The organism is Olleya sp. 1-3 (assembly GCF_002836085.1).
GTDB classification, from domain to species: domain Bacteria; phylum Bacteroidota; class Bacteroidia; order Flavobacteriales; family Flavobacteriaceae; genus Olleya; species Olleya namhaensis.
Genome location: NZ_PJBW01000010.1, coordinates 1 through 101231, shown reverse-complemented (window position 1 = coordinate 101231; position 101231 = coordinate 1). Strand labels below are relative to the sequence as shown.

General features: G+C 33.3%; 89 protein-coding genes. 35 read left to right on the top strand and 54 right to left on the bottom strand.

The annotated features are described in order from the left end of the window. From CXF54_RS11485 to CXF54_RS11475, 3 genes are all read left to right on the top strand, one after another. Positions 1 to 1778: gliding motility-associated C-terminal domain-containing protein (locus CXF54_RS11485; protein WP_101203653.1), on the top strand; the 1778-nt coding region annotated here is incomplete at its 5' end. Positions 1779 to 1831: 53 nt separating this feature from the next. Continuing rightward, positions 1832 to 2776: a type IX secretion system membrane protein PorP/SprF gene (locus CXF54_RS11480; RefSeq protein ID WP_090841791.1), complete on the top strand. Its 945-nt coding sequence runs from the start codon at positions 1832 to 1834 to the stop codon at positions 2774 to 2776. A gap of 18 nt (positions 2777 to 2794) precedes the next feature. Beyond that, entirely contained in the window at positions 2795 to 4741 is a 1947-nt protein-coding gene (locus tag CXF54_RS11475; RefSeq protein WP_101203652.1) for an OmpA family protein, read from the top strand. Between the two features lie 68 nt (positions 4742 to 4809). Here CXF54_RS11475 and CXF54_RS11470 read toward each other — a convergent pair whose 3' ends face one another. Then, complete coding sequence (locus tag CXF54_RS11470; protein ID WP_101203655.1) at positions 4810 to 5508, bottom strand: hypothetical protein; 699 nt, start codon at positions 5506 to 5508, stop codon at positions 4810 to 4812. 79 nt (positions 5509 to 5587) lie between these two features. After that, complete coding sequence (locus tag CXF54_RS11465) at positions 5588 to 7888, bottom strand: M28 family peptidase (RefSeq protein ID WP_101203651.1); 2301 nt, start codon at positions 7886 to 7888, stop codon at positions 5588 to 5590. Between the two features lie 112 nt (positions 7889 to 8000). Between CXF54_RS11465 and CXF54_RS11460 the strand changes: the two genes are divergently transcribed. After that, positions 8001 to 8468: a CBS domain-containing protein gene (locus CXF54_RS11460; RefSeq protein ID WP_101203650.1), complete on the top strand. Its 468-nt coding sequence runs from the start codon at positions 8001 to 8003 to the stop codon at positions 8466 to 8468. Between the two features lie 2 nt (positions 8469 to 8470). On the opposite strand, the gene CXF54_RS11455 is transcribed toward CXF54_RS11460, so the two are convergent. From CXF54_RS11455 to CXF54_RS11440, 4 genes are read right to left on the bottom strand one after another with little or no spacing between them, the layout of a single operon-like run. After that, positions 8471 to 9163, bottom strand: coding sequence for a hypothetical protein (locus CXF54_RS11455; protein ID WP_101203649.1), 693 nt, complete (start codon positions 9161 to 9163; stop codon positions 8471 to 8473). Between the two features lie 54 nt (positions 9164 to 9217). Further along, positions 9218 to 10342 (bottom strand): DUF2891 domain-containing protein, encoded by a 1125-nt coding sequence (locus CXF54_RS11450; RefSeq protein WP_101203648.1) that lies wholly within the window; start codon positions 10340 to 10342, stop codon positions 9218 to 9220. Positions 10343 to 10346: 4 nt separating this feature from the next. Further along, complete coding sequence (locus CXF54_RS11445) at positions 10347 to 10694, bottom strand: hypothetical protein (RefSeq protein WP_101203647.1); 348 nt, start codon at positions 10692 to 10694, stop codon at positions 10347 to 10349. A 6-nt stretch (positions 10695 to 10700) separates the two neighbouring features. Continuing rightward, positions 10701 to 11237: a GNAT family N-acetyltransferase gene (locus CXF54_RS11440; RefSeq protein ID WP_101203646.1), complete on the bottom strand. Its 537-nt coding sequence runs from the start codon at positions 11235 to 11237 to the stop codon at positions 10701 to 10703. Between the two features lie 267 nt (positions 11238 to 11504). Between CXF54_RS11440 and CXF54_RS11435 the strand changes: the two genes are divergently transcribed. Beyond that, positions 11505 to 11837: a single-stranded DNA-binding protein gene (locus tag CXF54_RS11435; RefSeq protein WP_090841774.1), complete on the top strand. Its 333-nt coding sequence runs from the start codon at positions 11505 to 11507 to the stop codon at positions 11835 to 11837. 69 nt (positions 11838 to 11906) lie between these two features. Here the strand turns inward: CXF54_RS11435 and CXF54_RS11430 are convergent, their stop codons facing one another. The 12 genes from CXF54_RS11430 to CXF54_RS11380 all read right to left on the bottom strand — a co-directional run bounded on the left by CXF54_RS11430 (position 11907) and on the right by CXF54_RS11380 (position 19278). Next, on the bottom strand, positions 11907 to 13058 hold the full coding sequence (locus tag CXF54_RS11430) for a DUF748 domain-containing protein (RefSeq protein ID WP_101203645.1): 1152 nt from the start codon (positions 13056 to 13058) through the stop codon (positions 11907 to 11909). A gap of 71 nt (positions 13059 to 13129) precedes the next feature. Continuing rightward, the gene (locus CXF54_RS15815) at positions 13130 to 13270 is read right to left on the bottom strand and encodes a hypothetical protein (RefSeq protein WP_198551061.1); all 141 of its coding nucleotides are present in this window, start codon (positions 13268 to 13270) and stop codon (positions 13130 to 13132) included. 10 nt (positions 13271 to 13280) lie between these two features. Next, entirely contained in the window at positions 13281 to 13493 is a 213-nt protein-coding gene (locus CXF54_RS11420) for a hypothetical protein (protein ID WP_101203643.1), read from the bottom strand. A gap of 23 nt (positions 13494 to 13516) precedes the next feature. Beyond that, positions 13517 to 13975 carry a ferritin-like domain-containing protein gene (locus CXF54_RS11415; RefSeq protein ID WP_090841768.1) on the bottom strand — a complete coding sequence of 153 codons (459 nt, stop codon included), beginning with the start codon at positions 13973 to 13975 and terminating at the stop codon, positions 13517 to 13519. Between the two features lie 37 nt (positions 13976 to 14012). Then, a complete protein-coding gene (locus tag CXF54_RS11410) occupies positions 14013 to 14483 on the bottom strand; it encodes an outer membrane beta-barrel protein (RefSeq protein WP_101203642.1) in 471 nt (156 codons plus the stop codon). Between the two features lie 55 nt (positions 14484 to 14538). Next, positions 14539 to 14691, bottom strand: coding sequence for a lmo0937 family membrane protein (locus CXF54_RS15715; protein WP_116823882.1), 153 nt, complete (start codon positions 14689 to 14691; stop codon positions 14539 to 14541). 26 nt (positions 14692 to 14717) lie between these two features. Then, positions 14718 to 15185: a hypothetical protein gene (locus tag CXF54_RS11405; RefSeq protein WP_101203641.1), complete on the bottom strand. Its 468-nt coding sequence runs from the start codon at positions 15183 to 15185 to the stop codon at positions 14718 to 14720. Between the two features lie 21 nt (positions 15186 to 15206). Continuing rightward, the gene (locus CXF54_RS11400) at positions 15207 to 15785 is read right to left on the bottom strand and encodes a hypothetical protein (RefSeq protein WP_090841762.1); all 579 of its coding nucleotides are present in this window, start codon (positions 15783 to 15785) and stop codon (positions 15207 to 15209) included. Between the two features lie 266 nt (positions 15786 to 16051). Continuing rightward, the gene (locus CXF54_RS11395; RefSeq protein ID WP_101203640.1) at positions 16052 to 17836 is read right to left on the bottom strand and encodes a CHASE3 domain-containing protein; all 1785 of its coding nucleotides are present in this window, start codon (positions 17834 to 17836) and stop codon (positions 16052 to 16054) included. Between the two features lie 3 nt (positions 17837 to 17839). Next, positions 17840 to 18286: a response regulator gene (locus CXF54_RS11390; RefSeq protein ID WP_101203639.1), complete on the bottom strand. Its 447-nt coding sequence runs from the start codon at positions 18284 to 18286 to the stop codon at positions 17840 to 17842. Position 18287: 1 nt separating this feature from the next. After that, on the bottom strand, positions 18288 to 18857 hold the full coding sequence (locus CXF54_RS11385; RefSeq protein ID WP_101203638.1) for a helix-turn-helix domain-containing protein: 570 nt from the start codon (positions 18855 to 18857) through the stop codon (positions 18288 to 18290). Positions 18858 to 18915: 58 nt separating this feature from the next. Continuing rightward, entirely contained in the window at positions 18916 to 19278 is a 363-nt protein-coding gene (locus tag CXF54_RS11380) for a hypothetical protein (protein ID WP_157823439.1), read from the bottom strand. Positions 19279 to 19445: 167 nt separating this feature from the next. Between CXF54_RS11380 and CXF54_RS11375 the strand changes: the two genes are divergently transcribed. After that, positions 19446 to 20612, top strand: a complete 1167-nt coding sequence (locus CXF54_RS11375) for a DUF3095 domain-containing protein (protein WP_101203636.1) — start codon at positions 19446 to 19448, stop codon at positions 20610 to 20612. On the opposite strand, the gene CXF54_RS11370 is transcribed toward CXF54_RS11375, so the two are convergent. After that, the gene (locus CXF54_RS11370) at positions 20609 to 21580 is read right to left on the bottom strand and encodes an endonuclease (RefSeq protein ID WP_101203635.1); all 972 of its coding nucleotides are present in this window, start codon (positions 21578 to 21580) and stop codon (positions 20609 to 20611) included. The two genes, CXF54_RS11375 and CXF54_RS11370, sit on opposite strands and share 4 nt — an antisense overlap. A 77-nt stretch (positions 21581 to 21657) precedes the next feature. Here CXF54_RS11370 and hflX point away from each other — a divergent pair, with 77 nt between their 5' ends. Continuing rightward, complete coding sequence (gene hflX, locus CXF54_RS11365) at positions 21658 to 22887, top strand: GTPase HflX (protein WP_101203634.1); 1230 nt, start codon at positions 21658 to 21660, stop codon at positions 22885 to 22887. A gap of 214 nt (positions 22888 to 23101) precedes the next feature. Here hflX and CXF54_RS11360 read toward each other — a convergent pair whose 3' ends face one another. The 18 genes from CXF54_RS11360 to CXF54_RS11275 form a co-directional block, all read right to left on the bottom strand. After that, a complete protein-coding gene (locus CXF54_RS11360; RefSeq protein WP_101203633.1) occupies positions 23102 to 24031 on the bottom strand; it encodes a DUF3078 domain-containing protein in 930 nt (309 codons plus the stop codon). Positions 24032 to 24136: 105 nt separating this feature from the next. Beyond that, a complete protein-coding gene (locus CXF54_RS11355; protein ID WP_101203632.1) occupies positions 24137 to 24652 on the bottom strand; it encodes a DUF2480 family protein in 516 nt (171 codons plus the stop codon). Positions 24653 to 24671: 19 nt separating this feature from the next. Beyond that, positions 24672 to 26507, bottom strand: coding sequence for an ABC transporter ATP-binding protein (locus tag CXF54_RS11350; RefSeq protein ID WP_090841740.1), 1836 nt, complete (start codon positions 26505 to 26507; stop codon positions 24672 to 24674). A 12-nt stretch (positions 26508 to 26519) separates the two neighbouring features. Next, a complete protein-coding gene (locus tag CXF54_RS11345; RefSeq protein WP_090841737.1) occupies positions 26520 to 26846 on the bottom strand; it encodes a DUF59 domain-containing protein in 327 nt (108 codons plus the stop codon). Between the two features lie 62 nt (positions 26847 to 26908). Further along, entirely contained in the window at positions 26909 to 27334 is a 426-nt protein-coding gene (locus CXF54_RS11340; RefSeq protein ID WP_090841735.1) for a SufE family protein, read from the bottom strand. Between the two features lie 103 nt (positions 27335 to 27437). Then, positions 27438 to 28235, bottom strand: a complete 798-nt coding sequence (locus tag CXF54_RS11335) for an META domain-containing protein (RefSeq protein WP_101203631.1) — start codon at positions 28233 to 28235, stop codon at positions 27438 to 27440. Positions 28236 to 28319: 84 nt separating this feature from the next. Continuing rightward, complete coding sequence (locus CXF54_RS11330) at positions 28320 to 29375, bottom strand: zinc metalloprotease (RefSeq protein WP_101203630.1); 1056 nt, start codon at positions 29373 to 29375, stop codon at positions 28320 to 28322. 168 nt (positions 29376 to 29543) lie between these two features. Continuing rightward, complete coding sequence (locus CXF54_RS11325; protein WP_090841731.1) at positions 29544 to 30758, bottom strand: aminotransferase class V-fold PLP-dependent enzyme; 1215 nt, start codon at positions 30756 to 30758, stop codon at positions 29544 to 29546. A gap of 13 nt (positions 30759 to 30771) precedes the next feature. Continuing rightward, the gene (locus tag CXF54_RS11320; RefSeq protein ID WP_143067830.1) at positions 30772 to 31032 is read right to left on the bottom strand and encodes a hypothetical protein; all 261 of its coding nucleotides are present in this window, start codon (positions 31030 to 31032) and stop codon (positions 30772 to 30774) included. A gap of 59 nt (positions 31033 to 31091) precedes the next feature. After that, positions 31092 to 32405: a Fe-S cluster assembly protein SufD gene (gene sufD / locus CXF54_RS11315; protein ID WP_101203629.1), complete on the bottom strand. Its 1314-nt coding sequence runs from the start codon at positions 32403 to 32405 to the stop codon at positions 31092 to 31094. 143 nt (positions 32406 to 32548) lie between these two features. Then, positions 32549 to 33310 carry a Fe-S cluster assembly ATPase SufC gene (gene sufC / locus CXF54_RS11310; protein ID WP_090841725.1) on the bottom strand — a complete coding sequence of 254 codons (762 nt, stop codon included), beginning with the start codon at positions 33308 to 33310 and terminating at the stop codon, positions 32549 to 32551. A 5-nt stretch (positions 33311 to 33315) separates the two neighbouring features. After that, the gene (locus CXF54_RS11305) at positions 33316 to 33663 is read right to left on the bottom strand and encodes a hypothetical protein (RefSeq protein ID WP_101203628.1); all 348 of its coding nucleotides are present in this window, start codon (positions 33661 to 33663) and stop codon (positions 33316 to 33318) included. 15 nt (positions 33664 to 33678) lie between these two features. After that, complete coding sequence (gene sufB, locus CXF54_RS11300) at positions 33679 to 35127, bottom strand: Fe-S cluster assembly protein SufB (RefSeq protein ID WP_090841721.1); 1449 nt, start codon at positions 35125 to 35127, stop codon at positions 33679 to 33681. A gap of 19 nt (positions 35128 to 35146) precedes the next feature. Then, positions 35147 to 35476, bottom strand: a complete 330-nt coding sequence (locus CXF54_RS11295; RefSeq protein WP_090841719.1) for a HesB/IscA family protein — start codon at positions 35474 to 35476, stop codon at positions 35147 to 35149. A 108-nt stretch (positions 35477 to 35584) separates the two neighbouring features. Beyond that, positions 35585 to 36655, bottom strand: a complete 1071-nt coding sequence (locus CXF54_RS11290; RefSeq protein WP_101203627.1) for a cytochrome-c peroxidase — start codon at positions 36653 to 36655, stop codon at positions 35585 to 35587. Between the two features lie 2 nt (positions 36656 to 36657). Beyond that, complete coding sequence (locus CXF54_RS11285; protein ID WP_157823438.1) at positions 36658 to 37422, bottom strand: MbnP family protein; 765 nt, start codon at positions 37420 to 37422, stop codon at positions 36658 to 36660. 4 nt (positions 37423 to 37426) lie between these two features. Next, on the bottom strand, positions 37427 to 38782 hold the full coding sequence (locus CXF54_RS11280; RefSeq protein ID WP_101203625.1) for a hypothetical protein: 1356 nt from the start codon (positions 38780 to 38782) through the stop codon (positions 37427 to 37429). 59 nt (positions 38783 to 38841) lie between these two features. After that, positions 38842 to 40401, bottom strand: a complete 1560-nt coding sequence (locus CXF54_RS11275) for a choice-of-anchor B family protein (protein WP_101203624.1) — start codon at positions 40399 to 40401, stop codon at positions 38842 to 38844. Between the two features lie 173 nt (positions 40402 to 40574). Between CXF54_RS11275 and thiL the strand changes: the two genes are divergently transcribed. Beyond that, positions 40575 to 41624, top strand: coding sequence for a thiamine-phosphate kinase (gene thiL, locus CXF54_RS11270; RefSeq protein ID WP_101203623.1), 1050 nt, complete (start codon positions 40575 to 40577; stop codon positions 41622 to 41624). Here thiL and CXF54_RS11265 read toward each other — a convergent pair. Next, the gene (locus tag CXF54_RS11265; protein ID WP_101203622.1) at positions 41621 to 41899 is read right to left on the bottom strand and encodes a hypothetical protein; all 279 of its coding nucleotides are present in this window, start codon (positions 41897 to 41899) and stop codon (positions 41621 to 41623) included. The genes thiL and CXF54_RS11265 overlap by 4 nt on opposite strands. Before the next feature lie 101 nt (positions 41900 to 42000). Then, positions 42001 to 42774, bottom strand: a complete 774-nt coding sequence (locus tag CXF54_RS11260; protein WP_101203621.1) for an alpha/beta fold hydrolase — start codon at positions 42772 to 42774, stop codon at positions 42001 to 42003. A 93-nt stretch (positions 42775 to 42867) separates the two neighbouring features. Here CXF54_RS11260 and CXF54_RS11255 point away from each other — a divergent pair, with 93 nt between their 5' ends. The 3 genes from CXF54_RS11255 to CXF54_RS11245 are packed head-to-tail and all read left to right on the top strand — an operon-like array spanning position 42868 to position 46105. Then, entirely contained in the window at positions 42868 to 44415 is a 1548-nt protein-coding gene (locus CXF54_RS11255) for a serine hydrolase (RefSeq protein ID WP_101203620.1), read from the top strand. A gap of 2 nt (positions 44416 to 44417) precedes the next feature. Beyond that, positions 44418 to 45704, top strand: a complete 1287-nt coding sequence (brnQ, locus tag CXF54_RS11250) for a branched-chain amino acid transport system II carrier protein (RefSeq protein ID WP_101203619.1) — start codon at positions 44418 to 44420, stop codon at positions 45702 to 45704. A gap of 50 nt (positions 45705 to 45754) precedes the next feature. Next, a complete protein-coding gene (locus tag CXF54_RS11245; RefSeq protein ID WP_101203618.1) occupies positions 45755 to 46105 on the top strand; it encodes a hypothetical protein in 351 nt (116 codons plus the stop codon). Here CXF54_RS11245 and CXF54_RS11240 read toward each other — a convergent pair. Then, complete coding sequence (locus CXF54_RS11240; protein ID WP_090841695.1) at positions 46102 to 46758, bottom strand: hypothetical protein; 657 nt, start codon at positions 46756 to 46758, stop codon at positions 46102 to 46104. The genes CXF54_RS11245 and CXF54_RS11240 overlap by 4 nt on opposite strands. Positions 46759 to 46861: 103 nt before the next feature. On the opposite strand from CXF54_RS11240, the gene CXF54_RS11235 reads away from it, so the two are divergent. Beyond that, positions 46862 to 48190: an aspartate kinase gene (locus CXF54_RS11235; RefSeq protein WP_101203617.1), complete on the top strand. Its 1329-nt coding sequence runs from the start codon at positions 46862 to 46864 to the stop codon at positions 48188 to 48190. A 59-nt stretch (positions 48191 to 48249) separates the two neighbouring features. Here CXF54_RS11235 and CXF54_RS11230 read toward each other — a convergent pair whose 3' ends face one another. Together CXF54_RS11230 and CXF54_RS11225 are read right to left on the bottom strand one after the other, a co-directional pair. Further along, on the bottom strand, positions 48250 to 49215 hold the full coding sequence (locus CXF54_RS11230) for a hypothetical protein (protein ID WP_101203616.1): 966 nt from the start codon (positions 49213 to 49215) through the stop codon (positions 48250 to 48252). Positions 49216 to 49261: 46 nt separating this feature from the next. Further along, complete coding sequence (locus CXF54_RS11225; RefSeq protein WP_101203615.1) at positions 49262 to 50554, bottom strand: aminopeptidase P family protein; 1293 nt, start codon at positions 50552 to 50554, stop codon at positions 49262 to 49264. Between the two features lie 216 nt (positions 50555 to 50770). Between CXF54_RS11225 and CXF54_RS11220 the strand changes: the two genes are divergently transcribed. From CXF54_RS11220 to CXF54_RS11195, 6 genes are all read left to right on the top strand, one after another. Further along, positions 50771 to 53581, top strand: coding sequence for a WD40/YVTN/BNR-like repeat-containing protein (locus tag CXF54_RS11220; RefSeq protein WP_101203614.1), 2811 nt, complete (start codon positions 50771 to 50773; stop codon positions 53579 to 53581). Positions 53582 to 53688: 107 nt separating this feature from the next. Beyond that, positions 53689 to 54375 (top strand): succinate dehydrogenase cytochrome b subunit, encoded by a 687-nt coding sequence (locus tag CXF54_RS11215; protein WP_090841685.1) that lies wholly within the window; start codon positions 53689 to 53691, stop codon positions 54373 to 54375. A gap of 14 nt (positions 54376 to 54389) precedes the next feature. After that, positions 54390 to 56387 carry a fumarate reductase/succinate dehydrogenase flavoprotein subunit gene (locus CXF54_RS11210; protein WP_090841683.1) on the top strand — a complete coding sequence of 666 codons (1998 nt, stop codon included), beginning with the start codon at positions 54390 to 54392 and terminating at the stop codon, positions 56385 to 56387. Between the two features lie 9 nt (positions 56388 to 56396). Continuing rightward, the gene (locus CXF54_RS11205) at positions 56397 to 57143 is read left to right on the top strand and encodes a succinate dehydrogenase/fumarate reductase iron-sulfur subunit (RefSeq protein WP_090841681.1); all 747 of its coding nucleotides are present in this window, start codon (positions 56397 to 56399) and stop codon (positions 57141 to 57143) included. Positions 57144 to 57251: 108 nt separating this feature from the next. Next, the gene (locus tag CXF54_RS11200) at positions 57252 to 58208 is read left to right on the top strand and encodes a M28 family peptidase (RefSeq protein WP_101203613.1); all 957 of its coding nucleotides are present in this window, start codon (positions 57252 to 57254) and stop codon (positions 58206 to 58208) included. A 5-nt stretch (positions 58209 to 58213) separates the two neighbouring features. Further along, positions 58214 to 59983, top strand: coding sequence for a MutS-related protein (locus CXF54_RS11195; RefSeq protein ID WP_101203612.1), 1770 nt, complete (start codon positions 58214 to 58216; stop codon positions 59981 to 59983). A 64-nt stretch (positions 59984 to 60047) separates the two neighbouring features. On the opposite strand, the gene CXF54_RS11190 is transcribed toward CXF54_RS11195, so the two are convergent. Beyond that, positions 60048 to 60941, bottom strand: coding sequence for a thioredoxin family protein (locus CXF54_RS11190; RefSeq protein ID WP_101203611.1), 894 nt, complete (start codon positions 60939 to 60941; stop codon positions 60048 to 60050). 184 nt (positions 60942 to 61125) lie between these two features. On the opposite strand from CXF54_RS11190, the gene CXF54_RS11185 reads away from it, so the two are divergent. The 3 genes from CXF54_RS11185 to CXF54_RS11175 all read left to right on the top strand — a co-directional run bounded on the left by CXF54_RS11185 (position 61126) and on the right by CXF54_RS11175 (position 63661). After that, on the top strand, positions 61126 to 62097 hold the full coding sequence (locus tag CXF54_RS11185; RefSeq protein WP_232782611.1) for a sensor histidine kinase: 972 nt from the start codon (positions 61126 to 61128) through the stop codon (positions 62095 to 62097). Continuing rightward, positions 62094 to 62798 (top strand): LytR/AlgR family response regulator transcription factor, encoded by a 705-nt coding sequence (locus CXF54_RS11180; protein ID WP_101203610.1) that lies wholly within the window; start codon positions 62094 to 62096, stop codon positions 62796 to 62798. Before CXF54_RS11185 ends, CXF54_RS11180 begins: the two co-directional genes overlap by 4 nt. Before the next feature lie 83 nt (positions 62799 to 62881). Then, positions 62882 to 63661 carry a nitrilase family protein gene (locus CXF54_RS11175; RefSeq protein ID WP_101203609.1) on the top strand — a complete coding sequence of 260 codons (780 nt, stop codon included), beginning with the start codon at positions 62882 to 62884 and terminating at the stop codon, positions 63659 to 63661. On the opposite strand, the gene CXF54_RS11170 is transcribed toward CXF54_RS11175, so the two are convergent. Together CXF54_RS11170 and CXF54_RS11165 are read right to left on the bottom strand one after the other, a co-directional pair. Continuing rightward, entirely contained in the window at positions 63648 to 65261 is a 1614-nt protein-coding gene (locus CXF54_RS11170) for an Ig-like domain-containing protein (RefSeq protein WP_101203608.1), read from the bottom strand. The two genes, CXF54_RS11175 and CXF54_RS11170, sit on opposite strands and share 14 nt — an antisense overlap. A gap of 57 nt (positions 65262 to 65318) precedes the next feature. Further along, on the bottom strand, positions 65319 to 66002 hold the full coding sequence (locus CXF54_RS11165; protein ID WP_090841664.1) for a ComF family protein: 684 nt from the start codon (positions 66000 to 66002) through the stop codon (positions 65319 to 65321). A gap of 156 nt (positions 66003 to 66158) precedes the next feature. Here CXF54_RS11165 and CXF54_RS11160 point away from each other — a divergent pair, with 156 nt between their 5' ends. The 4 genes from CXF54_RS11160 to CXF54_RS11145 all read left to right on the top strand — a co-directional run bounded on the left by CXF54_RS11160 (position 66159) and on the right by CXF54_RS11145 (position 70397). Then, a complete protein-coding gene (locus tag CXF54_RS11160; protein WP_101203607.1) occupies positions 66159 to 67067 on the top strand; it encodes a hypothetical protein in 909 nt (302 codons plus the stop codon). Positions 67068 to 67231: 164 nt separating this feature from the next. After that, the gene (locus tag CXF54_RS11155) at positions 67232 to 68137 is read left to right on the top strand and encodes a hypothetical protein (RefSeq protein WP_101203606.1); all 906 of its coding nucleotides are present in this window, start codon (positions 67232 to 67234) and stop codon (positions 68135 to 68137) included. A 112-nt stretch (positions 68138 to 68249) separates the two neighbouring features. Further along, complete coding sequence (locus tag CXF54_RS11150; RefSeq protein ID WP_090841659.1) at positions 68250 to 68807, top strand: class I SAM-dependent methyltransferase; 558 nt, start codon at positions 68250 to 68252, stop codon at positions 68805 to 68807. A 48-nt stretch (positions 68808 to 68855) separates the two neighbouring features. Beyond that, entirely contained in the window at positions 68856 to 70397 is a 1542-nt protein-coding gene (locus CXF54_RS11145) for a glycine--tRNA ligase (protein WP_101203605.1), read from the top strand. 79 nt (positions 70398 to 70476) lie between these two features. On the opposite strand, the gene CXF54_RS11140 is transcribed toward CXF54_RS11145, so the two are convergent. The 6 genes from CXF54_RS11140 to CXF54_RS11115 all read right to left on the bottom strand — a co-directional run bounded on the left by CXF54_RS11140 (position 70477) and on the right by CXF54_RS11115 (position 82574). Then, positions 70477 to 71058, bottom strand: a complete 582-nt coding sequence (locus CXF54_RS11140; protein WP_090841655.1) for a hypothetical protein — start codon at positions 71056 to 71058, stop codon at positions 70477 to 70479. A gap of 95 nt (positions 71059 to 71153) precedes the next feature. Then, entirely contained in the window at positions 71154 to 73130 is a 1977-nt protein-coding gene (locus CXF54_RS11135) for a heavy metal translocating P-type ATPase (protein ID WP_101203604.1), read from the bottom strand. A 21-nt stretch (positions 73131 to 73151) separates the two neighbouring features. Next, positions 73152 to 74297 carry an efflux RND transporter periplasmic adaptor subunit gene (locus CXF54_RS11130; protein ID WP_101203603.1) on the bottom strand — a complete coding sequence of 382 codons (1146 nt, stop codon included), beginning with the start codon at positions 74295 to 74297 and terminating at the stop codon, positions 73152 to 73154. A gap of 4 nt (positions 74298 to 74301) precedes the next feature. Beyond that, positions 74302 to 78615 (bottom strand): CusA/CzcA family heavy metal efflux RND transporter, encoded by a 4314-nt coding sequence (locus tag CXF54_RS11125; RefSeq protein ID WP_101203602.1) that lies wholly within the window; start codon positions 78613 to 78615, stop codon positions 74302 to 74304. A gap of 66 nt (positions 78616 to 78681) precedes the next feature. Next, complete coding sequence (locus CXF54_RS11120) at positions 78682 to 79071, bottom strand: hypothetical protein (RefSeq protein ID WP_101203601.1); 390 nt, start codon at positions 79069 to 79071, stop codon at positions 78682 to 78684. Positions 79072 to 79130: 59 nt separating this feature from the next. After that, entirely contained in the window at positions 79131 to 82574 is a 3444-nt protein-coding gene (locus CXF54_RS11115) for a hypothetical protein (RefSeq protein ID WP_101203600.1), read from the bottom strand. Between the two features lie 208 nt (positions 82575 to 82782). Between CXF54_RS11115 and CXF54_RS11110 the strand changes: the two genes are divergently transcribed. The 6 genes from CXF54_RS11110 (at position 82783) to CXF54_RS11085 (ending at position 94149) form a co-directional block, all read left to right on the top strand. Further along, complete coding sequence (locus CXF54_RS11110; protein ID WP_101203599.1) at positions 82783 to 83544, top strand: exodeoxyribonuclease III; 762 nt, start codon at positions 82783 to 82785, stop codon at positions 83542 to 83544. 21 nt (positions 83545 to 83565) lie between these two features. Further along, on the top strand, positions 83566 to 84519 hold the full coding sequence (locus CXF54_RS11105) for an OmpA family protein (RefSeq protein WP_101203598.1): 954 nt from the start codon (positions 83566 to 83568) through the stop codon (positions 84517 to 84519). Positions 84520 to 84696: 177 nt separating this feature from the next. Next, entirely contained in the window at positions 84697 to 85731 is a 1035-nt protein-coding gene (locus CXF54_RS11100; RefSeq protein ID WP_101203597.1) for an aldo/keto reductase, read from the top strand. Positions 85732 to 85869: 138 nt separating this feature from the next. Continuing rightward, on the top strand, positions 85870 to 91284 hold the full coding sequence (locus tag CXF54_RS11095) for a fibronectin type III domain-containing protein (protein ID WP_101203596.1): 5415 nt from the start codon (positions 85870 to 85872) through the stop codon (positions 91282 to 91284). 28 nt (positions 91285 to 91312) lie between these two features. Then, the gene (locus CXF54_RS11090; RefSeq protein WP_090841632.1) at positions 91313 to 92218 is read left to right on the top strand and encodes a type IX secretion system membrane protein PorP/SprF; all 906 of its coding nucleotides are present in this window, start codon (positions 91313 to 91315) and stop codon (positions 92216 to 92218) included. 20 nt (positions 92219 to 92238) lie between these two features. Continuing rightward, a complete protein-coding gene (locus CXF54_RS11085) occupies positions 92239 to 94149 on the top strand; it encodes an OmpA family protein (protein WP_101203595.1) in 1911 nt (636 codons plus the stop codon). Between the two features lie 407 nt (positions 94150 to 94556). Here the strand turns inward: CXF54_RS11085 and CXF54_RS11080 are convergent, their stop codons facing one another. Together CXF54_RS11080 and CXF54_RS11075 are read right to left on the bottom strand one after the other, a co-directional pair. Next, a complete protein-coding gene (locus CXF54_RS11080) occupies positions 94557 to 96101 on the bottom strand; it encodes an Rne/Rng family ribonuclease (protein WP_101203594.1) in 1545 nt (514 codons plus the stop codon). 348 nt (positions 96102 to 96449) lie between these two features. Beyond that, positions 96450 to 96740 (bottom strand): HU family DNA-binding protein, encoded by a 291-nt coding sequence (locus CXF54_RS11075; protein WP_055442767.1) that lies wholly within the window; start codon positions 96738 to 96740, stop codon positions 96450 to 96452. Positions 96741 to 96877: 137 nt separating this feature from the next. Here CXF54_RS11075 and mutY point away from each other — a divergent pair, with 137 nt between their 5' ends. From mutY to gldD, 4 genes are all read left to right on the top strand, one after another. Beyond that, a complete protein-coding gene (gene mutY, locus CXF54_RS11070) occupies positions 96878 to 97918 on the top strand; it encodes an A/G-specific adenine glycosylase (RefSeq protein ID WP_101203593.1) in 1041 nt (346 codons plus the stop codon). A gap of 91 nt (positions 97919 to 98009) precedes the next feature. Continuing rightward, complete coding sequence (locus CXF54_RS11065) at positions 98010 to 98459, top strand: single-stranded DNA-binding protein (RefSeq protein ID WP_101203592.1); 450 nt, start codon at positions 98010 to 98012, stop codon at positions 98457 to 98459. Positions 98460 to 98468: 9 nt separating this feature from the next. Continuing rightward, entirely contained in the window at positions 98469 to 99773 is a 1305-nt protein-coding gene (locus CXF54_RS11060; protein ID WP_090841622.1) for a gliding motility-associated protein GldE, read from the top strand. 45 nt (positions 99774 to 99818) lie between these two features. After that, a complete protein-coding gene (gene gldD / locus CXF54_RS11055; protein WP_101203591.1) occupies positions 99819 to 100397 on the top strand; it encodes a gliding motility lipoprotein GldD in 579 nt (192 codons plus the stop codon). A 105-nt stretch (positions 100398 to 100502) separates the two neighbouring features. Here the strand turns inward: gldD and CXF54_RS11050 are convergent, their stop codons facing one another. Then, positions 100503 to 100958 (bottom strand): hypothetical protein, encoded by a 456-nt coding sequence (locus tag CXF54_RS11050; protein ID WP_101203590.1) that lies wholly within the window; start codon positions 100956 to 100958, stop codon positions 100503 to 100505. Between the last annotated feature and the right edge of the window lie 273 nt (positions 100959 to 101231).

Sequence of the window (101231 nt, the reverse complement as noted above, 5' to 3'; positions counted from 1 at the left end):
ATGGAAATACTTCATCTTCAGCAACCGTAAGTGTAGACTATAGTGTTGTATTTCCAGTGGCAGTAGATGATATTAGTTTAGGTAATACCCCTGGCGATACGGTTAGTGTAGATGTACTTGGTAACGATACTGACACAGATGGATCAATAGATTCAACTGCTGTAAGTTTAGTACTACCATCGGGATCTATTAATATTGTTATAGATGCGGATGGAGATGTAGTAGGGTATACTTTACCTGGAGAAGGCGAATGGCAAGTCAACCCAATTACTGGTGAGATAACATTTATTCCAGAATCTGGTTTTGTTTCAAGCCCTACTCCTGTAGGTTATACTGTAGATGATAATGATGGTAATCCATCAAATGTTGCTACAGTATCTATAGAGGTAGTTGTTACTTGTGATGACGTAATCGATGGAACTGTAGATTTAGTTGCGCTTTTTGCTGAAGAACCTTTAAATTCTATCTTTATGGAAGATTGTGATGGAGATGGAGTAGCAAATGGTACAGAAGTATTAGATGGGACTGACCCAATTGACCCATGTGATTTTATTATAGATAGTCAAACATTGACAACATCAGGAATCTTTATGGCTGCTGATTGTGATGGAGATGGTGTGACTAACGGGCAAGAAGTTGCTGATGGGACAGATTTAATGGATCCTTGTGACTTCTTAATAGTAAGTCAGACTGAAACAACTTCAGAAGCATGGGGCGCAATTGATTGTGACGGTGATGGTGTTGTAAACGGACAGGAATTGTTAGATGGAACCGATTCACAAGATCCATGCGATTTTGATTCAGATAGCCAGAATCCAGCAATTATCACTATGAATTATGATGATTTAGATTGTGATGGAGATGGTGTAACTAATGGCCAAGAAATGGAAGATGGCACTAATCCTAATGATTCATGTGATTTTAACTTGACAAACCAAGATGTAGTGCCTACAACAGAATGGTATGATGAGGATTGTGATGGTGATGGTGTAACAAACGGAGATGAGTTAAATGACGGTACAGACCCTCAAGATGCTTGTGACTTTGTTTACACAAGTCAAACAGTAACAATAAGGGATACCTTTGCAGATTTAGATTGTGATGGTGATGGTGTAACTAACGGTCAAGAAATTGCTGACGGTACGGATCCAACAGACGTATGTGACTTTGTAGTTGCAAGTCAAACGATTGTAGGTTCTGATGAATTTAACAATGGTGATTGTGATGGTGATGGAGTATCTAATGAAATTGAGATTATCGATGGAACAGATCCTTTAGATCCTTGTGATTATGAGTTTACTAGTCAAGTAATTGATTATGAAACACAAACTGTTGAAGGTGTTAGTGATGATTGGTTACTTTTAGATTGTGATGGAGATTCTACATTAAACGGAGATGAAATTGCAGATAATGATAACAATGGAATCCCTGATTATGAGGAAGCTGATAATGGAGATACGGATGCACCAGATGGTTTAATTGTCTTTGATATTATGACACCAGATGGAGACGGAAATAATGATGTGTTTGTAATAAGTGGTATACAACAATACCCAGAGAATACATTAAAAATCTATAACCGTTGGGGTGTTAAAGTATATGATGTAGATGGTTATGGTCAAGGTAATAATTTCTTTAGAGGTACTTCTGAAGGTAGAGTTACAGTTAAAAAAGATGACAAGCTACCTGTAGGTACTTACTACTACGTATTAACTTATGTTAACGAAAGCGGTAACTCTGTAGAGAAAGCTGGACCATTATATATAAACAGAAACTAAATTATCAAATACCAGTAACTCGAAAGCGTTACTGGTTTAAACATATAAAAAACATGAAAAATTACTGCATAGTTATTTTAGCCTTAATGGGTTTAGGATTTTATTCTAACCAAAGTTATGCGCAACAAGATGCTCAATACACTCAATACATGTACAACACGCTTAGTGTTAACCCAGCGTATGCGGGTTCTAGAGATGTATTAAGTTTTGTTGGTTTATACAGGACCCAATGGGTAGGTTTAGACGGTGCTCCAGACACGTTTACAGCTTCATTACATTCACCTGTAGGAGAAAAAGTAGGTTTAGGTCTTAACGTCACTCAAGATGAGATATTTATTACTAGCGAAACATACATCGATTTATCTTTTAGTTATACGCTTGACTTAGCTAATGATGCTAAATTGGCGTTAGGTATTAAAGCCGGTGCTCATTTACTTAACATTGATACTAATAGGTTAAATACTGGTGCTTTTAATCCAGGAGATGCTAATACAGAAATTAATGTTGATAATAAATTTTCTCCTCAATTTGGTTTAGGTCTTTATTATTACACAGATAAATTCTATTTAGGTTTAAGTGCTCCAAACATTTTAGAGACAGAACACTTTGACCAAAATGCAGCAAACAATAATTCATTTGCAACTGCTAAAGAAAGAATCAATTTTTATCTTATGGCAGGTAGAACATTTGATCTTAATACAGATTTAAAGTTTAAGCCTTCTGCCTTAGTTAAGGTTGTGGACGGTGCGCCACTTCAAGTTGATTTATCGGGTAACTTTTTAATCAAAGAAAAGTTAACATTAGGTTTGGCTTATCGTTGGAGTGCTGCTTTAAGTGCTATGGCTGGTTTTCAAGTATCAGATCAAATCATGTTAGGTGTTGCTTATGATAGAGAGACTACAGAGTTAAAGCAATTTAATGATGGTTCTTATGAAATATTTCTAAGGTTTGAATTATTTAAAAGAAATAACCGTATGATCTCGCCAAGATTTTTCTAATCCCAAAAACTAATCAACATGAAAAAAATAATTACAATTTATATTAGCTTATTTTTTCTTTCAATAAATGTTTTATCGGCTCAAGAAAAGAAGGCTGTAAAAGAAGGTAATAAGGAATTTGAAAATCTAGCCTATATAGAAGCAAGACAATCTTATTTAAGAGCCTCTAACAAAGGGAATAAATCGGTTGAGCTATTAAAAAACTTAGGAGATTCCTATTATTTTAATGCAGATTATACAAACGCAGCAAAATGGTATGGAGAATTAATGCAATCTTCAGATAGTATTCCTTCAGAATATATATATCGTTTTGCATTGTCTTTAAAAAGTGATAAAAGATATTTAGCTTCTGATAATGCAATGGAAAAATTCTACCAAACAAAAGGAGAAGATTACCGTGCAAATTTGTTTGTAAATGAAAGAAACTATTTAGAAGAAATAGAAATGCAATCCGGACGTTTTGAACTTATTAATGTAGATTTTAATTCAGAATTATCTGATTTTGCTCCTGCATTTTATCAAGGGAGTTTAATTTATTCTTCTAACAGAGAACAAAGAAGTGCAACAAAAAGAGTACATGATTGGAACGAACAACCCTTTTTAGATTTGTATAAGTTAAATAGCACAGGTGTTTTAAAAACTAGTAGCTCTAAGTTTAGTAGTACTGTAAATTCTATTTACCATGAGTCTACTGCAGCTTTTTCAAAGGACGGTTTAACAATGTACTTTACTAGAAACAACTATACGGATAAAGACTATAAGGAAGATGAAGACGGTACAAACAGATTAAAACTATACAGAGGAACAAGAATCGATACCGGAAATACAAATTGGGATGTTGAAGAATTACCTTTTAATAGTGATGAGTATTCAGTTGCACATCCAGCGTTAAGTCCAGACGAAAAGACATTATATTTTGCTAGTGATATGCCAGGAACAAAAGGACTTTCTGATTTATACAAAGTAGCAATAAAAGATAGTGTTTTTGGAGAGATTAAAAATCTTGGAGATAAAATTAATACAGAAGGAAGAGAAACGTTTCCATTTATTAGTGAAGACAACAAGATCTACTTTGCCTCAGACGGACATGTTGGTTTAGGTGGATTGGATGTTTTTGTTTCAGAATTAAATGATGATAAAATTGGAGATGTATTTAATTTAGGAAGACCAATTAATGGTCCCGATGATGACTTTACATTCATAATTAACAGTGACACAGCTTTAGGTTATTTTGCTTCTAATAGAGAAGGCGGTAAAGGTTTTGATGATATTTATAGCTTCAAAATGTATAAGCCAATTATTTCAAGATGTGAGCAAGCTATAAACGGAGTCGTATTAAATAAAGAAAACGATCAGCCTATCGGAAATGCAACAGTTTATTTATTAGATGAAAACAATAAAGTAATAAACGAAAAAACGTCTAGAACAGATGGTAGTTTCGATTTTACCTTAGATTGTTCAAAAGGGTATTCTATAAGATCTACAAAAGAAACGTATTCTACTGCAGAAAAAGTGTTTAATACACCAAACAGAACGGGATCTATTGAGCGTACATTATTTATGAAAAAACAAGACGAATTACCTGCTCCGTTAGGAACAGATATCGCACCATTGTTAGGAATAAATATTATATACTTTGATTTAGACAAATCTTTTATTACTAAAGATGCAGAGGTTGAGTTACGTAAGGTAATTGACTTTATGTATGTGTATCCTAATGTAAATATAGATGTAAGATCTCATACAGATAGCCGTAACACCGATCAATATAATATTGATTTATCAGACAGAAGAGCTAAGTCTACAATTGAATATTTAGTGACTGTAGGAGGTATTAGCAGAGCTAGATTAACAGGGCAAGGTTATGGAGAAACACAACTACGTAACAAATGTAGTGATGGTGTTAAGTGTAGTGAGTCAGAACATCAATTAAATAGAAGAAGTGAATTTATTATAGTAAAATAAATCTCAGTTTTATATATTAAAAAAGCCTTCCAATTTGGAAGGCTTTTTTATTTGTAATACAAACTAAATTATTCTTTAGTTTCTGTTGATTGGGTTTGTGGTGATAATGCGTTTTTAGCAATTAAAGCCATGTTAAATTGTGGCTCAATAGCTAATGCTTTATCTAATAGTAATAAAGCAGCTGATTTGTTGGCCTCTTTGTTTTGGTTAAATTGTACTAAAGCATCAAGATAATAAAAAGCAGATTTTAATGACACTTTATATGGTTGTTGTGTTTCGTAAAAACTTTTACCCTGATTATCTTTTACATTTGTTAATCCTAAGTCTATATATTTTTTAGCTTCAGTAAGTTTATTCAGATTTAAATTAAGCTCTGCCAACTCATAAGCTACCTGTGCATTTTTATTTTTGTCATAAATAGCTTTAAAAAAAGGTATAGAACCTTCCATATTGCCTAAAGATTTTAACGCTACTGCTTTTACTTCTAACGCCATTTCAGAATCCGTAGATTTTTGTTCTGTACCAATAGTGTTTAAAGCTTGGTTAAATTTCCCTTCTTTTAAATAAATATAAGCTAAGGTATCTTTTCTTGCTTCGGATGGTTTTAGCACATTTAGATGTGTAATTGCATTTATCAAACCCTGAACATCACCTTGGGCTTTCATTTGTTTGTAATAAGCTTCGTAGTGCTTTGTTAATGCGTCATTAGATTGTGCATTTGCTCCTAAACAGAAACCAAAAACTGCTAAGTAAAGTATCTTTTTCATTGTTATAATTTTAATTGCGTCAAAACTATGAAAATATTTCATGTTTTGTCTTAAAGGGTTATTAATTAATGAGTTGTTATTATTCTATGGTAATTGTCTTTTTTACTAACACTGCGTCATTTAAAACAAACGGCTTAGGAATCATATTTGGACTTCTTGGAGGTATACTAAAATGATCGTTTTCTAACAAGTCAAAAGAGGCTTCAAAAAATTGTAGCTCCGTTTTTTGATTTTTAGGAACGCTAATTTGCATGTCCAACATCTGACCTTTTTCAACATAAAAACTAAAAAATCTATTGCGCTTCCTGTTTTGAAAGACTAATGAGTCCCCTTTAGCACGGTAAGCTTCCACACCATTAATTTTAAAAGATTTAAATAGATTGGTAGAATCTGAAAACAGCTCCATACGCTTAACATCGCGTTGTGGCATAACGCAAATATTAAAAAAGCGGGTGTTGTTAATTATAGTATCATTACTGATTTCTATTTTAGGTGGCGGAATAGCCTTTACAGGAGCGTTAGAAGCATAAGTGTAACCTGACGCATATTTACTGCCAAAAGTATTTTTATTTAACTCAGAGGCTTCTTTTGGTGTGCTACCTAAAAAGTTTTCAGTATAACTATCTAGTGTTTTGTCATAAGTTGCCCAAAGTGCGGTGTTATTGTCTAAATCTAGTGTGTAGACTAGGCTATTTGGTTTTGGTGTGTCGGGTGTAAATGCGGAATTAAAATGTGCCATGAAAAAGGCAACTATTCCGAAGAAAAAGAACATATAACTCCATCTTTTTTTATGTTTTAATTGTCCAAAAATGGGTAGGCATAATCCAAAGATTAACACGACTAATACTGCACTAGCCACTAGCATTTTTAGTCCTAAACCAACGGGAAACATTTTTACAAAAGGCGCAAGTATAAATAACGTTGGGATGCACAATATTGTTAAAAGGAAACTATTAGGTTGTTTTTGTTTAAGTAAAACAAAAAAGGCGGCTAAACTAAAGTATACCGGAATAATAAAAAAGCTGGCACCTTCCAATTTTAATGCAATTGCAGTACAAATTATAAGCCACAATGTTAAAGGAGCAACCAATAAACTAGCAGTGTTGTTTACTTTATATGTATTACGATAAAACATAAAACTTATCGCCAGTGTTATTAAAACAAAAAACCAAATATAGGTGTGACCGTTGTAAGTAAAACCATGAAGTAATTCTTTATACTCAGGATATATAAGTAGTAGTAATGACCATCCAAAATAACCAATTATTCCACTAGTGATTAAACTTAACAGAAAGGAATTAAATCCTGTTTTGATAACTTTAAGTTGAAGTTTATGGTTTCTGAAACCGTAAATAATTAATCCTATAAAAAGTACAATAGCCAATATTAGCATTGGAATAATCCAACTAAAAGGGTAGATTACAGTGTTAAAAAATGGAACATTAAAGTAAATATAGTCTTCTGTACTTTTAACTTGGTCTAAATTTGCTTGGCTAAAATGATGTAATAAAGGCATGATGTAACTGCCTTGATGTTCCAAGGTGTTTCTGTCTAAACGCTCGTAATTATCCATTTTTGTATGATAATCAAAATGATCATCAATAAAAGCAAAGTTGAAACCTTCTATATTTCCATCACGTCTAAAAACAGTTAAGTCGGTATCATTTGGCAACATTTTGTATATGCTGTAAGCTAATGAGTTTGCGACAGGAAATTTAGGGTGTGCAGCTACAAATTGTTTCATTAAATTGGCATTTCCACCATTAGTTTCTATCAGCATGTAACTGGGTCCACCGCTTCCTCTAGCTTCAAAATTTAAAACTAAACCAATGTCTTTTGCCCAGTGGTGTTGGTTAACAAATAAATCGGCACCATTTAAACCTAATTCTTCAGCATCCGTAATACCAATTATAATATCATTTTTGGGCTGTTTTCCATCTGCTAAAAAAGCACGTAAACCTTCTAAAATTGTTACCACTCCAGAACCAGCGTCACTAGCACCAATGGCACTATGTGGATTACTATCGTAATGCGTTAATAACATTAATGCTTTAGTATTTGCAGTTCCTTTTATTCTTGCAAGTATGTTTATTGGTTTTGCTAAATTACCCCATTTACTTATAGTGTAACCTTCTTGAAGTTGGGGCTCTAATCCTAATTTTTCTAATTCTGAAACAATATAGTTTCTCACCTTAGTGTGCTCCTCGCTACCAGTATAATGTGGTTTTTTAGAGATTTCGGCTAATTGAATTAAAGCACGTTCTGTAGAAAATTGATTTAAAGGGGTTTCTAAATCCGAAATTTTATTAGGTAATAAAGCATCAAAACTGGCGTAAACAGCAAGAATAATTATAAGTATAGCAAGCGCTTTTTTTAACATTTTAAGGATAGTTAATTAGTTGATATAAAAGTAGTAAAATATTGCGTGTGTTAATGGTTTAGGTTAAATGCTTTAAAATCAGTAACTTTAAGTAAAATAAAAAATAACAGGTATGGGAATTAAAAGTTTTGAAGGTCCTAGAAAAGGACAACACCAAGCAGAAAGTAATCAATCCTTAAAGGTTAGTGATTACATGACAAGAGATTTAATAACTTTTAAAGCAACACAAAGCGTAGAAGAAGTAATAGATACATTGATTAAATACAAGATTTCTGGAGGTCCAGTGGTTAATGAAAAAAACGAATTAATTGGTATTATCTCTGAAGGTGATTGTATTAAACAAATTAGTGAAAGTAGATATTATAATATGCCGACACAAAATAATAGCGTGGAGCAACATATGGCAAAAAATGTAGAAACAATAGACGGAAATCTTAATGTCTTTGATGCTGCTAATCGTTTTTTAGAATCTAAACGCAGACGTTTTCCAATAGTAGAAGACGGAAAATTAGTAGGACAAATTAGCCAAAAGGATATATTAAAAGCAGCTATGCAATTAAAAGGACATAACTGGAAATAGTGTTACGCACGACCATGTTTTGGTCGCAATGCTTCGGGTGTATCCGTAATTAAAATTTTCTCATTGGTTGTAGCCGTAAGGGATGCTATACTTGAGTAGTTGTAATCTTTTACAGGATTGTCTAGTTTTATCCATTTGACATGACCCGCTACAGTTATGCGTTCTCCAACTTCTACGATAGCTTCAGTATAGCGTAGTTGTTTATTAAAACCAAAGACAGATTCTGTTTTAATATTATATGCTTCTAAAAGTGCTTTAAATTCAGGGGTTGGATCTTTAAACGTACCAGAGCTTACTGTTTTATCCGTATCTAAATAATCATAATAGTTTTTTGGGTCTTGCATCGGGAAAATAATAAGACGCTCTCCTGTTTGCTCAACAAAAAAATCTTGAATTCTTTTTTCGTTAACTATTGTTTTCCAATGTGCGCTTTTACCATTACTTTCTTTTCTCTCAATTTTAATTTTATAAAACACGCATTTACGTTTGCTTAATGGTGCTATTAAAGGATCTCCAATGTTAAGTGCAGTACCTTCTATTTTAGCAAAACGGTTATTTTGTAGACTACCAATTCTGCTAAAAGACACTTTTTTTAATCGTCTTAAAATGGTTGTTTTGGCACTAAAATAATAGATTAATAAAATAATAATTGCAATAGCAAAAGTTACAAGTAAAACAATAATAGTGGTTGACATTTAAAAAGCTGGTTTGTGGTTGCTATACTATTAGTATAAAAAAGGAATAATTAGTTACAATTCTTGCGTTCCAGATTTTAAAGCATACAATGCAAAAGATGCTAACCAATGCGCACCAGCATATTCACCAGAATCCATTTTATTATAGCTAGCATTAAAATGGGTATTAGCTAAGGCCATCATATTTTGGTTGTCTAATATCAAGCCCATTTCATACAAACACCAAGCGCGACTAAAATTTAAACCATCCAAATGTGCCATTTTACCATCCGTTTTATCAACCACTTCTACAGTGTTTATAAATTGTGATGGATTGTGTCTAAAATCAGGTAAAAACGCATCCAGCCATTTGATGTACTCTGTTTTTGGTAATACTTTAGCCATAAGTGAGGCTTCCTGTAGGCAAGGTGATAAAAAATCAAAACCTCCAGGCTCCCAAGTTATCGGGCAACCTTCATCTTTTAAATAAAATACTTTGGCTTTGTCAATAATTACCTGTTCTAATTTTGGACTGTATTTTTTAGCATAATCCAATGCAAAACTCATCCCAAAAGCGGTATTTGGATGTTCTCCAACACGGATTGGATAATTTAATTTATTAAAAAAAGCGATGCATTTTTCCTCAATAAGTGCTGTTAAAGGGGCTAGGTTTTTTGATAGTTGTTGGCCTTCCGGCGTGTCCCATTCTTTTAGGCTTTCGGCTAATTTAAGTAGCCAAGCCCAACCATAAGTTCGTTCAAATGTTTTGTTGTATTGGTCATCAAAATAGTCTATTTCCTTCAAAACATTTGTTTCTGTTAAGGTTGCTTTCAGCTTAGCTAAAACAACATCTCTAGATTCAAAATCAGGAAAATCTTTTAAAATATTAACCAAAGTCCAATGTCCATGTACAGAACTGTGCCAATCAAAACAGCCATAAAAAGCAGGGTGTAACTGCTGTGGTGTTTTTAAATATGTGCCATCTCCTAAAACCTGATTTAGTTTGTTAGGATATTCTTGATCCAAACAATTGTATGCAAAATGATATAGATATGTTGCTTTTTTTCCGTCAAGCGGAATTGGAGTTACGTTTGCTACAACTTGATTTTTAGTTACATCAAGATTAGATGTGGGTGCTACGTTATTGTTTTTATTACAGCTAAAGTTGAAAACTAGCAGTAAAAGAAGTAGTTTTTTCATAGTATTATTGGCGTTTTACAAGTGCATAAAAATCGTTGTCTAAAGGTAAGTAGCCTTGGTCATAAACAAAGTAGTAAATAGTACCAGCTTTTGTGGTGTAAATACTTGTAAAGTAATTAAAATCGAAACCTTTGGCTACTAATTTAGTTTTGGTGGTTTTTGTTTTTTGCTCAGGATTTAGGCTTTCTAAAATGCGCCAATTTTTACGTAAACGATTATTAATGTTACGGATTAAGTTTTTACCATCCTTGTTAACTTTATTGTTATGTGCATTTCTGCAACCGTCACTACAGAATTTTTTATCTATCCGACCAACTATTTTATCTCCACATTCGGGACAAGCTTTATTCATGATTGTTTATAAATTAGGGTTTTTAATGGCGTACCAACGTAATTGTATAGCGTCTTCGGGATAATAAAAATCTTCAATATAATCTAGGCCTATTTTTAACAGGGCATTGTGTGACGCTTCATTTTTTATTTCGGTTAAACCGAAAATAGTATCTAACTTCAGTGTTTCAAAGCCAAAATTAACAGCAGCTTTTCCAGACTCTGTGGCATACCCTTTATTCCAATATTTGGGTATAAGTCGGTAACCAACGTCGTAAAAATTAGTGCGATTGTTAAACGTGTAATCGTCAATAAGTCTTAAGCCAGACCAACCAATAAAATCGCCCGACTTTTTTTCTATAAGTGCTAATCTACAAATGCCATGTGCTTTATATTTTTGCTTACATGTGGCAATGTATTCTAAACATTGGTCTTTATTGGTTACGGGTTTGTTACCTAAATATTTATGTACTAGTGGATCGGAATCTAATGCAAACAGCCCATCAACATCTTGGTCTTCAAACTCGCGAAGTAGTAACCGTTCTGTTTCTATGTAAATACTCATGCTTATTTTTTATAGTTGAATTTTGTTTTCTCAATTACCAATTCAAAATATACTCTAGCTCCTGAGTGATAGAAGATAATGGTGTAAATAATTGTGCCATAAACAGTTAAATTGAAAAGGAAAGATACGTAATTTCCGTTTACAAACGACAACAAACGTTTACAACCGACATTAAATGCGTAACTACCGATTAATATTTGGTTACTAAATCATCTTTGCAGTGTTGAATGGAACTAATGAAATTCAATACTATTAAAACCTTATCTTATGAATACGTTAAGAAACAAAGTACAGTTAATTGGAAACCTTGGACAAGATCCTGAAATTATTAATTTAGAATCTGGTAAAAAGTTAGCAAGATTTACATTAGCCACAAACGAAAGTTATAAAAATGCAAAAGGCGAGAAAATTACAGATACGCAATGGCATCAAATTGTTGCGTGGGGAAAAACCGCAGACATTATAGAAAAATATGTTATCAAAGGAAAAGAAGTGGCTATAGATGGAAAGTTAACCACAAGAAGTTGGGAAGATAAAGACGGTATGAAACGTTATACAACTGAAGTACTTTGTAATGAATTGTTGTTGCTAGGGAAGTAGTGGTTTATAATAATTTGACACAAAAAAGGAGGCTAAATAGCCTCCTTTTTTTATTGTAATTTTCTTTTTCTAGTCTTTATTTTTTTTCGCTTCTCTTTCTTCTTTTCTCAGCGCTCTTTTTTCTTTTCTGGTAAGTTCTTTGTCTGTAAATGCATCTTTAAACTCTATATCATCATCAATTTCTCCTTTAAATGCACTGATCCATCCATTTTTAAATATACCTCCTATAGTAGTTAGTACACCAGATTGGATATTATTTAAATCGCCTTCCATTGGTATTTTAGTAGCAATAGTATCTGTACTTTGATTTTTTAATATAAATTTGAAAAAGCCCACAAAACCTTCCCAAATAACACCAAGGACACCATCGTCTTTACCTATTAGTTTGGAGTCTTTTAAAAGTGGTTTCATGTAACCTTTAAAATAACCGTCCGCTATTGCAATTTCACTATAAAGCCCAAATGTACCAGACTCAAAATCAATACCGCTATAGTGTCTTGTAAATGGATTTAAACTTGTTACATCTGCATCTTCCAATGCAAAGGACACATCCATGTCTGGTATTTCTTTAATAATATTGACGTTACCATTAAGTGTTACTTTTCCTCCTCCAATGGACAGGGCTGTTGCTGTAATTGGAGATGGTAAGATTAACTCATTTTCTTTTACATTTCTTAAGTTGTCGGCTTGTAACGAGATAGTATTAAATTGTAAATCGATATTTGGATCCGTATTTAATTGTACATAGGCTAGTTTACCATTTTTGATGTCTAAATGGTTAATGTCTATCGGGACTAAGTCTGTTAACGCTTTAGTCCAATCGTCAACATCAGGCGCTGTACTTGCTGTTTCTTGATCTTCTTGTACGTAGATTATTTCAGGATCAGTCATTAGTATTTCACTAACAACGTGTCCTTTTAATAACGATTTCCATTCTATTGATATATCTGTTTTTGGAAATTTTAAAAAAGGAATCTGTGTTTTGGCATTGACTTTATTTAAGTACATACCATTAATAACATAAGCGCCTCTTATTAACGAAATATCAATATCTTCTACTTGTCCATAATAACCAGGTATATCGGCTAGTACTTTGTTTACATTGTCTTTAACTAGTATTGGTAAATAAAGTCTAAAAGCAATTAATACCACTATTAAAGCTAAAGGTATCAAATACCTTTTCTTTTTAATCCCTCTGTTTTTCTTTTTTTTTAGTGTCATATTGCTCTTAGTATTATTCAAAAAAAGGCTCACTTACGCGAGCCTTTTTAGTTTGACAATGTAGTGTAAATTTAATCTACTGCGTCTTCAACGTCATCCTTTACACTTTCTACTGCGTCTTCTACTTTTTCTCCTGTTGTTTCTTCTCTGCATCCAGATAATGTTATTGCTAAATAAAATAAGACTACAAATGCATATGGTGCTTTTTTCATTTTGTATGGTTTAAGATTTGTCTTTAATTTTGATTTCATCGTCAGTAATTTTCACCTTTTTAGTTTCGGTTTCCATTTTGACTTTGTTGTCTTTAATTTTTATCTCAGCACCATCGTCTTTCATCTCTTCCATTACCTCTTCCTTTTTAGTTTGCTCTCTACACGCCACAAATGAGGTGCTTAAAACAGATAGTGTCAGGAATGTATATATTAACTTTTTCATGATTTTTGGTTTTTAAGGTTAGTTTATCCTATGATGTCTTCCAGTTTTTTTACGGTGTTTAATGCCGATCTTACTGTGGTTAACTGAGTTTGAATAATTGTTTTGATTTCAGAATCTTCATTAAAACGTTCTAGCTTTTCTTCGTATTCGGTTAAACTTGCTTTTTCACCTCTGATACACTCTTCTAATAAGGCTTCATCGGTATCTGACGTTAATGTAGATTTTACATTAATCCATCCTCTATGTAAATCTCCAGTTAAAGTTCCAGACGCTTTTGGTTCTGCGTTATGTTTTCTAATTTGAAAGTCCAACTCAGTTGCAAATGTGTTACGTTGTAACGCTTTTTGTTGCATCCAGTTTTTTAATGGCTGGTTTTCTGTTTTTTGCATGACCTGTTTGTATCCAGCTTCTGCATCGTAATTTTTTTGTAATAAATCTTGTAAAGTGTTTACTAGTTCTTTATTGTCTTTTGTGATTTTCATGGTTTTGAGTTTTTGTTGTGTTAATAATAATTTGTTTTTAGAATCTATAGCGTATCCCTAAGGCTATATCAAAATCTACATCGTCACTATAATCATCATCAAATCCTAATTCTGGTCTAAAGTCTAATGATAATTGTAAGGGAATATCAAAATTATATTCGATACCAATGTCTCCTGCTACTAATGCAAACGTCCCATCGTTATTCCCGTTATCGTAAGATCCAAATCCGGCTCCAGCACCAACGTACCAGTTAAAACTGTCGTCTATTGGCATTACCCATTGGTATAAACCAACTAGTTTAAAAACGTCTAAGTTATCTGAGTCTCTCCAACCTAAGTCAAACTCTAATCTGTTGTTATCATTTAGGTGTCTTTGGTATGAGATTTCTGCTCCAAGACCATCATTGTCTCCTAGTCTTAAACCTAAAGCGTTTTTAGATATGTCTTGAGCGTTTACTGTAAATGCTGTAAGTGTAAGGGCTAGTACTGAGAATATTAATGTTTTCATTTGTTTTTGTTTTAGTGTTATGTTTTTAATGTTTTGTTTTAGTTAAGTCGTCTTGTTAGACTCCTTTTCCTCCAATAAGTCTTAATAAAATGGCAATTACTGCTATGACTAATAATATGTGAATTAATCCACTTGCACTGTAGACAAAAAAGCCTAATGCCCAACCAATTACTAGTATTACTGCGATGATATAAAGTAGTCCTCTCATGATGTTATGTTTTTTAGATTAATAGTTTATTTTTTTTGTTTAAAAGATTCGATAATTTTAGACTTAGGGACCTCTGTATTACCCATAAGTTTTACCATTTTTTCTGCTTGATCTGCACTTGTTGCTACACCTGTTGCATAACCGCGATCTGTTACAACTCCCCAAGTATAAACTTGCTCTGTACTTTTAGCTTTACTTAGATTTATACTAGTAATGTCTTTTTGAAGTATTGTTGCTGTTTTAGAGACCATTGCTATTTGTTTGTTGGCATCCTTTAAATTGTCTGCAGTTCCTGTAAAAACACCTGTGGTTGTTTTTATAGACCATTGATAAATTTGCGTTTCGGCATCATCCTCTGGCTCAATAGGTGTATTAATTGGTAATGTTATGCTAGTATCTGTTAATAGTTGTTGATCTAGTAAATCAAGTTCTGCTGCGTTTGCGAATAAAGTACTTGAAGCGATAAGTCCTAATGTAATAATTGCTGTTTTCATAGTTAGATGTTTTAATTGTTGTTAACTGTTAGTGTTAAGGGTGTTAATTATATTTTTTGTTCTGGTTAAGCTGTCGTTAATTTTTGAATCTGCTTTAACAATCAGTTTTTTAAACGTTTTGCTATTTGTTGTTTTTGATAGCTTGTCTAAAAGAAAGAGCTGATTATCTATTATAGCTTTCAATTTTTGTAATGCTTTTATTTTGTTTTCTTGGCTACTATCTAATACAATATTACTAGGTGATATTTCTGAGTAATTTGGTATTGATATTAGTTTGTTAGTGGCTACTGTATTAAATGCTTCAGCTATTTCAATGTGCGTTTCTTCTATCTTTTTTATTAATGCTACTGCGCTATCCTTAGTGACTACATGTTGTAATTTTTTACTTAAGTGGATAACATCTTGATTATCCTTTGATAACATTAATAATAGTTTTGCTTCGTTTTTATTAGTTGCTATTGTTTGTTGTGTTTGCTCTGTTTCTTTATTCTGTTGGCTTTTACTTTTAATAAATTCGTCACAAGAATTAAAACTTAAAGCAATTAGTAATACTGTAAAGAAGAGAACAACTGTAAATCTTCTATTTTTCAGATATTTCATTTTTTTATTACTTGTTAATTATTGTTGGTACAAAGATGCAACCGACTTGTTTGTTTGCTGTTACATCATTTTTGATATTGTTTACAGAATTAGCATCTTGTGTGTTACATTCCGTATTAAATACAATGCAAAGTTGCGTTATAACAAGAGGTTTGCTGTTACATCATTTTAGTATAAGGTTATATGATTTCAATATAGCGTTACATTTTATGCATAAAAAAAGCCTTACGAGATGTAAGGCTTTAGATATATTAAAATAAAATAATTTAGTCAATTGGGAGGAAAACGGTAAAGGTTGCACCTTTATTAGGTTCTCCCTTTGCGGTGATATACCCTTTATGGTTTTCTACAATTTTTTTGCATATAGATAGACCAATTCCGGTTCCAGAATATTCGTCTTTGTTATGTAGTCTATTAAACAGTGTAAATATTTGCTCGGCATATGTGTTATCAAAACCAATACCATTATCTGTAAATACTAGTTTATGATAAAACTGATTTTTAGGTTTTGTAATACCGTCTTCTTTATCTGCTTCTACAACTTGATGTGTGATTTCTATTTTTGGAATTACACCTTCTGCTTTGTATTTAATAGCGTTACCCAATAGGTTAACAAATAGTTGCTGAATTTGAAACGGGATGACTTTCATAGACGGAAATGCATCTGATGTTATAATAGCATTTTCTGCTGAAATAACTTCTGCTAGGTCCTGTTTTGCAGCTTCAAAAATCAAGTTTATATTAGAGTCTTCAAAAACTTTATCGGCTTTGTTTGATCTAGAAAATTGTAATAAATCATCAATTAGTAAACGCATTCTAGTTGCTGCATTTTTGATTCGGTCTATATAACGAATCCCTTTTGGTGACAGTTTATCAACTTCTTCATCTTCTAATCGTGATAAAAAAGTTTGAATTTTTCTTAGTGGTTCTTGTAAATCATGACTGGCAACATAATTAAAAGAAGACAATTCTTTGTTGTTTCGTTCCAACTCCGCATTACGCTCTTCTAGTACTTTAAAGCTAATAATTTCGTCAGTTATATCTGCTGTTGTGCCAAGTAACACGGTTTCATCTTCATCATTAACTAAAGATTTACCATAAGCCTTTAGATGTTTTATATTTCCGTTTTTATGAACCACTCTGTAATAGATGTACGGTAGCTCAACATTCTCCTTCATTTGTTCTACTTGCTTACTTAGCTGGTCCACATCTTCTGGATGTACGTAGGTTAAAAAGTTTTCTATGGTAGGTTTAAAAGATTGTGGCTGTTCGCCTAATAATCTATATAAATTATCAGAATAGGTAAATGTGTTTGTTTTTACATTCCAAGTCCAACTACCGTGTTTACTTACAATTTCTGACTGGTTTGTGGATTCTTTAAAAATTTCTAATTCTTCGTTAGTAGCTTTTAACTGTTTGATGTTTTTGTAAATACTATTGTATGCAGCATACATTAATAATAACGAACATAGTAATAAAGAAAACAATAATAAAGGCGTTGCCATTAAGTCGCTTTTATATTCGTTATTTCGTTGGTTTAGAAGGTTGTTTTGTATAGCAATAGCGCCCTTAATTTGATCTCTAATACTATCCATTAACACTCTACCATTCTTGAAGTTTTGGATAAAAGCAGGATCATCAATATCATTTTTTGGTAAAGACCTGTAAGACGTTTGAAAAGCTAATAACCTTTTGTTAATTAATAGGTTTAGATCCTTTAAGCTATTGGTTAAAGTAGTATTGTCTTTTGCTAAAACTTTAAGCTCGGCAAAACTGTTGTTTATTTTACTACGTCCGGAAATATAAGGCTCTAAAAATACAGAGTCGTTAGTAATTATATAGCCACGTTGCCCTGTTTCGGCATCTTTTAAATAAGACAAAACCTGCTCTAGCTCGACATTTACCTTATATGTATGGGTAATCATCTCAGAAGATTTTGTGACCTCAGTAATACTTCTGTACGTTAAGGCACCAACAACAAGAATAACCAATGCGCTTATATAAAGCATGGTTCTTAAAAAGGAAATATTATTTGATAATGTTTTAATCATAGTTTAAAAACGAAGTAAAAAGTTGTCTTTATTCATGCTGTTAGTGTGGTATTGCCAGTTAATGGTAACAACTTCGGCTAATACTTTTTTTAGTGTTTTAAAATCACTTGGTTTTTTAATATAAATATTTGCGCCTTGAATAAAAGTGTTTTCAATGTCTTCTTCGGATGCTGAGGTCGAGTAAATTGCAATTGCAATATCTTTAAATTTAGCGTTTTGCTTGATTTCTTTTAAGCATTCCAAACCTGATTTTCTTGGCATATTTAAATCTAAAAACAAAACGTTTGGTAGCAAAGCATCATCACTATTTAAATAGTCCATTAAGTAAACACCGTCATTAAAAGTTTTAACTCTTGTGGTTATTTTAATGTCATCAAATGCATCGGTAAAAAACAACCTATCATCTTCGTCATCATCTGCTAGCGTGATGTTTATATAATCTTCCTGCATATTAGTCTGTCTTATTTTGTTGGTTTAAGGCTCTTCTTTTGGCTATAATTCGCTGAAAAGCGGATGGTGTAATTCCCGTTGTGTTTTTAAACTGTGTGCTTAAATGCGCTACGCTTGAATAGTTAAGTCTGAAAGCAATTTCAGTTAAACTGAATTCTTGTTTAATAATTAATTGTTTTGCGAATTCTATTTTTTGAAGAATTATAAAATTCTCAATAGAAGTATAGGTAACTTCAGAAAACAAGTTGCTAAGATAGCCATAGCTATGTTCTAAAGTTTCGGCTAAATATACAGAGCTTTTTACGTTTACCACAACGTCTTCATTAAACACCATGTCAATAATAGTGTCTTTAATTTTCTGAACCAAAATACTTTTTTGATTCTCAACAATATCAATTTGATAATTTGCTAAAGCATTTTGCAGCTGGTCTTGTTTTTCTTTAGATAGTTTTTCTAAAACTTCTATTTCGCCAAAACCTACAGACTTATATTTAATACTATTATCATTTAGTATTTGCTCTAAAACTATTTGGCAAATGGCATTAAAATCGAATTTAAAAAACAATGTCATAGTAAATAATTAAGTTACAAAATAAAGATAATATTATAAAGATACTAAATTCTAATTTTTAGTTTTTAATAACAATTTTAGTGATTTTAGCTAAATTGTTAATAGTGTATTTGGTAAGGTCTTCGGTTGCTTTTTGATCTAAAACAAATACAGTGTCTTTGGTGGTAATTACTACATTTTGATTGCTATTGGTGTTGACAGTGTAGTTTGGGACCTTTACTTTTATATCAAAATAAGTGTCATTAATAGTAAGTCCTAAGGCTTTATTAATAGAAGTGGTTTTGTCTGTGTTGTTAGTAGTTTTTGTAGTATTTATTGGAGTTAAATGACTCACTATTTTTACCTCGTTATTTGTAGACATAATTATTAATGGCATTATGCAAAGGGTAGTAATTATTAAAAGGATTTTGTTGGGTTTCATAATTTTAGATTGTGATTAGTTAATGTCCAACAAAGGTATTGTGACATTATTTTTTTTAGTTACACAATTTTTTAGTGTTGTTATATAATTTGCAATGACATCTGATTATTGTGTTAATAACGTATCTTTAAAATCTGAGTGTTTATTTAATTAATGCTTATTGGTGTATGAAATCTGATTTAAATTTTTATAAAAAGATCTCTAAAAATAGTCTGCCCTTAACAGACCTTTTAAAGGATGAGAGCTTGTTTTCTAGTGTGCCTAAAAATTGGTCTATTGTTGTGACGGATATCGAAAACTCAACAGCAGCAGTAGCAAACGGGTTTCATAACGATGTTAATTTGTGTGCTACAGGTAGTATAATAACAGTTTTAAATACTATAAAAACAGTTAATAAAAAGATTGAAATCCCTTATTTTTTTGGAGGTGATGGGTCCACATTTATTATACCTAATACTATATTAACTCCCGTTTTAGAGGCTTTAAATAATTATAGTCAACATATAAAAAACACTTTAAATCTTAATTTAAGAGTAGGACATTTAGAGCTAGAAAAGGTTTATAACAATAATGTAACCTTAAGGATTACTAAGCTTAGACACAACAAATACCTTACAACTCCCGTGGTTTTAGGTAATGGTATAAAATATGCCGAAAACGTTATTAAAGATAATTTTAAAGCGTCTCATGTTGATACTAGTGTATTAGCGCTTAACTTAGAAGGTATGGAATGCCGATGGGACGAGATTTACCCGAGTCAAACTGATAAAAAAGTGATTTGTTTACTTGTAAATTGTAATGACGAAAAAAAGCAAGCCGAAATTTACGAGACAATAATGAATGAGATTAACTATGTTTTTGGCGACTTAAATAATCGTAATCCAATTACCGCTTTAAAACTTAGGCTTAACACATCCATTGAAAAAATAAAAAAAGAAATGCATGTTAAGTTGGGTAAAAACAAAACCAGCTATTTATTAAACAATTGGTTAATTACTATTTTTGGAAAGTACTATTTTAAGTTGTTTAAAGCAGGTAAGCGTTATGTGTATAAAGTCAGCCAATTGTCTGATACCATTATGTTAGATGGGTCTATTAATACAGTAATTTCTGGTACTAATAAACAGGTTAGTAGGTTGCAAATATTGTTGGATGATTTAGAGTCAAACAATAAAATTATTTACGGATTACACACCACACACGCGTCTATTATGTCTTGTTACATTCAAGATCGTAAAGAAAAACACATCCATTTTGTAGATGGTACAGAAGGTGGGTATACTAGTGCAGCTATTATGTTTAAAGAAAAACTTAAAAACAGAAACTTTAATTAGGTTAGTTTTTTCTTTAAAATCATGTACACCGGAAAGTGATCACTATAACCGCCTTTGTAGTTTTTTCCAACATAAGTACGGTAAGGCGTGCCTTTATATTTGCCATCTAATTGTTTTAAAAAGTCCGCATCGTAAATATCTGCTTTGACATATCTAAGACTTTTAGGTTTACTCTCAAAAAAGTTAGGCGTAAATAATATTTGATCAAACAAGTTCCATTCAGAGTGGTGACTTGTCGTCCCTCTGTCAATAGATATTAAAGTTTCCATTGGATTAAATAATCCCTGGTTTTCCATTAATAGTTCTATGCTTTTATCATTTGGATTATCATTAAAATCGCCCATAACAACAATTCTAGCATCCGGAATATTATCTTTTAAAGTACCAATAATAGCCTGTAAATTAGTAGAGGCTGTAAGTCTTTTGTGTTCGGTTTCATAACCTCCCGTGCGTCGTGATGGCCAATGGTTTATTAAAAAATGAATCGATTCACCTAAAAACAATCCGGACACTAGTAATATGTCTCGGGTATAATCAGAGCTGCCATCCTCATTTTTAAAACTAAACGTAAACACCTCAGAGTTGGTCACTTTAAATTTTTCGCTATCGTAAACAAAAGCGACATCAATACCGCGTTCATCTTTACTATTGTAATGCACAAATTGGTAGGCATATTCTTTTAGATGTTTGGAGTTAATTAAATCTTTTAAAACAGCTTCATTTTCTATTTCGGCCAAACCAATAATCGCAGGATGTGCTTTCGTTTCCTTTTTACCAATGTTAGAAATGGCATACCCAATTTTACGTAGCTTATTATTATAGCGTTTTATAGTCCAACGTTTTTCTGAGGTTGGAATAAAGTCTCTATCACGCGTTAAATCATCCTTATAAATATCAAATAGATTTTCTATATTATAAAAAGCAAATGTGTGCTGTAAGGTTTTTGTTTTAAAGATGTTAAATTTCAATAGTATAAATTTAGAAGCCTAAAAATAGCGAATTTATTATGGATACAATTGCGTAACTTTGTAGTATAATTATTTATATGTTAGAAAAAAAAGATATATCGCTTGAAAAAGCAGTTTTAATTGGTGTTGTAACTAAAGAACAAAACGAAGAGAAATCTAAGGAATACCTTGATGAGCTTGAGTTTTTGACCTTTACAGCAGGTGGTGAAGTAGCAAAACGATTCACCCAAAAAATGGAAATGCCTAACCCTAAAACATACATAGGGACAGGTAAAATGGAAGAGGTAAGACAGTATATTGAAGACAATCACATCGGGACTGCTATTTTTGATGACGAGTTATCGTCGTCTCAAGAGCGTAACATAAGTAAAATCCTAAACGTAAAAGTATTAGATCGTACCAATTTGATTCTGGATATTTTTGCACAGCGTGCACAAACTAGTTATGCCAGAACACAGGTAGAGCTAGCACAATGTCAATACCTATTACCAAGACTAAGAGGGATGTGGACACACCTTGAGCGTCAAAAAGGGGGTATTGGTATGCGTGGACCTGGAGAGACAGAAATCGAAACAGATAGACGTATTGTCCGTGATAGGATATCCTTGCTTAAAGACAAGATAAAGACTATTGACAAGCAAATGTCAGTACAACGTGGTAATCGTGGTAAGATGGTCAGAGTAGCTTTAGTTGGATATACCAATGTTGGTAAATCTACTTTGATGAACACTGTTAGCAAGTCTGAGGTCTTTGCCGAAAACAAATTATTTGCAACCCTTGATACAACCGTTAGAAAAGTAGTCATTCAAAATCTACCTTTTTTATTAACGGATACCGTAGGGTTTATTCGCAAGTTACCAACACAATTAGTAGACAGTTTTAAAAGTACCTTGGATGAGGTTAGAGAAGCAGATCTATTATTGCATGTTGTAGATATTTCGCATCCAAATTTTGAAGACCATATTGAGTCTGTAAACAAAGTTTTGGGCGAAATTGACAGTGCAGACAAGCCAATAATAATGGTGTTTAATAAAATAGATGCTTACCAGGCCAAACCATTTGACGAGACGGATTTAATTGCCGAGCGTACCGGAGAACATTACTCTTTAGCAGAATGGAAAAAAACATGGATGAGCAGAGTAGGAGAGGATAACGCACTATTTATTTCTGCCTTAAACAAACGCAATTTAGAAGATTTTAAAAAGCGTGTTTATGATGAGGTTAGAGAAATACACGTGACGCGTTTCCCTTACAACCATTTCTTATATCCAGATTACGATTACGATAACTTAGACGAGGAAGAGTAGTATAATGTGGGCGTTACCCTAAAAAGGGTCAGGCTGTCCGTTATATCTTTTTTGTAATACTAGTAAACCTGCTTGTTATTTATAGATCTAACAGTTAAAATTAAACTTGGTTAACAGTAAAATAGTTTACAAAAAAGGATGCCACTTCCATCCTTAACGCATAAAAAAAAGCACCTTAAAAAGGTGCTTTTTTTATTATGTATTGTAATTACTATTATAATTGGTAGTTTAAACCAACTAACCAGTAAGATTGTAATTTGTTATCAGCACCAGATAAAGTAGTACCTTGGAAGCTTGCAGCTTCTTGTTTGTTGCTTCTTAAACCAAAGTCAAAACCAACACCAATCATTTTCCATAAGTTGTAACCAAAACTGTTTATCCAAGTAAAGTTAGATAAATCTCCATCTTCGTAAGATTGGAAAGTAGAGAAGTTAGACTTAAAGCTAATTGCTCCAATTTGACGTGTATAGTCAGCAACTATTTTTGCTCCTAAAGACGATTGGAAAATCGCATCATTTTTAGCAAATACAAAGTTGTAGTTTAATGGGTGTGCAACAACTATTAAGTTTTCAATAGGTGTCCAAGTTAAACCAACACCAACATCTAAATATCCTGGGTCGTTAAAGTTATCTAAGATTGTAGTTCTGTATTCTGCTAATCCAGATACTGCTAAGTTTTTAGCAATGTTTCTTCCGTATAAAGAAGAGATGTTAAAAACATCTGTAGTAGCGTTAAAATCTTTATCATCTACTTCAAAAGGAGTTCCGTCTAAATTGTCATTAGCTTTGTTATCTAATTTTACCCATCCTAAGTTTACGTTAAGATTGTTTCTCCAGAAAAACTTTTCTTCAATTAAGTTAGCAAAACCGTTAACAGTTATACCAATGTTTCCAGAAGCGTTGTTTGCTGCACTTTGAGAGTACCAGTTGCTAAATTCAGAAATACTTCCTCCAATAGTACCAAAAGCACCTTTTCTCCATCCTGGTAAAGCATCTATTTGCGCTTGTAAAGCATTAGCTTCTGCTTGTGCTGCATCAGCAACAGCTTGCTTTTCTACCTTTTGAGTGTGTAATTCTTCTTTTGTTTGGGCATTCATAGAAACCATTCCTAATAATAATGCACCTGTTAAAAATATTTTTTTCATAATTCTTATAGTTTTAGTAAATCGGTTGCAAATATACGGTTTAGAAGTAATAACTCTTAAAATAACAAAAAAACACAAACAGCTAATAATCAGATGATTGTGTTTTTAAAGAAGCTGTTGACGTTTAAATAATGGCACAAAAGAACACGCCTCGCCGTACATGATGTTTTTAGCGTAAGGTTTAAGCTTGTTTGTTATCATAACATAAGCGTTTATAGGCACTGGAAGCTTACTGCAGCCTTTAATAATAACCGGCTTATCCTGGTAAATAGTACCATCAATTGCGCTAATTATGTCTTGGTAAATAGCAGTCTCTAAATCCTCAAGTGTACCAATATGGCTCTTTTCGACAAAAGGCTGTAAATTTACGACCAGTAACATAAAAGCCCAATCCGGAATGATAGCATCGGCGCTACATGTGATAGCTACGTACTGATTTTGATACTGACTCCAGTCATGATTTTTGATGTAATTTCTAAAATCTTGCTCTTTTAAAACCAATTCTTGAAACAACCAATCCTTAATATCTAGCACAACACGTTTTCCCTTTGGATAATAATCCTCAAGGTCAATAGTTACTAGTTTGCTATTCGCAACGCGATTAATAATCTCTTCAGCCATAATTTAAAAATAAGTAATATTATTGGTAACCTTCTGCTTGTAGTTTAAATAAGTCGGCATATAATGACTGGTTAGCCATTAACGCTTCATGTGTACCCATTTCTAGTACACGACCTTCGTCTAGTACTAAAATCTTGTCTGCTTGTCTTACAGTGCTAAATCTGTGCGAAATGATAATACTGGTTTTGTCTTTTGTTAAACCTATAAAACGATCAAAAACATCGCTTTCCGCTTTAGCATCTAAAGCAGAGGTAGGCTCGTCCAAAATCATCACTTTAGCATCTTTCATATACGCTCTAGCTAATGCTACTTTTTGCCATTGTCCACCAGACAATTCTTGTCCTTTAGCAAAACGTTTTCCTAGTTGTTGGTCGTAACCTTTTTTAAGTTCTGACACCACTTGGTTAGCTAAACTTAGCTCGGCTGCATTTTCAATCTTTTCTTGATTGTTTATTTCTTTAATATCGCCAATAGCTATGTTTTCTCTAACGGTAAATTCGTATTTAAAAAAGTCTTGAAAAATCACACCAAAAAAAGCTTGATATTTTGCTTTGTTAAATCTATTAATATTAACGCCATCTAATAATATTTCGCCAGACGTAGGTTCGTAAAAGCGCAATAATAACTTAGTTAATGTTGTTTTACCAGCACCATTTTGGCCAACAAATGCTAATTTTTCTCCTGCTTTAATTTTAAAGCTAATCCCTTTTAATATTTTGTTGTCAGATTCTGGATAAGAAAATTCCACATTTTTAAATTCAAACCCTTCACTTATCGTTTCTGGTAGTGGCATATCCTCGTTATGTTTTGGTTTTATTGAAATATCAATAAAATCAAAATAGTCTTTTAAATATAATGCGCTTTCTGATATACGTGTAAACTTAGAAAAGAAGTCTTGTAAGTTTCTTGTTAATCTATTAAAAGCACCCGATAAAAAGGTTAATTCTCCTAAAGTAATAACGCCAGAAATAACACGATAAATTATAAACACATACGCACCATAATAACTTAAGGTTCCCAAAACATTAAAGACAAAACCTAAAGCAGATCTTTTTATTGCTAGTTTTTTGTTGAGGTCGTAATATTCTTGAGATAGGTTTTTAAAACGGTCTACTACAAAGTCTGTTAGACCAAATAGTTTAATTTCTTTTGCTGTTTTATCATTTGCTCCTATAAATCTTAAGTAATCTAATTCTCTTCGTTCTGCAGTCCAACCTCTAGCTAAGGAGTATTGTTGTTGACTAAAATAGATTTCATTTATAAAAGACGGAATAATACTTAATACTAAAAGGATAATTAGATAGGGTTCAAAGTATATTAAACCGGCAACAAGTGTTGCAATGGATATTAAGCTTTGTACTTCTCCTAATGCATTTGACATTAAACCAACACGACTAGTGGTTTGTGTTCTGGCACGCTCTAATTTATCGTAAAACTCAGAATCTTCAAGTAGACTAATATCTATTTGATTGGTTTTTTTTATGATTCTTACAGAGGTGTCAATAGAGTAGGCGTCACCTAATAAACTATCCGTCAATTGTATGGCGCGACTAATTAAATCAGATAATACAATTAAACCAAATTCGATACCAACATAGGTCCAAAGCTGTGTAAGGTCCGAAGCATCTAATTTGGTTTGTATTATAATTTCGTCAATTATTATTTTACCAATCCATAGAATAATAACTGGTAAAACAGCACCAATAAGTCTGCAAAAAGCAGAGCCTAAAAATAGTTTTTTATTGGTGTTCCAGATTTCTTTAAAAAATCTAGGGATATAAATTAAAGCGCTAAAAGATTTTTTGAGATTGGTTTTATTACCTTCTTTTAGCGATTTTGGTGCTTGTCTAGCCATTGTGTTTTGGCATTAAAGCATACCAAGCTCTAGTTTAGCTTCTTCACTCATTAAATCTTGCGTCCATGGTGGATCAAAAGTAATTTCTACTTCGGCATCCTTAACATCGTTTAAAGATTTTACTTTTTCTTCTACCTCTAAAGGTAACGTTTCGGCAACAGGACAGTTAGGTGTTGTTAATGTCATTAAGATTTTTACATCATAATCTTCGTTAACAAAAACATCGTAAATTAATCCTAATTCGTAAATGTCTACTGGTATTTCTGGATCAAAAATGGTTTTTAAAACCTTTACTATTTTTTCTCCTAATTCTGCTGTATCTATTGTAGTCTCGCTCATTTTTTACTTTTTCATTTCCTTTTAAAAAGAAAATTTGTTTTTTTTAATTCCGCTTAAGCGAATTAATTTAATTGTGTTTGATATGCTATGGCATACATTTTTATCTGTTTGATCATACTTACTAAACCGTTAGCTCGTGTTGGAGATAAATGTTCTTTTAAGCCAATCTCGTCGATAAAATCTGTGTTTGCGTCTAGGATATCTTTTGGGTGCTGATTAGAAAATACGCGTATTAAAATAGCAATAATACCTTTAGTTATAATGGCATCACTATCAGCTGTAAATTCTATTTGATCATCATTAAGCTCTGCATGTACCCATACTTTACTTTGGCAACCCTTGATTATATTGGATTCTGTTTTGTATTCTGGAGCTATAAGCGGTAATGATTTTCCTAAATCGATCATGTATTGATAACGCTCTTCCCAGTCTTCAAACATGGAAAATTCATCAATAATCTCGTCTTGTATTTCTTTTATAGTCTGCATTTTCAATATAATTTCAGGTACAAAATTAATCAATATTCACTGATTAATTACTAAAGAAGTCTTAAAGATAATTTTGAAAATTTTACGCTTCTTGTTTAGTGTGCTATTTGGTTAGTGCAAAAATCTTGTTTACTAGTACTGCGATTGCTGCTGGAGGATTTCCGGCATCAAAAGAGGGCGTACTATATTGTTTACCATTAACTATGATGGTTAAACTTGCTGCTGCTGCACCGTCATATTGATGCGCTTTGCTTGGTGGGTCAAGCTTTTCAAGAGTTTCTATATCTATACTATCTGTTAAATCTTGTAATGTTGACCAATCCGCTTTACTACAGGTTTTTACTGTTGCTTTTTCTGATCTATTAAATTGTGATTTTATAGTGTTTTGATCTATTTCTATTAACGTATAACTACCTCTAGTTGCAGCTGAGTATCTAAATGACATTCCGTTATCTTGTTTTTGTGTATCTGCAGTATCCGATGCTTGCATACCGTTAAGTAGTTCTTTTTTATTGTGTAATAATGTAATGGCGTTACCAGCTACTTTGTAGTTTGTAGTTTCTTGTAGTGTTTTTAGAAAGTTGGTTTCGATTGTGTTTTCTGCTTCTGGACACATTTTTTTAGTAGATCCTAATTGGCTAAAAGTGATTTGGTCTCCATCCACTGCATATGTACCAAAAAAATTATTACAGCCAGAAAAACCATAAACACGATTTGTAGCATTGTCAAAGCCTATTGATAATTTAGAATTAGTTGTTGCTTTACCTTCTAGAGTAGTTACACTGTAAGTTCCGTTAAGTGGTGTTGCTGACATATCTTGAGTTAAGCTACTTTTTGTGTCTTGAGTTGAACCACAACTGTTAAGAAGAATAGAAAAAAGTAAAATAGTAATTGTTTTCATTTTTATGAAGTATTGTTTATTTAACTTAATAATACAAAAAAGACGCCAAAGTTGGCGTCTTTTTATTTAAAATCAATTTTATTTTTAATTTCCAACTAATGCAGCTCTTGAAGCGCCTGATTGGAATATAGTTCTCATTCTAGATTTTTGACCTTCAGAAAACATGTACATACAAGAATCATCTACGTAATCCATATAATTCATGGTCATATCTGTTGTTCTACAATTAACAGTAGGGAATGATGGGCATCCGTAGTTTGGTCCATCTGAAGAAGGTGTATCCGCTACAAAATCATCTTGTTTACATCTACCGTCACCCCAAATATGGCGTAAGTTTAAGTAGTGACCAACTTCATGTGTTAAAGTTCTTCCTTGGTTGTATGGTGCAGATGCTCCTCCAGGTAAACTAGAGTAAAGTACTACAACACCATCGGTTGCAGATGGTCCACCAGGAAATTGTGCATAACCTAATATACCTCCACTTATGTTACATACCCAAATATTTAAATGCGTAGATGGAGTTACTGGAGGATATGCTGTTTTGACAGCATCATTAGTACTCCAAGCAGATGTCGAGTTTGAATGTCTAAATGTTCCAGCTAATGTAAAGTTTATTTCAGAGTCAGCAACTAAACTTGCAAATTCTGAAGGAACTTGATTTACATCGCTATTAGAAGCTCTAAAGTCTTCGTTTAATACAGTGATTTGAGAATTAATTTGAGAATCACTAACGTTTTGTTGCGAGTTGCTGTATACTACATGCACATAAACAGGGATGTTTACAGCGCCAAGGTTATCTACAGGGTCGCTTCCGCCAGTTCCTCCTCCGCTACCGTTTCCATTTCCGCCTCCCGGCTTTCCTTTTGCATTTATTAACGAACGTGTTTGATATTCGATATCATACATTTTTTTGTCCAATCCAGGGTTTTCGTTTAATAGTCTATTTAGGTTGACCATTGAGTGACATACTGGTCTGCCTTGTGCTTGTCTAGAAGTTTCGTCAACATCTGCATCTGTATATAAATAAAAGTCAGACATGTCTACTTTTGATTGATCATCTGTTATTGCTTCGTTTTGGTCATCATTACATGATGTGAACAGTAGCCCTAGGATAGCTAAGCTTAAAAATATTCTTTTCATTTATAATAAAGGTTTTAAGTTAATTAAGCTCAATATATATTATAAATGTTAAAACGTTAACGTATTGTTAGTTTTTTATTAATATTTTCGATGAAGTGAAAATATATAAAAACGTTCTAAAGTTAAGATTGGTAAATTAGGAAGAAGGGATGTTTTTAAAAGAATCTATTAAGATAACATCATTTTTGCTTTTTTAACACCTTCAACTAAAGCGTCAATTTCGGATTTTGTATTGTAAAAGGCAAAAGATGCTCTGACTGTGCCAGGAATTTTATAAAATGCCATAATTGGTTGTGCACAATGGTGACCGGTACGCACAGCAATACCCATTTTATCTAGTAAAGTTCCAACATCGTAAGGATGTATACCTTCTAAATTAAAAGATATAACTGAAGTTTTGTTTTTTGAGGTCCCGTAAATTTTTAGACCATCAATAGCTTCTAGTTGTTTTGTACCATAGTCTAGTAACTCGTGCTCATAATCTGCTATTGCATCAAATCCGATAGCATTCATGTAATCCAATGCAGCACCAAAAGCTATTCCACCACAAATATTGGGTGTTCCTGCTTCAAATTTATGAGGTAAACCAGCATATGTTGTTTTTTCAAACGTGACTTGGTCAATCATTTCTCCACCACCTTGATAGGGTTGCATTTTATTAAGCCATGCTTCTTTACCATATAGCATTCCAATACCTGTCGGTCCACAAATTTTGTGAGCAGATGTTACATAAAAATCAGCATCCAAAGCTTGCACATCAGGTTTGATATGTGGACAAGCTTGTGCGCCATCTATCAATACTGCAGCACCAACTTTATGTGCTTGATCAATAATACTTTTTATAGGGTTTATTGTTCCTAAAGCATTTGATATATGATTAACAAAAACAAGTTTTGTTTTATTTGAAAGTAATTTAGAGTACGCGTCCATATCCAACTCGCCTTCCAAAGTCATTGGAATAACCTTTAGTATAGCGCCTGTTTTTTCGCATAACATTTGCCAAGGAACAATATTACTGTGGTGTTCTAGAGCAGATACAATAAGCTCGTCATCTTTTTGTAATAGTGTAGCAAAACCATTAGCAACTAAATTTATACTATGCGTTGTTCCTGACGTAAATATTATTTCGTGTGCTTTTTCAGCATTAAAATGATGTTGTATTGTCAGTCTTGCTTCTTCGTATTTATCCGTTGCTTCTTGACTTAGTGCGTGTACGCCTCTATGTATATTTGCATTATAGTTAGAATAATAATCTACTATTACATCTATAACCTGTTGTGGTGTTTGTGATGTGGCAGCATTATCAAAATACACCAACGGTTTACCATTTACTTGTCTTTTAAGTATTGGAAAGTCTTGACGTATTTTATTGATATCTAACATAATTGGTAATAAATTAAAACGCTTTTGATATGGCTTTAAATAGCATAATAAATAATGACACGCAAATAGCAAGTGTTACTATTAGCGCTAAAGCAACTTGATAAGTTTTTATGTTACCTTTTGCTAGTAAATTAGTCAGGTTTTTAAAAACAAAAACCGAAAGTACCAATAACATATAAGTACATGATAATCCAACAAAAGTTAATAATATACCATCAAAAAAACCACCTTTAGTCATGTAAAAAAGACCTCCGGTAACAATTGCAATTAGCAAGCAAATGCTAATTAATTTGATGAAAACTTTATTCGAAATGTTTAAAATATCCATATTTTTTACAAATCAAAACCAATGTTAACACCTAATTTTGTTGCTATAATTTTTGTGATACGTTGTTTTAATTCTGGAATTTTTACAGATTTTAAAACGTTGTTACTAAACGCATACATTAATAACCCTTTAGCTTCTTTTTCAGGAATACCTCTAGATTTCATGTAAAATAAAGCGCTTTCGTCTAATTGTCCAATCGTACACCCATGAGAACATTTTACATCATCTGCAAAAATCTCAAGTTGAGGTTTAGAGTTTATTGTTGACTTGTCACTTAACAATATGTTGTTGTTAGATTGAAACGCATTTGTTTTTTGTGCTTCTTTATTAACAATTACTTTACCGTTAAAAACACCAGTGGAGCTATCGTTAAAGATCCCTTTGTAATCTTGATGGCTTTCGCAATTTGGCTCTATATGATGTACTAATGTATTGTGATCAACGTGTTGTTTGTCTCCAATAATAGTTACACCGTTTAATGTAGAGTCCATGTGCTCTCCATTTTGGTAAAAGTTAAGGTTGTTACGCGTTAATTTTCCTCCAAAACTAAACGTATGAACAGACACGTGACTTTCGAGTTTTTGATCAACAAATGTGCTATCAATTAAAGACGCATTTTTATTATCGTTTTGTATTTTGTAATAATCTACAATAGCACGTTTGTTTGCAGCAATCTCTGTAACCGAGTTAGTTAAAACTGGATTGTCTGTAACACTTTGGTGACGTTCTATTATTTGTACATGTGCATTTTCTTCAACAACAATTAAGTTACGTGGTTGTAATAACAACGTCGACTCATTTCCTGTAGAGAAATGTAATATTTGTATTGGTTTTGCAACCACTTTATTTTTAGGAATGTGTATGTAAGCACCTTCTTTAGAAAACGCAGTGTTTAAAGATGATAGTCCATCTTTTGTTGCGATTTTATTAAAGTAATTGTCTATTACCAACTGGTATTTAGGCTTGCTTAAGGCAGCTGACATTAAACACACATCAAGTCCGTCATGAGTCGTTTCTGATAAGTGTGACGAGTATTTTCCGTCAATAAACACAATCTTGTAAGTGTCTATGTCGTGGATAAAGTATTTTTTTATATCATTATACTCTAATGCGTTTTCTTGCTTTGGAAACACGCTGTAATCGTGTTTTAAAACACTATTTAATGACGTGTATTTCCAAGCTTCGTCTTTTTTAGTAGGAAAACCTTCTGTTTCAAACGTTTTTATTGCTTCGCTTCTAATGTCATGTATTTTAGAATCTATATCTACATGATTTTCGAATGCTATAAAAGAGGATACTAATTTATCTTTTAAACTCATATTGTTCAGTTTTCAGCTACAGCTTGCTTTTATTAATATCATAATAAAGACAACGTTTGGCTGGGTACTATTTATTGATTTTGAAACTATAAAATATTGTGTAGTTAGTTTAGTTTGTCTTTGAAAACTAATACTGATTACTACTAATTATTTTTAGCGTCTTCTTCTTCTTTAATCCAGTCGTAACCTTTTTCTTCTAACTCATGCGCTAGTTCTTTTCCTCCGGATTTAACAATTTTTCCATTGTATAAAACGTGTACAAAATCAGGTACGATATAATCTAATAAACGTTGGTAGTGTGTAATAACTATTACAGCATTATCCTTGCTTTTTAGTTTGTTGACTCCGTTAGCTACAATACGTAAAGCATCGATATCTAATCCAGAATCAGTTTCATCAAGAATAGCTAATTTTGGCTCTAACATTGCCATTTGAAAAATCTCGTTACGTTTCTTTTCTCCTCCAGAAAATCCTTCGTTTAAAGAACGTGACAAAAATTTACGATCAATTTCTAAAAGCTCAGATTTTTCACGGATTAATTGCAGCATTTCTTTAGCTGGCATATCCTCTAAACCTTTTGCTTTTCTAGTTTGGTTAATTGCAGTTTTCATAAAGTTAGTAACACTAACTCCAGGAATTTCTACTGGATATTGAAAAGATAAAAACACACCTTTATGTGCACGCTCTTCAGCAGCTAAGTCTTCGATGTCTTCATTGTCTAAAAGAATGTTACCATCCGTTACTTCGTATTCTTCTTTTCCTGCAATTACAGAAGCTAAAGTACTTTTTCCAGAACCATTTGGTCCCATGATAGCATGTACTTCTCCTGCTTTTACTTCAAGATTAATTCCTTTTAATATGGACTTGTCTTCAACACTTGCGTGTAGGTTGTTTATCTTTAACATATTACTTATTTTCCTAGTTTGATAACGTCGTTTTTATTTTGAGCTAAAGCTTTTACGCTGATAACTTTATTTATTTTTAGCTTATATGGCCAGCCTTCTTCTTGGTCTCCCTTCGGAACTAACTCGCCTATCACCTCAATTTCCACCATGTCTGTTGGTGCTTGTTGAAAGGCTTTAGCTTGGGTAATAATTTGATCAACCTTATTATTTAAGATTACACCATGAATTACATTTCCCATTTGAAAAACAGCAGCGTCTTGATAATATACAAAGCCGCCTGTATAGGTTTGTTCTTCGTTTGTTTTACAGCTAATACAAGCGATAAACATAAAAAGAATTGCTAATTTTTTCATTTACATTACTATTTATTAACCTACAGATCCTTCTAAAGAAATTTCCAATAATTTTTGTGCTTCTACAGCAAACTCCATTGGTAACTTATTTAAAACATCTTTACTAAAACCATTTACAATTAAAGCAATTGCTTTTTCTGTATCAATACCACGTTGGTTACAGTAAAATATTTGATCTTCTCCAATTTTACTTGTAGTCGCTTCGTGCTCTATTTGAGCCGTTTTGTTTTTAGCTTCTATATATGGAAATGTATGTGCACCACACTCATTACCCATTAATAAACTATCGCATTGCGAGAAGTTACGCGCATTGTCTGCACGACTTCCTATTTGTACTAATCCTCTGTATGAGTTATGTGATTTTCCTGCAGATATACCTTTAGAAATAATAGTTGATTTGGTGTTTTTACCCAAATGAATCATTTTAGTTCCTGTATCTGCTTGTTGGTAGTTATTAGTTACTGCAATCGAGTAAAATTCTCCTACAGAGTTATCACCTTTTAAAATACAAGATGGGTATTTCCAAGTTACAGCACTTCCTGTTTCTACTTGAGTCCAAGAGATTTTTGCGTTTTTCTCGCATAATCCACGTTTTGTAACAAAGTTGTAAACACCACCTTTACCTTCTGCACTTCCAGGGTACCAGTTTTGAACGGTTGAGTATTTTATCTCAGCATCATCCATTGCAATCAGCTCTACAACTGCTGCGTGTAATTGGTTCTCGTCACGACTAGGTGCTGTACAACCTTCTAGGTAAGAGACATAACTACCTTCGTCCGCAATTAAAAGTGTGCGTTCAAACTGTCCTGTTCCTCCTTGGTTAATTCTAAAGTATGTTGATAATTCCATAGGGCATCTAACGCCTTTTGGAATATAACAGAACGATCCATCACTAAAAACTGCACTGTTTAAGGCTGCGTAAAAATTGTCTGTTGTTGGAACAATACTTCCTATATATTTTCTAACTAATTCTGGATGCTCTTTTATAGCCTCAGAAATACTCATAAAAATGATACCTTTTTCTGATAACGTTTTTTTGAATGTTGTTGCTACTGAAACTGAATCTACTACAATATCCATTGCAACGTTATTCATCTTCTTTTGCTCATCAACAGAGATTCCTAATTTTTTATACATCGCTAATAGATCTGGATCTACGTCGTCTAATGTTTTATTAGGATCAACCGCTACAGGAGCAGAGTAATAAGCTATGGCTTGAAAATCTGGTTTTTTGTAGTTTACATTTGCCCAATCTGGCTCTTTCATTGTTTTCCAAACTTTGAAAGCTTCTAATCTCCATTCTGTCATCCATTCTGGCTCATCCTTTTTCTTAGAAATAGCACGAACGATGTCTTCATTTAAACCAATAGGGAATGTTTCAGATTCTATATCTGTAAAAAAACCATATTCGTATTCTTTGGTTTTTAATTCTTCTCTAAGGTCGTCCTCTGTATACTTTGACATATTTTGTCTGTAAGTTTAATTATAATGAAAAACTTTCTCCGCATCCACAAGTACGGTTGGCGTTTGGATTATTAAACACAAAACCTGTTCCGTTTAATCCGCCTGAATATTCTAAAGTGGTACCAATTAGGTACAAGAAACTCTTTTTGTCAACAATGATTTTTACATCATTATCTTCAAAAACTTTATCCTCATCTTCTTTTTCTTTGTCAAATTTTAAATCATAAGACAAACCAGAACAACCACCACTTTTCACACCTACGCGAACGTAGTCTGTGGTTGCATTATAGCCATCATCAGTCATCAATTCGATAACCTTTTTTTTAGCTGTGTCAGAAACTTTTATCATACCTGTTAATTAGAATTTATCTAAATAGAGTGCAAAGATACAACATCAGTCGCTTTTTTCAATAGCAACTAACATTATATTAGCATATGGTTTTATAGGTTTTTCTTATTACTGAATAAAATCGGGATTGTTAATGAAGCTTGGATCTGATAATGATAAAAGAAAGGCTTTTAAATCGGCTTTGTCTTGCGGGCTTAAATTAACACCGCCTTGATTAACTTTTTTCATCAAAGGGTCAATAGTAGAAGAGTTTGTAAGCCCTGTGCTGTAGTGGTTAATTACGTCATCTAAAGTTGCAAATCTACCATCGTGCATGTAAGGTGCTGTGTAGGCTAAATTACGTAATGAAGGAGATCTAAATTTACCGTTATCGTTTGGGTTTCCTGTTACTGCTCCAAAACCTAAATCTGTAAAAGTAGCATCTAAACCGTTGTTATGAAATTGGTTGTCTGTCCACAATGGGTTGTTTGGATTACCATGACAATGGAAGCAGTCGCCTCGATCCTCATCCATAAATATGGCTAATCCATTTTCTTCTTGAGGTGTCAAAGTTACTGTGCCATTTGAAAATTGATCAAATTTAGAATTAGCGGAAATTAATGTGCGTTCAAATTGTGCAATCGCTTTTGTTACAAGTTGTCTAGTTATGGTTTCAGTGCCAAAGGCTTGTTTAAATAATAAAGGATACTGGTCGTGGTTGTTCAGTTTTGCTTCAATAGGTTCCCAGCTATCATTTCCTAATTCGTTAGCATTAATTACAGGTTCTAAAGCTTGATTTTCTAATCCTAAAGCGTGACCGTCCCAGAAATATTTATCATCAAAATTCCATGCTAAATTAAATAAAGGCATGCTGTTTCTGTTACCAGGAATTCCTGTTACGCCGCTACTAAATTGATTAGGGTCTGTAAAGGCATTTTGTGGCAAATGACAACTAGTGCAGGCTTTTGTATTGTTTACCGAAAGGATGTTGTCAAAAAATAAACGTTTACCTAATGCGACACCTTCAATAGTTAAGGTATTACTTAATGGGATTATTGGAGCTATAAGTTTGGTTTGGAAAAGTACTGGTATTTCTAATTGATAAGGAATAGGGACGTAGTTATCCTCAGGAGTATCTTCCTTAGAATCACAATTGAAAAGCATTACGCAAAGCAAGCTATATAGTGGCCAAAATTTCATGTTTATTGTGTTATTTCACCTAAACTAAAAACACTCAAAATATTTTGTTGCATCATTTTTTGCGCTTCGTAATTTGGCATTAAAGGTGTGTCTAAAACATTTAAATCCCAAGTGTTTGGATTTTTAAACAATTCGGCGATATTCATTTTAATTTCAATAGTTGTATTGTTTGAAATGGTTATTGGTGCATCAAATGTAATGACTGCAAAATTGTCTTCAAAAACACCATCGCTAACTCTTGCAGTTCCATTATGAAAGTTAAAAGGAGACGGGTTTGCAGTATCTACATTGTACATACCATCAAATTGTAAAAAGTGATAACCGCCACCAAGCATGGCTGGCCAATTCCATGATTCTGAATTTAAATCTTGGTATATTCCATCGGTATTATCGTCTGCGTTAAAACCCCAAACAAACTTTAAATTGTATGTTCCGGATGGGATTGTGTTGACTACTGGTGTAAAGTTATATGTTGCATCGTCAGATAAGTCCGTTAACTTATAGCCCTCAAAGATGTATGTTTCTCCTGCAAGATTTGTTAGTTCAAAATGAGATGTTAAGTATCTAATTCTGTTAATAGTTATAACCTCTCCATTTGCATTTGTAAGTGTTTCGGTTTCTAGGTTGGTGCTGTTTATAAAAGTGCTATCCCAATGATGTGTAAAATTAAAGGTGACTTCTGGGGTTATAATTGTAGTATCGTCAATATCCTCGTTACAAGCAATAATTAGCAATGCTAAGGTTAAAAGTGAAACAATTTTTTTCATGTTTTTAATTAATTTCAATTAATAGTAAATCTGTAAAACCTTTATTTTCATTGATGTTTCCGTCGTTGCTGCTGGATTCTCCTACTACTATTATCTTTCCGTTATTTAATTCGGTTACACCATAAGCAAAATCGACGTTAGAACCGCCAACGGTTTTTTGCCATTTTAAATTTCCAGTGTTGTCAATTTTAAACACCCAGGCATCATTTTGACCTTGGTTGCCCGTTAAGTCTCCCGAAGCACTTCTAGAACTACCACTAATAATAAAGCCATCATCGTTAGTTGTAGCGATATCGCGTCCAACATCAAAACCTTCGCCTCCGTAAGTTTTCTCCCAAAGTAATTCACCATTAGGCGACACTTTAATTACCCATACGTCTGCAGCGCCGGAATTAGAGCTAACATCAGTATTGTCTCCTCTGGTGTCTCCAATAATTAGATAGTTTCCGTCTGTGGTATTAATCACTGCTCTAGCTTCGTCAATTTCTGTAGTTCCAAAAGATTTTTCCCATATGGTTTCTCCTGTATTTGACGTTTTAATAATCCAAAAATCATAAGAACCTATATTGTTGCTAATGTCTGTGTCTTCGCTATCAGAAGATCCAATTATAATAAAGCTGTCGTCGTTAGTTTGAATAGCGTCATATGCGGTATCCGAAAAAAAGCCTCCAAAGTATTTGCTCCATTGGATGTTTCCTGTAGGGTCTAGTTTTAAAGCCCAGTAGTCACCACCTGCATGTTGTGCTTGGTTAGATCTTGTATTACCAGCGCCTCCAGATGATGTTACATCTAAAACACCTGTTATAAAATAACCACCATCATTAGTTTGTATAATGGCGTGTCCAGTATCTATTCCAGAATAGCCATAGGTTTTTTCCCAAAGTAGGTTTCCTTGGGCGTCTAGTTTTATAATCCAAAAATCTTCTTGTCCATTGTTTGATGTAACATCACCATCAGTACTATACGTAAACCCAATTATAGCGTAGCCACCATCTTGAGTTTGGATGATGTCATGACCTCTTTCGTCATTGGTACCTCCAAAAGTTTTAGTCCATTCTAAAGTTAGATCTTCGTTATATTTTAAAACCCAAACATCGTAGCTTTCATCAGTCTTTGTGGTAATATCTCCATCCATGGATTGTGTGAATCCTAGGACAATACATCCGCCATCTGTTGTTTTTGCTACTGCTTGACCGCTTTCGTTTTTTGATCCTCCTAATGTTGTAACAGTCTCTAAGTTACCTTGGGCTAATGTATTTGTAGCGGGCTCTATTTCTTCTAAGGTTTCATCTTTGCAAGACAAAAACAGGACACTAATAGCGGTTAAGGTTATAGCGACTATATTTTTTAATTTAAACATCTGTGAATTGCTTTTTCTAACTATTAAAAGGCTTTGGTTTTTATCCTCTTAGTTTGTGTCTATTTGTTGATTACTAGTTTTTTAGTAGTCGTATTGTTTATTTTTACTAAGTATAATCCATTAGATAAATCCGTTGTTGGTAAAACGATACTGTCTTGATTAATATTGTTTTTAGAAAAAAGCTTTTTACCAATCACATTATACACTTCTACAGAAGTAATAGTTTGACCTTTACTAGCTGTTAATTTTGAATTGGTTTTAGTTGGGTTTGGTACCAAACTAAATTTAGAGTCTAAGTTAAAGTCTTTGGTACTTAATGGATTGTTGCTTGCTCTTACCACAAAAAGACCTCTTTCAATATCACTAATAATTATATTACCGCTCTCAAAATAAGGGTAGATACTCCAAGCACCATTAAAATTAGCACTATTGCTAGCTGGGTAAGTGTCAAAATAACCGGTTTCAGAATTGCTGTTATTAGCAGAAATAAGTGTAGGAATGTCTAATACACGCATCCCAGCTCTATAATTTGCTAAATAAAAAGTGTCGTCTTTAACATAACCATTATGGTCTATTGCTGCTATTGAAGCTTCGTAAGTAGTTGATAAAACAGGGTTGTCTAAATCTAACATATCAAACACGAAAGTACGTGTACCAAATCCAAAATTTTGTTCGTCTGTTTCATCTCCGAAAATAAAATATCTGTGATCGTCAGTAAACCAACCTTGGTGTGCATAACCGGGATTTGGATACGTTATTTCTGAAATAAACTGAGGGTTGTTTTTATCGGTAACATCTAAAAGTACGACTCTGTCATTTGATCCACCATTGCTGGCTAATAATATTTCTCTACCTATATAACTAGAGACTCCAATTACTGTTGGACTGGTTACATTGTTATCTGTTCCGTTGTATGTAATAACTTGTGCATCGTGTGTGTAACCTTTTCCTGAATAGCTACCAACTATGGTTGGCGATAATGGCGTTGTGATATCTACAAAAACAGGTCCGCCACTGGCAGCGCCACCACAGCCTACTAAATAAGCTATGCCTTCAGACTCGTTAATTACAATATTATGGCAACTACCAATATTAATTCCGTTGTCGCCAGTAAATACTTTTACATTTCCGTCTATAGAACTGTTAGTGAAAGTTAAATCGTCATTTACACCAGATCGCAATGTGGTTAAATCAAAAATTTGCATTCCGTGACTACCAACACCATCAGCAACAATATAAGCGTGATTATTATAAACTTTAATGTCTCTCCAGAAAGAGGTGTTTCCGTTTGCGGTTTCTATTCGTCCCAGAAAAACAGGGTTAATTGGGTCGCTAATATCTACAAAAGCGGTACTGTTTGTTGTCCCTATTATGGCATATTCTTTTCCGTCTAAAGGGTCCGTCCAGCCCCATAAATCACTCCCTTCTTCGTTACCCAGTGTTGTTGCTAATGTCGAAATTGGTATGCGCGATAACAAGTCATAGCCATTACAAGGGTAGCTGGTTTCTACACCATTTATTGTTTGTGTTGCAAACCCGTTAACACAAGGACTTTGTGCTAGTGTTAATTGTGTAGTACATAAAAGGAGTATAAATAGTAATTTTTTTGAAATAGACATTGGTTGAGGTATTCTTAATTTTTAAGAACAAATTTAATGGAAATAGTAGTGAAATGCGTTTTTCACGTGTTAAAATGTTAAATTTTTAATAAAAATAAATTCGTTTTTTGAATATTAAGACAATTTAGAATTTTTTAGAGCTACTATTAAATTAAGCTTAGTATTTTTGCAGTATGATAGAAGATAAAAATCAACAACGTACGGACTTAAGCCAATTAGGAGAATTTGGTTTAATTGATCATTTAGCAAAACATTTTGAGGTGACCCAACAATCTACTATTAAAGCCATTGGTGACGATGCTGCTGTAATGGAATTTGGTGATAACAGAGTGGTTGTAAGTACAGACTTTTTAGTAGAAGGTGTACATTTTGATTTAAGCTATATGCCTTTAAAGCATTTGGGTTATAAGGCTGTAGTTGTTAATTTGTCTGATGTTTATGCTATGAATGCAGAAGCAACACAGATTACTGTATCTATTGCGGTGTCTAATCGTTTTCCTTTAGAAGCGATTGAAGAGTTGTATGCTGGAATAGAAACTGCCTGTAAAATTTATAATGTTGATTTGGTAGGAGGTGATACGACGTCATCAACCTCTGGATTAATTATTTCTGTAACTGCTATTGGTCAAGTTAAAAAAGGCGATGAGGTTTACAGAAGTGGTGCAAAACCTAACGACTTGTTAGTAGTGTCTGGAGATATAGGTGGTGCTTATTTAGGACTTCAAGTGTTAGAACGCGAAAAAGAAGTCTTTAAAGTTAACCCAAATAGTCAACCAGATTTAGATGCGTATACTTATATAATAGAGCGTCAATTAAAACCTGAAGCTAGAAAAGATATTGTAAAACTATTGCAAGAATTAGAAGTTAAGCCAACGTCTATGATTGATATTAGTGATGGTTTATCCTCAGAGATATTACATTTGTGTAAGGCAAGTAAGGTGGGTTGTGATTTATACGAAGATAAATTACCATTAGACCCTCAAGTAATCTCTACAAGTGAGGAGTTTAATATGGATAGCACAACCATTGCTTTAAGTGGTGGTGAAGATTATGAGCTATTAATGACGATCTCTCAAGAAGATTTTCCAAAAATTAAAGCGAATCCAAATTTAACCGTGATTGGTTTTATTACAGATGAAGCTTCTGGAGCACACTTAGTAACTAGAGGTGATCAAAAAATTGCATTAACAGCGCAAGGTTGGAATAGCTTTGATAAAGACTAAGACGATAGTTTTAATGGTGCATTTTTTAGTGCTTGTGCAGCAAAGCGTTTTTGCTTGTTTTTGTGTATGCGCTTTAGTACATAATTAATTTCTTTATATTTTGGTGTTAACTCTGTTAAGTTTCCTTTACTATTAGTAGTCATTTCTTTTTTGCAATGACAACATTGGTATTCTTTAACGTGATAAGTGATTTTTTTACTGACCTGAAAGTTGTGTCCGAATACGGAGCAGTATAATTTTCCTTTAAGAGATTGTTTTTGTGGTACTTTGTGCATGATTCGTTTTTTTGTTAGATTTTATACATTTTGTAAAAATCTGATATATAGCGTTTACCGAAAGTAGGATAAAAAACCAATTAAACGTCAAAAAGCACTATTTATTCGATGAAACGCATTATTTCTTGTAAGAATTCTTCTTTGTTTTCGATGTGAGACATGTGTCCACCTTCTAAAATAGTAACCGTAACACCATTTAATTTTTCTAATTGATGCAGGTCTGTTTTAGATAAAATGGGATCGTTTTTACCAGCAATAATTAGTTTTTTGCAGTTTAAATTTTCTAATTTTTTAGTTCTGTCAGTTCTAATTTTCATGCCTTCTTGTGTGGCAACGTAACCTTGAAGTGGTGTTTTTAGAGCTTCGGTTTTAATATTTTCAATAGCGTCCTCAAAACGAATTCTATTGTCTTCAAAAAATAAATTACTAATAGACATGCTAACTAAGTTTTTGTAGTTAGTCTTTGCGACTTTTAAGGCTCTGTTTCTAAGTGTGATACGTTCTTGGCTGTCTGCAAAAGGTGTCGAGTTCATTAAACACAGTCCCTCAATAGTATTCGGCTTTTTTTCGGCGAAAGCCAAAGCAACATAACCACCAAGCGAGTGGCCAACTAGCGTAGTACTTGTAATGTTTAAATGGGTAAGTACTGCATCTACTGCATCTGCAAAGTCTTCCATGGTGTGCACGTAACCTAAAGCGTCTGTTAAACCATGTCCTAACAAATCTATAGTAATGACCTGATGTGTGCGTTCTAGATTGGTAACGGTATCCTTCCACATCGTACTGTTTTCTAAAAAACCGTGTAATAAGGTGACTGTTTTACCTTGTCCAGAAACAGAATAAGAAATGGATATACCTTTGTAAGTTAAAATCATAGCCTGCAAAGATAAGATTTGTACTGTTTTTAGTAAGTTGTTTTGATTAACTATTTACTATATTTGATTGCCTAGATTATAAACTATCAAATTATGAGATTAAAACCTTTCCTTTATACCATAGCTTTTTTTGCAAGCATGACTTTGTCTGCTCAAATTGAAGAGGCTAAACTAGATCAACTTGTTGAGAGCACTTTAAAAACCTTTAACGTTCCAGGGATTTCCGTTGGTGTAATTAAAGACGGAAAAGTGGTGTATGCTAAAGGTCATGGTGTGCGCGCTATGTCTAATAAAAAAGAGATGGATAATAGCACTTTAGTTGGTGTGGCTTCTAACAGTAAAGGATTTACTTGTTTTGCATTAGCAATGCTTGTGGATCAAGGTAAGCTTAATTGGGATGATAAAGTAAGACAGCATATTCCTGAATTTAAATTAAAAGATGCTTGGGTAACGGAGCAGTTTACGGTTAGAGATTTGGTTACGCATAGAAGCGGAATGGGACTTGGTGCAGGAGATTTAATGTTTTTTCCGGAAGCCGATTTTAATGTTAGTGATGTGCTTAAAAATGTTGGTCATTTAGAAGCCGAGAGCTCTTTTAGAAGTCAATTTGCTTACAATAATAACATGTTTATTATTGCAGGAGAGGTTTTAAAACGAGTTAGTGGATTGTCTTGGGAAGAATTTATTGAAACTAAAATAATGAAACCGGTTGGGATGACTAACAGTAAAGCATCTTATAATCGTGTGACAGATAAGTCTAATATTATTGAAGCCCATACGCTTGCTGATGGTAAATTGGTTCAGATTCCGCATGATTGGAGTCCATTGGCAAATCCAGCAGGAGGGATTATGAGTAACGTGGACGATATGTTAACTTGGGCACAGTTTTTAATGAATGATGCTGTGACTGCAAAAGGCGAGCGTTTGTTAAGTGAAAAACAATTCCATGAGCTTTGGCAATTACAGACGCCTTTAAAAGTAAGTGCTAACGATAGTTATAATTCAAACTTTAAAGGCTACGGTTTAGGTTGGTTTTTAACAGATGTAAAAGGAGGTTATAAGCAAGTATATCACACTGGTGGATTATTAGGAACGGTAACGCAATTTACTATGATTCCGGATTTAGATTTAGCAATTGTGGTATTAACTAATCAGATGAATGGGTCTGCTTTTACAACGATAACTAATACTATTAAAGATAGTTATTTAGGCTACGAAGATCGTAATTGGTTAGATAAATTAGGAAGAAACAATACCGAGTGGTATACATATAATGACAGTTTAAAAACAGTAGTTTTTGATCAAGTAGCTAAAATGAAAAACAGTGCTATTATTCCAAAAGCGGATGCTATTGTAGGAGCATATAAAGATGTATGGTTTGGAAAGGTTAGTATTACGCAAAGCGGAACTAATTTAAGGTTGCTTTCAGATAAATCTCAAACACTAAAAGGAAGTTTATTACCTTATAATGCCACAACATTTATTGTTAAATGGGATAATAGAAGTTACGATGCAGATTGCTATGTGCAATTTAGCTTTGACGAAACAGGCAAGGCAGTAAGTGCTACCTTAAAGCCTATTGCACCTGTAACAGATTTTAGCTTTGACTTTGAAGATTTAAAACTAATTAAACAAGACTAATTTTGAATAGAACAAAAGATCTTCTAATAACAAGCTTTGCTTTGTTTTCTCTGTTTTTTGGTGCAGGAAATTTATTATTACCACCGCTTTTAGGATATAATGCAGGTGAGAATTGGTTTTGGGTAACCTTAGGCTTTATTATTACAGCAGTAGCAATTCCTATTATAGGTATTTATGCGCATGCTAAATTACAAGGGACGTTATATGATTTTGGAAAAAAAGTATCTCCAACTTTTAGTTTTATTTATTGCATACTAATTTATTTAATAGCGGTTGCTATTCCGTCGCCACGTACCGCAGCAGCAACTCATGAGATAGCGATACATCCAAATTTTGGAACCTCGCCTTTATTAACAAGTAGTATATACTTTATTTTAGTGCTGATTTTTGCCTTAAACCGTTCCAAGATTTTAAATATAATAGGTAAGTATTTGACGCCTTTTATTGTTATTATTTTATTACTGGTTATTGGTATCGGATTATATTCTACACAAATGATTACTAATCCAACAACAATGGATACACCAATTGTATCTGGTATTTTGGAAGGGTATCAAACCTTTGATGCGATTGCAGCAGTAGTAGTAGGAGCAGTAATTATAATTTCTATTAATTTAAAAACAGAGGCTTCTTTTGAAGCTAAAAAGGACCTGATTAAAAAATCAGGATTGATTGCGGGTTTTGGTTTGTTTATAATTTACGCTGGTCTTATTGCGGTTGGTGCTTCTTATGGTGCAGAAATAGACATAAACAGTAGTTTAAATAGCGATATGCAACGTGCTAACTTATTAACTGGGATTAGCGTTAAAGCGCTTGGTGCTTTTGGGTATTCGGTTTTAAGTGTATTAATTGCTTTGGCATGTTTTACAACAGCTGTTGGTATTGTAACTGGAACTGCAGATTATTTTAAAGGCTTAATTAATAATTCTCAAACCGTATATGCGGTTACCGCGACAATTGCATGTGTCTTTGGTGTTGTGGTTGGGCAATTAGATTTTAATACTATTATAGTCTATGCGTTACCAGTGTTATTGTTTATTTATCCTATTACTATTGTATTGATTTTGTTAAATGCAATTCCGAATAAGTATGCTTCTAAATTAGTGTTTAGAGTGGTGGTTTTAGTGACTTTTGTTTTTAGTATTCCTGATGTTATTGGGTTTTTAAGTCCATCAGAAGGTTTAACAACTATTGTAAACTTAATTCCGTTTGCAAAGCATAGTTTAGGTTGGGTGTTACCCGCTTTTGTTGGGTTTTTAGTGGCGAACTTAGTCTCTAAAAAAGCTTGATTTTTTAAATTTTAGTTAGTAAATTTGTATAATAGCTAAAATTTAGGGTTATGAAAAAAGCAATAATAACGTTAGTTTTTATTTGTATGTATGTGGTGTCTTTTGCGCAAAGTCAGCCTAAAGTAGGTGATGTGCTGAAGGTGAAAGCACCATCAGGTCAATTTTATAATCACATAGATTTTCCGCCACTAAACATCTTGGTTAAACGGGGCAAATTAGCGAGTTATAAACCTGTTATTGATACGGTTGTTTTAGTCGAAGATGTTATTACTAAAAACGATAAAACCTATGTTGTTTTAAAAATGAAAGATGGTAGCAAGTTTTTTGGTTTTCAAGCTACAGCTGAAGCTAATTATCAAAGGGCTATCGACGCTGGAGAATTGGTTGTTGTTACTCCTTAATTCTTCAAGTTTTTAATAACCGAAAACGCTTTATCAACCACGTGATCTTCTACTAATACCGTAAATTCATTGGTGGTGGAAACAACTTCGTATAGCGGAATGTTTTCCCAAGCCAAACGTTTAAATATTTGGTAATATAAACCTGATATTTTAGAGTTGTCTTTTGGTAAACGGATACTGATTGCGGATAAATTTTCTTGTAATCCAATCTGTTTTTCGTTAATAAAACATTTTAATATTTTCTTGTTTTCAGAATTCGATATAATAATATTACTTTCAAAAATTCCTCGTGTAAAGGCGTAAAAAATATCTTTATTAGCTTCTACTTGATCTAAAATTTTGGTGTGACTTTGTATTAGGGTTTCAGAATTCTGAAATGTAAAATCACTTAAGTTAGAGCGTACCGTGATATCTCCTAAATTTTGTAGCGTGCTTTTTAGTTTTAAAGAATGACGTAACGTATTTGGTGTATTGTATCTGCGTAATGCCATCATAATAGCTCCAGATTTTACGGGTTTACGTAACATGGCACTAATTGGCGCGTTCAATTCTTCGGCTAATGCAGAGTAGTTAATAATGCTTCTAGACAATGCTTCTTCTAAAAACGGTTGCGTGATTAATATGTCTTCTACGCAAGAGGCGATAGTTTTCATTCTGTTAACTATTTAACAATTTGTGTAAAAATAGTACAATTTTTTCATTTTTATGGCTATCTCTTAGTCTCTAAGTAATTTAGCCTTATAAAATTTAAATATTATGTTAGTACTAAAGTTTGGAGGAACATCTGTAGGGTCTATTGAAAACATGATTAATGTTAAAAACATTATTAACAATGGGCAGCAAAAAGTAGTGGTTTTATCAGCAATGTCTGGAACAACTAATGCTTTAGTAAAAATCACAGATTATATTAAAAACCATAAGTCTGATGATGCTTTGATTGTTATTGATGCACTTAGAAACACGTACAACAAGACCATAAAAAAATTAATTACTAATCCGGAATTGCATAAAACGGTCTTTGTTTATGTTAATGATGTTTTTAATACGCTAGAATCACTGGTTAATAGATTGTATGATGACATATTATATAATCAAATTGTGTCTCAAGGTGAATTGTTATCCACCTTTATTTTTAGTCACTATTTACAACAAGAAAATATAAATGCAGTGTTGTTACCTGCTTTAGATTTTATGCGTATTGATAAATCTAACGAGCCTGATAATTATTACATTCAGCAGAATTTAAATCGTATTTTAAAAGAAACGTCACAAGCAGATATTTATATCACACAAGGTTTTATAAGTCGCGACGCAGAAGGTAATATTGCTAATTTGCAGCGCGGAGGAAGTGATTATACGGCGACTATAATTGGGTCTGTTTTAAAGGCAGAAGAAGTGCAAATTTGGACAGATATTGATGGTTTTCATAATAACGATCCACGTTTTGTAGATAATACAACCGCTATTTCTAATTTGTCTTTTGATGAGTCTGCAGAGTTGGCTTATTTTGGAGCTAAAATATTGCACCCGCAAACGGTTATGCCTGTGCGTGCATTGGATATTCCGGTGCGATTAAAAAACACAATGGCTCCAGAAGCACACGGTACCTTGATTACGAATCAAGTCCATGGAGAAGGGATAAAAGCAATTGCTGCAAAAGATAATATTACGGCTATAAAAATAAAGTCTGCTAGAATGTTATTGGCACATGGTTTTTTAAAGAAGGTTTTTGAGATTTTTGAGCGTTACGAAACGTCCATAGATATGATTACAACATCAGAAATCGCAGTGTCTTTAACTATTGATAATACCACGCATTTAGAAAGTATAGTTGAAGAGTTAGAGCGCTTTTCTGTAGTTGAGGTTGATAATTACATGAGTATTGTCTGTTTGGTTGGTCATGCCATTATATTTCATCCAGACACGCCTAATCTATTCCAGATTTTACAAGATGTTACTGTGCGTATGATTTCTTACGGCGGAAGTAATAACAACATCTCACTACTAATAAATACTAGTGATAAACATGAAACCTTGAAAAAGCTACAGCGTTATGTTTTTGAGAGTCATACCGTTTTGGTTTAAAATGAGAAAAAGCAAGCTTTAGGGCTTGCTTTTTTTTGTTTTGTAAATACAACTGTTTTTTATAGTCTATCTTCAATAATGCTTTTTATTTTTAAATCCTTACCCCATGTGGATTTAATTTTTAAATGAAAGATTTTGTCTTTAAATTTATTTTTAGACTGTATTTTGTATACTAAATTATAAGTGCATAAATAATCTTCTCCTAGCTTTGAAAATTTAAAAGTGTCCCATTGTATATCTGTGGAGCTTTTTGGGTACTTTTTCAAATAATTATGTGCTTCTGTTTTAATTTCTTCAAAAGTTAAATTTGATTTATCATACCAATTATTAACTTTAGGAGCTATATAGTTTTTTAATGCATTGAGATCCCCATTTTCTACATGTTGATAATATTCGGCAGTTTTCTTTCGAATTTTACTTTCGGTGGTTTCATAAAAAGCATAAAAACTAGAAGCAGAAATAATAAGCAATAATAATGTTATTAATAAAATATTTCTTTGTTTCGTGCTTTTTTTATTCTCATTCTCTTTTGCAGAATTTTCCTTTTTGTCTTTTTCGTAATTAAGGTCGTACAGATTTATTATTTCATTTGCGACTACGTTTTTTTCGATTTTAAATTTATTAATAAACGATGGGTATAGTTTTAAATAGGCTAGTTCATTTAAAGGGATTAAGCTTATTTTGTCGGGGTTTTCTGGCGTTCCTTCTAATCCTACGGCTATAAATATTATTATATTTTCATCCGCTTGAATTTTTCTAAACCTTTCTAGTTGTGGGAAGCTTATTATTTCAACTTTATCGTCGGAGTTAAAGCACGAACGATATTTGGCTTCGATATAAAATTCTTTTTTTGATTTTTTACACCTGAGTTTAAAGTCTGGTTTCAGAGTGTTTTCAGAATATCTTTTACTGTTTTGACTAAAACTATCAGTTCTGTGAATTAAGTCATAATCTGATTCGGGAAATAAGTGTTTTTCAACAAAACCTTCAAATTTTTCTCCCTTTTCGAAAGATGAATTGTCCATTCTATAAATTCTTTTTTTTAACTAATTCTAGTTGCTTTGCTTTTTTTTACTTATTCATTATATCCTCAATTTCCTCAATTTCAATAGGGATGTCTCTCATTAAATTAAAGGGAGCTCCAGATTTTTGGATAACCACATCATCTTCTAATCTAATACCAAAACCTTCTGCAGGAATGTAGATTCCAGGTTCTACTGTAAATACATTGTTAGCTTGCATTGGCTCAGTTAAAATACCATAATCATGCGTGTCTAATCCCATATGGTGAGAGGTTCCGTGCATGAAGTATTTTTTATAAGCAGGCCAGTCAGGATTTTCATTTTGCACATCTGCTTTGTCAAGTAAGCCTAGGCCTAAAAGCTCGCTAGTCATTAATTTACCCACTTCAATATGGTAATCTGCCCAAATAGTTCCGGGAACTAGTAGTTTAGTTGCTTCGTTTTTTACTCTTAAAACAGCATTGTAAACCGCTTTTTGTCTGTCGTTATATTTACCAGAGACAGGAATTGTACGTGTCATATCACTTGCGTAATTGGCATATTTTGCTCCTGCATCAATCAATATTAAATCTCCAGCTTTACATTCTTGGTTGTTTTCTATATAGTGCAATACGTTGGCGTTGTTTCCAGAACCAATAATTGGCGTGTAAGCAAAACCATCAGAGCGGTTGTTTAAAAACTCATGCATAAACTCGGCTTCAATATTATATTCCATAACGCCGGGTTTTACAAAACTTAACACACGTCTAAAACCTTTATTTGTTATATCGCAAGCCGTTTGGATTAAGTCTAATTCTATTTGGTCTTTTACAGATCTTAAACGTTGTAAAATAGGATTACTTTTAGCAACGGTATGTGCTGGGTATTTATTTCTAATCCAAGTTGTAAAACGGTCTTCTCTTGTCTCCGTTTCTACGTTAGCTCTATAATGCTCGTTTGTGTTGATGTAAACCGTTTCGGCTTGTGTCATCATTTCAAACACGACTTTTTCTAAGTCTTGTAACCAGTAAACTGTTTTAATTCCGCTAGTTGTTAATGCAGCGTCTTTAGTTAATTTTTCGCCTTCCCAAACAGCAATATGTGCGTTAGTTTCTTTTAAAAATAAAACTTCTCTGTTTTTAGGATTTGGACAGTCCGGAAATAAAACTAAAATACTTTCTTCTTGATCAACACCACTTAAATAAAAGATATCACGGTGTTGCTCAAAAGGTAAAGTGCTATCTGCACTAACTGGGTAAATATCATTTGAGTTAAAAAAAGCAATACTTTTCGGCTTCATTTGAGACGCAAAGTTTTTACGGTTTTTTACAAAAAGTGAGGCGTCTATTTTATTGTATTTCATAATAGGATAAGATTATTTTTTATTTCGACGAAAGTCAAAATAGTATAGATATTTTATAATTATTTTTTTCCGTCAAGCGGAAAGTATAAGTAGTCGTAAAAGTAATAACTTTAAGAGAGATAACTTATAAATGTTTCTTAAAATCTGATGCGTTTTGGGTTTTTACTTTGGCAATATTACTTTTATCAGTATCTTCAAAACTTATAATAATCAACCATGAAACTAAGATTTATATTATCCCTATTTATTGTTTGTTCGGTTAGCGCGCAACAAGATTTACTAACGCAAAAAGCACTATTACAAACCAACTCAATAGTTAAAAATGTAGCGTTCCAAAACATTGGGCCAACGGTTATGAGTGGGCGTGTTGTGGATTTAGCAGTAAACCCCGAAGACCCTACGGAGTTTTATGTTGGGTATGCTTCTGGTGGTGTTTGGCATACAACTAATAATGGGACGACGTTTGTGCCTATTTTAGATAGTTCTCAAACACAAAATGTTGGTGATATTGCAGTGCATTGGCAATCTAAAACTATATGGGTTGGTACGGGAGAGAATAATGCGTCTAGATCTTCATATTCTGGTGTCGGGATGTTAAAATCTACAGATAACGGAAAGACGTGGCAGCATGTTGGGTTGTCAAATTCGCAACATATTGGTCGTATTTTAATTAATCCAAATAATGTTAACGAAGTAACGGTTGGTGTAACGGGTGCTTTGTATTCTAGCTCTGAAGATAGAGGGGTTTATAAAACTAAAGATGGCGGTGATACTTGGACTAAGACGTTATATGTTGATGATGTCAGTGGGATTATTGACATGCAGCATGTTTCTGGCGATTATAACACCATGTTTGCAACCTCATGGACTAAGGATAGAAAAGCGTGGAACTTTGATGGAAGCGGAAATAACTCAGCAATCTATAAAAGTACAGATGCAGGAGAATCTTGGGTAAGAGTGTCTACAGAAAACAGTGGGTTTCCTACAGGTGATGGTGTTGGTAGAATAGGATTGGCTATTTACGATAATAATATTATTTATGCGATTCATGATAGTCAATTTAGAAGACCGTCAAGCGGAAATAAAACAAATACAAGAGGTTTACAAAAGAACGATTTTAAAACCATGACTACGTCTGAGTTTTTAAGTTTAGAGGATAAAAAACTGAACAGCTTTTTGAAGACCAATGGGTTTCAAGAAAAGTACAGAGCCGAAAATGTAAAGCAAATGGTACGTAGCGGAAACGTGAAACCAATTGATTTAGCACATTATTTAGAGGATGCTAATTCTATGTTGTTTGACACCCCGGTTATTGGAGCGGAGGTTTATAAAAGTACAGATGGTGGAAAAACATGGTCTAAAACGCATGCCGATTATCTGGATGATTTGTACTATAGTTATGGTTACTATTTTGGGCATGTTTATGTGTCTCCTGCAGATCAAAATGATATTTATGTGTATGGCGTGCCTATTTTAAAATCTAAAGATGGTGGAAAAACATTTACATCTATAAGTGCAGAAAATGTGCATGCAGATCATCACGCGCTTTGGATAAATCCTAAAAACCCTGATCATTTAATTAATGGTAATGATGGTGGTGTTAATATAACTTACGATGATGGTGTTAATTGGATGAAAAATAATTCGCCTTCTGTTGGACAATTTTATGCTATAAATGTGGACAATCAAAAACCATATCGTGTGTATGGCGGTTTGCAGGATAATGGTGTTTGGGTTGGTGCAAATAATGCTCCGGAAGACAAGAGTTGGCATCAAAGCGGAGAGTATCCATGGAGAAGTATAATGGGAGGTGATGGTATGCAAATTGAGATTGATAATCGTAACCCAGACATTGTTTACACGGGATACCAATTTGGTAATTATTTTAGATTAAATAGGGATACGGGAGAACAAACATACATCCAACCAAAGCATGAGTTAGGAGAAAAGCCGTACCGTTTTAATTGGCAAACACCAATACATTTATCACGTCATAATCAGGATATTTTATATTTAGGTGGTAATAAGTTGATGCGATCTTTAGATCAGGGTAATACTTGGAAAGCGATAAGTAAAGACTTAACACAAGGTGGAAAAAAAGGAAATGTAGCTTACGGTACAATCGCGACTATAAGCGAGTCTCCTTTTGAGTTTGGTTTAATGTACGTGGGTAGTGATGATGGGCTAATACATGTTACAAAAAATCAAGGCGCAACATGGGAAAATATCTCCGGTAATTTGCCTAATGATTTATGGGTGACACGTGTCGTGGCTTCTAAGCATAAAAAAGAACGTGTTTATGCGACATTAAATGGTTATAGATTTGACGATTTTGCAACGTATGTGTACATGAGTGATGATTATGGACAAACTTGGAAGTCAATAAGTGCTAACATTCCTACTTCGCCAGTAAATGTGATTGTAGAGGATGAAGTAAAGGATAGTATCTTGTATTTAGGGACTGATAACGGGGTCTATGTAAGTTTTAATAATGGAGGGCAATGGGAAGCATTTTCTAAAAATCTGCCTGCTGTCGCCGTTCATGATATTAAAATGCACAAAGAAAGTAACGATTTGTTGTTAGGTACGCACGGACGTGGAATTTATAAAACAAACGTGGCTGCTTTGCAGAAGTTTGATTCCCAAATGACTCAAAATAGTAAAATGACCATTTTTGATTTGGATGCCATTAGATATTATTCACGTTGGGGTAACTCTTGGAGTAAATGGATGCAACCGTTTGAACCAAGCACAACAATTCAAGTGTTTAGTGATGTCTTTGGTAACAAAGAAGTTGAGGTCTTGACGGAAAGCGGTAAGGAAGTGCAACGTTTTTCTGTAATGCTAAATAAAGGGTTTAATTTTATTGATTACGATCTGACGATTAATGAAAAAGGAAGAAAATCTTTAATGAAAGAAAATACGGCTATCGATATCAATAAAGCTAAAAATGGTAAGTATTATCTGACTAAAGGACAATATAAAATTAAAATTGAAGGTGTAGAAAAAAACTTTGAAGTAGAGTAGCGGGCTGTTACTTAAACCCATTCTAAATAGTACAAAAAAGTTTTAAAATTTGTTAGTATATCGCTTGTGGCTTATCTTTGTATAACAAATAATTAACTTCAACTATAATGAGCGGAATTTTAAATTCTTCAATAGGAAGAAAGTTTGCGATGGCACTTTCAGCATTCTTTCTAATGTTTTTTTTACTTCAACATTTTTCAATAAACATACTATCGGTATTTAGTCCAGATACTTTTAACGAGGTATCTCACTTTATGGGAACTTTTCCGTTAGTGCAATATGTATTACAACCTGTATTAATTTTTGGTGTTGTGTTTCACTTTGTAATGGGATTTGTTTTAGAAATTAAAAACAACAAAGCAAGACAAATCAGTTATGCAAAAAACAATGGAGGAGCAAATTCTTCTTGGATGAGCAGAAACATGATTTGGAGTGGTGCTGCAATTTTAGCATTTGTTTGCCTTCACTTTTACGATTTCTGGTTTCCAGAAATAAACACCAAATTTATTGTTGGTGACATGTCAGGTCTTATGGATCCAAACAATGCAGAAAGTGGGTTTAGATACTACGAAGAGCTACAACACAAATTTGTAGATTTATGGAGAGTAGCACTTTATGTGATTGCTTTTGTATTCTTAGCACTACACTTATTACACGGTTTTGATTCGGCTTTTCAGTCTGTTGGAGCAAATAACAAATACACAAAAGGGTTAAAAAGATTTAGTAAAATCTACGCAATCGGGATTCCATTAGGATTCATTTTTATTGCTGTTTTTCACTTTTTAAACCACTAAAAAATATAGTTACTATGAGTTTAGATTCAAAAGTACCTCAAGGTCCAATTAAAGATAAGTGGACAGATTATAAAAATCATATCGACTTAGTAAACCCTGCTAACAAGCGTAACATTGATGTTATTGTTGTTGGTACAGGATTAGCTGGTGGATCTGCTGCTGCAACTTTAGCAGAGCTAGGATATAACGTAAAAGCATTTTGCTTTCAAGATTCTCCAAGACGTGCGCATTCAATTGCAGCACAAGGAGGAATTAACGCAGCAAAAAATTACCAAGGTGATGGTGACTCAACTTACAGATTATTTTACGATACTGTAAAAGGAGGAGATTACCGTTCTCGTGAAGCAAACGTATACCGTTTGGCTGAGGTATCTGCAAATATAATTGACCAATGTGTTGCTCAAGGGGTTCCTTTTGCACGTGAGTATGGTGGATTATTAGATAACCGTTCATTTGGTGGTGTATTAGTATCACGTACTTTTTACGCAGCTGGACAGACAGGACAACAATTATTATTAGGAGCGTATTCTGCTATGAACCGTCAAATTGGTCGTGGTAAAATCAAAATGTACAACCGTCACGAAATGTTAGACGTTGTTAAGGTTGATGGAAAAGCTCGTGGAATTATAACACGTAACTTAATTACTGGAGAAATTGAAAGACATTCAGCACATGCTGTAGTTCTTGGAACTGGTGGTTATGGTAACGTTTTCTTCTTATCAACTAACGCGATGGGAAGTAATGTAACAGCAGCATGGAAAGCACACAAACGTGGGGCTTACTTTGCAAACCCTTGTTACACACAAATTCACCCAACATGTATCCCGGTTTCTGGAGATCATCAGTCTAAACTAACGTTAATGTCTGAGTCTTTACGTAATGATGGACGTATTTGGGTGCCAAAACACATGAAAGATGTTGAGGCTATTAAAGCAGGTAAATTAAAGCCTGTACAATTAGCTGAAGAAGATAGAGATTACTACCTAGAGCGTCGTTATCCTGCATTCGGAAACTTAGTGCCTCGTGATGTTGCCTCTCGTGCAGCAAAAGAACGTTGTGATGCTGGTTTTGGAGTTAATGCAACTGGAGAAGCTGTATTCTTAGATTTTGCTTCGGCAATTCAACGTTACGGTAAAGAAGCTGCTCACGTTAAAGGTTTAGACGAAAACGATGCTGCACTTGTTAAAAAATTAGGACAAGAAGTAATCAAGAATAAATACGGAAACTTATTCCAAATGTATGAGAAGATCGTAGATCAAGATCCATACAACACACCAATGATGATTTATCCAGCAGTACACTATACAATGGGTGGTGTTTGGGTTGATTATAACTTAATGACAACTGTTCCTGGATTATATGCAATTGGAGAAGCAAACTTCTCTGATCATGGTGCTAACCGTTTAGGAGCATCTGCTTTAATGCAAGGTCTTGCAGATGGATATTTTGTGTTACCTTATACTATTGGAGATTACTTGTCTGATGATATTAGAACAGGTCCAATTTCTACAGATACAAAAGAATTTGTTGAAGCTGAAGCTGAAGTAAGAAAGAATATCGATCATTTAATAAATAACAACGGGACACATTCTGTTGATTATTTCCATAAGCGTTTAGGTAAAATCATGTGGAATAAATGTGGAATGGCTAGAAACGCAGAGGATTTAAAGTCTGCAATTACTGAGATTTCTGAACTTAGAGCAGAATTTTGGAAAGACGTACGTGTGCCAGGAACACAGAATGAATTTAACGAAGAACTAGCTAAAGCAGGTCGTGTAGCAGATTTCCTTGAATTAGGAGAGCTGTTTGCTAAAGATGCTTTACAACGTGAAGAGTCTGCAGGTGGTCACTTTAGAGAAGAGTATCAAACACCTGAAGGTGAAGCGATGCGTCGCAAAGAGTTTCAATACGTATCAGCTTGGGAATACAAAGGAGAACCAAAAGATGCTATACTTCATAAAGAAGAATTAGCATATGAGAATATTGAAGTAAAAGAAAGAAGTTATAAATAAAGAAAAGCTATGAATTTAACGTTAAAAATTTGGCGTCAAGCAAACGCTAACGATAAGGGGAAAATGGTTGATTATCCAATCAGCAATATATCTCCGGATATGTCTTTTCTAGAAATGTTAGACGTTTTAAATAACGAATTAATAGAAAAAGGTGAGTCGCCAGTATCTTTCGATCACGATTGTCGTGAAGGAATTTGCGGGTCATGCTCATTATATATTAATGGTGAAGCACATGGTCCTGACCGTTTAATTACAACATGTCAGTTACACATGCGTACGTTTAAAGATGGTGAGACTATAACTATTGAGCCTTGGAGAGCTAGTGCTTTTCCTGTAATTAAGGATTTAGTTGTAGACAGAACAGCATTTGATCGTATACAACATGCAGGTGGATTTATTTCTGTAAATACATCTGGAAACACAATTGATGCTAACACGATACCTGTAAATAAACAAGACGCAGATGACGCTTTTTCAGCAGCAACTTGTATTGGTTGTGGTGCTTGTGTAGCCTCTTGTAAAAACTCTTCTGCAATGTTATTTGTTGGTGCTAAAGTATCACAATTTGCATTATTACCTCAAGGTAAAGTAGAAGCTACAGAGCGTGTTTTAAACATGGTTAAACAAATGGATGAAGAAGGTTTTGGTAACTGTACCAACACTGGAGCATGTGAGGTGGAATGTCCTAAAGGAATTTCTTTAGAGAATATTGCACGTATGAATCGTGAGTATTTATCTGCAAGTTTAAAAGGATAAAAAGACATAATTGTCACTCTTGGCATTAGCTTAGAGTCTTAAATAAATAAAAACCCAAGCGATAAGCTTGGGTTTTTTAGTTACTTTTATAATGTAAATATCCCTTATATGAAATCTATATATCTTTTACTTTTAGTACTATTAGTTAGCTGTAAATCTGATAACAAAGCAACGCGAGACATAGCGGTAACTGATGTTTCTAAAACTAGCAATGCTAATCAAGTTACTGTGGATTATAAGTTTGATACCACTGCGTTATTAGATAATTTAAAAGAATTATCTTCAGACACCTATCAAGGTCGCAGAACTGGAACCAAAGGTGGCGAGCTAGCAAGAGCATTTGTAATTAAACAATTTATTGCACGTGGTGTTACTCCATTAGTGCCAGATTATACGCAATCTTTTACATTTAAAACAACTAAAAGCTACGATGCGGTTAATATTTTAGGGTTAATAAAAGGAACAGAAAACACTGATAAATACATTGTATTATCTGCGCATTATGATCATGAAGGCGTTAAAAACGGAAAGATATATAATGGAGCAGATGACGATGCATCGGGTATTAGTGCATTGTTCGCTTTCGCGGAATTTTTTGCCAAGTATCCGCCAAAACATAATGTTATTTTAGCAGCTTTTGATGCTGAAGAATTAGGTTTAAAAGGGGCTTATCATTTTGTTGAAGACAATACTATCCAAAAAAGAAATATCGTATTGAATCTTAATATGGATATGATTAGTAGAAGTGAAGACAAGCAGTTATTTGCTGTCGGGAGTCACCATTATCCAATTTTAAAACCAATCATAGCTAATTTTAAAGATATTGGAACTACAGATCTAATAATAGGGCACGAAGGTGTTACAAAGGGAGATGATTGGACCTATTCAAGTGATCATGCAGCGTTTCATAAAGCTAAGATCCCTTTTATCTATTTTGGAGTAGCAGACCATAAAGATTATCACAAGCCAACAGATGATTTTGAAAACATTGATCAACAATTTTATAAGGATGCAGTACAAACTATTATAACTGTGTTTACTCAATTTGATAATTTAGATTTTTAATATAAATGACGGATTCTAATTCTTATTACAACAGTAATATTGTAAACTATACAACAGAAGTTTCTAAGCTTTACAAGCAGCTAACCTCGTTAAGTATTGCTAGACTTTTAGTGTTTCTAATCACTGCGGTTGGGGCCTATTTTACGTTTGGTAATTGGGGCTTGTTTTCTGTTATTATAATACTTGGTATTGTCTTGTTTATAGTTTTATTATCGCGATATACCAATATTAAATCCGTTTACAATTTAAAAAAAGAGCTAATCACAATTAATCAGGATGAGCTAAAGATTGCTTCTGGAGATTTTTTTGAAAAACCGGATGGTCTGACGTTTCAGGAGGCTAACCATAATTATGCTTTAGATATTGATTTATTTGGTAGAGGTAGTTTCTTTCAATTTATAAATAGAACAGCAATAGAGGAAGGTTCGGAAAAGTTAGCAACTAGTTTAAAAGCTAACGTCACAGATGATATTGTACTTAGGCAAGACGCTATTAAAGAGTTAGCTAACAAATCAGATTGGAGACAGCAATTTCAAGCTAATGCTAGTCTAATTAAAGTAGAGACCAAAGGAGCTACAATTCTAAAGTTTTTAAAAGCGCACGAGTCCATATTACCTAAAAACATAAAGATATTGCCTTTAGTAGTTTCAGTATTGACTATTATAATTATTGGTTTAGCAATTGCTAAAATAATACCTCCAATTACTATTGGGTATTGGTTATTTGTCGGCTTATTTGTTACTGGACGTTATGTCAAAAAAATAAATGGGCTGAGTGCTAATGCAGATAAAATGCGAGACACTTTTCGTCAATACACCTCTTTATTAAAAGCTATCGAAACCGAAACATTTACGTCACAATTACTAATTAGCAAGCAGGCTCAAATTCAATTAAAAGACAAAAAAGCGTCTCAGATTTTAAAAGAACTATCAAAAGCAATGGACGCTTTAGATAACAGGAGTAATTTAATCTCGGCTATTTTTGGGAATGGGTATTTTTTAACTGACATAAAGCATACGTATACAATAGAACAGTGGTTAGAAAATTATAAAGACAAAGTTGAAGATTGGTTTGAAGTCGTTGCTTTTTTTGATGCTTATAACAGTTTAGGAAACTATGCTTTTAATCATCAAGAATATGTCTATCCTCAAATAGTAGATAAAAATAAGGATACTAAAGTCACGCAATTAGGACATCCTTTATTAAAATCTGCTAAACGTGTGGATAATGATTTTGAAATAAAAAACAAGCAGTTTTTTATTATTACTGGTGCAAATATGGCAGGGAAAAGTACGTTTTTGCGCACAGTGTCTTTACATATTGTTATGGCTAATGTTGGTTTGCCAGTTTGTGCAACAGCATCGGTGTATAGTCCTGTAAAATTAATTACAAGCATGCGTACCAGCGATTCTTTAACGGATGACAGTAGTTACTTCTTCTCTGAGTTAACACGCTTAAAATACATCGTAGATGCTATTAAGCAGGATAATTACTTTATTATTTTAGACGAAATCCTAAAAGGAACAAATAGTACAGATAAAGCTATTGGGTCGCGCAAGTTTGTCGAAAAATTGGTAGCCAGTCATGCTACCGGGATAATTGCTACACACGATCTAAGTTTATGCGAAATTGAAAAGCATTTATCAGAAGTGAAAAACCACTATTTTGATGCGCAAATCATTGACGATGAATTGTATTTTGATTACACCTTTAAAAAAGGGATTTGTCAAAATATGAATGCTAGTTTCTTACTTAAAAAGATGGAGATTGTGTAGGTGTGATATAATAAATATAATCCCTTTTTGATCAAAAGGGATTATATTTGTAATGTCATTTCGGCTATTTTTGTTCAGCCCTTATTTTATCCAACATCTCCAATGCGTTTTTATCTTCAGGCTTAAATTGGAGTACTTTATTGTAATTTTTTGTAGCCTCCTTATAGTTTTTAGTCATATAAAAAGCTTCACCTAAACTATCAAAAACGTTGGGGTTATTAGGGAACATTTTAGTGTTTAAATCAAAAAGATACAATGCTTTGTCAAATTGCTTGTCCTTTAAATGCCAGTATCCCAATGTATTTAATTCTTTGCTTCCTTCTGAGTAGTCTGGGAAATACGTTAAAAAGTTAGATTCTAACGCAATCAAGTCTTCTAATGGTTTTTCTTTTAAGTTGTAAAATGTAATGTTAGCAACATAATACTTAGCAAAATAACGTTGGTTAGTGACTATTTTCTCAATGTCGCGCTCTAAAGTTTCAACAGGATGCTCTACTATTCTATTAATTTCTTTTCCATTTTTATAAAAAATAAAAGTTGGGACACGATGGATGTTAAATCCTTTTTCTTCTCCATTAGGTCCTTTTTTGTAGCTTTCTTTTGTGTTGTCTAAAGCAAAGACCTCTAAGTTGTCCATATTAAAATTAGCTAATTCTAGTACTTTGTAAAAACGTGGAACTTCTTTTTTACTATCTCCACACCAAGTACCTAAAAAGACTTTAATGGTGTAGTTGTTTAGCGAGTCTTTAAAGGTGTTTATTAGTTTTTCGTTGGCTATATACTCGTCATGATTTTTATTAAACCACGTTTTATAACCGTCTTTTAAAAGACCATCTTTATTAATCTTTCCTAATAACTTTGGCTGTCCCTTGCCATCCAAAACTTCAGTATTTATTGTTTGGGCAATTGTGGTGGTAAGGGTTACTAAAAAAAGGGCAATGGATACAAATAATTTCATAAGTGTTGTTTTTGATTGATATACTCAAATCTATCTTTAATTTTAATTGATTAGTAATTATTTAAACCAACAACACACTTAAGCTTATAAACAACACACTTTTTGCAGTTTGCATTGCTTTTATTGGTTTTTGTACTTTGTTTTTTGATGGTTTTAGCTTTTTGGTTTACTTTCAAGCTAAATTATGATAGACTTAAAAAAACATACGTCGCAAATCTTAGTACATCTGCTGTTTTGGATGCTATTTGTATTTGTGTCTTTATTTATCTTTTCCAGATATTATTGGGCCGAAAACCCATTTTTGCAATATTTATCCATTTTAGGTGTCATTGTATATGTTAACCATTTTGTGTTATTACCCTTTTTTGTAAAACGAAAATGGTATAAATGGTATGGCTTAGTTTTTATAGCAATATCTTTTTTTGCTACGCAATTGTATTGTAATGTCTTTGCACAATGTGGTTGTTCTATAATGAAATGCTTAAGTGACTACCTTTGGCAGACATTGGTGCCATTAATATTTTTCTCTTTTATTTGGATGTTATTTCGGTTTTTGGACGAGCAAAGTCAAAAGGAATACATGATACAACAGCATGAGAAAATGGAATTAAAGTTTTTGAAATCTCAAATAAACCCACATGTCTTGTTTAATAATTTGAATACTATTTATTCGTATTCAATAGAAAAACCAAACGAAACACCTGAGCTTATTTTGATGTTGTCAGACAATTTGAAGCATGTCTTATATGAGAGTAATGCTCAGTTTGTCGATTTAAATAAGGAACTTCAATTTTTAGATAATTATATTAAGTTTCAGAAGATAAGAACAGAAGGTGTTAAGCATATCAAGTATACTACTAATGTAAAATCAGATTACATTAAAATTGGACCTTTATTGTTAATTACCATTATTGAAAATGCATTTAAACACAGTACATTACATAGCACTATTTTTATACAAATTACTGAAGAAGAAAACACGTTGATTTGTACGTGTATCAACGATTTTGAACATAATAATACGGACGATAACCACTCTAAAATTGGATTCAAAAATCTAAAAAAGCGATTGGATTTGTTGTATCCTAATAAGCATCAGTTACAAATTGAAAAGACAGACCAGTTTAAAGTAATTTTAACCTTAGATCTATCATGACTTGTATAATTATTGAAGACGAAATACCTGCCCAGAATTTACTTAAAAACTATTTAAGTAAATTACCTAATGTGCAATTGTTAGGTACATTTCAATCTGCTATTCAGGCTCATAATTACTTTAAAACAAGCACAGCAGATGTTGTGTTTTTGGATGTTAATTTACCAGACATATCTGGTTTAGATTTTATAAAAACGGTAAAAAATCCACCTGCAATTATAATGACAACTGCTTATCCGGATTATGCAGTGAGCTGTTTTGAGTTAGATACAATTGTCGATTATTTAGTGAAACCTTTTGGTTTTGATCGTTTTTTAAAAGCTGTAAACAAAGCGGAAGACAGAGCAAATAACACCATAGATATTAATACAGTAGATAGTAAAGTGGTTGAGGATTCTATTTTCTTGAATGTGGATAAAACACTACATAAAATTGTATTAAGTGAAATTTTGTATTTAGAATCTGATAGAAACTATATTACTGTAGTTACTAAAACACAAAAACTGTCTTATATAGATTCTCTTAAAAATTGGGTTGAAAAACTACCGAAGCAAGACTTTATTCAAATTCACAAATCATATATAATTAACGCTACTTACGTGAGTAAAATATCAGGAAATGAGGTCTTTATTAATACGCAGCGTTTGCCTATTGGTAGAACTTACAAAGCAGATTTGCTTAAAAAATTAAGAATTGTTTAATGGGTGTCCATTTGTTGTAATTTCTGTTTATTTTTAGAGTAAAGTTAATCGCACAGTCATAACAAGATCTTAAATCATACAAATTGGATAATAAATTAAACGTAGCAATTATTCAGGCTAACTTGGCTTGGGAAAACCCAATTGAGAATAGGCTAAACTTCACACAAAAAATTGAAAGCTTAACCAATACTGTTGATCTTATTGTGTTGCCAGAAATGTTTACTTCTGGATTTACAATGTCTCCGCAATTGGTTGCAGAAACTATGGAAGGTGCTACCGTGCAATGGATGTTAGCTTTGGCTAAACAGAAAATGGCTGCTATTGTTGGGAGTATAGTTATTGAAGATAGTGGGCAATACTATAATCGATTAGTGTTTGTGCATCCCGATGGTAAAATAGATAGTTATAACAAGCGTCACACCTTTACTTTATCAGGAGAAGACAAGGTGTATGCTAAAGGTGATCAAGTAGTGATAGTAGATTACAAGGGGTTTAAAATAAAACCTTTGGTCTGTTATGATTTGCGTTTTCCTGTATGGGCTAGAATACAAGACAATTTTGATATACTATTATACGTAGCTAATTGGCCAACAAAACGTATTAACGCTTGGGATACTTTGTTGCAGGCTAGAGCAATTGAAAACATGTGCTATTGCATTGGTGTAAATAGGGTTGGTTTAGACGCTAATAATTACGAATATCCAGGACATTCTGCTGCTTATAATGTGTTAGGAAATATGCTTACTAACTTAAAGCCAAATACAGAAGGTGTAACAGAAGTCGTGTTGTCTAAATCTCATGTGGACAACACTAGAAACAAACTTAGATTTTTAGAAGATAAAGATGTATTTAGTTTAGAGTAAAATCTATAATAACTTCCCAGCCTGATCTAATTTCTTCTACTTTTTTAGCATAACTTACACGTTCTGCTTGTTGCTTTTTAAGAAAGTTTCCTGAATCGTATTTTCTATTTTTATTGGTATCGTAGATAACTCTAACATAGTATTCTCCTGGTTTTAAAAAGAAAAAATCTAATGGTTTTGGCGTTGTGGCATATTGCTCATATTTTACTTCACCTGTTTTGTTTAAAAACTGAACGATTAGCGGGTAAGTTGCATTTTTTAGAATAACCCTGGCATTACCAAGACCAGATTCTTTAACGGTTCTTAAATTAAAATTTAAAGTGTCATTAGGTAAGTTGTAAAAGTCCGTAATTGTACTTGGTAGTAATTGGATCTTGTATAAATTGTCTTCCGTTTTATCAAAGTCGACCTCTATTGTGTTTTGTAAAGTATCTAATTTAGTAGTGAAACTAACCTTTGTAGAATCTTTGTCTAATATGGTTATTTTGCTTTTGTCAAATTTTGATATCGGAATATTAGCCGATAGCTTTAAGGTTTCAAAAAAGTCAATATTACTACTTGGACTAGCTTTTACTAGTAACGAGTCGCGTTTGTTATCTTTTATTCTAACTGTAAAAGTGTCTATTTTAGTTCTGTTAGTTACTTTAAATACTAATGAGTCCACCTCTAATTTTGGTTTGTAAAAATAGTTTAGTGTATCTGTTTTTTTATCTTTAAAATAACTGTAACTATAGTCTTTAGGCGCGTCAGACAATAAATCAATTGTCATGTCTTTGTAGTCTTCACCTTCAAAACCAAATGCTATTTTTTCGCCAGAAACTAAACGAGCACTTTCTGCTTTATAGTCTATTTCTTCTTTAAATATTTTTAATTCGTAAAACGCAGAAGTATCTGCAGATACGGTTATAAATTCTTCGTAAAAACCAATTTCGTCTGATTTTTGGTCAAACTTATTATTGGAATTATTATCCTTTAAAGCAATAAGCTTGTAAGCTCCTGCTTTTAAGTTTTCTAGTTTAAAATTAGTGGTGCTATCTAAAGTGTTAGTAATGTATTTAGGATTTTCTTTATATACAATAGAATCTGTGTAAGTCGAATCTGCTTCGTATAAATGAATAGAGATAAAAGGATCTGTTGTTCTTTTTATTGCATCCATAACGCTTCCTTTTACAGATAACGAATCTATGTAATCTCCTGTTGAAAACACATACCTATAATAAGGATAAGGGTTTTCTTCGTTATTATCCACAATACTATTACCAAAGTTAATGGCGTAAGTTGTATTAGGCGTTAACGTGTCAAGAATCTTGATTTTGATGTACTCACTTGGACTTCCTAAAGGTGTAATGTCCGGTTTTGTGTTCATTGGAGGCGATATAACCAGTTGTTTGGTTAGATCTTTTGTTTTAATATATTCGTCAAAATATATTTTAATCTCTTTACTATTAAAATTTGTCGAGAAGTTAGCAGGCTCAGAATATCTGATTTTAGGAGGTGTAACATCTTTTTCTCCTCCAGTAATATTACCTCTATTGGCGCAATTAATAAAAGTAAGCGCTAAAACGCAATAAAAACAAAAATTTAAGAGACGGTTTTGCATATGATTTTAAATGTGGTTACAAATTAACAACATATTTATGTTTTAACGAAAAATGCACTAGGCTATTGCCATTGTAGCGACACTTATTTTTACATTTTCAGCTTTTTTTAATTCTATTATACAAGCTTCTAATGTGTTTCCGGTGGTAATAATATCATCCACCAATAAGATGTGTTTGTTTTTAAGTTGTGACAATTGTGTTACTGCAAAGGTTTCGTTATTTAATTGCCATCGTTCCAGTCTTTTTTTAGAAGCTTGAGAGCTTGCGGTTGTTGTTACCTTAATTAAAAGATCATCATTATAAATGGTTTGCAAGGCTTGGGCAATTTTTTTACCAAATTCTGCACATTGATTATAGCCTCTTTTTTTTATCTTTTTTGGATGTAATGGCACAGGGATAACCAAGTCTATAGCTTTGTAATCGGTACATTGTTTTAGTTCTTCTCCTAGCCATTCGCCTAGAAAACTACTTACTTCTTCATTTTTTCCGTATTTAAGTTGGTGGAGTAGGTGTTGTACAATACCTTTTTTTTCAAACCTTAGTAAAGCTGTAGCTGCTTCTATTTGTGCCCTACCGTAAAACACGTTTTTTACAAAGGGGTCTTTAGAGGTGTGATAATCTGTGGTTGGCAAGACGTGTCTACAGGTGGTGCATAAAAAGGATTCATTATCGGATAGGAGGCTTTTACACGCGTTGCAGACCTTTGGGAAAAATAAATCAGCTAAGGCTTTAAAGCTCATAAAATATTGGTTTAATGCGGGTTGTAACTTAGATGAAGTGCATATAAATCCTTTTAAAAACTTTCAAAATTACTTTAGCACGGATTTTAATCAAGTTATCGAAAAATTATTACATATAGATATATTAGCAATAGTTTTGCATCAAATATTAAACTAATGATTATAAAATCCCAAATCTATAATCTAAGGTTAGTTATTGTTGCGCTATCAACATTAATGTGCGCTTTAGGTTATTTCGCTTATAATAATTATTCGTCTTTAAACGAGTATCATGAGTTTCTAATTGACGAAAATGCTATGGTAGAATCAGAGCTTAGTCAAATGGTAGCTAGCTACGATTCATTGCGTTTTGATAATAGAGATTTGCAAACTAAATTGGATAATTCTAGAATTAGAATTGCACGCATCTTAGATTCTGTTAAATATCTAAAACCAGATGTTTATTTAGTGTCTCACTACAAGAAGCAATTGCAAGTCTTAAAAAATGAAAACAATAGTATTTTAGCTTTAGTTGAGAAATTAAACGCTGAAAACGAATTTTTAAAACAAGAAGCCATCCGCGTAGGCGCAGAGCTTGATCAAACTATTTCATTTTCTGAGCATTTAGAAAGCAAAAACTCAACTTTATCTATTATTAACAGTAAGTACCAAGAAAAGATAAATAAGGCTAAGGTCTTAAGTATTTCCAGTATTGCTGTGCAAGGTGTTAGGCGTGTGACTAACAGCGGGGATATTAAAAGTACTACCACAGCAAGACGAGCAAAACAAATTAATGTGTGTTTTACTATTCCTGAAAATAAGTTTACAGTAAAAGGTAAAAAGGAACTTTATGTACAAATAGTAGATCCTTTAAATAATGTTGTTGGAGATCAAGGGGTGTTTAATACAGGAGCATCCTCTTTAATTTACAGTAAGAAAATAATGGTGGACTATAAAAACAAAAACTTAGAGCAGTGTTTGTTTGTTAAACCATCTGAGGATCAGTCTTTTCAAAAAGGCGATTACTATGTTACTGTGTACCATAAAAGTAGATTAATTGGTAAAACAACAATGACCCTTAAATAATATTAAAACCGTACGAAAACTCTTATTTTAATGGGGTTTGAAAATTATATTGAAGTCTTTTTTTTAGCTTAAAAGGTTACTTTAACAATTTTTTCACCTCTTCATCGGTATTTAACAGTAAACCATATTTTAAATCAATAATTTTATTTGTAATTAATTTATACATGATAGTTATCCCTCATACTTACAACTATAGATTAGTAATTGGTTGCTTGGTTATTGCTTTGGTGTCTTTAGGTACTTTTAGCTATTTTAACTTAGATAAGTTAGAAAGTTATAACACTTATGTCATTCAAGAAAAAAAACTTTTAGAGATTGAATTATCAGAAATGATAGTACGTTATGACGAAGTTGAAGTTAATAGTGTTGTGCTAAATGACAAACTTGAACAGTCTAAATTTAAAATAGAACGTATTTTAGATTCCATAAGAGTATTAAAACCAAGTGCATCTTTATTATCTGTTTATAGATCTAAAATTAAACTTCTGCAAAAAGAAAAAGCAGAGGTCCTAGCTTTAGTATCTAAACTTGAAAACGAAAACCAACGCTTATCCATAAAAACAGCCAAAGTTGAAGAGGATCTTCAAGGAGCTAGAAGCATAACTAATGCTTTAAAATCTGAGAATAAAGATTTAGCTTTTAATAATACGCAACTTTCTAAAAAAATTGAAGCTGCTAGCCATTTAGAGATAGGTAAGCTTAATGCAAAAGCTGTAAAACGTATTACCAAAAATCGTATTGTAGGGACTAATAAGTCTTATAAGTCTAATAAACTTCATGTAGCATTTACTGTATCTAAAAATAAGTTTGTTAACGAAGGTAAAAAGGATATTTTCATACAAATTTTAAGTCCTAGTAACAATGTTGTTGCAGATCAAGGGTCTGTATCTTTTGGTAAACAATCTTTAATTTATAGTAAAAAAATCATTTTGGATTATAAAAATGAAGACATAAACCTAGATGCAATAATTACTACAGATGTTGATCAGCCTTTAACTAAAGGTGTGTATTTTGTAAATATTTTCCACGATAATACTAGGCTTGGAAGTACTTCTGTAACACTTAAATAGCGTTAAATATTATACAAATAAAACCGTTACATTCGTAATGGTTTTATTTTTGCGTTTACACGAATAAATAAAAATCATATATTCGTTAAAATTATCTCTAAAAAATCCTTTTTTGAACAAAATCAACTTTTTAAAAGAATCACTTAAAAGTTTAAAAACTTCTGGGACATTGTTTCCTAGTTCTAGATTCTTGGCGTCAAAATTATTGAAGAGTATAGATTTTGAAACAACAAAATTAGTAGTAGAGTTTGGACCTGGAAATGGGATTATAACTAAAGAGATTTTAGCAAGATTAAAACCGGATGCTACTTTAATTACTTTTGAAATAAATGATAGTTTTTATAAGGCTTTGCTTAAAATTGAAGATTCAAGATTAATTGTGTCTAACCAATCCGCAGATAAAGTATTAGAAGTGATTAAACAACATGGTTTTTCATCTACAGATTACATTGTTTCTAGTTTGCCATTAACTAATATTCCTAAGCCAATTTCGGCTGTTATTTTAGATAGCGCTTACAAAAGTTTAAATCCAAAAGGGTATTTCTTTCAATACCAATATAGTCTTACTTATTATTCTGCATTAAAAGAAATTTTTAAAGGCAACGTAGATTTAGGTTTCGAGCCTTTAAACGTTCCTCCAGCTTTTGTTTATACTTGTCAAAAAGACTAATCAATTTTTGGTTGTACACTTTTATTTATCGTTTATCTTTGTACTATTATGGCAAACAACGACGATCAATTTAAAAAAGTAATCTCTCACGCAAAGGAGTATGGTTACGTATTCCAAAGTAGTGAAATCTACGATGGACTTAGCGCAGTTTACGACTACGCTCAAAACGGAGCAGAATTAAAGAAAAACATACGTGACTATTGGTGGAAAGCAATGGTGCAAATGCACGACAATATTGTAGGTATTGATGCTGCAATATTTATGCATCCAACCACTTGGAAGGCTTCAGGACACGTAGATGCATTTAGCGACCCTTTAATTGACAACAAAGATTCTAAAAAACGTTATAGAGCTGATGTTTTGGTAGAAGACTATTGTGCTAAAATTGAAGCAAAAATCGATAAAGAAGTCGCTAAAGCGGAAAAACGTTTTGGCGAAGCTTTCAACAAACAAGAATTTATTTCTACTAATCCAAGAGTTTTTGGATATCAAGAAAAAATTGATACCATCTTAAAACGTTTAGGAAAATCTTTAGAAGCTGAAGATTTAGCAGATGTTAAAGCATTAATAGAAGAGTTAGAAATAGCTTGTCCTTTAAGCGGAAGCAGAAACTGGACGGATGTTAAACAGTTTAACTTAATGTTTGGTACCAAACTTGGTGCAACAGCAGAGACTGCAATGGATTTATATTTACGTCCAGAAACAGCACAAGGTATATTTGTAAACTTCTTGAATGTTCAAAAAACAGGAAGAATGAAAATTCCTTTTGGTATCGCGCAAACAGGTAAAGCGTTTAGAAATGAGATTGTTGCAAGACAATTTATTTTTAGAATGCGTGAGTTTGAACAAATGGAAATGCAATTTTTTATCAAACCTGGGACTCAGAAAAAATGGTTTGAACATTGGAAAGAAACTAGAATGAAATGGCACCTTTCTCTTGGAATGGGGCAAGATAATTACCGTTTCCATGATCACGAAAAATTGGCCCATTATGCTGATGCAGCTACAGATATCGAGTTTAAATTCCCTTTTGGTTTTAAAGAATTAGAAGGAATACATTCTCGTACAGATTTTGATTTAAAACAACACGAAGAATTTTCAGGTAAAAAACTTCAGTATTTTGACCACGAAGACAACGCAAGTTATACGCCATACGTTTTAGAAACGTCTATTGGTTTAGATCGTATGTTTTTAGCAGTATTTTCTAATGCTTTAGTTGAAGAAGAATTAGATAACAATACAACAAGAACTGTATTGAAATTACCAGCGGTTTTAGCGCCAGTAAAAGCAGCTATTTTTCCTTTAGTAAAAAAGGATGGTTTACCAGAAGTAGCAAAACAAATTGTTGAAGATCTTAAATGGGACTTTAATGTGTTTTATGACGAAAAAGATGCGGTTGGTAAACGTTACAGACGTCAAGATGCTAATGGTACACCATTTTGTATTACAGTAGACCACGACACTTTAACGGATAATACGGTTACTATTAGACATAGAGACACAATGGAACAAAAACGTGTTGCTATCTCAGATCTTAAAGACATCATCAAAAAAGAAGTTGATGTAAAAGAGTGGCTAATGAAGATGTAATAGCTTTCAAAAGTAGATGTAATAAAAAATAAAAAGCCCAAACTAATTAGTTTGGGCTTTTTATTTTTTAATTTAAATGTTAGAATCTAATTCCAAAATTAATTCCAAATCTTGGCTCAACATTATCCAAGTAATCATCATCAATACTACCAAGATTTCTTGCTATTTCTCCGTTAATTCCCAACGTAAAAGTGTCATTAAACACCCATTTATGACCAATACCAAAGCCTAAAGAAAAACCGTCTACATCATACGTATATTCTTCTTCTACATTAGTGTCACTAATATAGTCGTAATAGTAATAATCTTCTACAGTTACAGTTCCTGTTCTAAGTTTGGCTTGCGGATAAAAGTAAAAACCAGCATGATCTTTTTTCTTTGAAAAATAGATAACATATGCTGCTTTAAGACTAATAGCATCAGAGTCTTTTATATATCCAGTATCATAGTAAGCATAAGTGTCAAAAAACGTTGCTCCAATAAAAAGCGACTGATTTTTTTCTAAATAACGTTCGTAATTAACGTTAAATGATCCTGCGACTACTAAGTCAAATAAATTTGATGAAATTTCATTTTTTTTTGTAGTTGTTTCAATGTCTTTTTGAGCAAATCCATAAAAGGATGTTAATAATAAAACGAATAATAAATGTGTTTTTTTCATAAATTAGGTTGATTGATTAAAGCGTATAACTTATCAAAAGCTATACCATTATTAGATGTTAAATGTAGTAAAAGGTTGCGTAAATAAATACGGTTTTATAAATGTTCTTTATAACCTAGTAAACGTAAAGCATTCAAAACAACCACTATGGTTGATCCTTCATGAAATAATACAGCTAATCCAATATTAGTTAATCCAAGAATTGTAACAGGAACAAGTATAGCGACAACGCTTAGGCTAATAAAAATGTTTTCTTTAATAATGCGTTTAGACGCTCTACTTAACCCAATAACAAAAGGTAGATTTTCTATTTTATCAGACATTAACGCAACGTCTGCAGTTTCTAAAGCCACATCGCTTCCTGCTGCTCCCATAGCAATACTAACGGTGCTTAACGCCATTGCTGGTGCATCATTTACGCCATCTCCAATCATGGCGATTTTCCCGTCTGTTGCTAACAAATCTTTAATAGCTTTGACTTTATCTTCTGGTAATAAATTTCCTTTTGCTTCTGTTAAACCTATTTGTTTTGCAATGGCATCACCAACATTTTGATGATCTCCTGTTAGCATAATCATACGTTTAATACCAATTGCTTTTAGCCTTTTTAATGTGCTTTCTGCAGTTTGTCTTGGTGTATCCATAACGCTTATTATACCTATTACTTTGTTTTTTAAAGCAACCAACATAACGGTATGACCATGTTTTAAAAGGCTTTCCATTTTTGTGATTACAGAATCTTCAAAAATGACACCTTCATCTTGCATTAATTTTAGATTACCAATAAACACTTTGGCGTTGTTGTAAGAGGCTGTAACTCCTTTTCCTTGTATGGCTTCAATATTTTTAGCAACGCCTTTAAAACGTATGTTATGTAGCTTTTCAATGTCCTTTGCTATTGCTTTTGCTAGTGGATGATTGCTTAAACTTTCTACTTCTAAAACAATTTGTAGAAATTCATTTTCATCAAAATTATTTAAAGCAATCACATTGGTTAATTTTGGCTTTCCTTCAGTTAACGTTCCTGTTTTATCAAACGCAATTGTGGTAATGCTTCCTAAATCTTCTAACGCTTTTCCGCCTTTAATTAACACCCCTTTTTGTGCTGCTCTTGCAATTCCGCTAAGGACTGCACTTGGTGTAGATATGGCCAAAGCACAAGGACTTGCTGCTACCAAAACGGTTATGGCTCTATACAAACTTTCGTTAAACGTTTCGTCAATAATTAAGTAGGCAAAACAGAGTAAAACAACCACTATGATTACTATTGGGACATACCATTTTTCAAACTTTTTGGTTAAGCGTTGGGTTGGCGATTTTTGTGTTTCTACCTCACTCACCATTTTAATTAATCGTGCTACTGTTGAGTCGTGACTAAGTTTTAAAACATGTACTTCAATGGTGCTATCTCCATTTATAGTACCTGTAAATGCAATATGTTTTTTATCGATGTGTTTAAATTCTGGTAAATTATCTAAAGTTGCAATCGCTGTTTTATCAACAGGCATGCTTTCTCCTGTAATTGGTGCCTGATTTATACTGCTGTTTCCACTAATTATTACACCATCTGCAGCAATTTTAGTACTTGGTTTTATAACAATAATATCACCAATTTTTAAATTTTCAATTGGGGTTTCAATAAGCTGATTTCCATTTTTAACTATTGCTGTTTTTGGAGATAAATCACTTAATGCTTCAATAGATTTTTTAGCTTTATTCATAGCGTAATGCTCTAACGCATGACCTAAACTAAATAAAAATAGAAGCAAAGCACCTTCTGCCCAACTGCCAATGTATGCAGCTCCAATAGCAGCAGCAATCATTAAAAAATCGATATCAAATTGGCCTTTTGGTATTTTTTTTAATGCTTCAATAAAAATGAAATAACCACCAAAAAAGTATGAAACCATGTAGCTTATTAATGATGCCCAAGCTGGTAAATCGGTTAGTTTTTCAATAGTAAATCCAGTTATTAAAAAAATACCGCAAAGTATAGCGAAGTATAGTTCTGTTTTTTTTCCAAAAATCAAATTATGACTGTGGTTGTGTCCGTTGTTATTATGGTTTTCCATAGTAGTTGTTTTAAATCTTAATTAATGATTATGCCCACCGTCACTCTCATTTAATAGCATACTATTTCCTTTTACTAGAATTTGTTTGTCTTTTAAAAGGCTAGTGTTTAAAATTTCAACAGTATTTTCTGTTTGCTTTCCAAGCTCTAATTTAACTTTTTCTAAATGAAACTCGTCTTCATGTGCTTCTTCTAAAACTAAAACATAAAAGTCATTTCCAACCTCAATAATAGCTTCTTTAGGCAGTCCAATACTTTTGATGCTATCAATAATAATATCGGCATCAACAAACATCCCAACAATAAAATGCTCTTTGTCATTATCTACGTGTCCATGTACTTTTACGCGTCTAGTTTGCTCGTCAATAGTAGTTCCAACAAGATGCACTTCTGCCTCAAAGGTTTTGTCCGAAGCTTCAGGGATTTTGAATGTAATTTTTTGATCTTTCTTAATTTGCATAATGTCTTTTTCGAAGACCGATAACTCTAAGTGAATATGGTCAATATCTACAATTTCCATGATAACATCGCTAGGCGAAACATAGGTTCCGTTGCTGACATTAACCTTTGTAACGTGACCGGAAATTGGGGCGTATAAATTTATAGTCGAAGTTATGCGTCCTTGTTCTACATTACTCGGATTAATATTTAGCATTTGTAATTTTTTGCGTAGTCCATTATAATGGGCACGGTTACTTTTATACGCACTTTCAGCTTTTAAGTAGTTTTTTTCGGAAGTGATTTTTTCTTCAAACAATGTTTTTTGTCTGTTAAATTCAGATTTTAAGTAATTTAATTGCTCTGAAACTTCTAAATAATTTTGCTGCAGCTCAACAAATTCTGGATTTTTTAGAGTGACTAATAGTTGTCCTTTTTTTACTTGATCCCCGATTAATAATGGTGTTTTTGTAATATAACCACCGCTAAAAGTAGTGATGCTTGATTTGTTGTGTGGCGGTACATCAATCATTCCGTTTACTTTTACGGTTTCATTAAAAGCATATTCCGCTAACGTTCCAAATGCCATTTTTTCGCCTTCAAACTGTGCTTTTGTAATGGTTATTTCGTCATTATGTGTTTCCGTTTCAGGAACTATTTCTACTTTTTTTTCTGAATTTCCGCAGGCTACTAAAACCAGTGAAAATAATAGTATATATATCTTGTTCATCTCTTTATAGTGTTAAGTGATTGATGGTGATTACGGTTTGGTTGTATTGATTTAATTGTTCTAAATAGCTAATCTGAATATCTTTTGCAGTCTCTAAACTCTGTATGTATTGAAAGAAATCAATTTCACCTTCTTTAAAAGTTCTATTTGCTGTTTTTATTATTTCTTCGGAAAGCGTTTGTCCTTGCGTTTCGTAATAATTAATAGCGTCTTCATACTGCTGAAGCTTTGCCAATAACGATTGATATTCGGCATTTAATTTAGCCTGATAATCTTGTTTTTGTTCGGCAATAATATCTTGTGCAATTTTTGAAGCTTTAATTTTAGAGCGTTGACCACCAAATAAAATAGGAATTTTAAGACCTAGTTGATAGCCTTTAATATTATCGTTTAGAGTACTATTTGTACCTTGAAAGTATTCCGCATTTAAATCTGGAAGTAACTTTTGTTTTTCTAATTTAGTTTGTGCTTTTTGATAATTAATAGTAGCGTCAAAAAGGGATAACCCTACATTTTGATTAGCAGATAGTTGTTCTATGTCTAGCTTTTGAAGCAAACCGTCAACAGTAGTAATAGAATCTACTTGCACCATTTTTTTAAGCTGTTCGTGATATAAGGTCACCTCTTGAAGGGATTGTTTATATAGTGTTTCCAACTGTTTCTGTTTGGACTGTGCAGTGATCATTTCTAGATAATTAGTTTCACCTAACTCAAAACGACGCTTTGCTTTTTGTGCAAAATCTTTATACAAGCTGTCTAAATATTTATAATTTTTGGCTTTGTTTTTAGCATAACTTAACTGGTAATAATTGGCGTAAACTTGTTTTGTCAATTGTTGTAATTGTAAACTAAAATTAGCTTCTTGTAAACTTACTTTAGATTCGTTTACTTTCTTTTCAGCAAAATAAACCGTTGGAAATTTAAAGTCCTGTGAGATGCCAAAAACCTTAAGAGGCTCATTGTTTACTGCTAAATTACTTTCGTCATAATTATAATAAACGCTCGTTTTATCAAACGTAAAAGCTGAGCCAACTAAAGCGTTGGATTGCTCAATTTTTAAGTTTTCACCTTTTAAATTCGCATTATTTTCAATTGCTAATGCTATTGTTTGTTCAATATTTAATGGTTTGTTTTGTGCTTGAATACTAATAGTTAATAGCAAGACAACCACAGAAATAATAGTTTTCTTATTGATTTTAAGCGCTTTTTTTTCTTCGTACCAAGCATATAAAACAGGTAATACCACTAAGGTTAATAAGGTTGCAGTTACTAAACCACCAATAACAACCGTTGCTAAAGGGCGTTGTACTTCTGCACCTGCATTTGTAGAAATAGCCATAGGTAAAAAACCTAAAGCAGCAGCTGCTGCTGTAAGCAAAACGGGGCGTAAACGTTCTGTGGTTCCTTTTTTTATACGTTGGTTTATGTTACTAAAACCTTCCGCTTTAAGCGCTTTAAAATGCTCGATTAATACAATTCCATTTAGTACTGCAATTCCAAATAATGCAATAAAACCAACGCCTGCAGATATGCTAAATGGTAAATCTCTAGCCCATAATAATAGTATACCACCAACTGCGGATAACGGAATTGCAGAATAGACGATTAGTGCTTCTTTTACGGAGTTAAATGCAAAATAGAGTAGAATAAAAATTAAAACTAAAGCCAACGGAACGGCTAATAATAAACGGTCTTTTGCACTTTGAAGATTCTCAAATTGTCCGCCATACGTAATACTGTAACCAACAGGTAATTTTAATTTACTGTCTATAATGTTTTGCACGTCATTTACTACAGATTGTAAATCTCTGTTTCTAACATTTATACCAACGACAATGCGACGTTTGGTGTCGTCTCGAGATATTTGAGCAGGACCAGTTGTATAGCTGATTTCTGCTAATTCGCTAAGCGGAATTTTATTTCCGTTAGGGGTGTCGATGTAAAGGTTTTCAAGACTTCCTATATCTTTTCTGTTGTTTTCTTTTAAACGTAGGACTAAGTCGAAACGTTTTTCGCCTTCAAAAACACTTCCAGCTGTTTTTCCCGCAAATCCCATAGAGATAACATCATTTAAATCTGATATATTAAGTCCATATCGTGCAATTTTACTTCTGTTGAATTTTACACTCATTTGAGGTAAGCCTTCTACTTTTTCAACCGAAAGATCTACAGCGCCTTCAACGTTTTCAATAAGTTCTTTGATTTCATTTGCTTTGCTTGCTAATATCGATAGGTCATCACCAAAAATTTTAATGGCTACATCTGCTCGAACTCCAGTAACAAGCTCGTTAAATCGCATTTCTATAGGTTGTGTAAATTCAACTTCCATACCTGGAATTACGGTTAAAGCTTCTTTGAATTTATCTGCTAACGCGTCTTTGTTTTTAGCAGAAGTCCATTCGTTTTTAGGCTTAAGCTTTATAATTACATCGCTTTGCTCCATGGACATGGGGTCTGTTGGTACTTCTGCAGCTCCAATCCTACTGACTACTTGGTCTACTTCAGGAAAGTTGTCTAGTAGGATTTGTTCTATTCTAGTAGTGATTTCTATGGTTTTTCCTAGTGACGTTCCTGTTTTTAAAACCGGTTGAATAACAAAATCACCTTCATCTAAAGTGGGTATAAATTCGCCACCCATTCTACTAAAAACATAAATACTAGAGGTTAGTAATAATGCTGATAACACAACAACTATTCTTTTATTAGACAATGCCCAATTAATAATAGGTTGGTAGGCTTTATTTAAAAAGGTCATTAATCTAACCGACATGTTTTTTGCAGACTGTTTGCTAGGTTTTAAAAACAAAGATGAGACTACAGGAACATAGGTTAAGCATAAGATCATGGCGCCTATTAAAGCAAAGCTGAAAGTCATTGCCATAGGCTTAAACATTTTTCCTTCAATACCACTTAAAGACAGAATTGGAATAAACACGATTAAGATTATTAATTGCCCAAAAATCGCTGAATTCATCATTTTTGATGCGCTTTTTAGTGTTATTTGATCAATTTCTGCTTGTTTTTCGGTTTTATTAATTTCAGAAAGATGCGATGCTTTGGACATGATTTGAAACGCAATAAATTCCACGATAATAACTGCGCCATCAATGATAATTCCAAAATCTATAGCACCTAAACTCATTAAGTTAGCATCGACACCAAATTGACGCATCAATATAATGGCAAACATTAAGCTTAACGGGATAACAGAAGCTACGACTAAACCAGAGCGCCAATTACCAAGTAGTAAGACGACCACGAAAATAACGATTAGCGATCCCAGTATTAGGTTTTCGGCAACGGTGAATGTTGTTTTTGCAATCAGTTCGCTTCGTTCTAAAAAGCCATTTATATACACACCTTCCGGTAATGTGCTCTGTATGGATGCGACACGTTTTTTTACAGTATCAATAACTTCTTTAGAGTTGCCATCTTTAAGCATCATGATTTGTCCTAATACTTTTTCGCCTTCACCATTTCCTGTAATGGCTCCAAAACGTGTGGCACTTCCAAAGCCGACAGTAGCCACGTCTTTTATGTATATTGGTGAGCCATCATTTTTAACAACACTATTTTCTATATCTTCTAAAGAGCCAACTAGACCTTCGCCACGAATAAAAAAAGCTTTGTCATTTTTTTCAATATAACCACCACCAGAAACACTGTTGTTTTTTTCTAAAGCTTCGTAAACTTCTGCAATAGAAATGTTCATGGCAGTAAGCTTGTTAGGATTTATAGCAACCTCATATTGCTTTAAAAATCCGCCCCAAGTATTCACTTCAACCACGCCAGGAATTCCGGACAATTGACGCTTTACAATCCAATCTTGGATGGTACGTAGATCCATTGTGCTGTATTGGTCTTTGTAGCCCGGTTTAACATCTAATATGTATTGGTAAATTTCGCCCAACCCAGTGGTTATAGGCCCCATTTCGGGTGTGCCAAAACCTTCTGGGATTTGTTCGGAAGCTGATTTAATTTTTTCGGCAATAAGCTGTCTAGGTAAAAAGGTTCCCATGTCGTCATTAAAAACGATGGTTACTACGGATAATCCAAACTTTGAAACAGAACGAATCTCTTCTACTCCAGGTAAATTAGCCATTTCTAGCTCTACGGGATAGGTTATAAATTGCTCTACATCTTGCGTAGATAAGTTTTGCGATGTTGTAATAACCTGTACTTGGTTATTGGTAATATCTGGCACTGCACCAATTGGTATTTTAGTTAATGAAAAAATACCAAAGCCTATAATAAAGGCTGTAAATAGAAATATGATCAGCTTATTTTTTAAGCTGAATCTTATGATGTTTTCTAACATAATTCATAATATTTAAGAAATAATAAATGCCTGTTTTAAGTAAACAGGATTAAGATCTAAAATGAATTATGCGTGCTTGGGCGGCTGAAAAACAGAAGTTTTTTCAGAGTCTGTTATCGTTTCGTTGTAATGAAAATTAAAAGGGATTTCAATAAATTCGTACTGGTTAAAGTCAAAATTATTTGCAATATTTATAAAAGAGGTATTGATGTGTGTACACATGTGGTGATTATCCTTAAACGGAAGGTCTTTGTGTTCTTTATGATCATTATCATGCGTGTCTCTAGCGTCTCCGTAATGTTCTGCTAAAAACTGAAAAAACGTGTCACCATACATTTCTTCATGAAATTCTGCATGTTCTAGCAACACACTAAACTTAGAAATATCTTCCAAGTTTATGTTGAAACTCTGAACGAGAATCAAAAGTGAATAGGTGATTGCTAAAATTTTGCTCATAATTATATACAAATTTACACAATTAGAAATGTCAATAGGTAACAAAGGTTACAAATGTCTTAAAAATAAGCTTTTAGTTGCACGTTTCCGGTATGGATGGTCTTGCTAGTTTCAGTCTTACGTCCAAAATAAGTTAGGTTTAAATCTAAAAATTTGGTTAGTTTTTTTTGTGCTAGTAAGGTCCAAGTAAAGTTTTTTCCGGGTTGTAAACCTTCTAGCATTTGGAAAGCAACAGGACTGTTGGCATTACCTTCAAAATTGTTATTAAAGACATTAAATTCGCCAGAAATGGCACCGACTTGCGCGTTGCCTTTAGGAGAAAACGCAAAAGATAGACCATATTTTTGCTGTTTTAAGGACTCTAGATTATTGATGGTATTGTCTTTGTTTGTAAATTGATAAAAGACATCAAACTGCACATTTTCGTTTAGTAAATAGGATAATTTAGGATTGAATTTATTAGTGTCAATGTCAAAGTTTTTACTACTAAAATTTTCGCTATTACTAAACTGTTGCTCTAAAGCAGAGGTCAAAGTCACTAGCCAACTATTTTTAATTTTATGGATAAAATTTAACTGATGACTTTTAAGATTGTTTTCAATAAATCCAAAGCTTAGTGTGTTTTCGCTACTATTCCATAAATAGGTGTAAGACGTGGTGTAGCGTTGTTTTCCGCGATTAAAAAACAACACATTTCTAAAATTAAGCGTTAGTCCTAGTTGGTTGTCTTCGCCTTGCTTGAATGGATTTAAGTCGAAGTCATTATCGTTACGTATAATTTTTCGGTCTATTAGATAGCTACTTTGATTATAAAATTTGGAGAGTACTTGTTTTGTTTTGCTCTTAGAGTTCACCCAATCTATAGGATTTAGGGTAACGGTTTGACTTAATCTATTTTGATGTGTTTTAATAAAAACTTGATTAGGTAATAAGACTCTAATATATTCACCTTGATCTTGGAATTGTGCTATTTCAAACTCTTCTAATTCTTGGATGCCATTTTCGTTATAGTCAATCCATGTGTAGGCACCTTGACCGGGCTCGACTTGCACATAAGTAAAGTCTTGCTGTGGCAAGGTTCCGGAATTAGTTTCAAAAGCGGTGTTCCAAATAATACCATTTTTTAGAAAACGTTGATTAAATAATAGGCGAGAGTTTAATGAGTTTTCATTTGCTTGTTCTTGGTCTTCATTTTTTAATGTTCTGTAATTAACATATAAGGACAGATTAGTTTTTTCGTTTTTAAGTAATCTAGAATCCAAGTAATACGTGTTAGAGCTATTGACACGATCTAGTTTACCGTTACGCAAGCTGTCATTTACACGATATTTGTAACCAACTTCCGCATAAATATTAGTGCTGTCTCCAATACCAGTAAAAGCTTCGTAAGCAGTAAAACGTTGTGTTAAGTCTGTAAATTGCTGTGTTTGGTTAATACGTTCTTTATTTTCTTCAGCAGAAAAACCAGTTCCAATCCATTGTTTTTTTAGAGTGTATATGGCTTTGTTATACGTTCTAAAAAATTTAGAGGAGTTATCGCTACCATCAGCTTTTAATATATTGGTGTTAGTTGATAATCGTAAATTACCAATATTAATATTTGCTAAAACATTGTGTTTGCTTCCCGAAAAATTTTCGGAATAATCTAAATGCTGAAAGCTATAATTAATATAGCCTTTTTTATGATGAAAACTTTGTAGGCCAACCGATACTAATGTTTGGTCACCAAAGTTTGTGTTTAAAAGGTTAGAATTGGTTTGGCTTAAATTCCAATCACGGTTAAACTCTGGCGCATATAAACGTTGTATGGTTTTAAAGTTTTGCTGAATATAATCTGCATCCAAAACCGCATTTAAATTCCATAGACTATCGTTTTTTATAATGTTTTGTTCGACGTTTAATTTACCTGCAAAACCGGTGTTGTTAGCGTCATCTGCGCTAGAGAATAAGTTAAGATCATTTTTACTGGCTGCCAGTTCAAAACCAACGTTAGTTTTTTTAGTGGGTTTGTAAGCACCGTTTAGTGTCGCTATTTGTAATAATGTAGGCGCTACCAATTGTACAATCGGAGCGTAGTTACCTTGTTTTATGCCTGCGATAGGCGCGGTAAATTGATAGATGTTATTTATGGCATTACTAGACGTTAGCGTGTAATCCCCTTGATTGTCTCCAACTAATGTAAAAGTGACACCAAATAAGGTGTCGTTTGGATTGTTAGAAAACACATAGATATCTTCCCCATTAAAAAGCTCTTTTTTGTATAAGATCCGATTTTCATTAAAGGGTTCTGGCACCTCAGAAGATGTTACCATTTGTTGCGTGTTATCTCCTGCAGTACTTAAAATTAAGACTTGGTCTTCAGATAGATTTTGCTGTAATGGGTTGTTTTTAGAGTCGTTTTCAGAATAAACAGAGACGCCTAGTTTTAGTTTTTCGCTTTCATGATTCCCACCGCCATAGGCTACAATTCTAGAGTAGTTTCTTTCTGAGTATTGAAAATCTATACTGATTCTCATTTCTGAAGTAACAGGGTAGGTCGGGTTGAAGATAATTTCACCTGCATTATAATCAATGATATAGTCTTCGTTCTCGCCACGTTTTAGTGCAACACCATTAACAAAAACAGTTTCACTTCCGGACACAATTAACACAAATAATTCTCCGTTGGGGCCTTGTAATTTATAAGGACCTTGATTACCTTCTTGCGCAGTAAATTGGAAATTTGCAAATTGACCACGGACAATAGCACCTGATGCAAATACATTAGTTTGCTGATCGTCGTCTCCAAATTTGGCTTTAACTTGTAAACCTTGCACACGCTTTGTAAAGGATGCAAAATAGGATTGATTGTTTACCAAATCTATATCACCTGCCCGGATTGCCCAATCGTCAGAAAATAGTTCTAAAAACACTTGGTCAAACTCATCTAAACGCTGAGAATAACCGATTTCTTGTAACGGAATATTCGCATCTTGGATACTTGCTCTAAGGGATACTTTGTCGCTTAGTTTTCCGGTAATTTGTAAATCAAGCTCACTGTTTAACACTGAGTTTTGATTGTTTCCAATGGTGACCCCACGACTAATACTCCCTGAAGTTGTTAATCCATCAAAAGGTGTGTATGTTTTATTGGTATTAGGTTGTGTAAGTTTAACCAGTTTGTTAATGTTATCTGTATTTTCTACAATCACATTTTTATCAAATTGTGTGTAGGTTCTAGTTAAAAACTCAGGATAATTTTGATAGTTAATAATTATAGAATCGGTTGTTATCGGTTTTATTAAGGTAAGTATGGATTTACCAAAATCAACAGTGTAATAGCTAGAGTCTATTGTTGCACCGGTCGTAGTTTTAATTTTAAAACCATTAGTATTAATACTGACGCTGTCAATTTGTATGGTTTTGTTGGTAGCAACAGTCTTTCGGTTTAACCCGTTAGTCTGTTCTTGCGCAAATGCAAAAATTCCGAAGAAAAACAATAAACAGCTAATGGTAAGTTTCATCTCTATCTATAACACTAATATTACTATATTATTTTGTTAATATTTTTTCAGTAAAAGTGAAGTGATTTATCTTGTAAAAGTAAAGCATTATTTAATTTAGCCGAAACAAATGTTTTAAGCATTAAACAAGCTTGGTAAAAAGGTTGTTTTTTTAACTATAATCAATAGCGAACATTATGTGAGCTATTAAAACAATTATTAAACACGCATGAAAATTATCTCATATAACGTCAACGGAATTAGGGCAGCAATCAATAAAGGGTTTATAGAATGGCTACAAAGCGCAGATCCGGATGTGATTTGTTTGCAAGAGATAAAAGCAATGGAGGAGCAGTTGGATTTAGAGTTGTTTAAAGAGGCAGGTTACCATTATAATTACTGGTTTAGCGCTCAGAAAAAAGGCTATAGCGGTGTGGCTGTATTGTGTAAAACAGAGCCTAATCATATAGAATATGGTACCGGAATAGAATCTATGGATTTTGAAGGTAGAAATATTCGTGTAGATTATGACACGGTGTCTGTTATGAGCATGTATTTACCGTCAGGGACAAACGCAGCACGATTAGAGCATAAGTTTGATTACATGGATTTAATCCAAAAATATTTAAACAAGTTAACAGATACGTTACCCAATTTAGTGGTATGTGGAGACTATAATATATGTCACGAAGCTATTGATATCCATAACCCTAAAATGAAAGGTGTTTCTGGGTTTTTACCAGAAGAGCGCGAGTGGTTAGGTAATTTTATAGATTCTGGATTTATAGACTCGTTTAGATTTTTGCACCCGGAGCGTCAAGAATATTCTTGGTGGAGTTACCGTGCCAATTCTAGAGCTAATAATAAAGGATGGCGTTTAGATTATGCAATGGTTAGTCAGCCATTACAACAAAAAATAAAAAGAGCAGTTATACTACCTGAAGCTAAACATAGTGACCATTGTCCTATCTTAGTAGAAATTGAATCATAATCCCAAATAGTAATTAGTAAAATGAAAAACAGAATAACAGTAATCCTATTAGTGCTTATAGCTACCAGTTGTGTGTCGCCAAAAGTGTATAAAGAGTTAGAAAGCAAATACGCGACTTTAAAAAAGGAAAATAGAAATTTAAAAGATGAAAACGGTGATTTGTTAAAAGCTAAAAATAAAGCAGCAAATGACTTAGCGGAATTACAAGCAAAGTATGATAGTGCGGTAAAACGACGTGATCAGTTAAATACCGATTACACAATAGCTAAAAGTAAATATGACGCATTAAAAGCATCTTATGATGCATTGGATGCAAATAGTAGTTCTGCCATTGCAGCAAATACACAAAAAAACAGAGAGTTATTAGCACAGCTAGAAACTAAAGAGCAGGCTTTGGCTGCAGAAAACGCAAGATTAGAACAACTTAAAAAAGAGTTAGAGTCACGCTCACAACGTGTTGCAGATTTAGAAAGCATTATTGCGTCTAAAGAAGCAGAAATGACGGCGCTTAAAAATGCAATCTCAAGTGCGTTAACAGACTTTGAAGGTAAAGGGTTAACTGTAGAGCAGCGTAACGGTAAAGTATACGTCTCTATGGAAAACAAATTATTGTTTGAGTCAGGTAGTTGGGCAGTCGGGACACAAGGTCGCAGGGCGGTTAAACAATTAGGAACCGTGTTAGGGGATAATCCAGAAATCTCAGTATTAATAGAAGGGCATACAGATAATGCACCTTACCCAGCAAAAGGAAACATTAGTAATAACTGGGATTTATCCACAAAACGTGCCACAGCAATTGTGTCTATATTACAAGAAAATAATAATATAAAAGCAGATAATTTAACAGCTGCTGGTCGTGGAGAGTTTGCGCCAATTGCATCAAATACAACACCAGAAGGGAAGGCTAAAAACCGTCGTATAGAGGTTATATTAACACCAAAATTGGATAAGATTACCAATCTTTTAAATAATTAATTAGGGCGTTACCACAAGGGTCGGGCTATCCGTTATATCTTTTTTTGCCATTTATGGCAGCAAAAAAAGGATGCCACTACTATCCCTAACGCAAACCTTAACAAACATTTGACCTTTAGTTACTAACAATAACTAAAGGTCTTTTTTATATTTGTTAGAAAGCTAAACCACATTAAAATGAAATACACTACACTACCAAATACAGATATTAAAGTCAGTAAAATTTGCTTGGGTACCATGACCTTTGGTAATCAAAATACAGAAGCAGAAGGACATGCCCAATTAAATTACGCAGTAGAGCATGGTGTTAATTTTATTGATACAGCAGAGTTATATCCTGTGCCGGCAACAGCAGAGACATCTGGTAGGACTAGTGAGATTATTGGGACTTGGCTTAAACATCAAAAAAGGGAAGCGCTTGTTATTGCTTCTAAAATTGCCGGAACAGGAGATTATACAGCACATATACGCACAACAGGATTTACAGCAGCGTCTATTAGAGAAGCAGTTAATCTAGAATTAACAAGACTACAAACAGATTATATAGATTTGTACCAATTGCATTGGCCAGAGCGCGAAACTAACACTTTTGGTGTTAGAGATTATAGTCATAATCCAAATGACCCTTGGACAGATAATTTTAGAGAAGTTCTAGAGGCTTTAGATCAAGTAAAAAAAGAAGGTAAAATTAGACAAATAGGGTTGTCAAACGAAAAGGCATGGGGAACGATGCGCTATCTAGAAGAGTCTAAAAACAATAATTTACCACGACCGGTAACCATCCAAAATGCATACTCACTTTTAAATCGCGTTTTTGAAGGGGATATGGCGGAGGTGTCTATTAGGGAAAATATTGGGTTGTTAGTCTATTCTCCTATGGCATTTGGTGTCCTTTCTGGAAAATATATTAAAGGAATAGAAGGGCAAAAGGCTCGTTTACATCTTTTTCCAAGATTTACTAGATACAGTAGTCAACAAGCTACAGAGGCTACAAAACAGTATCTGCAATTAGCCGAAAACAATGGCTTAACACTGGCTCAAATGGCTCTTGCTTTTGTCAATCAACGACGATTTGTGACCGGTAATATTATTGGGGCAACTTCCGTAAATCAACTAAAAGAGAATATAGATTCTATAAATTTAACATTAAATACAGAGTTAATGCAACAAATAGATGCGATTCATGCAAAAATACCAAACCCTGCGCCATAGGTAATGTAGGTTTTATCTTCTATTTTTGTGCTTTTTGTCGACGTTTTTTGCTTTTAGTCTATAATAGTATTTTTAACAGTTTTTCAAGACGTTTTTTTTTTAGTTTAGGTCTCTAATTAACTAACTACTTCTCAAAAAATGAAAAAAACTACGTTCATTTTAGCCTTGTTACTATTCTCTATTGGGTGGCAAGCTAATTCACAAATTACAACTTATCCTTACACGGAAGATTTTGAAGCTGGCGACGGAGGTTGGGTAGCAGACAATGGAACTGACGGTACTTGGGCACTTGGTTTGCCTGCGTCTACAGTCATTAACAGTGCTGCATCCGGAGCAAACTCATGGGCAACAAATTTAACAGGAGATTATAACAGTTCAGATAATTCATCTGTAACTAGTCCTGTATTTGATTTATCAACATTAACAGCGCCGACAGTATCCTTTAATATTTGGTGGGAAGCGGAAAACAGTTTTGATGGTGCGGTTTTTCAAAGTTCTATCGATGGCGGTACAACTTGGGTAAATGTAGGAGCATTAGGAGACCCAAATAACTGGTATAATGATGACTCAATTAGTGGTAATCCGGGTGGTCAACAAGAAGGTTGGACAGGACGTAATGGAGGAGGCTCTAACGGTTGGGTCAATGCTAATCATGCTTTAATAGGTTTAGCAGGAGAATCTAGTGTAATGTTTAGATTTGCATTTGGTTCTGATGGATCTGTTGGAAGTGAAGGTTTTGCTTTTGACGATGTTTCAGTTTTTAATACAGATTGCCCTAGTCCTTCAGGATTAATGGCAAACGCAATAACGTCTGACTCTGTTGATTTGTCATGGGCTTTAGGTGATGCAGAAGCAGCTTGGGAAGTCGTAGTGCAAACTGCGGGAACAGGATTGCCAGCGTCAGGCACAGCTGTAACGATTAATACAGGATATACGGTGGGATCATTATCACCTGCAACAGATTATGAAGTATATGTTAGAGCAGATTGCGGTGGAGACTTCAGTGTTTGGGCTGGTCCAGTAACTTTTACTACAGCTTGTGCTGTTTTTACACCTGATTATTTACAAGATTTTACAGCGATTCCAGCTATTTGTTGGGAGGTAGCAGATAGTGGTGATTCAACTACAGGTCCAGGAGACTTAGGGACTTCTTCTTGGACACAAGATGGTTATTTAAACAATGGTACAACAGGAGCATATAAGATTAACTTATGGGTTGCTACTAAAAGTGACTGGTTGTTAAGTCCGCTTTTTGATTTAACAGGTGTTCCTTTTCAAGTAGAGTTTGATTTTGGTGTAATGCCATTTGGAGGTTCAACAGTAGCAGGGACTTTAGGATCTGATGATACAGTTGAGTTAATGATAACTACGGATAGTGGAACAACTTGGACAGTATTACAAACCTTTGATGCTTCATCAGTAATTCCTGACTCAGGTTTACATGTTGTACAAGATTTATCAGCGTATTCTGGAGCTACTGCTCAATTTGGAATTAGAGCTTCAGAAGGAACAATTGATGACGCAGCAGATAATGATGTATTTGTAGATAATTTTCAAGTAAGAGCAGTACCTTCTTGTCCAGATCCATTGGCTATAGCAGCAGTGGTTACTGGAGATACAACTGCAGATATTACTTGGGATGCAGGAAGTACAGAAACAGAATGGCAAATATGGATTCAGGCAGCAGGAACAGGAGTACCAACAACAGATGGTGTTGTTACTAGTTTAAATGCGCCATATCCGGCAACAGGATTAACACCTAGCACACCTTACGAGGTATATGTTAGAGGAAATTGTGGAACAGATGGGTTTAGTGCTTGGATTGGACCAGTAAACTTTACAACATTTAATACTCCGCCACCTGCACCATTAGGGGTTACTTGTGCAACTGGAGATTCAACATTTATATTTACTGAAGACTTCGGTTCAACTCCCGGCGTAGCTCCTTCAGGATGGACAGGTACTGGTTTTGACGCTAGTAATGGTAATTGGAGAATTACTAATCCAAATGGAAATTCTGGTGGAACAGGGCCAAATGTTAGTTGGGATGGTAATGCTGGAGTACATTTGGAATATGAAGCATCAGGTAATTCATCAGATATAGCATCAGCAATTTCGCCAGCAATAGATTTAACAACAGCTTTAGATGGTGCAGAATTATCTTTTTACATGCATGCTTTTGGAGATGATATAGGAACATTAAATGTTGGGGTTAGTACATCCGCAACAGGACCATTTACAACAGAATATACTTGGAGTGGAGATTATCAATCAACAGCAGATGAAGCATGGGTTCCAATAGGAGTTAATTTAGACGCCTATTTAGGACAAGTTATATATGTCGAATATAGTTACGGAGGAACTGGTGCAGGTTTTGAAGGAGATTTAGCTTTAGATCAAGTAAGAGTAGAATCTTGTGGAGATTTTTGCGTTGCACCAAGTGGTATTACCGCGACATCAATAACAGAAACTTCAGCTGATATTTCTTGGACTCCAAATGGAGCAGAGACACAATGGAATTATGTAGTGCAATTAGCAGGAACAGGGACACCTACTTCAGGTACTTTATCAAGTACTACAACCATACCAGTGTCTGGTTTAAATCCTGCAACAGATTATGAAGTTTATGTTCAAGCAGTTTGTGGGGCAGAAAATAGTACATGGGCTGGTCCATTCACATTTTCAACATTACTACAATTTAATTTTATTTTAGATTGTGCAACAGATGGACCTCAAACTATAGATTACTGTTATGACAGTAATGATACTAATGTATTTACATTTACATCAACAGATGGTACGCCACTTAATTTAACAATTAACGCGGGACAAGTTGAAAATAATTTTGATGAGCTAATCGTGTTAGATTCTGACGGAGTTACTAACTTAAACGCTGCAACACCTTATGGTGCAAGTGGACAAATTGGTGGTTTAACATTCCAATCATCAGGAGATACTATTTCTTTTGCTATCGAATCTGATGGAAGTGTTAGCTGTCTAAGTAGTACGACATTTACATCACTTTCTGTAACAGTAACTTGTGCAACTTGTATTAATCCAACAGCAACATTTGTAGTTGTTGACGATTGTGCAAACGGTGATCAGTTTTTAGTCGATGTGGATGTAACGTCAATAGGAGATGCTACTACTTTAGAAATAGAAGATAATCAAGGTGGTGCACCGGTAATGATAACTGCTGCAGGTGTTAGTCAATTTGGACCATATGCTTTTAATACAGATGTTGTTTTTACAGTGTCTAATGTAGACGATGCTAATTGTGTTATTACAAGTAATACAATATCATTAGCAGCTTGTCCACCAAGTAATGATAACCCTTGCGATGCAACAGTGGCTTTAGTTAATAATGGTGAGTCTTGTATCGATGTTAATTCTGGAACTTTAGTAGAAGCAACAGATTCTGGAGTGCCAGCAGGTTCTTGTGCTACAGGTACAGACGATGACGTTTGGTATCAGTTTACAGCATTAGGAGAGCAACAAATAATTCAAATCTTAAATGTTGCTGGAGGATTTAACGTAGATCATGCACTTTATGAAGAAGGTGCTGATTGTAACGATTTAACGCAATTATATTGTACTAATGATGATTCAAGTATAACACCAACATTAACTGTAGGAAATGTGTATTATATCAGAGTATTCTCTGCAGGTACAACAGCAACAACTATAACTTTTGATTTGTGTATCCAAACTTTAGGTGTGCCAACTTATTGTACAGAAGCATTACCAATTTGTGCAGATCCAACAATTTTTTACCCGAGTATAGTTGGTGATCAAGTAGCCCCTTCTTATATCGATTACGATTGTTTAGGAAGTCAGCCAGATCCACAATGGAACACGATTCAGTTTGATGATGCAGGAGATTATGTATTCCAATTAGCACAAACCAATGATGCTGGTGTAGGGTTAGATATTGACTTTATAGTTTGGGGACCATTTCCAGGTCAAGAAGCTGGGTGTTTTGAATTATTGCAAGAAGCTATCGCAGACTGTAGTTATTCTGCTACAGCAACAGAGACTATAACGTTAACAGGAGTTCCAGCTAATTCGATTTATATAATATTAATTACTAATTTCTCTCAACAAGATGGAACATATGTATTTACTCAAGAGTCAGGCCCATTAGATGGAACAAATTGTGATGTTGTTTGTGACGTAGCTTTAGATTACGACGGAATCTTAATAGAACAAGGGGTAACTGCTGCAGAAGGATCAAGTGATCCTATTAATTTATGTGGAAATGATTCTGTTACATTAACGGCGGATACTGCTTATGCAGTTGATTCTTATGATTGGTACGTGAATGGTATTTATCAAGACGGTATAAACGCTCCTACTTTTGTTGCGACAGAAACAGGAACTTACCAGTGTGTTGTAGGTGGTGGTATTTGTGATGATTTTACATTCTCAATATTAGCAACTATTAATTTCTATGACGCAGCAACAGCGAATCAAGCTTTAGATATGGAAGTTTGTGATGATGGTGCAGGAAACGGAGTGTTTGATTTAGAAACTCAAACAGCAACAATCTTAGGGACACAAGATCCTAGTGAGTTCTCTGTAACATATTACAGTGCTTTGTCAGATGCACAAGCAGGTACAGGAGCATTAACATCTCCTTACACAGCTACAGACGGAACTACTATTTATGTTAGAGTGGAGGATGTTGATGCTGTAGGTTCTAATTCTGGTTGTGCCTCTACTAATACGACTTTTAATTTAGTGGTAAGTACGTCTCCAGAAGCGACACAGCCAATGGATATGGAAGTGTGTGATGACGGAACAGGAAGTAATGTATTTGATTTAACAGCTGATGAAGCTACAACAATAGGTACTCAAACAGGTGTGTTAGTAACATATCATACAACTGAAGCTGACGCTTTAAGTGGAGATAATGCTATTGCTACTCCAGCAACTTACACTTTAACAGCAAACTCAGAGACAATTTATGTTAGAGTAGAGAATGCTACTGCAAGTGATTGTTTTGCAACAACAAGTTTTGGTATCTCATATAATCCAGCACCAGAAACAACGTTTAGTGCGGATATGGCTTTTGAAGTTTGTCCAAATGCAACCACTCCAATTATAGTTACAGCAGAACCTGCAAATTATACTTTAAGTGAAGTTAGTATCAAATGGTACTATGAAGGTGGTGAAATTACTGGTCAAACAGGAATTGAATTACCAACGGTTTTATTAGCTGGTGATTATGAAATAGAAGTTACCTTTAATGATTCAGGATGTACTAGTTCTGCATTTGTTACTGTAGACGAGTTAGAAACATGTATAATTCCTCAGGGAATATCTCCAAACGGAGATGGTATTAATGACCGTTTTGATTTAAGTAGTTTTGATGTACAAAGTTTAGAGATTTATAACCGTAATGGTACTTTAGTATATTCTAAAAATAATTACATTTCAGAATGGGGTGGTCAAGCAGACAATGGAGATATGCTTCCAGTAGGAACTTACTACTATGTTATGAAATATCAAGGAACAAAAACAAAAGCCGCTTGGGTATACATAAACAAATAAACTAACTAGAAAACCAATAAGATAACAGATGAAAAAATTAGTATATATCGTATTCCTAGTGTTTATAGGCGTACAAGCCCAACAAGATCCGCAGTACACACAGTACATGTATAACATGAATGTGGTAAATCCAGCCTATGCAGGTTCTACAGAAGGTGTTGCAATTGGAGCACTTTATAGAAGTCAGTGGGTCGGGTTAGAAGGTGCACCAACGACAGGTACTTTAGCTATACACTCTCCAGTAGGAAAGAATGTAGGTTTAGGACTATCTTTAATAAGTGATGAGGTAGGACCAGTAAAAGAGACTAATGCTTATGTTGATTTTTCATATACTATTCCAGTAGGGACAACTACTAAATTAGCGTTTGGATTAAAGGCAGGAGCAACGTTTCATGATATTGGATTAACACAAATTGATTTAGTAGATCCTAATGATCCTTTCTTTGCACAGAATATTAATGAAACAACTCCAAATATTGGAGCAGGATTATATTTTTATAAGCCAAACAAATTCTATATCTCGGCGTCTATGCCAAATATTTTAAACTCGGTGCATTTAGATGCTAACGGGTTTAAGATTGGGTCAGAAACGCAGCACTTTTTTGGTGCAGTTGGATATGTGTTTGATTTATCAGAAGACTTTAAGCTAAAGCCACATGCTTTAGCTAAGGTGGCGTTTGACGCTCCAGTAAGTTTTGATGTTAATTTAAATTTATTTATGTATGATTTTGTTGAGGTAGGAGCGGGATACCGTTTAGACGATTCTTTTAGTGGGATGATCAACTTTTTAGTTGCGCCTAATTTAAGAATTGGTTATGCGTATGACACAATCCAATCTCAATTAGATGTGGTAACTAATTCTTCTCACGAGATTTTTATCAATTTTGATATCAATTTACCAAGAAAAGTTTCTCGTTCACCACGTTATTTCTAATCCAATAAGCTAACCAAACAATGAAAAAAATACAACTATTTATATTCGCCATTTTAATAAGCAGCACAAGTGTGTTTGCTCAAAGTGATGCGACCAAAAAAGCCGATAAATTATTTGCTAAATATAAATTTGTAGATGCTATTGATGCCTACAATAAATTAGTAGAAAAAGGGGAGGGTGATGCCTACGTATATTCTAGATTAGCAGAAGCTAACTATAATATTTTTAGTACAATCGAATCTGAAAAATGGTATGCTAAAGCTTTAGAGGCTGGAGCATCTCAACCAGAAATGCTTTTTAAGTATTCTGAGATGTTAAAAGCTAACGGTAAATACGACGCGTCTAATAAGCAAATGGACAAGTTTGCTTCTATGAGACCTGGAGATGATCGTGCAGTAATGTACAAAGCTAACCCTGAGTATTTATCTAAAATATTAGATAAAGGAAAAAAGTTTAATGTGCAAAACTTAGATCTTAACAGTAAAATGTCTGATTTTGGAGGAACACTTCAAGATGGTAAATTATACATTACGTCTTCAAGAAATGCAAGTAGAAAAAACTATGGTTGGAATGAAGAGCCATTTTTAGATATCTACTCATACACAGCAGCGGAAGATGGTTCTTACCAAGGAGAAACGCTTTTAGACGGAAAGATTAATACTAAGTATCATGAAGGTATTACAAGTTTTACTCCAGATGGTAAAACAATGTATTTTTCAAGAGAAAGTTTCTTTGAAAACATTTACGAAAAAGACAGTTTATCTAATACAAAGTATAGTGTTTTACACTTATTTAAAGCAAGTAAAGGAGCAAATGGATTCTCTCAAGTAGAAGCTTTATCAATTAACAGTCAGAATTATTCTATTAAAAACCCTACTATTAGTGCTGACGGAAGTGCAATTTACTTTGCTAGTGATATGCCAGGAGGTTTTGGAAATTTTGATATTTACAAAGCATCTTTAGATGGTAATGGAAAAGTTGGTACACCTGTAAATATGGGTCAGAAAGTAAATACGGAAGGGCAAGAGATGTTTCCATACATTAGTGATAATAATACGCTTTACTTTTCTTCAACAGGACATTTAGGTCTTGGAGGAATGGATGTGTTTTATACTAAGGAAATTGATGGTAAAATGGCGCCAATACGTAATGTAGGAATCCCTATTAATAGTAATGGAGATGATTTTGCTTTTAGAATGAATGAAGAAACGGGAGAGGGATTTGTATCTTCAAACCGTGAAGGAGGAAAAGGAAGTGATGATATCTATGGTATCAAAAAGTTACAACCGTTATGTGATGTGTTAATTGTTGGAACTGTTTTAGACGAAAAAACAGGGACGCCATTAGTAGGTGCATTAACAACATTAGTAGACGCTCAAGGAAACGTATTAGCTTCTAAGCCTGCAAATGCAAAAGGTGTAGTGGAATATATTGTAGAGTGCGAAACGGGAACTGAATTACAAGTGACTATGGATGGTTATGAAAGTAACAAAGTAACAATAGCTGCAAGTAACGAGGAAGAAGTTGCTGTAACGGTTAGTTTGAAGCCTATAGAGGCTATTGTAACGCCAGAACGTGTTATACTTAACCCAATTTACTTTGACTATGATAAGTCAAACATAACAGCTCGTGCTGCGTTTGAATTAGATAATTTAGTACAAGTGATGAATAAGTATCCAAATATGGTAATACAAGCAACATCACATACAGATTTTAGAGGGTCTAATCAATACAACCAACGCTTATCAGAAAGACGTGCACAAACAACGACACAGTACGTGATTTCTAAAGGAATTGCTGCTAGTAGAATTTCTGCTTCAGGTAGAGGAGAGACAGAGCCGGCTATTGATTGTAATCCTTGTACGGATCAAGATCATGATCTTAATAGAAGAAGTCAATTTTTTATTATTAGTGGAGGACCACAACAATAAATATATTACAAGTTATACAACCAGAATAAACCAAAAAAACCGATATAAAGCCCCACTGTTAAGTGGGGCTTTTTTGATATATTATGTTTGGTTTTTTATTATTATATAAGCAATAGTATCTTGTTTTTGACTAATTATATGGCTTTTTAATTGGTTTTAGGGTGTTTTGGTTTGCGTTAAGGATAGTAGTGGCATCCTTTTTAGTAATGCAAACCAAGGGGTTGTTAGTAGAAGTGTGGCTGGTTTTTAACCTGTTGTATCTTTGTATTACAAGTATTCTAAAAAGATATAACGGATAGCCTGACCTTTGTGCAGATTTTAAAAATCAGGACAAAGGTAACGCCCTAAAAAGTGTTAGTTATTGGGCATAAAAAAAACCTTACTAAATAAATAGTAAGGTTTTTTTGTTATTTAATTTGTTTACCATTTTGATCATTAAAATGATATTCAAGGTATGTGTAAGCATCTCTTGGTTGTATCTTTACCCATTTTTTGTGTTCAAAAAACCATTTTGAACGAATCGATGGAAAACCTTTTGTTAAAAAGGCTGCTATAAAAGGATGTGTGTTTAAGGTCACCTTTTTGTAGTCTTTTTTTAATAATTGTTCTAAGTCATGAGTTATTTTAGGCACAATGTTAATTGGCGCTTCGACTTCTTCTCCTTTAAAACCGTTAGGATTATCCTCTCTGGTTTTAATGTTCATTTCTGGTCTTACTCTTTGACGTGTTATCTGAATCAATCCAAACTTACTAGGAGGTAATATTTTGTGTTTGGCACGATCATCTTTCATCTCATCACGAAGATGATTAAAAAGTTTTTTCCTGTGTTCTGCAGTGTTTAAATCTATAAAATCTACTACAATAATCCCACCCATATCACGTAATCTTAATTGTCTTGCAACTTCTGTTGCTGAGATTAAGTTTACTTCCAATGCGGTGTCTTCTTGAGAGTTTGCTTTGTTAGATCTATTACCACTATTTACATCTACGACGTGAAGTGCTTCTGTATGTTCTATAACAAGGTATGCACCTTTAGACATAGAGACTGTTTTACCAAAAGCGGTCTTGATTTGTCTTTCTATTCCAAATTTTTCGAAAATAGGAACGGTAGACTGATGTAATTTAACTATTGATTCTTTTTTTGGTGCAATTTGCTGCACATATTCTTTTACTTGTACATATAAAGCATCATCGTCTACATGAATTCCGGTGAAGGTGTCATTAAATATATCTCTTAACATTGAAGAGGCTTTATTTAATTCGCCCAGCACTTTGGAAGGATGATTTGCTTTATGTAATTTTTTACACATTGCCGTCCAACGACTAAGCAAGTTTTGTAAATCTTTATCTAGTTCGGCTACTTTTTTGCCTTCTGCTACAGTACGTACAATAACTCCAAAACCTGGCGGAGTTATGCTCCTTACCAAACGTTTTAAGCGCTCTTTTTCTTCTTTGCTTTCTATCTTTTGAGAGATGGAAATACGATCAGAAAATGGTACTAAAACAATATATCTACCAGCTATAGACAGCTCAGAGCTAATCCTTGGGCCTTTAGTAGATATTGGTTCTTTTACTATTTGTACTAAAATAGACTGATTTGATTTTAAGACGTCAGTTATCTTTCCGTCTTTATCAATATCTTTTTCAAATGGGTAATTTTTTAAAGAAAAATCTTTTAGTTTACCTGTGCTTACACTTTTTGTGAATTTTAAAAGGGAGGACATTTTTGGACCTAAATCATGATAATGCAAAAATGCATCTTTCTCATAACCTACATTAACAAATGCAGCATTTAGACCTGGAACAGCTTTTCTTACTTTGGCAATAAACACATCACCAACCGCAAAGTTGTTCCCATCTTCTTCTTTATGTAATTCAATTAATTTTCCATCTTTTAATAAGGCAAAATCAACAGCTTCTGGACTAGATCTAATAATTAATTCTTTATCCATTTAGGTTAATTTTTATCCATACAATAAAGTACAGATGGATTATACATATACCTTAACTTGTAATAAGTTAAGGTATTTTTTTTTCACAGGATTTTTTAAATCCGGTAGAGTTTAATAATCACGCAAGGTTTTACGTGTTATAGATAAACTCTATTTCAAAGAACTTTGTTTCTAATAAACCAAAAAAGTAGTTTATAAAAACTACTTTTTTGAATTATTTTTTCTTCTTGTGACGGTTAGCGCGTCTACGTTTTTTACGCTTATGCGTTGCAACCTTGTGTCTTTTACGTTTTTTACCACTTGGCATAGGGTTAATTTTTTTAAATTAATAATTCGATTATATTGTTTTTACTTTACGTCAACGTTAGTTTTTACACCCTCTACAAATACTTTTGCAGGTTTAAACGCTGGGATATTGTGAGCAGGAATCTTGATAGTCGTATTCTTCGAAATATTTCTTCCTGTTTTTTCTGCTCTTGTTTTAATAATGAAGCTACCAAAACCTCTAAGGTATACATTGTCGCCTCCTTCTAAAGATGTTTTAACCTCTTCCATGAAAGTCTCTACAGTTGCCTGTACATCTCCTTTTTCAATTCCTAGTTTTTCAGAAATCTTTGCTACTAAATCAGCTTTAGTCATTTTCTTTTCTTATTTGCGTTATTAATTTTTCTAAGGGTTGGCAAATATAGTCATTTATTATTCAATATTTCAAACCTAATTCATTAAAATTTAATGTGATAAACTTTACTTTTGCTTTTCTTACTTTTTTCTAATAAATGAATCTCTCAAAACAACTAATTAATTGGTACACAGATAATAAGCGTGATTTGCCTTGGCGTAACACCACTAACCCTTATTTTATTTGGCTTTCCGAAATTATATTACAACAAACACAAGTCGTACAAGGTTTACCTTATTATACCGCTTTTACAACCAATTACCCAACTGTTTTTGACCTAGCAAACGCAGACGAGCAAGATGTGTTAAAGTTGTGGCAAGGACTTGGTTATTACTCTAGAGCCAGAAACTTACATGCTTCAGCCAAATATATAGTAAATGAATTAAATGGGCAATTTCCAGACACTTTTGATGATATTTTAAAATTAAAGGGTGTTGGAGATTATACGGCAAGTGCCATAGCATCCATTTGTTTTAACCAAATCACCGCTGTTGTAGATGGTAATGTATATCGCGCACTATCTAGAATATATGGTATTGAAACTGCCATAAATACAGGAAAAGGGTTTAAAGAGTTTAAAGCTTTAGCACAACAATTAATAGATGTTAAACAACCGGCGACTTTTAATCAAGCTATAATGGAGTTTGGTGCACGTTTATGTAAGCCCAAAAATCCTGATTGTAATATATGTCCTTTTAATACGGTGTGTGTTGCATTACAAAAAGGAACAATAGGTGAGCTGCCAGTCAAGCTGAAGGCCAACAAGGTTACTAAAAAACATTTTAATTTTATAGTTATGCTGTCCAAAGACAACAAAACTATTATTGAACAACGTCAGGGTAGTGGTATTTGGCAAAACTTATATCAGTTTCCGTTAATCGAAACTGAAAAGGAAGCCACGCATGATGTTATAGTAAATGAGATTGAAAATTTAGACATTTTAAAAGACGCAACGTTTGATGTGTCTTTATATAATGATAAGGTTATTGTCCATAAATTATCGCATCAACATTTAAATACTAAATTTTGGATAGTTACTTTAGATCAAGAGTTATCCAAAGGAGTGTTTATAAAACAAATTAAGGACTATCCTGTGCCTATTTTGATTGGAAATTTTATTGAAAATTTTAATTTTTAAACTATAAACCGTAACACCTCAATATTTTTTATTAAATTTATTTACATTGAAGCTTAAAGCTGTAATTTTGTAGCGGTAAAAACCATAACTTATGTCAGGAACATTAAATAAAGTAATGCTTATAGGGCATTTAGGAGATGAAGTAAAGATGCACTACTTTGAAGGCGGTGGTTGTGTTGGACGTTTTCCTTTGGCAACTAACGAGACTTATGTTAGTAAGCAAACTAATGAGCGTGTTACTAATACAGATTGGCATAATATAGTGGTGCGTAATAAAGCAGCAGAAATTTGCGAAAAATACTTAACCAAAGGGGATAAAGTATATGTGGAAGGGCGTATAAAAAACAGAAAATGGCAAGACGACTCTGGTAATGAGCGTTATAGTACGGAAATACAGGTTTCGGACTTTACATTTTTAAACACAAAACGTGATCCAGAAGCGGCTCCAGGAGCTGCTCCAGCAAAGCAACAAGCTAATCCAATGGTTGAAAAACCAGCAGCACCTAAACCTGTTTCTAGTGATGACGATCTTCCGTTTTAATAATTAATTATGGATCCCGAACCCTCGAGTTTTTTAGCGTTATTAGTTACTAACAATATTAATGTTGTACTTGGTTTTGTACTATTAATAGTGCTATTAATATGCTCTGCAATGATATCAGGAGCAGAAGTGGCCTTGTTTTCATTATCCAAGTCAGATTTAGAAGACGAAAATTTAAAAGGTAAAAAACAAATTCAGATTATCTCTAAACTATTAGTGCGTCCAAAAAAATTATTGGCAACAATATTGGTGGCTAATAATTTTATCAATATTGGTATTGTAATATTGTTTGCCTTTTTAGGTAATTATATTTTTGCAAGTATTGCCTCTCCCTTAGCAAAGTTTGTATTAGAAGTTGTTGTTATTACCTTTTTAATATTATTATTTGGAGAAATTTTACCAAAAATATATGCCAGTCGTAATAACTTAAAATTTGCGACGTTTATGGCATATCCACTGCGTGTTTTAGATGTGTTATTTTCACCTTTAAGCTTGCCTATGCGCAGTATAACTTTAGGGATACATAACAAACTAGGAAAGCAAAAATCAAATTTAAGTGTTGATCAATTATCTCAAGCATTAGAGTTAACCAGTGAGCATGATACCACTAAAGAAGAACAAAAAATACTACAAGGAATTGTTAGTTTTGGTAACACAGATACCAAACAAGTTATGCAACCACGTATAGATGTATTTGCTCTAAATGTTGAGCAACCCTATAGCGAGATTATACCAGAAATTATTGATAATGGGTATTCTAGAATTCCGGTTTATAAAGACAATATGGACACTATTATTGGGGTGTTATATGTAAAAGATTTATTGCCATATATAGATAAAAAAGGGTTCGATTGGACTACATTATTAAGAGAACCGTTTTTTGTGCCAGAAAATAAAAAGTTGGATGATTTAATGGCAGAGTTTCAAGAAAAGAAAGTCCATCTAGCGATGGTAGTAGATGAGTATGGTGGGACTTCTGGCTTGGTGTCTTTAGAAGATATAATAGAAGAAATAGTAGGTGATATTAGTGACGAGTTTGATGACGAAGATTTGATCTACTCAAAACTAGATGATAAAAATTATGCTTTTGAAGGTAAAACTGCTTTGAAAGATTTTTATAAGATTATTAAAATAGAAGACGATACTGTTTTTGAAAACCATAAAGGGGAAGCAGAAACATTAGCTGGTTTTATTTTAGAAAATTCTGGAGGATTTCCGAAACGTAATAGTAAAATAAATTTTGAAAAATACGTTTTTACTATAGAAGCATTAGATAAAAAACGAATAAAACGTGTCAAGGTTACATTACCTTAAACAATAACTAAATAGGCGCTAATATTGCGTTTAAGTGCTCTTTTTATGAAAAAAACAATAGTCATTCTTATCTCATTTATTGTATTAGTAAGCTGTGGAAGCGACCCAATTCCAAAACCAAATGGATATTTAAGGTTAGAGTATCCGCAGGCACAATACAAAACCTATGATCAAGATTTGCCATTTACTTTTGATAGAAATGCGCAAAGTGATACCATACGTTTTAAGCCATTAAAAGATGATGTGGAAAGCTTTGGGTTAAATATAGAGTACAAGAAGCTTAAAGGGACGGTTTACTTAACCTATAAGGCTATTGATGGTCAAGAGCGCTTAACTAAATATCTTAAAAACGCACAAAACTTTACACAAGAGCATACTAAAAAAGCAGACGCTATTGAGGAAGTAGTTTGGGAGAACCCAGTTAATAAAGTGTATGGTATGTTTTATGAGGTTGGTGGTAACGCAGCATCACAATCGCAGTTTTATATTACAGATAGCATTAATCACTTTTTAACAGGATCGCTTTATTTTTATGCTAAACCAAATTACGATTCTATTTTACCTGCCGCACACTACTTGCAAAAAGATATTAAGCGTATTATGGAAAGTGTAGAATGGAAGTAAATGTAGTATTAACCATAGCTTAAATAGCAGAAACAAGATATTGGACTAAAAAAAAATCGCTTTACCAGCGATTTTTTTAATTAGGCGTATTTGTGAAAAAAAATATTAAGCTTGTAGCTTTGTTATCAATTCAATAATTTTATTTTGAACCGTTTCAGCAACTTCCTCTTTTTTCACCTTTAAAAAGACAAAACAATTGGAGTAATTACCTTTCAAAGCGTCATTGTAGATGTGTTTTCCTTTTGTCTTAATTTCAATAGTTGATGTCAATGATCTATTATGACGGTTGATAGATGTTAGTTTTATTTTTTTTAATACTATTTTTTCAATTGTGATCTCTCTTTTCTGAGTGTTTTTTAGTTTGTACTGACTACCAACATTTTCAAAAATCAATTTATCATCACTAACACTTAATTGGGTGTAGTATTTATTATTTATTCCGTTTTCTTTCAGTATTGTATTAATTTCTGTAATGTCTTTATCTAAGTCTGTAGATTGAGCAAAGGAAATGGTTGCGCTTAATAAAATAATAATTAAGATAATAGTCTGTTTGATTTTCATAATTCTAATTCGTAATATTTTAAGCCTGTTTTAAGGTGTTTATAGTTTGTGTTCTATAGGTTTTTAAAGAAAATTAAGCTGTGTAAAATGTATTAGTATGTTTCTTATTTTTCCATTCATTTTTTGTTTTCATAAGTGACTGTAATTAATTGCTTAATTTTTAGTCAACCTATTTCAGGAAAATTCAGTCTTTTTGAAACTCAAGTTCTTCAATCTTCTCCTTTAGCTTTTTAATCTCATCGTTTTTACTCATACCCATGTTTTGTTGTACTC

What these genes read in the sequence shown, in the direction of transcription:
- CXF54_RS11465 (WP_101203651.1), bottom strand. Translation starts at nt 7,888, where the DNA reads ATGTTAAAAAAAGCGCTTGCTATACTTATAATTATTCTTGCTGTTTAC.
- CXF54_RS11450 (WP_101203648.1), bottom strand. Translation starts at nt 10,342, where the DNA reads ATGAAAAAACTACTTCTTTTACTGCTAGTTTTCAACTTTAGCTGTAAT.
- CXF54_RS11200 (WP_101203613.1), top strand. Translation starts at nt 57,252, where the DNA reads ATGAAATCTATATATCTTTTACTTTTAGTACTATTAGTTAGCTGTAAA.
- CXF54_RS11330 (WP_101203630.1), bottom strand. Translation starts at nt 29,375, where the DNA reads ATGAAAAGAATATTTTTAAGCTTAGCTATCCTAGGGCTACTGTTCACA.
- CXF54_RS11415 (WP_090841768.1), bottom strand. Translation starts at nt 13,975, where the DNA reads ATGAAAATCACAAAAGACAATAAAGAACTAGTAAACACTTTACAAGAT.
- sufB (WP_090841721.1), bottom strand. Translation starts at nt 35,127, where the DNA reads ATGTCAAAGTATACAGAGGACGACCTTAGAGAAGAATTAAAAACCAAA.
- CXF54_RS11275 (WP_101203624.1), bottom strand. Translation starts at nt 40,401, where the DNA reads ATGTCTATTTCAAAAAAATTACTATTTATACTCCTTTTATGTACTACA.
- CXF54_RS11260 (WP_101203621.1), bottom strand. Translation starts at nt 42,774, where the DNA reads ATGATTTTAACTTACAAAGGTATATCCATTTCTTATTCTGTTTCTGGA.
- CXF54_RS11400 (WP_090841762.1), bottom strand. Translation starts at nt 15,785, where the DNA reads ATGAAATATCTGAAAAATAGAAGATTTACAGTTGTTCTCTTCTTTACA.
- CXF54_RS11405 (WP_101203641.1), bottom strand. Translation starts at nt 15,185, where the DNA reads ATGAAAACAGCAATTATTACATTAGGACTTATCGCTTCAAGTACTTTA.
- CXF54_RS11430 (WP_101203645.1), bottom strand. Translation starts at nt 13,058, where the DNA reads ATGACACTAAAAAAAAAGAAAAACAGAGGGATTAAAAAGAAAAGGTAT.
- CXF54_RS15815 (WP_198551061.1), bottom strand. Translation starts at nt 13,270, where the DNA reads ATGAAAAAAGCACCATATGCATTTGTAGTCTTATTTTATTTAGCAATA.
- CXF54_RS11195 (WP_101203612.1), top strand. Translation starts at nt 58,214, where the DNA reads ATGACGGATTCTAATTCTTATTACAACAGTAATATTGTAAACTATACA.
- CXF54_RS11160 (WP_101203607.1), top strand. Translation starts at nt 66,159, where the DNA reads ATGATTATAAAATCCCAAATCTATAATCTAAGGTTAGTTATTGTTGCG.
- CXF54_RS11215 (WP_090841685.1), top strand. Translation starts at nt 53,689, where the DNA reads ATGAGCGGAATTTTAAATTCTTCAATAGGAAGAAAGTTTGCGATGGCA.
- sufC (WP_090841725.1), bottom strand. Translation starts at nt 33,310, where the DNA reads ATGTTAAAGATAAACAACCTACACGCAAGTGTTGAAGACAAGTCCATA.
- CXF54_RS11135 (WP_101203604.1), bottom strand. Translation starts at nt 73,130, where the DNA reads ATGGAAAACCATAATAACAACGGACACAACCACAGTCATAATTTGATT.
- CXF54_RS15715 (WP_116823882.1), bottom strand. Translation starts at nt 14,691, where the DNA reads ATGAGAGGACTACTTTATATCATCGCAGTAATACTAGTAATTGGTTGG.
- CXF54_RS11065 (WP_101203592.1), top strand. Translation starts at nt 98,010, where the DNA reads ATGTCAGGAACATTAAATAAAGTAATGCTTATAGGGCATTTAGGAGAT.
- CXF54_RS11075 (WP_055442767.1), bottom strand. Translation starts at nt 96,740, where the DNA reads ATGACTAAAGCTGATTTAGTAGCAAAGATTTCTGAAAAACTAGGAATT.
- CXF54_RS11380 (WP_157823439.1), bottom strand. Translation starts at nt 19,278, where the DNA reads ATGAAACCCAACAAAATCCTTTTAATAATTACTACCCTTTGCATAATG.
- CXF54_RS11165 (WP_090841664.1), bottom strand. Translation starts at nt 66,002, where the DNA reads ATGAGCTTTAAAGCCTTAGCTGATTTATTTTTCCCAAAGGTCTGCAAC.
- CXF54_RS11390 (WP_101203639.1), bottom strand. Translation starts at nt 18,286, where the DNA reads ATGCAGGAAGATTATATAAACATCACGCTAGCAGATGATGACGAAGAT.
- CXF54_RS11115 (WP_101203600.1), bottom strand. Translation starts at nt 82,574, where the DNA reads ATGAAACTTACCATTAGCTGTTTATTGTTTTTCTTCGGAATTTTTGCA.
- CXF54_RS11255 (WP_101203620.1), top strand. Translation starts at nt 42,868, where the DNA reads ATGAGATTAAAACCTTTCCTTTATACCATAGCTTTTTTTGCAAGCATG.
- CXF54_RS11340 (WP_090841735.1), bottom strand. Translation starts at nt 27,334, where the DNA reads ATGCAGACTATAAAAGAAATACAAGACGAGATTATTGATGAATTTTCC.
- CXF54_RS11220 (WP_101203614.1), top strand. Translation starts at nt 50,771, where the DNA reads ATGAAACTAAGATTTATATTATCCCTATTTATTGTTTGTTCGGTTAGC.
- CXF54_RS11145 (WP_101203605.1), top strand. Translation starts at nt 68,856, where the DNA reads ATGGCAAACAACGACGATCAATTTAAAAAAGTAATCTCTCACGCAAAG.
- CXF54_RS11235 (WP_101203617.1), top strand. Translation starts at nt 46,862, where the DNA reads ATGTTAGTACTAAAGTTTGGAGGAACATCTGTAGGGTCTATTGAAAAC.
- CXF54_RS11230 (WP_101203616.1), bottom strand. Translation starts at nt 49,215, where the DNA reads ATGGACAATTCATCTTTCGAAAAGGGAGAAAAATTTGAAGGTTTTGTT.
- CXF54_RS11080 (WP_101203594.1), bottom strand. Translation starts at nt 96,101, where the DNA reads ATGGATAAAGAATTAATTATTAGATCTAGTCCAGAAGCTGTTGATTTT.
- CXF54_RS11090 (WP_090841632.1), top strand. Translation starts at nt 91,313, where the DNA reads ATGAAAAAATTAGTATATATCGTATTCCTAGTGTTTATAGGCGTACAA.
- CXF54_RS11410 (WP_101203642.1), bottom strand. Translation starts at nt 14,483, where the DNA reads ATGAAAACATTAATATTCTCAGTACTAGCCCTTACACTTACAGCATTT.
- CXF54_RS11290 (WP_101203627.1), bottom strand. Translation starts at nt 36,655, where the DNA reads ATGAAATTTTGGCCACTATATAGCTTGCTTTGCGTAATGCTTTTCAAT.
- CXF54_RS11050 (WP_101203590.1), bottom strand. Translation starts at nt 100,958, where the DNA reads ATGAAAATCAAACAGACTATTATCTTAATTATTATTTTATTAAGCGCA.
- CXF54_RS11060 (WP_090841622.1), top strand. Translation starts at nt 98,469, where the DNA reads ATGGATCCCGAACCCTCGAGTTTTTTAGCGTTATTAGTTACTAACAAT.
- CXF54_RS11335 (WP_101203631.1), bottom strand. Translation starts at nt 28,235, where the DNA reads ATGAAAACAATTACTATTTTACTTTTTTCTATTCTTCTTAACAGTTGT.
- CXF54_RS11350 (WP_090841740.1), bottom strand. Translation starts at nt 26,507, where the DNA reads ATGGCTAGACAAGCACCAAAATCGCTAAAAGAAGGTAATAAAACCAAT.
- CXF54_RS11355 (WP_101203632.1), bottom strand. Translation starts at nt 24,652, where the DNA reads ATGGCTGAAGAGATTATTAATCGCGTTGCGAATAGCAAACTAGTAACT.
- CXF54_RS11095 (WP_101203596.1), top strand. Translation starts at nt 85,870, where the DNA reads ATGAAAAAAACTACGTTCATTTTAGCCTTGTTACTATTCTCTATTGGG.
- CXF54_RS11280 (WP_101203625.1), bottom strand. Translation starts at nt 38,782, where the DNA reads ATGTTTAAATTAAAAAATATAGTCGCTATAACCTTAACCGCTATTAGT.
- CXF54_RS11305 (WP_101203628.1), bottom strand. Translation starts at nt 33,663, where the DNA reads ATGAAAAAATTAGCAATTCTTTTTATGTTTATCGCTTGTATTAGCTGT.
- CXF54_RS11345 (WP_090841737.1), bottom strand. Translation starts at nt 26,846, where the DNA reads ATGAGCGAGACTACAATAGATACAGCAGAATTAGGAGAAAAAATAGTA.
- CXF54_RS11420 (WP_101203643.1), bottom strand. Translation starts at nt 13,493, where the DNA reads ATGAAAAAGTTAATATATACATTCCTGACACTATCTGTTTTAAGCACC.
- CXF54_RS11475 (WP_101203652.1), top strand. Translation starts at nt 2,795, where the DNA reads ATGAAAAAAATAATTACAATTTATATTAGCTTATTTTTTCTTTCAATA.
- CXF54_RS11435 (WP_090841774.1), top strand. Translation starts at nt 11,505, where the DNA reads ATGAATACGTTAAGAAACAAAGTACAGTTAATTGGAAACCTTGGACAA.
- CXF54_RS11245 (WP_101203618.1), top strand. Translation starts at nt 45,755, where the DNA reads ATGAAAAAAGCAATAATAACGTTAGTTTTTATTTGTATGTATGTGGTG.
- CXF54_RS11440 (WP_101203646.1), bottom strand. Translation starts at nt 11,237, where the DNA reads ATGAGTATTTACATAGAAACAGAACGGTTACTACTTCGCGAGTTTGAA.
- CXF54_RS11155 (WP_101203606.1), top strand. Translation starts at nt 67,232, where the DNA reads ATGATAGTTATCCCTCATACTTACAACTATAGATTAGTAATTGGTTGC.
- CXF54_RS11205 (WP_090841681.1), top strand. Translation starts at nt 56,397, where the DNA reads ATGAATTTAACGTTAAAAATTTGGCGTCAAGCAAACGCTAACGATAAG.
- CXF54_RS11190 (WP_101203611.1), bottom strand. Translation starts at nt 60,941, where the DNA reads ATGAAATTATTTGTATCCATTGCCCTTTTTTTAGTAACCCTTACCACC.
- sufD (WP_101203629.1), bottom strand. Translation starts at nt 32,405, where the DNA reads ATGAGTTTAAAAGATAAATTAGTATCCTCTTTTATAGCATTCGAAAAT.
- gldD (WP_101203591.1), top strand. Translation starts at nt 99,819, where the DNA reads ATGAAAAAAACAATAGTCATTCTTATCTCATTTATTGTATTAGTAAGC.
- CXF54_RS11240 (WP_090841695.1), bottom strand. Translation starts at nt 46,758, where the DNA reads ATGAAAACTATCGCCTCTTGCGTAGAAGACATATTAATCACGCAACCG.
- CXF54_RS11140 (WP_090841655.1), bottom strand. Translation starts at nt 71,058, where the DNA reads ATGAAAAAAACACATTTATTATTCGTTTTATTATTAACATCCTTTTAT.
- CXF54_RS11325 (WP_090841731.1), bottom strand. Translation starts at nt 30,758, where the DNA reads ATGTTAGATATCAATAAAATACGTCAAGACTTTCCAATACTTAAAAGA.
- CXF54_RS11285 (WP_157823438.1), bottom strand. Translation starts at nt 37,422, where the DNA reads ATGAAAAAAATTGTTTCACTTTTAACCTTAGCATTGCTAATTATTGCT.
- CXF54_RS11210 (WP_090841683.1), top strand. Translation starts at nt 54,390, where the DNA reads ATGAGTTTAGATTCAAAAGTACCTCAAGGTCCAATTAAAGATAAGTGG.
- CXF54_RS11125 (WP_101203602.1), bottom strand. Translation starts at nt 78,615, where the DNA reads ATGTTAGAAAACATCATAAGATTCAGCTTAAAAAATAAGCTGATCATA.
- CXF54_RS11105 (WP_101203598.1), top strand. Translation starts at nt 83,566, where the DNA reads ATGAAAAACAGAATAACAGTAATCCTATTAGTGCTTATAGCTACCAGT.
- CXF54_RS11455 (WP_101203649.1), bottom strand. Translation starts at nt 9,163, where the DNA reads ATGTCAACCACTATTATTGTTTTACTTGTAACTTTTGCTATTGCAATT.
- CXF54_RS11295 (WP_090841719.1), bottom strand. Translation starts at nt 35,476, where the DNA reads ATGATAAAAGTTTCTGACACAGCTAAAAAAAAGGTTATCGAATTGATG.
- CXF54_RS11445 (WP_101203647.1), bottom strand. Translation starts at nt 10,694, where the DNA reads ATGAATAAAGCTTGTCCCGAATGTGGAGATAAAATAGTTGGTCGGATA.
- CXF54_RS11265 (WP_101203622.1), bottom strand. Translation starts at nt 41,899, where the DNA reads ATGCACAAAGTACCACAAAAACAATCTCTTAAAGGAAAATTATACTGC.
- CXF54_RS11110 (WP_101203599.1), top strand. Translation starts at nt 82,783, where the DNA reads ATGAAAATTATCTCATATAACGTCAACGGAATTAGGGCAGCAATCAAT.
- hflX (WP_101203634.1), top strand. Translation starts at nt 21,658, where the DNA reads ATGTTAGAAAAAAAAGATATATCGCTTGAAAAAGCAGTTTTAATTGGT.
- mutY (WP_101203593.1), top strand. Translation starts at nt 96,878, where the DNA reads ATGAATCTCTCAAAACAACTAATTAATTGGTACACAGATAATAAGCGT.
- CXF54_RS11170 (WP_101203608.1), bottom strand. Translation starts at nt 65,261, where the DNA reads ATGCAAAACCGTCTCTTAAATTTTTGTTTTTATTGCGTTTTAGCGCTT.
- CXF54_RS11185 (WP_232782611.1), top strand. Translation starts at nt 61,126, where the DNA reads ATGATAGACTTAAAAAAACATACGTCGCAAATCTTAGTACATCTGCTG.
- CXF54_RS11085 (WP_101203595.1), top strand. Translation starts at nt 92,239, where the DNA reads ATGAAAAAAATACAACTATTTATATTCGCCATTTTAATAAGCAGCACA.
- CXF54_RS11180 (WP_101203610.1), top strand. Translation starts at nt 62,094, where the DNA reads ATGACTTGTATAATTATTGAAGACGAAATACCTGCCCAGAATTTACTT.
- CXF54_RS11100 (WP_101203597.1), top strand. Translation starts at nt 84,697, where the DNA reads ATGAAATACACTACACTACCAAATACAGATATTAAAGTCAGTAAAATT.
- CXF54_RS11130 (WP_101203603.1), bottom strand. Translation starts at nt 74,297, where the DNA reads ATGAACAAGATATATATACTATTATTTTCACTGGTTTTAGTAGCCTGC.
- CXF54_RS11480 (WP_090841791.1), top strand. Translation starts at nt 1,832, where the DNA reads ATGAAAAATTACTGCATAGTTATTTTAGCCTTAATGGGTTTAGGATTT.
- CXF54_RS11375 (WP_101203636.1), top strand. Translation starts at nt 19,446, where the DNA reads ATGAAATCTGATTTAAATTTTTATAAAAAGATCTCTAAAAATAGTCTG.
- thiL (WP_101203623.1), top strand. Translation starts at nt 40,575, where the DNA reads ATGATAGAAGATAAAAATCAACAACGTACGGACTTAAGCCAATTAGGA.
- CXF54_RS11120 (WP_101203601.1), bottom strand. Translation starts at nt 79,071, where the DNA reads ATGAGCAAAATTTTAGCAATCACCTATTCACTTTTGATTCTCGTTCAG.
- CXF54_RS11225 (WP_101203615.1), bottom strand. Translation starts at nt 50,554, where the DNA reads ATGAAATACAATAAAATAGACGCCTCACTTTTTGTAAAAAACCGTAAA.
- CXF54_RS11360 (WP_101203633.1), bottom strand. Translation starts at nt 24,031, where the DNA reads ATGAAAAAAATATTTTTAACAGGTGCATTATTATTAGGAATGGTTTCT.
- CXF54_RS11470 (WP_101203655.1), bottom strand. Translation starts at nt 5,508, where the DNA reads ATGAAAAAGATACTTTACTTAGCAGTTTTTGGTTTCTGTTTAGGAGCA.
- CXF54_RS11460 (WP_101203650.1), top strand. Translation starts at nt 8,001, where the DNA reads ATGGGAATTAAAAGTTTTGAAGGTCCTAGAAAAGGACAACACCAAGCA.
- CXF54_RS11395 (WP_101203640.1), bottom strand. Translation starts at nt 17,836, where the DNA reads ATGATTAAAACATTATCAAATAATATTTCCTTTTTAAGAACCATGCTT.
- CXF54_RS11385 (WP_101203638.1), bottom strand. Translation starts at nt 18,857, where the DNA reads ATGACATTGTTTTTTAAATTCGATTTTAATGCCATTTGCCAAATAGTT.